103 protein-coding genes and 3 tRNA genes (2 of these 106 only partly in view) are annotated in these 115,343 nt (G+C 52.9%); 44 read left to right on the top strand and 62 right to left on the bottom strand.

Features of this window, described 5'->3' with window-relative positions; translation table 11 throughout:
- Nucleotides 1-137, top strand: the final stretch of a protein-coding gene (gene acs, locus Dform_RS05920; RefSeq protein WP_076004194.1) for an acetate--CoA ligase. 1,852 nt of this gene lie to the left of the window's left edge; only the last 137 of its 1,989 coding nucleotides appear in the window; the start codon falls outside the window, past its left edge; the stop codon is at nucleotides 135-137.
- 106 nt (nucleotides 138-243) lie between these two features.
- Here acs and Dform_RS05915 read toward each other — a convergent pair whose 3' ends face one another.
- The 6 genes from Dform_RS05915 to rpsO form a co-directional block, all read right to left on the bottom strand.
- Nucleotides 244-879, bottom strand: coding sequence for a GNAT family N-acetyltransferase (locus Dform_RS05915; protein ID WP_076004193.1), 636 nt, complete (start codon nucleotides 877-879; stop codon nucleotides 244-246).
- A 51-nt stretch (nucleotides 880-930) separates the two neighbouring features.
- A complete protein-coding gene (dapA, locus tag Dform_RS05910) occupies nucleotides 931-1,833 on the bottom strand; it encodes a 4-hydroxy-tetrahydrodipicolinate synthase (RefSeq protein WP_076004192.1) in 903 nt (300 codons plus the stop codon).
- The gene (locus Dform_RS05905) at nucleotides 1,833-2,855 is read right to left on the bottom strand and encodes an aspartate-semialdehyde dehydrogenase (protein ID WP_076005085.1); all 1,023 of its coding nucleotides are present in this window, start codon (nucleotides 2,853-2,855) and stop codon (nucleotides 1,833-1,835) included. Before Dform_RS05905 ends, dapA begins: the two co-directional genes overlap by 1 nt.
- Before the next feature lie 115 nt (nucleotides 2,856-2,970).
- Nucleotides 2,971-3,756, bottom strand: a complete 786-nt coding sequence (dapB, locus tag Dform_RS05900; RefSeq protein WP_076004191.1) for a 4-hydroxy-tetrahydrodipicolinate reductase — start codon at nucleotides 3,754-3,756, stop codon at nucleotides 2,971-2,973.
- 128 nt (nucleotides 3,757-3,884) lie between these two features.
- Nucleotides 3,885-6,086: a polyribonucleotide nucleotidyltransferase gene (locus Dform_RS05895; RefSeq protein ID WP_076004190.1), complete on the bottom strand. Its 2,202-nt coding sequence runs from the start codon at nucleotides 6,084-6,086 to the stop codon at nucleotides 3,885-3,887.
- 114 nt (nucleotides 6,087-6,200) lie between these two features.
- Nucleotides 6,201-6,464 carry a 30S ribosomal protein S15 gene (gene rpsO / locus Dform_RS05890; RefSeq protein WP_076004189.1) on the bottom strand — a complete coding sequence of 88 codons (264 nt, stop codon included), beginning with the start codon at nucleotides 6,462-6,464 and terminating at the stop codon, nucleotides 6,201-6,203.
- 127 nt (nucleotides 6,465-6,591) lie between these two features.
- Between rpsO and Dform_RS05885 the strand changes: the two genes are divergently transcribed.
- The 4 genes from Dform_RS05885 (at nucleotide 6,592) to glmU (ending at nucleotide 12,145) form a co-directional block, all read left to right on the top strand.
- Nucleotides 6,592-9,084 carry an MMPL family transporter gene (locus tag Dform_RS05885; protein WP_076004188.1) on the top strand — a complete coding sequence of 831 codons (2,493 nt, stop codon included), beginning with the start codon at nucleotides 6,592-6,594 and terminating at the stop codon, nucleotides 9,082-9,084.
- 114 nt (nucleotides 9,085-9,198) lie between these two features.
- A complete protein-coding gene (locus tag Dform_RS05880; RefSeq protein WP_076004187.1) occupies nucleotides 9,199-9,495 on the top strand; it encodes a hypothetical protein in 297 nt (98 codons plus the stop codon).
- A 149-nt stretch (nucleotides 9,496-9,644) separates the two neighbouring features.
- Complete coding sequence (locus Dform_RS05875; protein ID WP_076004186.1) at nucleotides 9,645-10,931, top strand: phosphoglucosamine mutase; 1,287 nt, start codon at nucleotides 9,645-9,647, stop codon at nucleotides 10,929-10,931.
- Entirely contained in the window at nucleotides 10,928-12,145 is a 1,218-nt protein-coding gene (glmU, locus tag Dform_RS05870; RefSeq protein ID WP_076004185.1) for a bifunctional sugar-1-phosphate nucleotidylyltransferase/acetyltransferase, read from the top strand. The genes Dform_RS05875 and glmU overlap by 4 nt, the downstream gene beginning before the upstream one ends.
- Nucleotides 12,146-12,156: 11 nt before the next feature.
- On the opposite strand, the gene Dform_RS05865 is transcribed toward glmU, so the two are convergent.
- Nucleotides 12,157-12,232: transfer RNA gene (locus tag Dform_RS05865), tRNA-Gly, on the bottom strand.
- Between the two features lie 133 nt (nucleotides 12,233-12,365).
- On the opposite strand from Dform_RS05865, the gene Dform_RS05860 reads away from it, so the two are divergent.
- Nucleotides 12,366-12,617, top strand: a complete 252-nt coding sequence (locus Dform_RS05860) for a glutaredoxin domain-containing protein (RefSeq protein WP_076004184.1) — start codon at nucleotides 12,366-12,368, stop codon at nucleotides 12,615-12,617.
- A complete protein-coding gene (locus Dform_RS11815) occupies nucleotides 12,596-13,198 on the top strand; it encodes an archaemetzincin (protein ID WP_083635376.1) in 603 nt (200 codons plus the stop codon). Before Dform_RS05860 ends, Dform_RS11815 begins: the two co-directional genes overlap by 22 nt.
- Before the next feature lie 241 nt (nucleotides 13,199-13,439).
- Here the strand turns inward: Dform_RS11815 and Dform_RS05850 are convergent, their stop codons facing one another.
- Nucleotides 13,440-13,889 (bottom strand): universal stress protein, encoded by a 450-nt coding sequence (locus Dform_RS05850; RefSeq protein ID WP_145925538.1) that lies wholly within the window; start codon nucleotides 13,887-13,889, stop codon nucleotides 13,440-13,442.
- Entirely contained in the window at nucleotides 13,871-14,257 is a 387-nt protein-coding gene (locus Dform_RS05845) for a universal stress protein (RefSeq protein ID WP_076004182.1), read from the bottom strand. The genes Dform_RS05850 and Dform_RS05845 overlap by 19 nt, the downstream gene beginning before the upstream one ends.
- A 189-nt stretch (nucleotides 14,258-14,446) precedes the next feature.
- On the opposite strand from Dform_RS05845, the gene Dform_RS11445 reads away from it, so the two are divergent.
- Complete coding sequence (locus Dform_RS11445; RefSeq protein WP_192846582.1) at nucleotides 14,447-14,596, top strand: DUF5670 family protein; 150 nt, start codon at nucleotides 14,447-14,449, stop codon at nucleotides 14,594-14,596.
- A gap of 53 nt (nucleotides 14,597-14,649) precedes the next feature.
- On the opposite strand, the gene Dform_RS05840 is transcribed toward Dform_RS11445, so the two are convergent.
- The 3 genes from Dform_RS05840 to Dform_RS05830 are packed head-to-tail and all read right to left on the bottom strand — an operon-like array spanning nucleotide 14,650 to nucleotide 15,657.
- On the bottom strand, nucleotides 14,650-14,979 hold the full coding sequence (locus Dform_RS05840) for an FmdB family zinc ribbon protein (RefSeq protein ID WP_076004181.1): 330 nt from the start codon (nucleotides 14,977-14,979) through the stop codon (nucleotides 14,650-14,652).
- Complete coding sequence (locus Dform_RS05835) at nucleotides 14,980-15,369, bottom strand: RidA family protein (protein WP_076004180.1); 390 nt, start codon at nucleotides 15,367-15,369, stop codon at nucleotides 14,980-14,982. It lies immediately after the preceding gene.
- Nucleotides 15,370-15,408: 39 nt separating this feature from the next.
- Complete coding sequence (locus Dform_RS05830) at nucleotides 15,409-15,657, bottom strand: hypothetical protein (RefSeq protein ID WP_076004179.1); 249 nt, start codon at nucleotides 15,655-15,657, stop codon at nucleotides 15,409-15,411.
- 190 nt (nucleotides 15,658-15,847) lie between these two features.
- On the opposite strand from Dform_RS05830, the gene ruvA reads away from it, so the two are divergent.
- The 5 genes from ruvA to Dform_RS05810 all read left to right on the top strand — a co-directional run bounded on the left by ruvA (nucleotide 15,848) and on the right by Dform_RS05810 (nucleotide 19,218).
- Entirely contained in the window at nucleotides 15,848-16,426 is a 579-nt protein-coding gene (ruvA, locus tag Dform_RS05825; protein ID WP_076004178.1) for a Holliday junction branch migration protein RuvA, read from the top strand.
- Between the two features lie 17 nt (nucleotides 16,427-16,443).
- Nucleotides 16,444-16,638 carry a hypothetical protein gene (locus Dform_RS11240; RefSeq protein WP_145925537.1) on the top strand — a complete coding sequence of 65 codons (195 nt, stop codon included), beginning with the start codon at nucleotides 16,444-16,446 and terminating at the stop codon, nucleotides 16,636-16,638.
- A 45-nt stretch (nucleotides 16,639-16,683) separates the two neighbouring features.
- The gene (locus Dform_RS05820) at nucleotides 16,684-17,310 is read left to right on the top strand and encodes a GyrI-like domain-containing protein (protein ID WP_076005083.1); all 627 of its coding nucleotides are present in this window, start codon (nucleotides 16,684-16,686) and stop codon (nucleotides 17,308-17,310) included.
- A 119-nt stretch (nucleotides 17,311-17,429) separates the two neighbouring features.
- Nucleotides 17,430-18,128 carry a response regulator transcription factor gene (locus Dform_RS05815; protein WP_076004177.1) on the top strand — a complete coding sequence of 233 codons (699 nt, stop codon included), beginning with the start codon at nucleotides 17,430-17,432 and terminating at the stop codon, nucleotides 18,126-18,128.
- On the top strand, nucleotides 18,109-19,218 hold the full coding sequence (locus tag Dform_RS05810; protein ID WP_076004176.1) for a sensor histidine kinase: 1,110 nt from the start codon (nucleotides 18,109-18,111) through the stop codon (nucleotides 19,216-19,218). The genes Dform_RS05815 and Dform_RS05810 overlap by 20 nt, the downstream gene beginning before the upstream one ends.
- Nucleotides 19,219-19,665: 447 nt before the next feature.
- Here the strand turns inward: Dform_RS05810 and Dform_RS05805 are convergent, their stop codons facing one another.
- Complete coding sequence (locus Dform_RS05805) at nucleotides 19,666-22,299, bottom strand: valine--tRNA ligase (protein WP_076004175.1); 2,634 nt, start codon at nucleotides 22,297-22,299, stop codon at nucleotides 19,666-19,668.
- A gap of 478 nt (nucleotides 22,300-22,777) precedes the next feature.
- Between Dform_RS05805 and Dform_RS05800 the strand changes: the two genes are divergently transcribed.
- The 4 genes from Dform_RS05800 (at nucleotide 22,778) to Dform_RS05785 (ending at nucleotide 25,702) form a co-directional block, all read left to right on the top strand.
- Nucleotides 22,778-23,398, top strand: coding sequence for a TetR/AcrR family transcriptional regulator (locus Dform_RS05800; RefSeq protein ID WP_076004174.1), 621 nt, complete (start codon nucleotides 22,778-22,780; stop codon nucleotides 23,396-23,398).
- A gap of 66 nt (nucleotides 23,399-23,464) precedes the next feature.
- Nucleotides 23,465-23,737 (top strand): 4Fe-4S dicluster domain-containing protein, encoded by a 273-nt coding sequence (locus tag Dform_RS05795; protein ID WP_076004173.1) that lies wholly within the window; start codon nucleotides 23,465-23,467, stop codon nucleotides 23,735-23,737.
- A gap of 37 nt (nucleotides 23,738-23,774) precedes the next feature.
- Nucleotides 23,775-24,083 carry a c-type cytochrome gene (locus tag Dform_RS05790; protein ID WP_145925536.1) on the top strand — a complete coding sequence of 103 codons (309 nt, stop codon included), beginning with the start codon at nucleotides 23,775-23,777 and terminating at the stop codon, nucleotides 24,081-24,083.
- A 65-nt stretch (nucleotides 24,084-24,148) separates the two neighbouring features.
- Nucleotides 24,149-25,702, top strand: coding sequence for a DHA2 family efflux MFS transporter permease subunit (locus Dform_RS05785; RefSeq protein WP_076004171.1), 1,554 nt, complete (start codon nucleotides 24,149-24,151; stop codon nucleotides 25,700-25,702).
- A 120-nt stretch (nucleotides 25,703-25,822) separates the two neighbouring features.
- Here Dform_RS05785 and Dform_RS05780 read toward each other — a convergent pair whose 3' ends face one another.
- Together Dform_RS05780 and Dform_RS05775 are read right to left on the bottom strand one after the other, a co-directional pair.
- Nucleotides 25,823-26,374 carry an O-acetyl-ADP-ribose deacetylase gene (locus tag Dform_RS05780; protein ID WP_076004170.1) on the bottom strand — a complete coding sequence of 184 codons (552 nt, stop codon included), beginning with the start codon at nucleotides 26,372-26,374 and terminating at the stop codon, nucleotides 25,823-25,825.
- Nucleotides 26,375-26,547: 173 nt separating this feature from the next.
- Entirely contained in the window at nucleotides 26,548-29,226 is a 2,679-nt protein-coding gene (locus tag Dform_RS05775) for a hybrid sensor histidine kinase/response regulator (protein ID WP_083635374.1), read from the bottom strand.
- A 180-nt stretch (nucleotides 29,227-29,406) separates the two neighbouring features.
- On the opposite strand from Dform_RS05775, the gene Dform_RS05770 reads away from it, so the two are divergent.
- From Dform_RS05770 to Dform_RS05755, 4 genes are all read left to right on the top strand, one after another.
- On the top strand, nucleotides 29,407-29,631 hold the full coding sequence (locus Dform_RS05770; RefSeq protein WP_076004168.1) for a helix-turn-helix domain-containing protein: 225 nt from the start codon (nucleotides 29,407-29,409) through the stop codon (nucleotides 29,629-29,631).
- Nucleotides 29,632-29,660: 29 nt separating this feature from the next.
- Complete coding sequence (locus tag Dform_RS05765; protein WP_076004167.1) at nucleotides 29,661-31,805, top strand: HAMP domain-containing histidine kinase; 2,145 nt, start codon at nucleotides 29,661-29,663, stop codon at nucleotides 31,803-31,805.
- A gap of 47 nt (nucleotides 31,806-31,852) precedes the next feature.
- The gene (locus Dform_RS05760; RefSeq protein WP_225973647.1) at nucleotides 31,853-32,503 is read left to right on the top strand and encodes a GNAT family N-acetyltransferase; all 651 of its coding nucleotides are present in this window, start codon (nucleotides 31,853-31,855) and stop codon (nucleotides 32,501-32,503) included.
- 226 nt (nucleotides 32,504-32,729) lie between these two features.
- Nucleotides 32,730-34,814, top strand: a complete 2,085-nt coding sequence (locus tag Dform_RS05755) for a glutamine synthetase III family protein (RefSeq protein WP_076004166.1) — start codon at nucleotides 32,730-32,732, stop codon at nucleotides 34,812-34,814.
- A 79-nt stretch (nucleotides 34,815-34,893) separates the two neighbouring features.
- Here the strand turns inward: Dform_RS05755 and Dform_RS05750 are convergent, their stop codons facing one another.
- The 4 genes from Dform_RS05750 to Dform_RS05735 all read right to left on the bottom strand — a co-directional run bounded on the left by Dform_RS05750 (nucleotide 34,894) and on the right by Dform_RS05735 (nucleotide 38,640).
- Entirely contained in the window at nucleotides 34,894-35,871 is a 978-nt protein-coding gene (locus Dform_RS05750; protein ID WP_076004165.1) for a hypothetical protein, read from the bottom strand.
- 134 nt (nucleotides 35,872-36,005) lie between these two features.
- The gene (locus tag Dform_RS05745) at nucleotides 36,006-37,112 is read right to left on the bottom strand and encodes an HD-GYP domain-containing protein (protein WP_076004164.1); all 1,107 of its coding nucleotides are present in this window, start codon (nucleotides 37,110-37,112) and stop codon (nucleotides 36,006-36,008) included.
- 199 nt (nucleotides 37,113-37,311) lie between these two features.
- Nucleotides 37,312-37,815 (bottom strand): crossover junction endodeoxyribonuclease RuvC, encoded by a 504-nt coding sequence (gene ruvC, locus Dform_RS05740; RefSeq protein WP_076004163.1) that lies wholly within the window; start codon nucleotides 37,813-37,815, stop codon nucleotides 37,312-37,314.
- Between the two features lie 72 nt (nucleotides 37,816-37,887).
- Nucleotides 37,888-38,640, bottom strand: a complete 753-nt coding sequence (locus Dform_RS05735; RefSeq protein ID WP_076004162.1) for a YebC/PmpR family DNA-binding transcriptional regulator — start codon at nucleotides 38,638-38,640, stop codon at nucleotides 37,888-37,890.
- Nucleotides 38,641-38,840: 200 nt separating this feature from the next.
- Here Dform_RS05735 and Dform_RS05730 point away from each other — a divergent pair, with 200 nt between their 5' ends.
- Together Dform_RS05730 and Dform_RS05725 are read left to right on the top strand one after the other, a co-directional pair.
- Entirely contained in the window at nucleotides 38,841-40,406 is a 1,566-nt protein-coding gene (locus tag Dform_RS05730) for a DHA2 family efflux MFS transporter permease subunit (RefSeq protein ID WP_076004161.1), read from the top strand.
- A 155-nt stretch (nucleotides 40,407-40,561) separates the two neighbouring features.
- On the top strand, nucleotides 40,562-41,413 hold the full coding sequence (locus tag Dform_RS05725; protein ID WP_076004160.1) for a porin PorA family protein: 852 nt from the start codon (nucleotides 40,562-40,564) through the stop codon (nucleotides 41,411-41,413).
- A gap of 73 nt (nucleotides 41,414-41,486) precedes the next feature.
- Here the strand turns inward: Dform_RS05725 and acpS are convergent, their stop codons facing one another.
- From acpS to nuoE, 4 genes are read right to left on the bottom strand one after another with little or no spacing between them, the layout of a single operon-like run.
- Entirely contained in the window at nucleotides 41,487-41,846 is a 360-nt protein-coding gene (acpS, locus tag Dform_RS05720; protein ID WP_076004159.1) for a holo-ACP synthase, read from the bottom strand.
- A gap of 7 nt (nucleotides 41,847-41,853) precedes the next feature.
- The gene (gene fdhF / locus Dform_RS05715; protein ID WP_076004158.1) at nucleotides 41,854-44,511 is read right to left on the bottom strand and encodes a formate dehydrogenase subunit alpha; all 2,658 of its coding nucleotides are present in this window, start codon (nucleotides 44,509-44,511) and stop codon (nucleotides 41,854-41,856) included.
- Complete coding sequence (nuoF, locus tag Dform_RS05710; RefSeq protein ID WP_083635373.1) at nucleotides 44,508-46,376, bottom strand: NADH-quinone oxidoreductase subunit NuoF; 1,869 nt, start codon at nucleotides 46,374-46,376, stop codon at nucleotides 44,508-44,510. The genes fdhF and nuoF overlap by 4 nt, the downstream gene beginning before the upstream one ends.
- Nucleotides 46,367-46,861 (bottom strand): NADH-quinone oxidoreductase subunit NuoE, encoded by a 495-nt coding sequence (gene nuoE, locus Dform_RS05705; protein ID WP_076004157.1) that lies wholly within the window; start codon nucleotides 46,859-46,861, stop codon nucleotides 46,367-46,369. The genes nuoF and nuoE overlap by 10 nt, the downstream gene beginning before the upstream one ends.
- A 168-nt stretch (nucleotides 46,862-47,029) precedes the next feature.
- Here nuoE and Dform_RS05700 point away from each other — a divergent pair.
- Nucleotides 47,030-47,104: transfer RNA gene (locus tag Dform_RS05700), tRNA-Met, on the top strand.
- Between the two features lie 69 nt (nucleotides 47,105-47,173).
- Here the strand turns inward: Dform_RS05700 and Dform_RS05695 are convergent.
- The 8 genes from Dform_RS05695 to Dform_RS11805 form a co-directional block, all read right to left on the bottom strand.
- Entirely contained in the window at nucleotides 47,174-48,349 is a 1,176-nt protein-coding gene (locus tag Dform_RS05695) for a tyrosine-type recombinase/integrase (protein WP_076004156.1), read from the bottom strand.
- 276 nt (nucleotides 48,350-48,625) lie between these two features.
- Nucleotides 48,626-49,297 carry a site-specific integrase gene (locus tag Dform_RS05690; RefSeq protein ID WP_076004155.1) on the bottom strand — a complete coding sequence of 224 codons (672 nt, stop codon included), beginning with the start codon at nucleotides 49,295-49,297 and terminating at the stop codon, nucleotides 48,626-48,628.
- 404 nt (nucleotides 49,298-49,701) lie between these two features.
- Nucleotides 49,702-50,760: a Holliday junction ATP-dependent DNA helicase RuvA gene (locus tag Dform_RS05685; RefSeq protein ID WP_076004154.1), complete on the bottom strand. Its 1,059-nt coding sequence runs from the start codon at nucleotides 50,758-50,760 to the stop codon at nucleotides 49,702-49,704.
- A 220-nt stretch (nucleotides 50,761-50,980) separates the two neighbouring features.
- Nucleotides 50,981-52,765, bottom strand: a complete 1,785-nt coding sequence (locus tag Dform_RS11110; RefSeq protein WP_076004153.1) for a DnaB-like helicase N-terminal domain-containing protein — start codon at nucleotides 52,763-52,765, stop codon at nucleotides 50,981-50,983.
- Nucleotides 52,749-52,958 (bottom strand): helix-turn-helix domain-containing protein, encoded by a 210-nt coding sequence (locus tag Dform_RS11810; protein WP_076004152.1) that lies wholly within the window; start codon nucleotides 52,956-52,958, stop codon nucleotides 52,749-52,751. The genes Dform_RS11110 and Dform_RS11810 overlap by 17 nt, the downstream gene beginning before the upstream one ends.
- A 23-nt stretch (nucleotides 52,959-52,981) precedes the next feature.
- A complete protein-coding gene (locus Dform_RS05670) occupies nucleotides 52,982-53,209 on the bottom strand; it encodes a helix-turn-helix domain-containing protein (RefSeq protein ID WP_076004151.1) in 228 nt (75 codons plus the stop codon).
- A 107-nt stretch (nucleotides 53,210-53,316) separates the two neighbouring features.
- Complete coding sequence (locus Dform_RS05665) at nucleotides 53,317-54,147, bottom strand: hypothetical protein (RefSeq protein ID WP_076004150.1); 831 nt, start codon at nucleotides 54,145-54,147, stop codon at nucleotides 53,317-53,319.
- Between the two features lie 45 nt (nucleotides 54,148-54,192).
- The gene (locus tag Dform_RS11805) at nucleotides 54,193-54,390 is read right to left on the bottom strand and encodes a helix-turn-helix domain-containing protein (protein ID WP_225973744.1); all 198 of its coding nucleotides are present in this window, start codon (nucleotides 54,388-54,390) and stop codon (nucleotides 54,193-54,195) included.
- Between the two features lie 140 nt (nucleotides 54,391-54,530).
- Between Dform_RS11805 and Dform_RS05655 the strand changes: the two genes are divergently transcribed.
- A complete protein-coding gene (locus tag Dform_RS05655; RefSeq protein ID WP_076004148.1) occupies nucleotides 54,531-55,013 on the top strand; it encodes a HEAT repeat domain-containing protein in 483 nt (160 codons plus the stop codon).
- Nucleotides 55,014-55,084: 71 nt separating this feature from the next.
- Here the strand turns inward: Dform_RS05655 and Dform_RS05650 are convergent, their stop codons facing one another.
- Genes Dform_RS05650 through Dform_RS05640 form a run of 3 tightly spaced genes read right to left on the bottom strand, consistent with a single transcriptional unit; the run spans nucleotide 55,085 to nucleotide 58,491 of the window.
- Nucleotides 55,085-57,007 (bottom strand): ATP-binding protein, encoded by a 1,923-nt coding sequence (locus tag Dform_RS05650; protein ID WP_076004147.1) that lies wholly within the window; start codon nucleotides 57,005-57,007, stop codon nucleotides 55,085-55,087.
- Nucleotides 56,997-57,740 carry a DUF429 domain-containing protein gene (locus Dform_RS05645; protein WP_076004146.1) on the bottom strand — a complete coding sequence of 248 codons (744 nt, stop codon included), beginning with the start codon at nucleotides 57,738-57,740 and terminating at the stop codon, nucleotides 56,997-56,999. Before Dform_RS05645 ends, Dform_RS05650 begins: the two co-directional genes overlap by 11 nt.
- Before the next feature lie 13 nt (nucleotides 57,741-57,753).
- Complete coding sequence (locus Dform_RS05640) at nucleotides 57,754-58,491, bottom strand: DUF5677 domain-containing protein (RefSeq protein WP_076004145.1); 738 nt, start codon at nucleotides 58,489-58,491, stop codon at nucleotides 57,754-57,756.
- Here Dform_RS05640 and Dform_RS11375 point away from each other — a divergent pair.
- Together Dform_RS11375 and Dform_RS05635 are read left to right on the top strand one after the other, a co-directional pair.
- The gene (locus tag Dform_RS11375; protein ID WP_158513473.1) at nucleotides 58,410-58,820 is read left to right on the top strand and encodes a hypothetical protein; all 411 of its coding nucleotides are present in this window, start codon (nucleotides 58,410-58,412) and stop codon (nucleotides 58,818-58,820) included. The genes Dform_RS05640 and Dform_RS11375 overlap by 82 nt on opposite strands.
- A complete protein-coding gene (locus Dform_RS05635; protein WP_076004144.1) occupies nucleotides 58,765-62,670 on the top strand; it encodes a tetratricopeptide repeat protein in 3,906 nt (1,301 codons plus the stop codon). Before Dform_RS11375 ends, Dform_RS05635 begins: the two co-directional genes overlap by 56 nt.
- A 112-nt stretch (nucleotides 62,671-62,782) precedes the next feature.
- On the opposite strand, the gene Dform_RS05630 is transcribed toward Dform_RS05635, so the two are convergent.
- Both Dform_RS05630 and Dform_RS05625 read right to left on the bottom strand, forming a co-directional pair.
- On the bottom strand, nucleotides 62,783-63,457 hold the full coding sequence (locus tag Dform_RS05630; protein WP_076004143.1) for a hypothetical protein: 675 nt from the start codon (nucleotides 63,455-63,457) through the stop codon (nucleotides 62,783-62,785).
- Between the two features lie 41 nt (nucleotides 63,458-63,498).
- Nucleotides 63,499-66,756 (bottom strand): type ISP restriction/modification enzyme, encoded by a 3,258-nt coding sequence (locus Dform_RS05625; protein WP_076004142.1) that lies wholly within the window; start codon nucleotides 66,754-66,756, stop codon nucleotides 63,499-63,501.
- A gap of 216 nt (nucleotides 66,757-66,972) precedes the next feature.
- On the opposite strand from Dform_RS05625, the gene Dform_RS05615 reads away from it, so the two are divergent.
- Nucleotides 66,973-68,087, top strand: a protein-coding gene (locus Dform_RS05615) for an IS3 family transposase (protein WP_099092355.1) whose coding sequence is annotated in 2 segments (ribosomal slippage) — nucleotides 66,973-67,237 and nucleotides 67,237-68,087 — 1,116 coding nt in all. Because the reading frame shifts where the segments join, the coding sequence is not laid out codon by codon here.
- A gap of 26 nt (nucleotides 68,088-68,113) precedes the next feature.
- On the opposite strand, the gene Dform_RS05610 is transcribed toward Dform_RS05615, so the two are convergent.
- On the bottom strand, nucleotides 68,114-68,857 hold the full coding sequence (locus Dform_RS05610; RefSeq protein ID WP_076004141.1) for a hypothetical protein: 744 nt from the start codon (nucleotides 68,855-68,857) through the stop codon (nucleotides 68,114-68,116).
- A 462-nt stretch (nucleotides 68,858-69,319) separates the two neighbouring features.
- The gene (locus tag Dform_RS05605) at nucleotides 69,320-69,688 is read right to left on the bottom strand and encodes a hypothetical protein (protein WP_076004140.1); all 369 of its coding nucleotides are present in this window, start codon (nucleotides 69,686-69,688) and stop codon (nucleotides 69,320-69,322) included.
- 448 nt (nucleotides 69,689-70,136) lie between these two features.
- On the opposite strand from Dform_RS05605, the gene Dform_RS05600 reads away from it, so the two are divergent.
- Complete coding sequence (locus Dform_RS05600) at nucleotides 70,137-71,276, top strand: peptidase MA family metallohydrolase (protein WP_076004139.1); 1,140 nt, start codon at nucleotides 70,137-70,139, stop codon at nucleotides 71,274-71,276.
- Between the two features lie 18 nt (nucleotides 71,277-71,294).
- Entirely contained in the window at nucleotides 71,295-72,956 is a 1,662-nt protein-coding gene (locus Dform_RS05595) for a peptide ABC transporter substrate-binding protein (RefSeq protein WP_083635370.1), read from the top strand.
- Between the two features lie 67 nt (nucleotides 72,957-73,023).
- Here the strand turns inward: Dform_RS05595 and Dform_RS05590 are convergent, their stop codons facing one another.
- The 7 genes from Dform_RS05590 to malQ form a co-directional block, all read right to left on the bottom strand.
- A complete protein-coding gene (locus Dform_RS05590; protein ID WP_076004137.1) occupies nucleotides 73,024-74,466 on the bottom strand; it encodes a fibronectin type III domain-containing protein in 1,443 nt (480 codons plus the stop codon).
- The gene (locus Dform_RS05585; protein WP_158513472.1) at nucleotides 74,463-75,428 is read right to left on the bottom strand and encodes a hypothetical protein; all 966 of its coding nucleotides are present in this window, start codon (nucleotides 75,426-75,428) and stop codon (nucleotides 74,463-74,465) included. The genes Dform_RS05590 and Dform_RS05585 overlap by 4 nt, the downstream gene beginning before the upstream one ends.
- A gap of 162 nt (nucleotides 75,429-75,590) precedes the next feature.
- Entirely contained in the window at nucleotides 75,591-76,088 is a 498-nt protein-coding gene (locus Dform_RS11235) for a hypothetical protein (protein WP_145925534.1), read from the bottom strand.
- A 391-nt stretch (nucleotides 76,089-76,479) separates the two neighbouring features.
- Nucleotides 76,480-77,517, bottom strand: a complete 1,038-nt coding sequence (locus tag Dform_RS05575; protein WP_076004134.1) for an HD domain-containing phosphohydrolase — start codon at nucleotides 77,515-77,517, stop codon at nucleotides 76,480-76,482.
- Between the two features lies 1 nt (nucleotide 77,518).
- Nucleotides 77,519-77,842 (bottom strand): response regulator, encoded by a 324-nt coding sequence (locus Dform_RS05570; protein ID WP_225973646.1) that lies wholly within the window; start codon nucleotides 77,840-77,842, stop codon nucleotides 77,519-77,521.
- Between the two features lie 165 nt (nucleotides 77,843-78,007).
- Nucleotides 78,008-80,419: a DUF3536 domain-containing protein gene (locus Dform_RS05565; RefSeq protein WP_076004133.1), complete on the bottom strand. Its 2,412-nt coding sequence runs from the start codon at nucleotides 80,417-80,419 to the stop codon at nucleotides 78,008-78,010.
- 59 nt (nucleotides 80,420-80,478) lie between these two features.
- Complete coding sequence (malQ, locus tag Dform_RS05560) at nucleotides 80,479-82,590, bottom strand: 4-alpha-glucanotransferase (protein WP_076004132.1); 2,112 nt, start codon at nucleotides 82,588-82,590, stop codon at nucleotides 80,479-80,481.
- Between the two features lie 122 nt (nucleotides 82,591-82,712).
- Between malQ and glgP the strand changes: the two genes are divergently transcribed.
- A complete protein-coding gene (glgP, locus tag Dform_RS05555; RefSeq protein WP_076004131.1) occupies nucleotides 82,713-84,851 on the top strand; it encodes an alpha-glucan family phosphorylase in 2,139 nt (712 codons plus the stop codon).
- 21 nt (nucleotides 84,852-84,872) lie between these two features.
- On the opposite strand, the gene Dform_RS05550 is transcribed toward glgP, so the two are convergent.
- Nucleotides 84,873-85,949 (bottom strand): glycosyltransferase, encoded by a 1,077-nt coding sequence (locus Dform_RS05550; protein ID WP_076004130.1) that lies wholly within the window; start codon nucleotides 85,947-85,949, stop codon nucleotides 84,873-84,875.
- Nucleotides 85,950-86,053: 104 nt separating this feature from the next.
- On the opposite strand from Dform_RS05550, the gene Dform_RS05545 reads away from it, so the two are divergent.
- Together Dform_RS05545 and Dform_RS05540 are read left to right on the top strand one after the other, a co-directional pair.
- A complete protein-coding gene (locus tag Dform_RS05545; RefSeq protein ID WP_076004129.1) occupies nucleotides 86,054-86,740 on the top strand; it encodes a Crp/Fnr family transcriptional regulator in 687 nt (228 codons plus the stop codon).
- A 51-nt stretch (nucleotides 86,741-86,791) separates the two neighbouring features.
- Nucleotides 86,792-87,007: a 4Fe-4S binding protein gene (locus tag Dform_RS05540; protein WP_076004128.1), complete on the top strand. Its 216-nt coding sequence runs from the start codon at nucleotides 86,792-86,794 to the stop codon at nucleotides 87,005-87,007.
- A 53-nt stretch (nucleotides 87,008-87,060) separates the two neighbouring features.
- On the opposite strand, the gene Dform_RS05535 is transcribed toward Dform_RS05540, so the two are convergent.
- The 7 genes from Dform_RS05535 to rlmN form a co-directional block, all read right to left on the bottom strand.
- The gene (locus Dform_RS05535; protein WP_076004127.1) at nucleotides 87,061-87,948 is read right to left on the bottom strand and encodes a YihY/virulence factor BrkB family protein; all 888 of its coding nucleotides are present in this window, start codon (nucleotides 87,946-87,948) and stop codon (nucleotides 87,061-87,063) included.
- Entirely contained in the window at nucleotides 87,923-89,047 is a 1,125-nt protein-coding gene (locus Dform_RS05530) for an AI-2E family transporter (RefSeq protein ID WP_076004126.1), read from the bottom strand. Before Dform_RS05530 ends, Dform_RS05535 begins: the two co-directional genes overlap by 26 nt.
- A 79-nt stretch (nucleotides 89,048-89,126) precedes the next feature.
- Complete coding sequence (locus tag Dform_RS05525; RefSeq protein ID WP_076004125.1) at nucleotides 89,127-89,360, bottom strand: YtxH domain-containing protein; 234 nt, start codon at nucleotides 89,358-89,360, stop codon at nucleotides 89,127-89,129.
- 3 nt (nucleotides 89,361-89,363) lie between these two features.
- The gene (locus tag Dform_RS05520; protein ID WP_076004124.1) at nucleotides 89,364-89,648 is read right to left on the bottom strand and encodes a hypothetical protein; all 285 of its coding nucleotides are present in this window, start codon (nucleotides 89,646-89,648) and stop codon (nucleotides 89,364-89,366) included.
- 153 nt (nucleotides 89,649-89,801) lie between these two features.
- Nucleotides 89,802-90,392 carry a phosphatase PAP2 family protein gene (locus Dform_RS05515; protein ID WP_076004123.1) on the bottom strand — a complete coding sequence of 197 codons (591 nt, stop codon included), beginning with the start codon at nucleotides 90,390-90,392 and terminating at the stop codon, nucleotides 89,802-89,804.
- Nucleotides 90,380-90,769, bottom strand: coding sequence for a hypothetical protein (locus tag Dform_RS05510; RefSeq protein WP_076004122.1), 390 nt, complete (start codon nucleotides 90,767-90,769; stop codon nucleotides 90,380-90,382). Before Dform_RS05510 ends, Dform_RS05515 begins: the two co-directional genes overlap by 13 nt.
- A 355-nt stretch (nucleotides 90,770-91,124) precedes the next feature.
- Complete coding sequence (rlmN, locus tag Dform_RS05505) at nucleotides 91,125-92,213, bottom strand: dual-specificity RNA methyltransferase RlmN (protein ID WP_076004121.1); 1,089 nt, start codon at nucleotides 92,211-92,213, stop codon at nucleotides 91,125-91,127.
- Nucleotides 92,214-92,307: 94 nt separating this feature from the next.
- Here rlmN and Dform_RS05500 point away from each other — a divergent pair, with 94 nt between their 5' ends.
- Nucleotides 92,308-93,015, top strand: a complete 708-nt coding sequence (locus Dform_RS05500) for a hypothetical protein (RefSeq protein WP_076004120.1) — start codon at nucleotides 92,308-92,310, stop codon at nucleotides 93,013-93,015.
- On the opposite strand, the gene Dform_RS05495 is transcribed toward Dform_RS05500, so the two are convergent.
- From Dform_RS05495 to Dform_RS05470, 6 genes are all read right to left on the bottom strand, one after another.
- Entirely contained in the window at nucleotides 93,016-94,398 is a 1,383-nt protein-coding gene (locus Dform_RS05495; protein WP_076004119.1) for a cobyrinic acid a,c-diamide synthase CobB, read from the bottom strand.
- A gap of 66 nt (nucleotides 94,399-94,464) precedes the next feature.
- Nucleotides 94,465-95,265, bottom strand: coding sequence for a DUF7839 domain-containing protein (locus tag Dform_RS05490; protein ID WP_076004118.1), 801 nt, complete (start codon nucleotides 95,263-95,265; stop codon nucleotides 94,465-94,467).
- A 459-nt stretch (nucleotides 95,266-95,724) separates the two neighbouring features.
- A tRNA-Lys gene (locus tag Dform_RS05485) sits at nucleotides 95,725-95,797 on the bottom strand.
- 42 nt (nucleotides 95,798-95,839) lie between these two features.
- Complete coding sequence (locus tag Dform_RS05480) at nucleotides 95,840-96,358, bottom strand: hydrogenase maturation protease (protein WP_076004117.1); 519 nt, start codon at nucleotides 96,356-96,358, stop codon at nucleotides 95,840-95,842.
- Between the two features lie 47 nt (nucleotides 96,359-96,405).
- Entirely contained in the window at nucleotides 96,406-97,692 is a 1,287-nt protein-coding gene (locus tag Dform_RS05475; protein WP_083635368.1) for a glycosyltransferase family 4 protein, read from the bottom strand.
- Between the two features lie 187 nt (nucleotides 97,693-97,879).
- Nucleotides 97,880-98,095 (bottom strand): hypothetical protein, encoded by a 216-nt coding sequence (locus Dform_RS05470; protein WP_076004116.1) that lies wholly within the window; start codon nucleotides 98,093-98,095, stop codon nucleotides 97,880-97,882.
- Between the two features lie 247 nt (nucleotides 98,096-98,342).
- On the opposite strand from Dform_RS05470, the gene glgB reads away from it, so the two are divergent.
- From glgB to uvrA, 3 genes are all read left to right on the top strand, one after another.
- On the top strand, nucleotides 98,343-100,277 hold the full coding sequence (glgB, locus tag Dform_RS05465) for a 1,4-alpha-glucan branching protein GlgB (RefSeq protein WP_076004115.1): 1,935 nt from the start codon (nucleotides 98,343-98,345) through the stop codon (nucleotides 100,275-100,277).
- Nucleotides 100,274-101,317, top strand: coding sequence for an ROK family protein (locus tag Dform_RS05460; RefSeq protein ID WP_076004114.1), 1,044 nt, complete (start codon nucleotides 100,274-100,276; stop codon nucleotides 101,315-101,317). The genes glgB and Dform_RS05460 overlap by 4 nt, the downstream gene beginning before the upstream one ends.
- A 535-nt stretch (nucleotides 101,318-101,852) precedes the next feature.
- Nucleotides 101,853-104,681, top strand: a complete 2,829-nt coding sequence (gene uvrA / locus Dform_RS05455) for an excinuclease ABC subunit UvrA (protein WP_076004113.1) — start codon at nucleotides 101,853-101,855, stop codon at nucleotides 104,679-104,681.
- On the opposite strand, the gene Dform_RS05450 is transcribed toward uvrA, so the two are convergent.
- Nucleotides 104,678-105,517, bottom strand: a complete 840-nt coding sequence (locus Dform_RS05450) for an alpha/beta hydrolase (RefSeq protein WP_076004112.1) — start codon at nucleotides 105,515-105,517, stop codon at nucleotides 104,678-104,680. The genes uvrA and Dform_RS05450 overlap by 4 nt on opposite strands.
- A 78-nt stretch (nucleotides 105,518-105,595) precedes the next feature.
- Here Dform_RS05450 and Dform_RS05445 point away from each other — a divergent pair, with 78 nt between their 5' ends.
- A complete protein-coding gene (locus tag Dform_RS05445) occupies nucleotides 105,596-106,144 on the top strand; it encodes an HD domain-containing protein (RefSeq protein ID WP_076004111.1) in 549 nt (182 codons plus the stop codon).
- Here the strand turns inward: Dform_RS05445 and Dform_RS05440 are convergent.
- Nucleotides 106,141-108,714, bottom strand: a complete 2,574-nt coding sequence (locus tag Dform_RS05440; protein ID WP_083635367.1) for an AAA family ATPase — start codon at nucleotides 108,712-108,714, stop codon at nucleotides 106,141-106,143. The two genes, Dform_RS05445 and Dform_RS05440, sit on opposite strands and share 4 nt — an antisense overlap.
- Nucleotides 108,715-109,010: 296 nt before the next feature.
- Between Dform_RS05440 and Dform_RS05435 the strand changes: the two genes are divergently transcribed.
- From Dform_RS05435 to Dform_RS05410, 6 genes are all read left to right on the top strand, one after another.
- Nucleotides 109,011-109,448, top strand: a complete 438-nt coding sequence (locus Dform_RS05435) for a hypothetical protein (RefSeq protein ID WP_076004109.1) — start codon at nucleotides 109,011-109,013, stop codon at nucleotides 109,446-109,448.
- 22 nt (nucleotides 109,449-109,470) lie between these two features.
- The gene (locus tag Dform_RS05430; protein ID WP_076004108.1) at nucleotides 109,471-112,287 is read left to right on the top strand and encodes a cbb3-type cytochrome c oxidase subunit I; all 2,817 of its coding nucleotides are present in this window, start codon (nucleotides 109,471-109,473) and stop codon (nucleotides 112,285-112,287) included.
- 4 nt (nucleotides 112,288-112,291) lie between these two features.
- Nucleotides 112,292-112,480: a cbb3-type cytochrome oxidase assembly protein gene (locus Dform_RS11800; protein ID WP_076004107.1), complete on the top strand. Its 189-nt coding sequence runs from the start codon at nucleotides 112,292-112,294 to the stop codon at nucleotides 112,478-112,480.
- Nucleotides 112,477-112,788 carry a hypothetical protein gene (locus tag Dform_RS05420; RefSeq protein ID WP_076004106.1) on the top strand — a complete coding sequence of 104 codons (312 nt, stop codon included), beginning with the start codon at nucleotides 112,477-112,479 and terminating at the stop codon, nucleotides 112,786-112,788. The genes Dform_RS11800 and Dform_RS05420 overlap by 4 nt, the downstream gene beginning before the upstream one ends.
- A 65-nt stretch (nucleotides 112,789-112,853) precedes the next feature.
- On the top strand, nucleotides 112,854-113,480 hold the full coding sequence (locus Dform_RS05415; protein WP_076004105.1) for a hypothetical protein: 627 nt from the start codon (nucleotides 112,854-112,856) through the stop codon (nucleotides 113,478-113,480).
- A gap of 5 nt (nucleotides 113,481-113,485) precedes the next feature.
- Nucleotides 113,486-114,007, top strand: a complete 522-nt coding sequence (locus Dform_RS05410; protein ID WP_076004104.1) for a hypothetical protein — start codon at nucleotides 113,486-113,488, stop codon at nucleotides 114,005-114,007.
- Between the two features lie 23 nt (nucleotides 114,008-114,030).
- On the opposite strand, the gene rpoD is transcribed toward Dform_RS05410, so the two are convergent.
- Nucleotides 114,031-115,343 carry the 3' portion of an RNA polymerase sigma factor RpoD gene (gene rpoD, locus Dform_RS05405; RefSeq protein ID WP_076004103.1) on the bottom strand. It continues 202 nt past the right edge of the window, so the window shows 1,313 of its 1,515 coding nt (coding positions 203-1,515); its start codon lies beyond the right edge, outside the window; it ends in the stop codon at nucleotides 114,031-114,033.

Here is a 115,343-nt window from a genome sequence, read left to right as displayed (position 1 = left end):
CCACCATCGGTGACACTTCCACCCTCGATGACGGCGCCTCGGTGGATGAGGCCAAGGCTGCCTTTGCCGAATTAAGCGCTGGGTCCCACCACTACAAATCGGGCGAGCGGAACCCCGAAACCAAGCCGATGCCATAATATCACGATCGAAGTTCAATAAAGGGGCGGGTTACAAACCCGCCCCTTTTCATTTTTTAATCGGGTAATGGGAACCGTTCGCCTGATCCGGTCGGAGGATGAACAATTAAGAGACGTTCGCTGATTTTGGCTGCCTGAGCATCAAGAATAGTTTCAGGCCTGTGTCCGGCAGCGCTTCCTCTTTTATGAGGTCAAATCCCCACCCACGGTACATCCCCACGTTCCTCAGGTTTTGGGTCTCGAGGTAAGCCGGCATTTTATTTCGGTCAAGGTATTCCAGCATCGGCCGCAACAGTTTTGAGGCAAATCCCTGTCCCTGGCAGGCCGGGTCGACAGCCAGGACTCCCAGATACACGTGCCGCGTTGGCGCCAGTTCCCGACGCAGTCGGGAGAAATGGAGGTCGAGGCGGGATTCCCTGAGCAGATAACCCCAGCCTGCCCTCAGGGGCAACAGCGGGAAGCCTGCGCGGAGGTGATCAATCAGCGATTCTTTGTGTGGCGATTCGAACCATATCGCCACGCCTTCGCATCTGGGCGATGTCACGTAGGTTCCCTGGCCGGTAACGAGCGTCAAATTGAGGTAATACTCGAACGAGAATCGCAGGTTATCCCGCTTAGAGGCATCGGGTATCAGGAAATGCGTCGTCTCATCGTCGGCAAAAGCTCGGGCGCAGGTCAACGACGCGGGTTTTACCAGCGCCTGCGTCAGCGGTACGAGATCTCCAAGCTTATCAGGTAACATTGCCCTCAACCCAACGATGGGCTTAAGAAGACATGAAATTAAGCAGCTTTTTCAGGCAAGGGGTAAATCGATGTGATAGCCCTTGAGGGTATCGCGAATAAATGCCGCCGTCCTTTCGTCCGGGTCGGTCAACGGCAAACGCGGTTGGCCGACTTTGAAACCGATGTAATTCAACGCGTACTTGATCGGGATCGGGTTAGCCACCACGAACAGATTATTGAAAATAGGCGTCAGGTGGCGGTGCAGTGCCGCGGCTTCAGCCAGATTGCCGGCAACGAAGCTTTCCATCATCCTCTTTATTTGGAGGCCGACGAGGTGAGAAGCGACTGAAATAACGCCGTGGGCGCCTATGGCCATCATCGGCAGGGTGTCCGAGTCATTGCCGCTCCAGACGGTGAAATCCGGGCGGTCTGACTGGGTTCCGTCGATGATCCGGGCGATCTCGCCGAGATTGCCGGAGGCTTCCTTGGTTCCGACGATATTCTGGATCTTCGACAATCGGATCGTTGTCTCGGCCGACATCGAAGTGATGGTACGGGACGGAACGTTGTACAGGATTATGGGAAGGGTGGTCGAATCTGCAACCGCCTTGAAATGGCGGTACAGGCCCTCCTGCGTAGGTTTATTGTAGTAGGGCACCACCAGGAGAGCGGCATCGACGCCGAGTTTCTCGGCTTTAATGGTGTTTTCGATGGCTTCGGCAGTGGAGTTGGAACCGGTGCCGGCGATAACCTTGGCGTTTTCACCCACGGCTTCCCTGACGGCCATGAACAGGGCATGCTCCTCTTCCCAGGTGACAGTAGGAGATTCGCCTGTCGTGCCGGCGACCACAATACCGTCGCTGCCGGAAGCAACCAGGGCTTTGGCCAGCTTTCTCGTCTGGATAAAATCAATTGAGCCGTCTTCCTTGAACGGCGTTACCATGGCGGTGATCAATCGTCCCAGTTCTTTCATCACTTGCCTCCGAGCCAGCCCCGTTTAAGCATTTCCTCGGCGATCTGGACGGCATTGAGTGCGGCGCCTTTTCTGACATTGTCGGCGACGATCCACATCACCAGACCGCCCGCCAGGGAGGAATCGGACCGTATCCGGCCGACGAAGGTATCGTCGGTGCCTGCCGCCATCCAAGGATGGGGGTAGAGACTGACGGTGGGATCATCGAGGACCTTGACGCCAGGAGCCTTCGCCAGAATATCGCGGGCTTCATCCGGCGACATCGGGCGCTCAAACTCGACATTGACCGCCTCGCTGTGACCGATGAAAACCGGCACCCGGACGCAGGTGGCGGACAGAGCGACGTGGGGGGCATGCATGATCTTGCGGGTTTCCACCAGCATCTTCCATTCTTCCTTGGTGTAACCCGTATCGAAGAACACGTCGATCTCTGGAATAAGATTGAAAGCGATCTGGTGCGGATAAACGTGAGGAGTGACGGGTTGGCCGGCTAAAACCGTTTGACTTTGAGTTGTGAGAACGTCCATGGCCGCGGTTCCCGTGCCTGATACCGCCTGATAAGTGGAAACAATGATACGCTTGATCGGGTTGACCCTGTGCAGCGGGTAGAGCGCCGTCACCATCTGGATAGTGGAACAGTTCGGATTGGCAATGATGCCTTTATGGCTCTTGGCATCCTCGATGTTAACCTCCGGTACAACCAGGGGCACATCAGGTTCATAACGGAAAGCGGCGCTGTTATCGATGACGACCACGCCTTTTTCGGCCGCGACGGGAGAAAAATGACGTGATATGTCAGCCCCGGCGGAAAAAAGAGCCACGTCAAGATCGTTGAAGCTGTCAGGACTGGTTTCCTTGACCTCGATTTCCTGGCCCTTAACCAGCAGTCTTTTCCCCGCGCTGCGGTCTGAAGCAAGCAGAGTCAGTGATTTCATGGGGAAATTCCGCTGGGTCAAAACGCGGATAAATTCTTGGCCGACCAGGCCCGTTGCCCCGACAATGCCGACTCGTAAACCGTCCAATTTCAACCCTCTCACGGAATATTCAGGACCGCCAAACCCCAAGCGTGAAATGATTCTAAAGCATTAACTGGCAAAAATCCAAAACGTCATGGCTTCGAATTTGGATCTTCGAAATTTAGAATCCCAGCAACTTGTCCAAACCAAAAATGAATTCGCCTTTCCGGCCAGCCATTTCCTTGATAGCAAGAAGCACACCCGGCATAAAACTCTCGCGGCTGGTCGTATCGTGCCTGATGGTCAAAGTCTGGCCCAGCGCGCCGAAGATAACCTCCTGGTGCGCCACCAGGCCGGGCAACCGGACGCTGTGAACCGGCACGCCGTAAAACTTCTCGCCGCGGCTCTTATGCTCGGCCTCGCCGGGTATGGAGGCGAACGGTTTTTCGCGGGCCGCATTCATTTCCCTGGCGGTGGCGATAGCCGTCCCCGACGGAGCGTCAATCTTTTTTTCATGGTGAGATTCGATGATCTCAGCCCAATCGAAATATCTGGCGGCGATCCTTGAGAGTTGCATCATTACGACCGCTCCCAGCGCAAAGTTGGGCGCCACCATCACGCTGATGTTGAACTCCTTGGTCAGGGCCTCCAGACGGCCTAGAACTTGCGGGTTTACGCCAGTGGTGCCTATCACCAGGTTTGCCCCAACCCGCGCCGCTGTCTCAGCGGTTTGAGGCACGGCGGCCGCCAGGCTGAAATCAACCAGGATTTCCGGCCTTGTGTTAACCAGGCATGAATTGAGATCGGAGGTCAGGAAGATTTGCTTGCCATTGACTTCAATGAATTCCCCCGACGCCCTGGCGTCACAGGCGCCAACCAGCGTCAGGTCCGGCGAATTGGAGACGGTTTTCATGACCTCCCGCCCCATCTGTCCCAAGGCGCCCTGAACCGCTACCCTGATTGCCATTATGTTGCCTCCTTAAAACACAGGGACACGGCTTGCCGTGTCCCTGCAACCTCAAAACCCTTCGGTTCCGATCATTTTACCTGGGTTCTCGTTGGTTTGTTGCGAATTTCGAAATCCGGATCTTGTGTTTACCGCCTGAAAGGTGGTCTTCCGCCTCTGTCCATCGGCGCGCCGGGAGCCGAGCGGGGGAAGCCTCCGGGAGGTGGGCCCTGCCGCTTCATCGCTTCCTGTTCCTCCGCGGTAGGCGGGGGCAGCAAAGCGCGGCGGGAAAGGTTGATCCGGCCCTGGGAATCGATCTCGGTGACCTTCACCTGGATAACGTCGCCTAGTTTGACCACGTCTTCAACTTTGTCGACCCGGCGGTTGGCGAGCTCGGAGATATGGACCATTCCTTCCTTGCCGGGCAAAATTTCCACGAAAGCGCCAAAGCTCATGATGCGGGTGACCTTGCCGGTGTAAACGCTTCCGGGCTCGACGTCCTTGGTCAAGCCTTCGACAATGGCGATGGCCTTGTTGGCGGCGGCAGCGTCGGTTGCTCCAATGATCACCGTACCGTCGTCTTCGATATCGATAGTGGTCTTGGTCTCATCAATGATCGACCGGATTACCCGTCCGCCGGGGCCGATGACGGTACCTATCTTACCGGGATCGATCTTCAGCTTGTACATTCGTGGCGCGAAGGGCGAAAGCTCGGCGCGAGGTTGCGAAATAGACTTGTCCATGACATCAAGTATAACCATGCGGGCTTCTCTGGCCTGCGACAGCGTTTTTTCGATGATAGCGAAGCTGATGCCCTTGAGCTTGATATCCAGTTGAATGGCGGTGATGCCGTCACGCGTCCCGGCTACCTTGAAGTCCATGTCGCCGTAATTGTCTTCGAGCCCTTCGATATCGGTCAGGGTCACGAACCTGTCCCGGTTTTCGTCGTCGGTTATAAGCCCAATAGAGATACCGGCCACGGCTTTCTTGATAGGCACCCCGGCATCCATCAGCGAAAGGCTTGAGGCGCAGGTTGAGGCCATGGAGGTCGAACCGTTGGAAGATACCGCTTCCGAAACAAGGCGCATGGCGTAGGGGAACTCAGACTCCGATGGGATGACCGGCAGTAATGCCCGCTCAGCCAAGGCGCCATGACCTATTTCACGGCGGCCCTGACCGCCGAGACGCTTGGTCTCACCGGTGGAGTAGGGCGGGAAATTGTAATGGTGGATATACCGCTTGGTTTCTTCCGGAGAGATGTTGTCCAGTTTCTGTTCCATCTGGAGTGAACCAAGGGTTATGACGTTCAGGATCTGGGTCATACCTCGAGAAAAAAGGGCGGACCCGTGAACGCGGGGCAGGATGCTCACGTCGGCGGATAGTTCCCGGATCTCGGTAATGCCGCGGCCTGAGACACGTTCATTCTTGTCAAGGGCGGTCGAACGTACCAACTTGCGAATCTTCTTGTCGTAGGCGGCCATTATGGCGGCGGTTTCAAATTCTTCACCCAGGTCGGCGATCAGTTCCTGCGACAGTTTTTCAAGGTTTTCGGTCCGCTGAGCCTTGTCTGCCTGGTAGAAAGCCCCGGGTAGCCTGTCGTCGATGGCGATCGATATCTTCTGCACCAGAGCCTCGTCCACGACGGGGGGATCTACATGCCACTTAGTCTTGCCGACGGCGGCGATCACTTCTTCCTGAAGGGCGATTATCTCCTGGTTGGCGGCATGGCCAAACCGGATAGCCTCCAGCATCAGCGCTTCTGGCGTCTCCCGAGCGCCGGCTTCCAGCATTGTAACGGCATGCTTGGTGCTGGCAACGACCACATCAAGCTTGCTTTCGGGTAACTGGGAAAAGGTTGGGTTGAGCACAAATTCGCCGTTGATATAGCCGACATGAACTGCTGAAATAGGCCCTTCGAAAGGCATTTCGGATATGCCCAGGGCGCAGGAGGCACCGATAACGCCCAGGACGTCCGGGTCGTTCTCCTGATCCGCGGCGAGCACGGTCAGGATAACCTGGATTTCGCGCCGCCAGTACTTGGGCAGCAGCGGACGGATGGGGCGATCGGCTAAGCGGCTGGCGAGGGTGGCGGCTTCGGTGGCCCGGCCTTCACGGCGGATAAAGCCCCCGGGGATCTTGCCCGCGGCATACATTCGTTCCTCGACGTCGATGGTCAACGGCAGGAAGTCGGTTCCGGGTTTGGCTTCTTTAGCGACGACCGCCGTGGCCAAAATTTCGGTATCGCCGTAACGCAAGGTCACGGCGCCGTTGGCCTGCCAGGCTAGTTTGCCGTGTTCGATAACGAGCTTGCGCCCGCCGATGGTTCTTTCAAAAGTGTGGATCGATGCCAATGGATTCTCCTTATGCGAAAATAGAGCTTTGCCCTTGGGCTTGCCCTGGAGGGAACGCCGGTAAGCTGGAGCCGTTTTTCAGCCCTATCCGGATACGGGCAGAGCGCTAAATTATTATTTGCGCAAGCCGATCTTGGCGATAAGGTCCTGGTAACGGGTGGCGTCCTCGCGACGGAGGTAAGCCAGCATGCGCCTGCGCTGACCAACGAGCCTCAACAGGTTCCGCTTGGTATGAGAGTCCTGTTTGTTGGCGGCCATGTGCGCGGTAAGCTGGTTGATGCGCGCCGAAAGAATGGCAACCTGCACCTCGGCGGAGCCGGTATCCTTCGGATGGCGCTTGAAGGCATCGATAACGTTGATCTTTTCCTGTTTTTCCAAATTCTTCCTCTTATTCTTTTATCAAAGCAGAAGTATAACATAAATCCAAAATCTAATAAAAATGCGGTCCCTTGTCAGGGTAAGGGGGTTCTTTGAAGCCTGGTGTTGGCAGATGTAAGATTAATCGATGTTCAAAACGATTGCCAGCATCTCAAGACGGTACAAATGGCTGATCGCCGTCGTTTGGACCGGCGCGGCCATCGCCTCGTTCCTTTTTGCTCCGAAACTGTCCGATGTCGGGATCAATGACGACAGCCAGTTTTTGCCTTCGGACACCGAATCCACCCTGGCTCGGGATATCATCAAAAACCGCTTTTATACAGCCCCGGATGCACCTGCCAGTTCCCTTGAGATAGTCATCGAGAACACCCTGGGCCTCTCGGAGGCTGACAACGTTTTCGCCCGCGCCTTACGCGACTGGTTGCTTTCCGACAGCGGCCCGGATAACATCAAAACGGTGACCTCCGTCTTCGATAACCCGGCGCTAGAGCCGGTTCTCATCAGCGCGGATAACACCGTCATGCTGATAAACGTCGGACTTGGCCAACCTTCTCTGGTACCTTCGTCTCAAGCTGCGGTCGACACTATCCGGAATTACATATCCGGGAACCCGCATCCGGGGAATGTCTATGTCACGGGTCAGGTAGCTATTTCCAAGGACCTGTTTCAATCAATAAACAGTACCATAGATCGGACAACCCTGGTCACCATTGTCCTGGTGGCTGTTTTGTTGTTGATCGCTTACCGCTCCCCGGTCGCTTCGATGGTTCCGCTCATCGCCATCGGGTGGAGTTTCCTTATCGCGCGGGGACTGGTAGGTTTCATGGCCGAATCCGGACTAAAAGTATCTACCCTCGCCGATGCCTACCTGGTGGTTATCATTTTCGGGATAGGAACTGACTATTGCTTGTTCATCATTTCCCGTTTAAGGGAAGAATTGGCTGCCCGGCGTCATGATGCCGTTGGATACACGATGGCGAAAATTGGTCCTGTGATCTCGGCCAGCGCACTGACGGTGATTATCGCTTTCCTGTGCCTCTGGGTGTCTCAGTTCGGTATGACCAAATCGGTCGGCGTCGCCCTGGCCACCGGGGTTGCCATCACTCTTTTAGCCGGAATCACGTTGGTGCCGGCTCTCATGGTCATTTTTGGCAGTAAACTGTTCTGGCCTGGGGAGGCAGCCCGGGTTGCCGGTAAAAATATCGGATGGAGCAGGATTTCCGCTTTCGTAGTATCCAAACCATGGCTCATCATCTTGCCGGTTATTGTCGTCCTGGCGGTGCCGTACGTGTTCTTGCCTTCGCTGAAGCGTTCGGCAGATGTCATCGCCCAGATGCCCGCAGAAGTCGAGGCGGCCGCCGGATTCCAGGTGATCCAATCCCATTTTTCCAAGGGTGAACTCCAGCCTCTCTATCTGCTGGTCAGCTCGACCGGATCAGATTTCACCGATATTGCGCCGCGGCAGGATGTCGACGAACTAGCGGCCTACGTTTCCACGCTGCCGGGAGTGATGCGGGTGGAATATTTTAACGCTCCGTCGACCGCTTTGAGCGCCTTGGCAGAACAGATTCAGGCGGTCGCCGATAATATTGCCACCGGTCGTTTCGATAGTTCGATGACTGTTCCTCTCGAGCAGGCGGGGGAAATGCTTGGCTCATTGCCACTGAGATACCCCGGAATCATTAGCAGCCCTGCGTTTCAGCAGGCGGCAACAGCCGCTCAAACCGCAGCTCAGCTTCTGGCAACAATTCAGAAAGCCCCGCAAACCGAACTTCCCCCTCTGCTATCCCAGCTCGTTCCAGCCGCTGACGGGTTGAGTGCCGGGCTGGGCCAGATGATTCAGGAATTCAACCTGGAAGTATCGACTCCGTTCACTGCATGGTTGTATCAAACCTTCTTTTCCACCGACAAGACCTATTCCCGGATCAACATTATCTTGGATTTGGACCCGTATTCCGATGAAGCGGTGGCTTTGATTCCAGGGTTTCGAGAAGATATCGCCGTCAAAGAAGCCCAATTGGCTACCATCAACAAGACTTATGTTGGCGGGGAAACTGCCCGATACGCGGACACCATTTCCGTAACGACGGCTGATTTTGGCCGCGTGGCAATACCGTCGGTAGCCGCCATTTTCGTGATCCTGGTGATCGTGTTGCGGAGCCTGGTAGCGCCGCTTTACATGGTGGCCACGGTTCTATTCAATTTCGGAGCCACCCTGGGGTTTACCACTTTTTTCGTCCAAAACATATCCAGAGAACCGATCATATATGTACTGCCGCTTTTCATTTTTATCATGCTGGTAGCTGTCGGAGCTGACTATAACCTTTTCCTGATGTCCAGGATCAGGGAAGAAGCCTCTTCAGTCCCGAACAAACAGGCTGTGGCTGCTGCCGTAAGCCACACCGGCGGCGTCATCAGCACCTGCGGAATCATACTGGCGGGCACCTTCAGCGTGCTCATTCTTTCGCCGCTCCAGATGGTTCATCAGATAGGCATGGCCATAGCCCTCGGCATCATCCTCGATACCTTCATCGTACGGGCTTTGCTGGTGCCGGCTGTGGCGCGGGTGTTAGGGAGGTTTAACTGGTGGCCGGGGGGCGGCAACCTGACGAGACAATAGGCAATTTACCAAAGTTTGGCGAATTCAGAAGAAAATGCGCCAAAATAGTACCAACGTAGGGCTGTTATTATCGTGTTTGACGGGTATAATCTCTCTTCAAGAGCCAGAGGGATTATGGAACAAGATCAAAACAGCCCGGCTGCCGAGCCGTTAGCCACCGAGGAAGCCCGTTTACAGCTTATCAGGCTAACCAGCGAATATTATTCGCTCAGGGCTCAGTGCAATAGCCTGGCACCCGACCAGAACTCTCAGGGCGATGCCCGGGATGCCAGGAGCGTTCTTATTATTGACCGGTTGGAAGAGATCACCCAGGAAACCAAGCAGCTTTTACCTTCAATCTATCCGCAACTGGACATAAAGATCAAACCGACAACCCGGCAAAGGCGTTCCCGCCAGACCGCCGAAAAATAGTCCTTGCCGGATTTCCACGCTTTGCCACCGAATCGGTCATCTAGCCGCGCCTTCGCGCGCGGCTTAATTCAGATATCCCTGTGCCAATCACCTGGCAAATAGCAATCAGGCGCTTTGACAGGATGAGCCCAACAAATTAGAATCGATAAATGCGTCTTTTCGGTACTTCAGGGATCAGAAAAGTGTTCGATCAGGAATTGGTCGATGTCGTTTTCAAGACCTCAGCAGCGATCGGAACCCGATACCGCAGGGTAATTCTGGGGCGGGACGCCCGGACAACCTCCGACCTGCTCAGGCACGTTTCTGCCGCCGGTCTCAGCCTTTCTGGCGCAAAGGTTTTCGACGCCGGACTGGTTCCGACACCGACCCTTGCCATGTCTGGAAGGGATTTCGACTGCGCCGTGATGGTGACCGCATCTCACAATCCGCCTGAGTACAACGGGCTTAAGCTTCTCAATCCTGATGGGTCTGCTTTCAGCCCGCTGCAACAACGTGAAATCGAAGAAGCGGTGTCCCGGCAATCCGCGCCGAGAGTCTCTTGGGATGAAATATGTGAAAGCGAGACTTACAGCGGCGCGATTGAACGCCACATCGAATTTATCCGGGACCGGTTCCCGAAAAAATACAGCCTCAAGGTTGTCGTCGATTGCGCTTCAGGGGCGGCTTCCATGATTACGCCGAGCTTACTGGAGTCCATCGGTTGCAGGGTGCATGCGATCAATTCGAACCCCAGCGGTTTTCCCACGCACCCGGTGGAACCCCTTAAAAAAAATTTGACCGAGCTTAAAAGTACCGTACTGAGGGTCGGAGCTGATTTGGGTTTAGCGCACGACGGCGATGCGGACCGGATGATGGCCGTAGATGACCAGGGTAAGTACATTAGCGGCGATAAAATGTTGTGCTTGCTCGCCGGACACTTGGAGGCCAAAAACATTGTTACCACCATCGATGCTTCGATGGCAATCGATAAGCAAAAATTCAACGTTCGCCGTACCAGAGTGGGCGATAATTATGTTTCAGAAGAATTGAAACAAGGCGGGGATTTCGGCGGTGAACCCTGCGGCGCCTGGATATTTCCTGCTAACACGCTATGTCCGGATGGGATTTTCGCCGCGGCCTGTTTGGTCGATATCGCAAGTAAAGGAAATCTATCGACCTTTAACCGTTCTTTCAAATCCCTCCCGATCATGCGGGGAAGCCATGACCTGGGTAATTTAGGGTTTGAGGATCTTGTTACCGTTCTTGTTTCGGGGTTGAAGCCGTATTCCATCGACAAGACGGATGGAATCAAGCTGGTTTTCCCAGAAGGCTGGGTACTGGTACGACCTTCCGGCACCGAACCGAAGATCCGTTTGACCGTTGAGGGAATCGCTGAGGAATGGGTTTCTACCCGGTACTCCCAAGTTGTCGATGTGATCGAAAGGGCGCTTAATTGAAGGCGGTAATCCTCACCGCGGGAGAAGGCAGGCGCATGAGGCCTTTGACCTTTGCCCGTCCTAAACCAATGATTCCGGTGGCCAATAAGCCCATTCTTGAGCGACTCTTGCTTGAGTGCGTCAACGCTGGAATAAGTGAGTTTGTTTTCATCGTCGGTTACAAAGACGCCTCGATCAGGAACTACTTCGGAGACGGTTCCCGGTGGAAGATTCGGATTTCTTATCTCGTGCAGAATGAGGCGACTGGCACTGCCAGTGCCGTAAAACTGGCACAGCGAATTGTCGGCGATCGCTTCATCGTTCTTAACGGGGATGCTATTTTCGCTAAAGAGGACATCGAACGGTTGGCGAGTTCCCAGTCGACCGCCATTGCCGTGCAAGAGGTTAACGATCCCGCCGGGCTCGGAATCATCGAGGTCGAAAATGGCATGGTCAAACGCATTGTAGAAAAGCCTGAATTGCCTGCCTCTAAACTAGCCAACGCCGGCGCCTATTTATTTACCCACACCATATTCCAGGCTATTGACCGCACCGAAAAATCCCCTCGAGGCCAATACGAAATCACACGATCGCTGGAAATTCTGATCGAAGATGGATTTGGTATCAGCTGTCAACCGGTAGAAAATTGGTTGACCGTGAGTTATCCTTGGGAACTTTTGAGTACAAATGAAAAGATACTGTCCGGGATGGAATCACGTTGTGATGGCGTGATCGAACCGGGAGCTCACATTGAAAGCCTTTGCATTGTTGGAAAAGACAGCATAATTAGATCTGGCTCTTATATTGTCGGCCCTGTGATCATTGGCGACGACTGCGATATCGGTCCTAACTGTTATATACGAGGCTCGACCGCCATCGGCAACCGGTCCCGAATCGGCGCCTCAGTCGAAATAAAAAATTCGATAATCATGTCTGGAAGTAAAATCCCGCACCTCAGTTACATCGGCGATACCGTAATCGGCGAAAACTGTAACTTCGGCGCCGGCACCAAGGTAGCCAATCTTCGTTTTGATCACCGCAATATCAGATGCGGCCACGTTGATACCGGTTTGCGCAAATTTGGAGCGATTATCGGTGATAACGTTCAGAGCGGTGTCAACGTCTCTCTAAATCCGGGCACGCTTATCGGCGACAATGTTTTGATTTGGCCGGGATGTGTTGTTGGAGGTGAAATTGAATGCGGCGCGGTCGTCCGCGGAATGAATCAACCCTGAATGTGAATGGGTGGAGCGGGTGACGGGACTCGAACCCGCGACAACCTGCTTGGGAAGCAGGCACTCTACCAACTGAGTTACACCCGCAGAATCCGGACTATTTTAACCTTCAACTTCAAGACTTGTAAAGGCAGGCGCTTTCGACCCTTCAATCTGCTAACGCTTCCGCAAATTCTGGACTAAAATAATATGGGACGGAATCATGAGAAGGGAAGGTAACATGGCTGAAGCGACTAAACTTTACGGCACCTCATGGTGCCCCCACACCTCCCGTTCCAGGTCTATCCTGGACCGACAAAAAGTTCCATACACCTGGTTTGATATCGAACGCGATCCTTCCGCGTGCGCTTTCGTGGAACGGACTAACAGGGGAAATCGAAGCGTGCCGACCATCGTTTTTCCGGATGGTTCCATCCTGGTTGAACCGGCGGACTTCGACTTGATTCAAAAATGCCAAGAAGTCAACAAGTAATCCCCAATTCTGGCTCAATAAGTTTTTCAGCGGACAATAAGTCCGGCCGGATCATCCTTGGATTGATCAGTCCGCTACCGGGCGGCGTTTTATCGGCGCTATCGGAGCATCTTCAAAAGGAATTCAGTGTACCGGTAGAGACGTTGGAACTTAACTGGAACGTCTCGTTCGCTTTCAACCGGAGGCGAAACCAGTATTCATCGCCGAAGATATTGAATAGACTTAAAGCCGTCCCACAAAGGACTGGTGATAAGCTTTTAGCGATCGTCGATGTCGATTTGTATTGCCCTGATTATGATTTTATATTTGGGGAAGCGGATGCAGAGGAAGGTATTGCTACGCTATCCACCCATCGTCTGGAAGAAGGTACAAACGACACAAAGTTGATTTCTAAGCGGATTGTTAAAGAGGCTACTCACGAAATTGGTCACCTATTTAACCTGGGTCACTGTGAAGACCCAAAATGCGTAATGAGTTTTTCGGTAGGAGACCTCTCGCAGATAGACGCCAAATCGGCTTCCGTCTGTCTCCCTTGCAAATCTCCCGCCCCGGCATCCAGGTCCAACACTACGGCAAACTAGGTTCCCCTTCTCGTTCAAAAAATTGGGGCTGAATCCGTAGACAATTCGTACTTTAGCGATAAGAATCAGGTAAAAATACCGATGTCCCCAGACAGAGTTTCAGTTATTGTTAGACAGGGATCATGCCGGAGGGAATTGCGATGGGGCCATTATTATCTGTCTTCGTAGCGCTAGCCATGCTCGGCGTCTATATGCTGATTACAAATGGAAATAAAAAGTAAGAACCGTCCTTGTCGGTTTCTTATTTACGGTGAACTATGAGCATGGAAGTTGCACCCGTATTCAGAATCTTACGGGAAATGCTGTTTTCTGCCCATTCGGTAACTCTTGAATTAGTCACCATGGTCACCATATCGGATTTGGTCTGAAAGGCCGCCCAGTCTATCGCAGTCGTAAAATCGTTGGCCTCCGAGATTATGGTCGTTACATTCAACCCGTACAACATCGCGGCGACACCGTCCAGATATTTGGAAGCTTCTTTCTTTTGATTTTCGATATCTGCTGCAGTGCGGCCGGCGGATTTGACCGCGGAAAACAAAACAATATCCGCTTTGAAATTTTCGCCGATTCGGCGCGCTACGGAAAGAATTTGCTGGGCGTAAGGCGTGCCGTCCAAAGGCACAAGTATCCTCTTGATGATGCCGCGGTTGCTCTCGGGTTGCCTCTCGTGTCTCACCAGCATCGTGGGCATTTAGCCAAGCGAGCCACGTCATCAACGACGCTTTTGGCCGATGGGCTGGTGAAGCCGTGAGCGACCAGTATCACTAAATTGATGTCGTTATTTTCAATATACTCGCATAAGCTGGAGGTGAACTCGCCCATTCTCTGTTCCACCAGAACGTTGGTCCGTTGACCGCTTTGGTTTATCTCCTGGGTGATTATTTCCGCCAATTTGTCCATGTAAAGCTTGTGCATTCCGCGCGCCTGTCTATGCGAGGCTTCACATGCGTGAAACAACACTAGGCTTGAGCCCATCCTTTTCGCCATTTCCTCTGCGTACGGAATTACTGCTTCGGCAGCTTCAGAACCATCAAGTGGTAGCAGAATATTATTGAACATATTTGGACTCCCAGTAATCGTTATCTACCGACGCGTTATCTTACATCAACGAATATAAAATCTTAAACTTGATTTGTTGTCCTTGATTTATGATATTGTTAATGGGGTGTAATCTCTCGCGCTATCCATCGTATATGCGAATAATCCAAGTAGGCAAGCCGGCGTGAAATATAGTTGTCAGAGGTACGCATGAGTACGATCCTTCTCATAGCTATTGGCCTGTTGGTGATCTGGATAATCGCCAGGCTCTTTTTCAAATCACTCGGGTGCCTCATCCACCTGGCTTTGATAGCCGCGGTGGTCCTGGCAGTTATCTGGCTCCTGAAAACCGTCTTCTAGCAAAAAGCGATGTTTTACCGGTGCGTTCGATATTGACTAGTCCGATAAGCCGGTCACTCTACGCTGGATGATTCCCGTTTTCCGGTGCTACCTTTGCCTTCGGAAACGTGTTCCGGTGTTTTTGCTTCTGGTTTGGCTTCGCCCTTTTCAGCTTTTTCTGCCGTTTCTTTTTCTTTCTTGCGATGCTCCAGTTCTGGGTCGACTTCAGTGCGGCTGTCGGTGACGTAAAAGCCCGGACCTTTAAACACCAGGAAAGGCGGACAGTAAACCCTCCGGCCTTCCATTCCGCAGTCAGGGCATGAGTTGCCTCCGGTTTCGTTGAATTTCCGAGTCACTTCGAAATTAGTTTTACAATTGGGGCATTCATACTCATAGACCGGCATTTATCCCTCACCGCCAATCTGGGCCACAACTTCAATCTCGACAAGAGCGTTTTTGGCCAGTCCGGAAACTTCGACGGTGCTCCGTGCAGGCGGTGACGTTTTGAAGTAACTGGAATAAACGGAATTCATCGCCCCGAAATTCGAAAGATCGGTGATGAACACCGTGGCCTTGATAACATCGTCAATCGATCCTCCGGCCGCATTCAGTATAGCCGTTAGATTTTCAAGCACCCGTCGTGTTTGAACAGATATATCTCCCGACACCTCCCCCGTTACCGGATCAATGGGAAGCTGACCGGAGGTGAACAACAGGTTTGAAGTCTTTATCGCTTGAGAATATGGCCCGATTGCCTTCGGTGCCCGGGGGGTGTGAATGATTTCCTTTTTCAAAGTTATCCTTTCATTTCTCAAAGTTTGAGGTGATTAGTTTTAGTAATTAATCCCGTAAACGCGCAGAGCTAAGGTGGCGTGGATTACCACCGAGGTCCAAAACACCCACCACAAGTAACAGTGATATTTGAAAAATGTCTTGTACCACGGGTGAAGCATCAGGCCTTTGAATATGCGCATCGCCGGCACGCACCTGCAGCTGAAGAGTAAAAGAGCCCCGGTAACTGCGTTTAAGATACCAAGCCAGAAGATTATCCTGATGGTAAGGGCAACCGATCCAATGATCATTTATCCTCTCCCTGGGAACAGAATGGGTGTATTTTATGGTATCGGGGTAAACCATGCCACTTCCCCTTGAGAGAAGACGCGAAATGGCGTGGCATTTCATTGGCTGATGATTTGAAAAAGGTAGCTGATCCCCCTGAAAGCAAGTAAAATACGTGCTAGAATAATCGGCAATTCGCCGTAGAGGAATTAAATGATCGCGTCCCTGAAAGGCAAAATAGAACTACTCGGTGCTGATTGGGCGGTGGTGAACGTCGGCGGTATCGGTTATAAAGTGTTTATATCCACCGCTACCATCTCTCAGATCCAGAGTGTCTCTGAGGTTAAGCTTTTTACGCATTTACAGGTTCGTGAGGATGCGCTAACCCTTTTCGGTTTTATCACTATTGAAGAATTGGGTATTTTCGAGACCATGCTTGGTGTTTCAGGTATCGGCCCCAGGCTTGCCCTGGCCCTGTTGTCATCATTCAAAGCCGATGAACTTGCCGCCATCATTGCCACCGGCAATGACGCGATGTTATGTACCGTGCCCGGTATCGGGAAAAAGACTGCATCACGGATCGTGCTCGAACTCAAAGACAAGGTAGCCAAAAGCTGGGCAGCAACTCCGATGACCGCCGGAGCCGTAGATGCCGATGTTTTGGCTGCCCTCGGCGCGTTAGGCTATTCCCCCACCGAAGCAGCGAAAGCGGTGGTCGCCATTCCCAAGGATCCTGCTATGTCTCTTGAAGAAAAAATTAAACTGGCGTTGGCTGGATTAAGCCAGACATAGGCCGACGGGAGAAATGAATGAGTCATCCCGAAACCTGCGCCCGCTGTGAAGGCAGCGGACAAATAGCCTGCCCTGTTTGCCGTGGCGCCGGGGAGATCACCCGGGAAGGCGATTTCGAGGACGAAAAGAAGCCGTGTACTTCTTGCAAGGGTTCCGGGACTGTCAGATGCCATACTTGCGCAGGAAGCGGAACGGTTAAGATCGACGACTAACCCGGAACCAGCCGGATCTGGCTTCAACGGGAGCCTTAGGGATTGGTGGATCGACCTACGGAAACGATAGACCTGAAGAAACAACTTAAACATCTCTACAACCCGCCGGTTGGTAAAGCGGTCTTTGTCGAAGTACCTGAGTTTAGTTATCTGATGGTTGACGGACGCGGCTTGCCAGACGGTCCCGACGCCATCGCAGCGATCGAAGCCCTGTATTCTGTGGCTTATGCTCTCAAATTCTCCGTCAAAAAGGAACAGGCCATTGATTTCAGCGTCATGCCGCTTGAAGGCTTGTGGTGGTCTAACAACATGGACGATTTTGTCCATACCAACAAGGCCGGCTGGCTGTGGACTTATATGATAATGCAGCCGGAATTCATCACCCATGCGTTGGTCGAAAAAGTCATTGACGAAGTTCGAAAGAAAAAGAACCCACCCGCCTTGGGAAAGGTCAGATTCGCCTCCCTCGCTGAAGGCATGTCGGCACAGATAATGCATATCGGTCCGTATTCCGAAGAGGGGCCTAATATTGAGAAGATACACCGTTTGATTAAGGAGTCCGGGCACACTTTTGAGGGCGCCAGGCAGAAACATCACGAGATCTACCTGTCCGATCCCAGGCGGACCGCTCCGGAAAAATGGAAAACGGTAGTACGCCAACCGTACGTTTAATTATAGCGACCCCACCCGTGCTATATCGTAAGGTATAGGACAATTCAACGTATTGATATTGGCCTTTAGATATATTACAATGGCCGGAAAGAACCTTAACCGGCCAAAGCGAGGATTATATGGCTAAGACGCGTGTCATGATCGCCGACGACCATGCCGTACTCCGCGAAGGCATGAGACGCCTGCTGGAACAGGAAAAAGATATGGAGGTGGTCGGTGAAGCCTCCGACGGCGAAGAAGCCGTCCGTCTTGTCGATGAGCAAAAACCAGATGTGGTCCTCATGGACATCGTCATGCCTAAACTTACGGGTGTCGAAGCCACCAAGTTGATCAAGAAGGCTAATCCCTCCACGGCAATTCTGATCCTCACCGCTTATTCCGATATCAGGTATATCCTTGGACTCCTGGAGGCCGGCGCCAGCGGTTACCTGCTGAAGAGCGCCCGTGCCGATGAGATCGTCGGCGCTATTCGCGCCGTACGTTCCGGCGAATCCGTCCTGGATTCGATGGCGACTCGCAAACTTCTCGAGCGGGTGGTCAACCTGTCCAAAGAGACTCCTGAAGACAAGAGCCGGGGGCAGTTATCTCCCCGCGAGATCGAGATCCTCAGGCTTGCCGCCCGGGGTATGAGCAATCGCGATATCGCTGAAAAACTTGAGCTTTCTATGCGTACCGTCAAAGCGCATTTATCCAATATATTCAACAAGATGCGCTGTTCCAGCCGCACCGAGGCCATCGTAAAGGGCTTCCGTGAAGGCTATGTTACATTGGATGATGTACCCCAGGGCATAGAGAGCTATGAAAAAGAAAAAATCTAGCCTGCCCGACCAGGACTACCGCTATCTCTTCGAGAACGCCTCGGATGCCATCTGGGTGCAGGACCTGGAAGGTCAGATCCTGTATGCCAATAAAGCCGCTGAACGGTTGACCGGATACGGGCATGACGAACTGGTCAATCACGATGTCATTAAATTTCTTCCCGATGTCCGCTCCCACGACATAGCCCGCGAAGTCCGCCGGCGTTTGACAGCAGGCGAGGATTTCCACCAGCCGTACGAACAGCGGATCGTCCGAAGCGATGGGACGCTGGCGATCTGGCGCATGGCCACCAGCCTGGTAATCGTCGACGGCGAGGTCAAGGGTTTCCAGCATATCGCCCGGGACATTACCGCTGAAAAGCAGCTCCAGGACAACATGCGCTTCTACGTCCAGGAGGTTATCCGGGCCCAGGAGGACGAGCGCAAGCGGGTCGCCAGGGAACTGCATGACGAGGTGTCGCCTTCTTTGCTGCTGCTCATCCAGCGAATAGACGCCATCACCTCCAACAACCGCCTCAAGCTCTCCGAGGTGATGAAGGAGAAGATGGAAGACCTCCGGGTCCAAACCGTCGAAGCCCTGGAGAGCACCCGGCGTATCGCCCAGGATCTGCGTCCGCGCATCCTTGACGACCTCGGCCTGATCCCTGCCCTCGAGTGGATGGCGGACAACCTGATCAAGAAGCATGGCATCGAAGCCAAGGTAACGGTCGCCGGGCGGGAACAACTACTGTCCAGCGAGGTCCAGCTTTTGCTGTTCCGCATCGCCCAGGAGGCTTTAAACAACATCCGGAAGCATTCCGAAGCTTCGCAGGTCGAGATCACGGTCACCTTCGGAGATGAGAAAACCGTTGTCTCTATCGCCGACAATGGCAAGGGTTTCGCGATACCGCATCGTGTATCGGACCTGGCTGCCGGGGGCAAACTTGGGCTTGCCGGTATGCAGGAACGGGCTCAGCTGATTGGCGGGCATGTGGCGCTGAAGAGCGATCCAGGGCATGGCACGGTGGTCACCGTCGAGGTGCCGAACCAGGGCAACCTGTGCGAGATACCGACACCGGCTCAGGAACTTGAGCGGCGGTTGAGAACCTAGCCTCCGACCACATTTAACCTAATCGGAGCCTATCCCCTGCCCCTTCCCACGCCGAGCTATGCGAGGCGAAGGGAAGGGGAGTGTTTTTTAAGAGGTTTTAGCTCGCATGCCCCGCTCGCTAAAACCTCTAGAATGGGAGCCCCACCCAAGGACGAACGTAGGAATTGTCAGCTTCCAGTTATCTACTCCAAGTTGGAAGCAGTCCGATGAACTACCCCTCTCCTTTAATTCCTCTCCCACAAGGGGCGAGGAAAATAATTGTGCAGATGCTGCCATTGGATCCATTCGGCGGAGCACCGTGTTTCTGGATTGATCCAGCGAAGTTGGTTTGAGATTGTTCCATGGGAGGACGAGACTACCCCTCTCCACATTCGACAGGCTCAGTGCAGCCTTTAATTCCTCTCCCTCCTTCGCCTTCGCGTAGGATGGGGGCGAGGAAAACCTGAGTTAACCTTTAAGTCTCCTCAGTTTGTCTTCCAACGCTTCGAGGCGGGATTGTTCCTTGGCGACGACCTGGGGCGGGGCTTTGGAGGCGAAGCCGCTGGCGAGTAAGGCGCGAAGGCGTTCCACTTGAGCCGTTGTTTCGGCGAGTTCAGTGGCCTGGCGCTTTGATTCGGCTTCAAGGTCAATCATGCCCGAAAGCGGGAGGACGACCTCCAGGTTTTTCAGCACCAGCACCAGCCGCTCCGAATCGCTCTCACCTTTGAAACGATCAGCGAGAATGGACAGCGGGCGAACACGGGCAAGCGCCTCGATGGCTGATTTATACTGAGATAACTCTGCCTGTGTCTCGCCGGAGTGCAGCTCGGCGGTGATCCAGCGGCCGGCTTCGACCTTGTGCTCGGCGCGGACGTTGCGGATTGAGCGGACCACCTCGATCAAGCCCTCGATGACCTCTTCCGAGATGGGATCGACCAGGTCCGGATGGGCCACCGGGTAGCGCGCGACCATGATCGATTCCGGTTCTCCCACCAGGTAGTCGCGCAGGTGCTGCCACAACTCCTCGGTGACGAAGGGCATGAAGGGATGCAGCAGCCTTAGCGACTCGTCGAGGACTTTCAACAGGACCGGCAGAGGCGAAGGCTCGGAACCGGATTGCAGTCGGATCTTGGCCAGTTCGATATACCAGTCGCAGAACTCGCCCCAGATGAAATCGTGAAGCTCGCGCTCGGCCTCGCCGAACTGGAAGTCGTTCATGAAGGAAGCGACTTGAGCCTCGGTGCGCGACAGCCTCGATAGGATCCAGCGGTCCTCGACGGGCAAGTGAGTGTAATCGATCGGTTTAATATCGGATTTAGAGAGGAAGCCGATGACGAAGCGGGCGGCGTTAAAGAGCTTGTTGGCGAAATTGCGGCCGGCCTCGAGGCGGTTCTCCGACAGCTTGATATCGTTGCCGGGAGAATTGCCGGTGGTGATACCGAAGCGCAGGGCGTCGGTGCCGAACTTGTCGATCAGGGTCAAGGGATTCATGACGTTGCCCTTGACCTTGGACATCTTCTCGCCCTTTTCGTCGCGGATGAGGCCGTGCAGGTAGACGGTGTCGAAGGGTATCTTGCCGGTGTTCTCCAGACCCATGGTGATCATCCGGGCGACCCAGAAGAAGAGGATGTCGTAGCCAGTCTCCATGACGCTGGTGGGATAGAAATACTTCATGTCTTCGGTCTGTTTCGGCCAGCCGAGAGTGGAGTGAGGCCAGAGCCCCGAGGAGAACCAGGTATCCAGGACGTCCGGGTCCTGCTCGATGTCCTTATTGTGGCAGGCGGGACATTCTGTTGGTGTATCGACTGAAACGACTACCTCGCCGCATTTGCAATACCACACCGGGATGCGGTGGCCCCACCACAGCTGCCGGGAGATGCACCAGTCGCGGATGTTCTCCATCCAGTTCACGTAGACTTTCTCGAACCGCTCCGGAAGAATCTTGATCTGCCCGGACTTCACCACCTCGAGCGCCGGCTTAGCCAGGGGTTCCATCTTGACGAACCACTGGCGGGAGGCGATGGGCTCGGCGACGGTTGAGCAGCGCTGGCAATGCCCCACGGAATGGGCATAATCCTGCACCAAGGCCAGCAAACCCATCTGCGCCAGTTCCTCGGCGATGAGCTTGCGGGCGGCGTAGCGGTCCATGCCGGCAAAGCGACCCGCATTCTGGTTCAATGTCGCATCGTCGTTGAAAATGTTGATCAGGGGCAAATTGTGCCGCTGGGCGATTTCGAAATCGGTCGGGTCATGGGCGGGAGTCGTCTTAACCGCGCCGGTGCCGAAAGTCATGTCGACAACGGAGTCGGCGACGATGGGGATCTCGCGGTCCATAAGCGGCAGCATCAGCTTCTTGCCCACCAGCCCCTTGTACCGCTCGTCGTCGGGATTGACTGCCACGGCCACATCGCCGAGCATAGTCTCCGGCCGAGTCGTCGCCACGGTCACGAAACGGGTGGGGTCGTCGGCCAGAGGATACTTGATGTGCCACAAATGGCCGGACAGGTCCTTGTGATCGACCTCCAGATCCGAGATGGCGGTATGGCAGCGGGGGCACCAGTTGATGATGCGCTCGCCGCGGTAGATGAGACCCTTGTCATAGAGGTTCTTGAAGGTGGTGCGCACAGCCAGGCTGGGTCCGGCGTCCAGGGTGAAGACCTCACGGTCCCAATCGCAGGAGGCGCCGAGCCGCATGTGCTGTTTGCGGATGGTGGAACGGCAGGAATTGGCCCAGTCCCACATGCGCTTGGTGAAAGCCTCGCGGCCGAGGTCGTACTTGGTGCGATGTTCTTTGGCCAGGGCGCGCTCGACGACCACCTGGGCGGCGATGCCGGCATGGTCGACGCCGGGCAGCCACAGAGTCGGTTCGCCTTTCATGCGGTGCCAGCGGGTCATGATGTCTTCCAGGGTGGCGGTCAGGGCATGCCCGAGGTGCAGCTCGCCGGTGACATTTGGCGGGGGCATGATGATAACGAAGGGCTTCCGGTTTGGATCAATGGCGGGCTTAAAGTAGCCCTTGTCCATCCAGAACTTGTACCACTTGTCCTCGACCTGAGCCGGTTCATAGGCTTTGGGAAGTTCATTCATGGGAGTATCGGTCATGTGAATTGTCCTTGTTTGCGATGTTTCTGGTAATTGTAGCATGTTAAGTTAACAGTTTTCAGTTGTCAGTTGTCAGTGGTTGCTACCAGCGAATATTGCATCACCGAACCTGAGAGAGAAGGTTGGGTTCCCGCCGGATTTATTTCAGCGAAGATTTTCAAAAACCTTTTATGCGAAACGAATCCGGAAAATTTACGTTTGCCCCAAACGTGGGATTTGATTTTCATATCAAATGGTTTCAAAGCTATTTGTTTTGGGAAGAGGTGAGTAGCCCCGCACCGGGGATGGGTGATACAAGGTACATCTGTTCTATTATTAGACATGACGAGATTATAGCACGAGTGTTCAGCGTTCTGTCAAGCGTTTCGTGTCGTTTTTGAGGGGTGATTGAAAGAATATTATTACGGTATATATTAGTACTAAGACGATGCTTGACAGCAGTGGATCACAGAGGTATATTAGTAAGCGATTACTTACTATGGACACAAAACCTAAAACCATCCGGAGCGAACGGCTCAAATACGAAGAGCGAAGGTACCTGATCCTCCAGGCAGCTCTCGATGTTTTTGCGGAAAAAGGATTCCAGGGCGCAAAAACCAGGGAGATCGCGAAGCGGGCGGGCGTCAGCGAAACGCTGATTTTCCGGTATTTTGCAACAAAAGAAGAACTTTACCGTACCGGATTGAAAGAATTGATGGACCAGCATCCGGTGGCCGACGTTTTGAAGGAGTTCATCCAGAAAAAAGACGACGAAGGCCTCCTCATGGCGGTCACCAGGCACATCATGTCTCATGGAGAGGAAGACCCGAGGTTCTTGCGACTGGCCGCCTTCAGCGCCCTGGAAAAGGTTTCTCCTGGCAGTGAGGAAACCGACACCGGAAGATTGACAGTGCGACTGGCCCAATATATCAGGCAGCGAACCCTCGACGGGGATTTTATCGAGCTTAACGCCGATATTGCCGCTAAGTCGTTCGTCGGATCCATCCTCATGTACATTCTTGAAAAACAAACGCCGTTTACCGGCCCCAGGTTAAAAGCAGGGGACGAAGAGGTAGCCCGAACGCTGGTAAAGCTTTTTCTGGGCGGTATCTGCAAGTGATCTAAACAGGCTCCCTTTTTTTATCGATGATATTTAATAAGTGATTACTAAATAGGAGAACGTTTCATGCCGCAAACGATCAAAGTATCCAAATCCAACCATCGAACGGTTTACATCGAACTGGACACCCAATTATGCAAAGCGTGCTGGGATTGTGTCGAAGCCTGCCCGGAACATGTCATCGGAAAAGTGAACGTTTTTTTCCACAAGCATTCGCGCATCGATAACTCTGAGAATTGCAAGGGTTGTTTCAAGTGCGTAAAAGCCTGTCCCCACGGAGCGATCACGGGGGAAATTTCAAAGGATAAGCAGGAACCGGCCGCGTTACCCGGAATTTAGACGAAATCCGACGAGGCAACTATCAAAAGAGGTTGAAATGAGAAAGACAGCAGTAGTTTTGGTAACAACGGCAATGGCGCTCATTTTGGGCGGCCTGGCAACATCATGCACCCCTAAAACCATTTCACCCACCGATTTATCCGATGCATCCCAGATCTTTTCCAATGATTGCGCCAGTTGTCACGGGCAGGACCGGACGGGAGGCCACGGGCCAGATATCACGCCTTCATCGTTAGTGGATCTCAGCCAAAGCAGCCTGGCGGCATTCCTTACGGACCATAAAACCGCCGGTAAGCTCACGGCAGAGCAGCAATCAATCCTGGCGGCATGGCTCAAGAACAGTTAACGGCAGCCAAATTTAGGTTTTTGATTGCGCAGTGAACAAGGTAATATCGATATTTCGAGGTACTGATGAAAATCAACAACGGTAAATGGATCGCGCTTGGTTTTTTGAGTCTATCCCTTTTCGCCATTTCAATCGACAATACCATTTTGAACCTGGCACTGCCTTCGATCGCCAATGGTCTCGGAGCGAGCGCCACGGCGCTGCAATGGATCGTCGACTCATACCTGCTGGTCTTTGCCGCCTGCCTGCTGACCTTCGGAGCCATAGGGGACAGGATCGGGCGCAAAAGGATGCTGATCGGCGGTCTGGCTGTTTTTGGCATCTTTTCGCTGGGGGCAGGATTAGCCAGCAGCAGCAATATGCTCATCACCATGAGGGCGCTGATGGGAGTGGGCGGGGCGGCTATCATGCCTTCGACTCTTTCAATTCTCACCGATATCTTTCGCCAGCCGAAAGAAAGGGCGTTGTCGATCGCTATCTGGTCGGCTGTCTTCGGTCTGGGGGTCGGCGTCGGGCCGCTGGTGGGCGGCTGGTTATTGGAACATTACGCCTGGAGTTCCATTTTCTACATCAACATACCGGTGGTACTTATCAGCATAACCGGAATCATTCTGGTTGTCCGCGCATCTAGATCATCTCAGCCGAAACGCCTTGATATCTTAGGATCACTGCTTTCCGCCGGAGGTCTGTTCTTATTCATCCACGGCATCATCCAAGCCGGACGAGTGGGCTGGTCTGATAGCGGGGTGGTAGCCTTCATCACCGGCGGGCTGGTCATATTTGCCCTTTTCGGTCTATGGGAACGGCGTACAAAGAACCCGATGCTGCCTCTCAGTTTTTTCAAAAACATGTCCTTTTCAGGGGCAATCATCTCACTCACCCTGATATCGTTTGTAGTAATGGGCGCGTTATTCATCCTGGGCCAGTACCTGCAGACAATTTTGGGAAATACGCCGCTGCAAACCGGGGTGAAACTCATGCCCCTGGTGGCTGCGCTATTCTTGACCTCTGTTCTGTCAGCCAAACTGGCACAACGCATGGGGACGAAAGTTACTGTCAGCGCGGGAATAATGCTGTCGGCTCTCGGGTTCTTCTATTTTTACTCAATTGCCGCCGTGGATACTGCCTATAGCTCCATCGCCTTTGGAATGGTCATCATCGGCCTTGGGATGGGCTTGACGATGAGCCCGGCAACCAACTCGGTGATGGGTTCAATACCCGTTGACGAAGCCGGCGTGGGCTCGGCGATGAACGACACCACCCGACAGATCGGCGGAGCCATCGGTGTGGCAGTCATAGGTTCAACGATCAACACCAATTATCTTGGTAACATCAATGGCAGTGGCTGGATACAGGCTCTGCCTCCGCAACTTGCCGATCCGATCAGAAGCAGCATCCAGGCTGCCCATGGGGTGGCGTCAGCGATACCAGACCCGCAGACTTCGGCGCTGATCGTGACTAAAACAAACGAAGCTTTCGTGTCCGGAATGTCCGAAGCCCTGCTGGTGACGGCCATCGTCATGGTTGTGGCTGCTGTGACGGCGTTTATTCTGATGCCGAATCAAATTATTTCGGCCGCGGAGATAAATGCAGAAGTTTTGGTTCCGGCGACAGAATAAAATATACGGTACCAAAAGAATGGCGCTCAGTAGATGGAGAATCGCAGATCATCCAAACATAGACCCGCAGGTCTCAAAAGATTGGGAGTGTGATAATCTGGGCGCCACCACCAAGATCAGTTAGGAAGCTATTTCAGTCAAATCCCTGGCATAAGCATCGTAAGTCTTTGTGTCATAAAGAACGAACCGGACTTCTTTTAGGCTGGTTTCGTTCGATCTCAAATAATCGGCAACGGTTTCCAATGCTATTTTCGAAGCCTGGTCAACCGGATAATGATAAGCCCCCGTGCTCAGGGACGGGAAGGCGACGCTTTCTAGGTTGTTAGCGGTTGCTAGCTTCAAGCTCTCAATATAAGCGCTGGCCAGCGTCTCGGCCTCGCTGTTCTTGCCGCCATACCAGATCGGTCCCACTGTGTGGATGACGCATTTGGCGGGAAGGTTGCCAGCGGTTGTTATAACGGCCTTGCCGGGGGGAAGAGGTCCCTGCTTTTGAAAGATCTCGTGGCAGGCGACGTGAATATCGGGTCCGCCTGCCCGGTGGATGGCGCCGTCGACGCCTCCGTCGCCGGCCAGTTCCGAATTGGCGGCGTTCACAATGGCGTCAACTTTGGCGGCGACGATGTCGCCCATCGTCAGGTTGATGGTGGTGGATTTGATGGTGATGCTGTCCATGTATTAATCATAGCCCTGAAGGTGAATAGGTCAAAATGGGTTGGTGATTTACGGAGCTAATACTGCGAGGCGAATGCCTCGCACGTTTTGATCGGTGTACTATTCAGGGACGATTGCCACGGACTGCCATTCAAGCAGTCCACGCGAAGGATTTAGAGGTTAATCGACAACCACTACGCCCTGAGAACGCCTCCGCGAACATCATCCATGGCAGTTTCAACGGCTTTGCGGTCGAGGGGCTTCATTATGCAGGGAACGCCTCGGGTTTTGAGAAATTCCCGTATCATGAAATCCGACGAATCTCCGGTAACAAATACGACTCTTTTAGCCTGTTCGGGCGATGTCTCACGCATCTCATTATAAATTTCAATGCCGCTCTTGCCGGGCATCCGGATATCGAGGAATACAACATCGAAATTCCTGCTTTTCAATATGTCGGTAGCCCGGAGAGGATTATCACACGTTTCGACGAGGTGGCCGCTCCTCGTGAGCAGCGTCTTAATAAGAGACCTCACGTGGGGCTCGTCGTCTATCACTAAAACTTTGGCCGAGGCTGTCTTGCATTCCCGAGATGTAACGGGCTGGGTCGCCGGTGGAATTTCTGCCCCGGCAGTAATCGGCAGTTCGATGATAAAAGTGGCTCCATCACCGAGGACGCTTTCAACGCGAATGTCGCCTCCATGCTCCTGAATGATTCCCAGCGACAGGGATAAACCCAGGCCAGTACCTTCGCCGGGGTCTTTTGTGGTGAAGAAAGGCTGGAACAGCTTGGACACCACATCTTCGTTCATGCCGAGCCCGTTGTCCTGGATAGAGATCCTGACACAATCACCATACGGGGCGGCACCGATGCGGAGGATGCCTTTATCGTGAGCCTTTTTCATCGAATATTCGGCGTTGACGATGATGTTCAAAAACACCTGCTGAAGCTGGCCGGCATCGGCAATCACCGATGGCAGGTCGTAATCGTAATCCCTGACCACTTCGATGTTGGAAGTTCTCAGGACGTAACTCCGCAGCTCCAGGGTGTTGTCAAGCAGTTCGGCGATGTTGACGCTGCTCTTCCGGGGTTTGTTCTGCCGCGCGAAGGTTAGCATGCGGCCGACGATCTCCTTGACCCTGACGCTGCCCTGGTTGATTATCTGTAATTGGTCGATCACATCGGCCGGCAGGTCGGTTCTGCCCAGTAAAAGCTCCGAGAAACCGACAACCCCGGTCAGGGGATTGTTTATTTCGTGGGCGATGCCGGCGGCCATTTCTCCGACGGTCGACAGCCGGCTGGCATTCTCCGCTTTTTCACGGAGCTTGCGGTTTTCTTCCTCGGCCCGCCTCGCCTCGGTCACGTCCTGGATGACGCCGAAGACCACGTTCCGGGATCTGTCGAATTCAGCTATCGAATGAATATCGAGGACGAGGGCGTCGGACGGGCGCTTGATCTTGAACTCTACCTCATAGGGACTGTTCCGAGTGACGAGATCCGCGAGAGCCTTATCGAGCATGCTACGGTATTCGGGGAGGGGAATCTGCTGGACCTCCGGAATGGTCAGAGTTTCTTTCAACAGGCCGTAGATCCGGCGGGCGCCCTGTGAGGCGAAAACGAGGTTGTCGTTGAGGTTAAACTCCCAATTGCCGAATCTGGAAACACGCTCCGCCGCCGAAAGACGGTTAATGCTCGTTTTCAGGCGATCTTCCGCCTGCTTGCGCTCGGCAATGTCCCGGACGACCGAAAGTATCTGGACGGAACCGTTCCGTTCGATCGACCTGGCGTGCACCTCGATCGGGAAGGTCGAACCGTCTTTCCGGCGGTGGGAAGACTGGTAAGTTATCTCCCCTTTTTCGATAATCTGCTTTCTCGTCTCATCCCAGTCAGGAACATCCACAACAGGCCGGAGGACCCTGATATCAGCCCCGATGAGCTCTTCCCGGGCATAACCTCTTGTCTTAAAAGCATTCTCATTACAATCTAAAATTGTGCCTCCAACCTCGGAGAGAAACACCGAATCAGATACGGAATCCAGGAGTTGAACGCGGAGCTGCATACCTTCTTCCGCTTTTTTCAGCGCCGTGATGTCATAGACAAAATGCAGGTAGTGGTCTTTGTCGGCCGGGATCCAATGGGCTTCCCACCACCGGCCTTTCCAGAAGACTTCTCTCTGCTGGGCCATCCCGCTCTTCCATAAAACCGGCGCCAGGCACCAGGCACAGGGTGTGTCCTCACCAGCCCATGTTTTGTAACAATGCCCTCCCCTGGCGACCCCGGATTCAGAAGCCGCTCTGTTGGCGGCGACGATCTCAAAGGTGTTCGGCTTGATGAGCATGATGGGGTGGGGAAGCGAATCCAGGATCACCTGATTGAGCTCGGCCTGCTGGTGGGCCTTGCTCTCGGCCTCCCAGTGTTTCTGCCGGATTACCCGGTTTGCAATGGCGCGGTGCACCGCCGGAAGCAACCGGTCAACGTCATCGATGATGAAATAATCGTCGCCGCTTGCCAGTACCGAGGAGGGGACACTCTTTGCCAGAGCCTTATCAAGTGCGAAAATTATCGAGGTCTGGGGCGTAAACCTGTCGCGCAGGGAGACGATGTCCGAGACGGTCATCCCGGAAAAGGGGTATTCGAGGATCAGCAGGTCCCAGGGATTGTCATGCAGCAACAGGCGCAGTTCCTGGTGACCGATGGCGTCACGTACCTGAAACGAGAACTCTAAGGATTTTAAAAAAGCAACGATCCTGGGGTGTTGCGGCCCGATGACGAGTACCTGAAAGTTACTTTGCATTGCGATATTCAGACTTTCAGAGACGCCGTTTGTCCAGGTATTAAGCCCTAGTGCCAAAGTCTTAATACTGTATCTCATGACCCTGCCGGTGTCAAATTAAGGACAATGGGGAAAACAACGAGGGCAAAATGTAATGCGTCCCCTGCGGCAGGATGGCTTGATATACCTTTAGAAATCGAAGCGACCAGTACTAAAGAGGGATATTGCCGGCCACGCGGGTATGGTAGAGTGTGTCAACTATCGTAATTGGAGGCAAATATGCCTGTGACTATTAAGGGGACAAATTACTTCAGGACCGCCGAAGTCTGCCGCATGGTAGGCATCAGCAGGAACACGCTTTACCGCTGGTGCGAGGAGGCAGAACTTCCGGGGGACATGCACCGGGATTTTCGGGGATGGCGGCTGTTTACCGAGGAGCAGCTCGACAGCCTGTTGACCAAGACGGGTTCGGTGATCACGGTGTCCAAACAGGCATCCCGTTAATCGGCAAATGTAGAAATGGATAAAACCGTATGTCGCTAAGGGTAAAAGTGTTCTCCATGGCCGCGGCTTCGACGCTGATAGCCATCGCCCTGATACTGGTGATATCGGACACCATCCTGCTGCGTAATTACGATGCTTTGGACCATGAGCATATGTCGCAGCACCTGGACCTCATAGCCAATACCATGGACGATCATATGGCAAACCTGAATAAGGTTAACCTGGATTGGGCGGAATGGGATGACACCTATGAATTCATGCAAAACCGGAATCCCGGTTACGTCGAATCCAACCTGGTGGCTTCGATTTTTGAGAATTTGGGGATCGACCTGATCATGTATGTGGATGTTGCGGGGAACGTCGTCTGGCAAGGGAGCCGGGCTCCGTCCGGCATGGCCGATATTCCAGCGGAATCTATAAACACGCTGAAAACAACGGGGGCTTCCCTTTTTGTTGTGGCGGGGGAACAGTCCAATACGGGTTTTGTTACCCTCGGAGGGCGACCGTTGATGGTAGTTTCCAGTCCGGTTCTGACCAGCAACGGGCTTGGTCCGTCCAGGGGATTCCTGGTGTGGGGCAGGTATATTACCCCGGACTACGGCACGGTTTTGACTCAGAGGATGTTGACCGAAGTCGGCCTGAATTTCCCAGACGCCTGGAACAGCGACGAAAACGCAAAGACGGCATTGGACAATCTAAAAAGCAGCGACCGGTGGATCTCACCGGTAAACGGCAACCAAATCACGGCTTATGAGGCGATAGACGATTTACAGGGTAATCCCGCATTCTTGATCAAGGTGACCGCCTCCCGCGAGTACCTTCTTCAGGGAACCTCGACGGTCAGATCCATGACGCTGGCGCTTGGGACAGCGATGGCCGCCCTGGGCGTCGTCCTGTTTCTGATGATGGGCCGCATAGTGGTCGTTCCGTTATCATTACTGAATGGGGCGGTGGCCAGGATCAGGACCGATGGCGATGAAAAGCAACGGGTGCCGGATGCGGGCAATGACGAAGTCGCGTCGCTCGGCAAAGCCATCAACAACACGCTCGAGCGGTTGGAAGAATCCCAAAAAGCGTTGAAAAAAGCCGCCGAAGAATGGCGGATCACCTTCGATTCCATCGATGATCCAATTTCTATCCAGGACAACAACTATCGTTTCGTGAGGGTGAATCGGGCCTTCGGCAGAGCATACGGCATGGAACCCGCCGATCTGGTTGGGAAAAAATGCTATGAAATCATCCATAAAACCGCGGCGCCGCCCGCCGATTGCCCCCACCGGGAAATAATGAAAGCGCCCCGGCCGATGACCGAGGAATATTACGACCCGGTCAAGGAAATGCATCTCGAAATTTCGATGGCGCCGATTATCTCCGGCAACGGGGAGATGGCGGGGGTGGTCCAGATAACCAAAGACGTAACCGAGCGGAAAAAATTGGAAAGCCACTTGATCGTTACCGACAGGCTGGCATCGCTTGGCGAAATGGCGGCGGGTATCGCCCATGAAATCAATAACCCGCTCACCGGAATGATCGGCTTCACCGATATGCTGCTGGAGAGCGACCTTCCCGAGGTGGTGAAGGGAGATATCAAGCTTGTAGCCGAAGGTTCCGCCAGGGTAGCCGAGATAGTGAAAAGGATGCTAACGTTCGCGCGGCAGACCCAGCCGGTACGGACCCGCATCGATATAAATGAAATTATCAATTCCACGCTGGCGCTGCAGACTTATTCCCTCCAGATTTCTAACATCGAGATCATCAAACGGTTGGATCCCGGCCTGCCATGGCTGGTAGTTGACCCGGGGCAGATGCAGCAGGTCTTTTTGAACCTGATAATCAACGCCCATTACGCCATGAAGAAAGCCCATAACCGCGGCATCCTGACCATCGGGACCGAAAGAACGGGCGAAACTGTCCGCATCACCGTCTCCGACGACGGGCCAGGCATCCCGCCGGAGATAATGACCAAGCTCTTCCAGCCGTTTTTCACAACTAAAGCGCCGGGAGAGGGGACCGGCCTGGGACTGGCCTTGGCAAGGTCCATCATCCTGGAGCATGCCGGCACCCTGAACGTGAAGAGCGAACCGGGAGAGGGCGCTACCTTTGTCATCGAACTCCCGATAATTGCTAAAGAGGACCTGGCCGCCGCGCCGGATGATTCTAACGTCGCGGATTAGGAATTACGGCGGTGGCCTCGAGACTGACCAACCGTGCGGCGGCGACCGTGAAAAGCTATAATCACGACATGTCAAAGATGGACTTTACCATCAGGCGGGAACAGGAAGATGATCATCGCGCCGTCGAGAACCTGGTCAGGGATGCCTTTTGGAACGTGCACGTTCCCGGCTGCAGCGAACATCTGGTGATTCACAACCTGAGAAAGAGCGACGATTTTATCCCGGAACTCGATTTCGTCGCCGACTTGGATGGCATGATAGTCGGCCAGATAGCCTATGCTCGCGGAATTGTTAAGGGCGAAAAGGGGCAAAACCACGAAGTCATCACCTTCGGTCCGGTGGGCGTGCTGCCGGAATTGCAGAAAAGGGGAATCGGCGGCGCCTTGATAAGGGGCACCATCGACACCGCTCGCGCCATGGGCTATCCGGCAATTGTGATCTACGGAGACCCAAGGTATTACAGCCGCTTTGGTTTCAGGTGCGCCGAAAAATATGACATCAGGACCGCCGATGGGAAATTCGCCGCTGCGCTCCTGGCGCTGGAACTGAAACCGGGCGCCCTGGAGGGCATGGCCGGAAATTTCATCGAGAGCCCGGCTTACACCGTCGATAAAAACGAGCTGGCAAATTTCGACGCCGGATTTCCGTTCAAAGCAAGAAGGAAACCGAATCTCAGCGTGAATTCAGGTTCATGGTGAGCCTGAATTATTAAAGGAGTAAGTTGCTTTTCCGGTGACACTGGAGAATCAATAACACTGAGATTCTTCGCAAGGCTCAGAATGACAGCGAGCGTAATATGCCTGTAACAATATTCTTGTACAATCTCGAATAGTAATCGGCGAAGAGGCCGATCCGGGCCAGAAGTTAAATAATAACGGCGTATAAGGAGCGACGATGACGCAACACACGACAAGGAGAGAATGCATGAATCTTACCGAAATCTACGGCAACAACGTGTTCAACGACCAGGTGATGCGCCAAACCCTGCCGAAGGAAATCTACAAATCTTTGAGGCAGACGATCGAAGAAGGCCTGCCGCTCGACCCGCAGGTCGCCGAGGTGGTAGCCTCGGTGATGAAGGATTGGGCGATCGACAAAGGGGCGACTCACTTCACCCACTGGTTCCAGCCGCTGACCGGAATCACCGCGGAGAAGCATGATTCATTCATCTCGCCTACCCCTGACGGCCGCGTCATCCTGGAATTCTCCGGCAAAGAGCTTATCAAGGGCGAACCTGACGCCTCTTCCTTTCCTTCCGGAGGACTTCGCGCCACCTTCGAAGCCCGGGGCTACACTGCCTGGGACTACACCTCCCCGGCCTTCGTCAAGGACGGTACCCTGTATATTCCTACCGCCTTCGCGTCATACACCGGCGAGGCGCTGGATAAGAAAACCCCGCTGCTGCGGTCGATGGACGCCCTAAACCGGCAGGCGCTCAGGGTACTCCGGGCGCTGGGCAACAAGACGGTCAAGCGGGTTACGACTACGGTAGGGCCCGAGCAGGAATATTTCCTGATCGATAAAAAATTGTTCGACGAGCGCCAGGACCTTATCCTGACCGGCCGGACCCTTTTCGGCGCCAAACCCCCCAAGGGGCAGGAACTGGAAGACCACTATTTCGGCCAGATCAAGGACCGGGTGGCTGCTTTCATGGCGGATGTCGATACCGAGTTGTGGAAACTGGGCGTGGCCGCCAAAACAGAGCACAACGAAGTGGCGCCGTCCCAGCACGAACTGGCACCTATTTTCTCCACGACCAACATCGCCACCGACCACAACCAGCTGACCATGGAGACGATGAGGAAAGTCGCCCTGCGGCACGGCCTGGTATGCCTGCTGCACGAAAAACCGTTCGCCGGCATCAATGGAAGCGGCAAGCATAACAACTGGTCGATGGGCACCAACGAGGGGCAGAACCTGCTGGATCCGGGCAAGGATCCCCATCAGAATGCCCAGTTCCTGCTGTTTCTCTCCGCCGTCATCAAGGCAGTCGATGAATATGCCGAAATCCTCCGCATGTCGGCCGCCAGCCCGGGCAACGACCACCGGTTGGGCGCCAACGAGGCACCGCCGGCAATCATCTCTATCTTCCTCGGTGAACAATTGACCGATATCCTGACTCAAATAGAAGCCGGCGGGGCTACCAAGAGCAAGTCTGGCGGCACGATGAACCTGGGCGCCACGGCATTGCCGTCATGGGCTAAAGATTCGACCGATCGAAACCGGACTTCACCCTTTGCTTTTACCGGTAACAAATTTGAATTCCGCATGGTCGGCTCGATGCAGTCTATCGCCCAGGCTAACTTCACCTTGAACACCATTGTGGCCGAAAGCCTGAGTTTGTTTGCCGATCGCCTGGAGAAAGCCGCCGACGTACAGAAAGAGTCCGCCTCGATTGTCCTGGAAGTCATCAGGAAAAACAAAAGAGTTATTTTCAACGGCAACAACTACTCCGAGGACTGGGTTGTGGAGGCTAAGAAGCGCGGCTTACCGAACATCGGCAATATGGTCGACGCTATCGCGGCGATTACCGCCGAGAAGAACGTCGCCGTCATGGGCAAGCATGGCGTGCTGTCACCGGTCGAGATGGAATCCCGCGCTGAGATCCAATATGAAATCTATATCAAGACGATCAACATCGAAGCCTTGACGATGGTGGAGATGGCCAAGCGCCGGATTCTGCCGGCGGTCCTGAACTACAAAGGCGACCTGGCTTCCTCTATCACCGCCATCATGGCGGTGGACGGCAACACCGAAGTCGAAACCGCCCTGTTTGCCCAGATCAGCCAGCTGGTGAGGTCTTTCAGCAATAACCTTACGGCCCTGGAAGAGGCCGTTAAGACCGCGGCTCACCTTCACGGCGACGCCAAGAAGCAGGCTGAGGCTTACCGCGACCTGGTGTTCAAGGCGATGGCCGAACTGCGCAAGGACGCCGACATGCTGGAGACGATGGTCGACGAAGACTACTGGCCGATGCCGACCTACGCCAAATTGCTGTTCAACCTCTAAAACCAGGGGCAGTATAGTAATCGAAGAGGGGGGAGCGCTGCGCTCCCCCCTCTTTAGTTTGCCGGTGAAAGGCTCGATTTCAACAGTCAGCCTCGAACCTTTTCAGAATGCGCCAGGATAACAGCGTCAGCCACCGTGAGGGCGCCTTTTTCTGGCCGAATTCCCAGGGACTCCAGGCGGTCCAAACGGACTCGGCAGTGAATCTTCCTTCGGTGTCCGCTTTGGCGCTCAATATCGAAACCATCTGTCCCAGGCGAGGATCGTTTTTCAGCCATGGAAAACGGGACAACACCTCCAGGACGTGGAGCAGGTCGTACCAAACAAATGGCGCTTTGAGCTTGCGGAAATCGGTACCCATGTAGAACATGTAGGGATGCCGGCCAAGGCTTTCTGCCCATAGGGATAAAAGCGATTCGGCACCCTGGCGACTGGCGGTACTGTCTCGAAATCCATCCAACTCACAAAGCAATTTCAGCATGACCAGGGTGGCGTAGGGGCATGGGTCACTCTTGCGTCCCGGTCCCCGGAAATCTCCAAGTTCCCGGGATACGGCACACGGCCAACCATTTTCACGAGCCAGGCCCGTAAGAAAGCTAATGCCAGACTGTACCGCGGGTTCTCCAGCAAGTCCGAATTTCACCAACGCATTTACCAGCACGGGAGCATCACATAACGCCCATGCCCACGTTTCTTGGCCCGTTCCGCCATGGTTTTCCGGGATGTTCAAAGGGATAAGGAAAGGGCCTTCAGGCGATTGGTGCGCCATTATTTTCGACGTGAGGGACGCGATGCCAGGATCGCTGGCTCTTAGGCCGAGATCGGCGAGGAAGGTGAGCTTATGAAAGGGCTGACTTGAACTTTTGTGGCTGGCGATAACTCTGCCGGGCCAACCCGCCACTTCATCGATGAGGTTTTTTACACCCGGGTCCTCAAGCATGAGCGCCCTGGACGTTTGGACTTCGGGATCGGCCTCAGGCTGTCCCAAGAGGTCACGCCTGGTGAGGTACTCTATCCACGGTTCTCCCGCAAGCAGCCAGTCGATCGGGGGTTTCATCATGCGTGGTTATGATGCGACATATTTTGCGTTGGTTGACGTTGCGTACCCAAGAGTTTATAACTCAGCGGCGGAAACCGCAACAAAACTTAGAAAAAAGAGATCACGGCCGTCACCGTCGAATGATCTCCTGTGTATCAGGAAAGGCTGTCGACGGTTTCCCGGCGGCTGGATTCCAGGCGGCGGAAGCGTTCCTGTTCCGCCACGATAACCGGCCAGGCGGCCTTGAAAGCGGCGAACACGGTGGGATCGAATTGGACGCCGACGCTTTGTTCGATGATCCGGAAGGTCTCCTCCGGCGTAAAGTCATCGGTGCGGTAGACTCTTTTGGAAGTCAGGGAATCGAAAACGTCGGCGATGGCGGCGATCCGGCCGGAGAGGGGGATATCCTCCCCCTTGAAACCGAAGGGGTAACCTGTTCCGTTCCATTTTTCATGGTGGCTGAGGGCGATAATCCCGCCCAGTCTGACCACCTCCGCCTCAGCGCCGTCCAGGATCTTGGCTCCGATGATGGTGTGGCGCTTCATCACTTCCCATTCGTCCGGGGTCAACTTTCCTGATTTGAGCAGAATGCTATCCGGGATGCCGATCTTGCCGATGTCGTGCATCGATGAAGCGTACAACATGGATTCGACGTACGGGTCCGGCAACCCCATCCGGTCGGCGACGATTGCCGTGTAACGGCTCATCCGCTCGATATGACTTCCGGTATCTTCATCCTTGAATTCCGCCGCACGGGACAGGCGCATGATGGTATCTATAGAAGCGGATTTGATCTTGGCCAGGTTCTGAGAGAGTTCCCGGGTCCGTTCGGCCACTTTGGAGTCAAGAGAACGCTTACTCTCCGCCGCCATGAATTCAAGACGGCGCGTCTCCAGCGCCCGGCGGAGGCAAAAGCCAAGCAGGACCGGGTTTAGCGGCCTGGTCACGAAATCATACGCGCCGGAACGAACGCTCTGGATGGCGAATTCAACGTCTCTGGAGTCCGCCACCATAATGACAGACGTATCGGTGCCCCGGGATTTTATCTCCCGTAGAAGTTGAAAACCTGATTTGCCGCAAAGGTTGGTGGCCAGGAAAGCGAGCGCGATCTCGTGAGTTTCGACGAACTCCATCGCCTGAGCGGCGGTGGAACTAACCAGGCAATGGAACCCCTCCGATATCAGCATCGAGGACAGCACCTTGCGCTGCCCGTCGTCGCCATCGACGATAAGTAGAATTTCGCCCCTGCCGGTTGGTGCCATGGTTCCTCCGCCGGGTTACCGATCCCGTCTCCAACTACCGGTATGATATTGAACCTTTTAACCCGGGAGGACAATCCCAAAAAAGTACTTGTTTGATGACACATAAGTAATAAATCGAATGGCTGAGCTAACGAAGATGCAACATCCGGAAAGACGGACCCTAAATGAGAGCATGGGTTTTAGGGGGTGACGATCCAGATCAGGGATTGGAATTTCGGTTGATAACAGCGGACGTCTGCATTTCCTGGAGATGGCATAAGGCGCAGGCGAGGGCGTCGGAGGCGTCGGCGGGACTTGGAGCCTGGGACAATCCCAGCTGAAGGACGACCATGCGCGATACTTGGTCCTTGTCGGAGGCTCCGAAGCCGGAGATATGGGCTTTGATCTTGGCTGGGGGATATTCAAAAACCGGAAGGCCGGCATTGGCGGCGGCTAAGATGGCTACGGCCTGGGCTTTACCCACGGCTAGCGCCGAGCGGGCGTTTTCTGAAAAGAACGGGGTTTCGACGGCGGCGCAATCGGGGCGGGTTTCGGCGATAATCCGGGAGAGTTCAGCGTAGAGACGGACCAACCTGCCGGTCATCGGGAGTTTGTCGGAACAGGTGACGGCGCCGGCGCTTACGTAAACGGCTTCGCTACCCGATGTGTCGATAATGCCATAGCCGAGGCAGCGGGTGCCGGGATCGATGCCGATTATTCTCATGATTCTGACAGTCCGATCTCGATCACGCTCTCGTTCGTTCCCTCAATCATCGAGGGCAAAGAAAGCCGGAGCTTAACCCGAGGCAAATTTATCGACGACCGCCGGATCGAAATCGGCGTTGGAGTAGACGTTCTGGACGTCATCCATGTCTTCAAGGTTGGAGAGGAGCTTGAGCACCTGAATCGCCGTTTCTTCGTTGAGTTCGACCTGGGTCCGGGGGTGCTTTTCGATGCTGGCCGATTCGACATGCAGCTTCTTGGCTTCCAGAGCCTTACGCACCTTCTCCAGTTGATCGGGCGCGGTGATGACTTCCAGTACGTCTTCTTCCTGCTTCACGTCATCGGCGCCGGCGTCGATCGCCTCCAGGGTCAACTCATCCGGATCCCCGCCGTCGGTTTTGAGGATGATCGAACCCTTTGAGTCGAAAATCCAGGAGACACAACCGGCCTCGCCCATGGCCCCGCCGCTGCGGGTAAACTGGTGCCGGACGTCAGAAACGGTGCGGTTGCGGTTATCCGACACCGCCTGGACGAGCACGGCGACGCCTCCCGGGCCGTAACCCTCGAGGGTCAGTTCAACCATGACTTCGCCTTCAAGCTGCCCGGAGCCTTTCTTGATGGCCCGATCGATATTGTCGGCGGGCATGCGGGCGTCCTTGGCCTTCTGTATCGCCAGCCGCAACCGGGCGTTCATATCTGGTTCGGGGCCGCCTTCCTTGGAAGCCATGATGATCTCACGGGAAAGCTTGGTGAAGACCTGGCCGCGCTTGGCATCGGCGGCGCCTTTTTCATGCTGGATGTTGGCCCACTTGGAATGTCCGGACATGCCTTCAAAACTCCTGATCAGAAACAGTTTCAGTCAATTGATATTCTAGCATTTCATGGAATTGAAAGAAACGGCAGAGCGTCTTCGGATAGCCGGAGCAATTGCCAATGCTTCAAACATGCACACAATACCGAATTTCACTACCGCCCGGACCCAGGCTCTTTGACATAAAGCTATGGCGCCGATAGAATTGGGCGCTCATGTTTTCCGAAGATGTTGCTTTAGCTCAAAGCAGAAGCCATAACAAATGGCTGATACTGGCAGTCCTGTCGGCGGCGCTGTTCATGATCAACCTCGACGTGACGATCGTCAACATTGCCTTGCCGGACATCATGGACAAGTTGTCCGCCTCACTGGCGGACGCCGAATGGATTCTGAACGCCTACGTCCTTGTTTTTGCCGTCCTTCTTATCACCATGGGACGGTTAGGCGACATGTTCGGGAGAAAAAAACTCTTCACCCTCGGCCTCGGTCTTTTCACCGGCGCATCCCTGCTGTGCGGGCTGGCGCCGGGCATCGAATGGCTGGTAACCGCCAGGGTCCTTCAGGCTGCCGGCGGCGCGGCGATGATGCCGGCAACGCTTTCTATTTTGAACGTAACATTCCACGGTGGCCAGCGCGGGCTGGCGATGGGCATCTGGGGTGCTTCCGCCGGAGCCGCCGCCGCCCTGGGGCCGCTCATCGGGGGCTTGCTGGTGGGCAGCCTTGGCTGGCAATGGATTTTCCTGGTCAACCTGCCGATAGGGCTGGCGGCGCTGGTTGCGGCCAGAAAGATCATACCCGAATCCAGAGATCCCGGCTCCGGAAAGAGTATCGATTACCCCGGAATCGTCACCGCTTCCATTGGTTTGGGTACCCTGACTTATGCGCTTGTCGAAGGCCAGTCTTTTGGTTGGACGTCGCCGGTGACGCTGACTCTGGTTGGCATCAGCCTGCTGGCCGGAGCTGTTTTCATCACAGTTGAAGCCAGGAGCGCCGCGCCGCTGATCGAACTTTCACTGTTCCGCAACCTGTCGTTCACCGCCGGCAATATCCTGGGTCTGCTACTCATGTTCTGCCTGGTGGGAGGGATCTTTCTGTCCGTGATGTATCTCCAGATGGTAAGGCAGTTCACGCCGATGCATGCGGGACTACTGGTGCTGCCCCTGCCGCTGGCATTGATGATCGTCTCGCCTCTTGCCGGACGATTGGCCGACCATATACCTATGAGATGGGCGATGTCCGCCGGCATGTTGATCGTGGCCGGGGCTTTTTATTTCCTGAAACAACTGGGGATGAATACGGGTTGGGTGGAAATAGCGTTACCCATGGCGGGCGCCGGGGTCGGACTGGGATTGGTAATGGCTCCTCTTGGTACGGTGGTTATGGGTTCGGCACCTGTGGCCAGTTCCGGCGCGGCGTCCGGGGTTTTAACGACAATGCGCCAGGTGGGGGCGACCCTTGGAATATCGGCGTTAGGGGCGGTGCTGCAGTTTCAATTAGTGGCGAATTTGAAATATTTTTTCGGTTATATTCCCTTCATGCCGCAATCCGCCAAGGACGCCATGCTGGAAGCAGTGAGCAAGGGGGGGATGACCGGCCCGTCATTTTCCGATGCGCCCTCGTTTCTCCAGGATCTGATAGGCCAGATCATGCGGGAACAGTTCAATGGCGCAATATCCACCGCGATGACGGTGGCCATGTTCGTCGCGGTGGCGGGGGCTGTGTCGGCTTTGTTAATCAAGTATCGGCCTTCAAGACGCGATATTCCCGCCACGCGGGAATAATGTCGGTTTGTCTCGGCGATTGGTCTCTCCCTTGAATAATATTGAACGATAGTTCATTAAATCTATTGACAGCGAGACATATTAGCCCTATGATGGTCGCCATTATATTATATTGAACAGCCATTCAATCTGTTCAATGAGGAAAGGGGTCGTCGATGCGTCGAGCACTGGTAGCCCTTGGCGTCCTGGTTGTCGCGTTTGCGATGGTCTGGCTCTACCTCATTTTCCCGGGGATGGCGAAAATGCCGGCGGATTATTCGGTCGTGTACCATTTCGAAGGCCAGGTTCAGGTATTCAATCAAGCAGCTAATGCAATGGTTCCAATCGCAACGAAAATGGACCGCGTGCTTACCGGTACCGAGGTTAATTCTGCTGATGCCCTTGTGCTCAAGCAAGACATCACGTTTTTCCTCGCCGCAAATGGCGCACCTTTATCGTCAGCACCAGGTGCTGCATCACTTGCTGCGCTAGATTCTCACGAGACTTATGCGATTGATCGTACTACGAGAGTTAACCTGCCCGGAGGCGACAAAACTCGAAGTGGTCAATTCACTTTCCCTTTAGATGTTCAAAAAGAAACTTATCAGTACTGGGTAGCGACCACCAATTCCACTCTTCCTGCCACTTTTGTGGGTGAAGAGACCGTTAATGGTCTAAAAGTCTACGTGTTCAAGATTGATTCAAAAGGCAATACAAGTCCTACTAATGCTACACAAAAAATCGATGTCGCGGCTACAATCAAAGTTGAACCCGTGTCCGGTACTCCCATTGATTCAAAACTCACCACCACTGTAAATCAGTTGTTAGCCAATGGGTCATCAATGGCGGTTCTCATCAACGAAAGCCATTTCACCCAGGCTACTATCGATGAAATGGTCACCGACGGCAAAGCCAATATGAACAAAATCGTATGGGCCAGCGTTTATGGTTTCTGGGGCGCCATCGCCCTCGGTGCCGTGTTGATCGTCCTTGGGTTGGTCCTGAAATCCAAACCCAAAGCGGCCTAGTACTCATCTTTCGGAAAAAACAAGAGGGAGGCCAAACGGCCTCCCTCTTTATTATTTCTGCGGGCGAATTTGGTTAACTGAATCCTGAGACAACAGCAACCGCATAATCCCGGCTGTGGGAGAGGCTGACCGCTAAATTGGCGATGCCCAAATCGCGGGCGAAAACCTCCGCGCGGCCTGTCAAACTTATCTCGGGGCGCTTCCCGGCATCGGCAACGATTTCGATATCCCGATAGATTATCTCGTTGCAGCCCAGGGCTTTGACCGCGGCTTCCTTGGCGGCAAAACGCGCGGCCAGCGACTCCGGCCGGTTACGGTACTTTTCTTTCTCGGCGGGAGTGAAAATACGGTCGAGAAAGGCGTCACCCCAACGGTCGATGGCCTTTTCGATGCGGCTGATCTCGATGATATCGACGCCGAGATACTGTTTCACGCGGCTATTATACCTTCTCGATTTTGACAGCCGCCACCTTGAGTTCCGGTATCTTGGCGACTGGGTCGCGCGCCGGATTGGTGAGGATGTTGGTGGCGGTTTCGGGGAAGTGGAAGGTCATGAATATCGTACCCGGTTTCGGCCGCTTACTGACCACGGCGTTAGCGGTAACCGAACCGCGCCGGGAAGTCACCCTCACCGACTCACCATCGCTGATGCCTAGGTTTGAGGCATCAACGCCTGAAATCTCAAGCGTTTCGGTTGGTTGAAGAGCATTCAAACCCTTGACCCGGCGGGTCATGGTCCCGGTATGGAAATGGTACAGGCTGCGGCCGGTGGTCAGGATGAATGGATATGTATCGTCCGGCAATTCCGCCGGGGGCACGAATTTAACAGCTTTGAAGACGCCTTTGCCGCGGGTGAAACTCCCGACGTAGAGGATCGGGGTGCCGGGATGGGACGGGGAGGGGCAAGGCCACTGAAGGCCGCCCTGGTCCAACCGGTCGTAGCTGATTCCGGCATATGACGGGGTCAGTGTGGTTATTTCCTCAAAGATGCCCTCAGGGCCGGAAAAACCGAAACCCTTGCCGCAGAGGCGTTTTCCGAGCTGGGCGGTGATCCACCAGTCCGGTTTTGAGAATCCAACCGGGTTAACCGCTTTCCTGAGGCGTTGTACCCGGCGTTCAGTGTTGGTGAAAGTACCTTCTTTCTCGGCGAAAGTCGTCGACGGCAGAACCGCGTGGGCCATTTCAGCCGTTTCGTTCATGAAAATATCCTGGACTACCAAGAGTTCCAGCTTCTCCAAAGCTCTTTTCAAGCGGTTGATGTCGGGGTCGGAGAGCATCAGGTTTTCGCCGACTACATAAAGAGCCTTGATCTTTTTGCGGTCGATGGCGTCGATGATTTCAAGAAGCGTAAGTCCCGGTTCCGATGGCAAAGACACTCCCCACGCGGCTTCGAATTTGGTTTTGGCAACTTCATCGGAGACCTTCTGGTAACCCGTGAAGACGTCCGGCAGGGCGCCCATGTCGCAAGCCCCCTGGACGTTGTTCTGTCCCCGGAGCGGGTTCACCCCGCCCCCGGGTTTGCCCAGGTTCCCGGTGAGCATGGCCAGGTTGGCAACAGAAGAAACATTGTCGGTGCCGTGGCGGTGCTGCGTAATGCCCATGGCGTAGAGGATCGAAGCAGTCTTGCTGCCGGCGTAAAGGCGGGCGGCCATTCGGATGTCCTCTAACGCGACGCCGGTGACGGCGGCGGCGTGGTCGAGATCAAATTTTCTCAGAGATTTTGCGAGGGACTCGTAGCCTTCGGTCCGGGAATCGATGAAATTCCGGTCGAGCAACTCCTCGTCGATAATGATCTTGCACATCGCCGAGAGTAGCATGACATCGGTTCCTGGATGATGCTGCAGGAAAATATCGGCGTAGCGGACGAGGGGGATCCTCACGGGGTTGGCAACAATGAGTTTTGCTCCGTTCTTCACCGCCTGCTTGATACCGAAGCCGATAACCGGGTGGGTTTCCGAGGTATTGGCGCCGAGGACGAAAAAGCACCCGGATTGGTTCAAATCGCCTATCGAATTGGTCATGGCTCCCGAACCAAAGGCGGCGGCGAGGCCGGCCACGGTGGGGGCGTGGCACAGGCGGGCGGAATGGTCCACGTTGTTTGTTTTCAAAACCGCCCGGGCGAACTTTTGAATGAGGTAATTCTCCTCATTGGTGGCTTTGGCAGAGGCGATGACAGCCACTTCGCCGGGTTTGAACTGGTACAGCCGGGAACAGGCGTATTCCAGCGCCTCATCCCAGGCGGACTCGACGAATTGTCCATCACGTTTCAGGAGCGGCGTGGTTAACCGGTCGGCATGATGCACGAAGTCTTTTATGCCGAATCGGCCTTTGACGCACAGCCGGCCTCTCGACGATGGATTACCGGTGTCGCCTGAAACGGAGACGATCTTTCCGCCGGACAGCTCAAGCTTTATGCCGCAACCGACGCCGCAATAGGGGCAAACCGTGGATACCACACCGTCAGGCTTTACATGATCCTTGGGAACCAGGGCGGCGACCGGACACTGCGTGACGCATTCGCCGCAGGAGGCGCAGTTGGTCCCGGTGAGGGGACGATCGACGACGGTGCCGACTTTGCTTCCGTAACCCCGGTCGACAATCTCGATGGCATTGTTGCCGGTGATCTCGTCGCAGGCGCGGGTGCAGCGGGCGCACAGGATGCACTTGTTGCGGTCCAGTTTGAAGAACGGGTTGGAATCGTCGATCGCCTGGATTCGGGCGCTGACAGGCAGCCTGCTTACGGTAATCCCCATGTGCTTGGCCGCGTCCTGGAGTTCGCACCGTCCGTCTTTGACGCAGGAAGCGCAATCGAGCGGATGTTCGGCCAGGAGCAAATCCAGGACGGTTCTGCGGGCATCGGTCAAAGCGGGCGTTTCGGTCCGGATTACCATGCCGGCGGCTACCGGGGTAGTGCAGGCGGTGGGCAGTCCCCGCATTTTTTCGATCTCGACGATGCACATGCGGCAACCGCCGTAGGGTTTGAGATCGGGGGAATAACACAGGCTGGGGATGTAGATCCCGGCCTGGCGGGCGGCTTCCAGGACAGTCTGGCCTTCCGCCGCTTCGATAACCTGATCGTTGATGCGGAGTTCGATCATTTTACCGCCACCGCGTCCAGCTTGCAGACGTCGCGGCAGATGCCGCAGCGATTGCATAATGTTTCGTCGAGGATGACAGGCTTACGCTTGCCGACGAAAGTGATCGCCTTCGCCGGACAGGCTTTTTCGCACAGGCGGCAGCCGTTGCATTTATCGTTGACAATCGCATACTTGATCAGAGTTTTGCACACGCCGGCGGGGCAGCGTTTTTCATTGATGTGGGCTTCGTACTCGTCCCGGAAATATTTCAGGGTTGTCAGTACCGGGTTGGGGGAAGTGCCGCCCAGGGCGCAGAGTGAGGAAACCTTGATCTGTTTCGCCAGTTCCTCGAGCGCCGGGATATCTTCTGATTTGCCCTCGCCTTTAGTTATCCGGGTGAGGATATCAAGCATCTGCTTGGTGCCCAGCCGGCAGGGGGTGCATTTGCCGCAGGACTCGGCCTGGATGAAAGACAGGAAATAGCGGGCCACGTCCACCATGCAGTTGCCTTCATCCATGACGATGAGGCCGCCGCTGCCCATTATGGCCCCGGATTTGATGAGCGATTCGTAATCGAGCCCCGTGGCCGATAGATCAGCCGGCAGGCAACCGCCCGAAGGGCCGCCTATCTGAACGGCTTTGAGCTTCCTGCCCCTGGGAATGCCGCCGCCGATTTTGAAGATAACGTCATCAAGCGGCGTCCCCATGGGCACTTCGATCAAGCCCATGTGGTTGATATTCCCGGCCAAGGCGAATACGCAGGTACCCTGGCTCTTGTCGGTGCCGAGACCAGCGAACCGGTAAGCGCCCTCGGCAAGGATGTACGAGACCATTGCCAGTGTCTTGACGTTATTGATCGTCGTCGGTTTGCCCCAGAGGCCGGATTGGGCGGGGAAGGGCGGGCGGGAACGGGGCATGCCGCGCCGGCCTTCGATGCTGGCCATGAGAGCGGTCTCTTCACCGCAGACGAACGCTCCGGCGCCTTCTTTTATCCTGACATCGAAATCGAAGCCGGAACCCATGATGTTTGTGCCCAGGAAACCGCGCTCCCTGGCCTGTTCGACCGCATGCCTGACCGTTGAAACCGCCAGGGGATACTCCGCCCTGACATAGATGAACCCCTCGGACGCGCCGATAGCGTAAGCGGCGATAATGAGCCCCTCGATTACCGAATGAGGATCGCCTTCCAGGATGGAACGGTCCATGAACGCCCCGGGATCGCCTTCGTCAGCATTGCAGATCATGTACTTGGGCGAGCCCTGGGCATTCCGGCAGAACTGCCACTTCTGGCCGGTGGCAAAACCGGCGCCGCCCCTCCCCCGGAGGCCAGACTTCGAGACCTCGTCGATAACCTCCTGCGGCGTCATGGAAGACAGAGCCCGATAAAGACCCGCATAGCCGCCACGGGCGATGTAATGGCTGATTCGCAGCGGATTGATATGGCCGCCGTTGCGCAGGGCGATGCGGTGCTGGTCTTTCAGCATCGGCATCTCGTCGAAAGGAGTAATGCCTTCGATGAGGCCCGGGCCGATGGTGCACAGCGCCAGGTCCGGCCTGGGGTTCCCGTTGATGATGAAATCCTCGATGATCCGGCCGGCTTTCTCAGGGGTCATAAAGCCATAACTGACCCGCGGCAATCCGGGAAGAACGATGTCCATCGTCGGTTCGGCGTAACACATGCCGAAACAGCCGACCTGGGTTACGGTAGCCTTGATGCCCAGCCTTTCAAGGGCGGCGAGGATGGCGTCGTAGACGCTCATGGCGCCGGAAACCTTGCCGCAGGTGGCGGTGCCGATGAGGATATGTGGGGTGGGACTATCGATCAGCGCCTGCCATGACGCTTTGGCTTCTGCCTGGAGCGTTGCGAAATCCGACGTCACGGGCATCGGCAGTACGCCACGTCTTTCTTCTCCGCCACGGCTTCGAGGATCTTGTTCACCGAAGCGCGGCCGTGAATGTTCTCGTTGACGATGACCACCGGCGAAAGGGCGCAGGCGCCGATACAGGCGACGGTATCGATGGTGAACTGGAGATCAGGGGTGGTTTCGCCGGGTTTGATGCCCAGTTGTCGTTCGATCTCGGCCAGAATGCGCTCGCCGCCGCCTACGTGGCAGGCGGTACCGCGGCAGACCTTGATAACGTTCTTGCCGGAGGGTTTGAATTTGAACTGGGTATAGAAGGAGGCGACGCTGTGGACGGTCGTCTCCGATAACCCCAGGTATTCGGCTACGGAGGAAACGGCGTCGACCGATAGGTAACCAATATGCTGTTGAACCGCTTGCAGAACCGGGATGAGGTTCGCGCGATCGCGCCCGAATCCGCCCAAAACGGCGTCGATATCAAAATGAGTTTGCGTCACGTCGTCTGGCATAGCGGCAAAGGATTATCTGGTCAACGGCAGAAAGATAGATGACATAACATTGGAGACGAATAATTATAAACTAAAGCCGGGATCGTGGCAACCGGGTTATATTGCAGAGCGCGGCTGCTCTCACATTGACAGCGCTGCGCTGAAATGGGATAATTAAGAGTTTTCCGTCGCGGGGTGGAGCAGTGGCAGCTCGTCGGGCTCATAACCCGAAGGTCATAGGTTCGAATCCTATCCCCGCTACCAATTTGTAAACGTAAGAGCCCTCTTTTTAAGAGGGCTCTTTGATTTTTGCACTCTTTTTTGCACGCTTTCTTAGATTGCGCCAGCTTTAGCGATTGCCTCGGCAATGGCCTGGTCGAGTTGGAAAGCGGCGACCTTACCCATGCTCTGGGTAACGTGAGAGTAAGTGTCCAGAGTGAGGCTCACAGAAGAATGGCCGAGCCTTTCCGCGACAACTTTCGGATGTACTCCCTGTTTTAACATTATAGTCGCCATGGTATGACGTGCATCATGGAGCCGGACATCGAAACCGAGCTTTTTACAGACCCGAGCCCAATGCTGAGTTATTGAGTCTGGTAACACTGGTGAGCCATCGGCATGGCAGAAGACGAGCGAGTCCTGATTGAAAGGTCGCTCCAGTTTGTCAGCCAGGGCGCGCTGCTCCTCAAAGTGGCGTGTGAGAATCTCAATGAGAGTAGGAGTGAGCACTATTAGGCGCCGCGATTTGGCCGTCTTCGTTTCGGTAAACACGATTTTGCCACCAACATAATGCATCGACCTGGATATGCTCATCGAAGCAAACTTGAAATCGATATCACCCCAGCGCAATGCCAAATATTCGCTCCGGCGAGCTCCGGAAAATATTGCCGTAGCATAGATTGGATGATACATCGACCCCAGAACGGCAGCTAGAACATGACCGATTTGTTCTTCGGATAAAGTGTTCATTTCAGGCCGCTTGAATCGTGGCGGGTCGATGATTGAAGCAGGATTCCGGGTTATCATTCCCCAGCGTGTTGCCAATTCAAGAGCCCTGTGAATCAGGGCGTAATGATGGCGAACTGTCCTGGCACTTAAGCCCGCTTTGAGTTTAGAGTTGATGTAAGCTTGAACTGCGTTCGGGTCAATATCACCCAGCGCCATTGTGCCTAGTGCAGATGGTGTGATGTGGGCTGAAAGCATGGATGAATAATTCTGGAATGTCTTGGGGCTTGCTGTTGCCTTAAGGTTATCGTTGAGCCAGGAAGCCATGAATACTGCGAGAGTGCCCCTAGAAGGTTTAACTACTTCTTTTCGCTGAATCTCAGATTGGAGACTCTGAAGGGCTTTCTCGGCTTGACGGCGATTCCCACGAACCGTCCGCCATACTTGGCTACGTTTACCTTCTGGGGTCTTGGGTAGTTCGGCGGCTACCGCCCAGACTTTGTTCCCGTGCTTGTCGGTACCTCGGTCGATAACGCGGCCCGCGCCCTTACTTCTTTGTGCCATCTTTTTTATCCTCCTCTTCGGTTGCCTTAACCCTCTTCAGTCCTTTCCATCTTGGCTTTTGCCAATATGGTGAATTACATCGTGGGCACCTTTGTGGGACTCGGTCTGACCTTGGTACCCACCTATGTCGACAGCGCTGGCACAAATAGATTGGGAGTCGCACATAATTATCTTCCATGTCTAGATTATATAGACATACATATATAATATCAAAGTAATAATCCCGCGGGCATTTTAATGGGACTTGAATCCGAACTTCGGGCAATTACAATGACATCAATAATCAAAGTCAACCGCCTTTTGCTGGGTGAGTGACTCATCGATTGTGAGAGTTCGAAAATATTTTAGAGTCATGACTGCCGAACGGTGTCGAAGCTGATGTTGCACGGCCGTTGGATTCCTTGTCACACGGAGTCTTTCGATGGCTCCACTGTGGCGTAATGCATGGACCGCACCAACACGGTCTTTCTCCTTGGACGGTTTATAAAGTTCAGGGCAGCCGTCGTAAGCTGCGCAGATTATCTGGTATGCCCGGGACCTAGAAAATGGGAAAAGTCTGTCATCCGGGTTGAGCTTCTGACGGTACGCGAAGGCCTGGAGCCGGGCAGCAAGTGATGGAGAAATGGCGGCCACACCGGCCTTGTGGCCCTTGCCCAGAATCCTGACAACCCAGCCGTCATCGTTGCGGTCGATGTCGCGCACCCTGAGACCGATGGTCTCGCTACAACGTAAGCAACCATCGAAAGTGATTAGAACTAAGAGTTCGTTGCGGTCGCCGTAGTGGCCCTCTCCGAGATGTGCGGCGGAGGCCGCCAGCATCTTGACCTGGGGGAGGCTGAGGTGTGGGACGTAAGTTGCCGTTCCGGCCTCTCCCTTTTGAATGGCTAACACTTTTGAAGTTTTGTTTAGTCCTTGTGGCGAAACAACCATCGCTGAACCTTCATTCATTTTCATCCTCCTTTATAGGGCTAATCAAATTGGTCACTTTTGTTTAATTGGTGAGAAAGTTCGGATTCGGCAAATTTCACACCAAGTGGTCGTTGTGCCGTTCGCACATTTTTTTTCAGGTGGTTTGTGCGGGCACAACCCACCCCCGACTTTCGCCCGGCCTAAAATCTGCGGGCTTGAAAAAAAACTCAACTTACCACAACCGGCACAATGGCTGTGCCATTTGCAATCCCCATCGTTTAAAATGACCGCCTTTGCGCCGCACTCGCAGTTTAAGAACAATCCTGTGTTAACGTGGCGCCTTGTCATTATTGTTGTCTCTCCTCCTTCTATCTATAAAATCTATCTATGTTCGCCTTATGTTTACCATTTCGATACAAATGGACTCTTTTCTTCTGCTTGAATCATCGACCCAGTAACTGCAAGGCGATAGCGACTTTTTTTTCAAGGGGTTCTTCAGGGTATTTCTGACAAACCTGCTTAGCAACTGGAGCCGCCTCAGCTTTGGGAAATCCTAATGCAGCCAAGGTGCCCATCAGGTCAACATAGCCGTTGTCACAGACATCTTCTGATTTTACGAAAACTGGGAGATAAGATGATTGAGCCACAAGTGCCTTCAATCGCTCAAGCTCGACCTTGATAAGCTGGGCTGTTTGAACGTCGCATATCCCCATATTTAGAAGCGCTTTATCAAGGGATGCCTTTTTCGTCGCTTCCTGGAGGAGACGCGCAAAATCGTCATGTACGCTGAATTCACGGCCCGTACTTTCAATCTCATACCTGGTCCAAGGGGTGACACGTCTAACGACATCTACGCCGGGCATCTTTTCTTTCCCCCAGGCGAGCTTGGCTAAGAGCAAGACAGGAGTGATGAATGCTTTTTGATAGCTCCAAAATTCGGGTCCAGCGTACATCTCACCCAAGCATTCTGGAACGCACCGAATTTGTTGTGTAAAGTCATATCTTGGAACTCGAATGACCCCTGGAGTTTCATGGAAATCTATGGTCGAAATAATATGCACACCAACTTCCCAGACTAAAGAAGGAATCCGGCTTTTTGAACTATGGTGACCGGTCGAACTGGGAGTGGCTAGGGATACCGCCTCATAAAATGCCCTGGGTATGTAAAATGCCTTGTGAGAAACGCGATGGTTTACGTATTTTCCGTATTCGCTTGGTAGGGTTGCTTTTTTCAGAGCGATTTTGATTTTAGTCTCATCAGTCATCCAATCTTTTGGTGGAAATGGTATGTTGCCCCAAATGTCGAGGGAATATGGCCGTAACCATTGCGGGGTTGTTACTTCCGGTTCCTTTTCTTTGGCCAGAATGACCTTAAAGTTGTCCGAAGCTTTTTTGATATTCGCAAAATACGCTGCGGCCTCCTTTTCCGCAGCCAAGCGAGCCATATGCTCGGACCGTTCTTGTTGCCCGTGGTCGTCATTGATATCGATTAATGGTGCCATATCTCCCCCCCGGTGTTGGCGACAGCCATTGCATCAGATAACTAGCGGAGAACCCCGAACTATCATGTGTCCCGGCGTCGCGCCTTGTCGTACTAGCCATTTGATTAGCCCAGCGTTTTAATAGCATGCTACAAACATCGAGTAGCACAGCTTATAGCATTATTAGCATTAGCATTAGCATTAGCACCACCCCCTTTAAGGGGTGTGCTAATGTGTGTTGCTATTCGATATGCTGCAACGGGTCTATTAATCCCCATAGGCCTTCCATGTTTTTGTCGAAAGTTCCTTTTTGGCGGTACAATTCGGCGCGGACCGATGCTTCAGCTTTGCCGATTGCAGCGGCCAATTTCTCGATAGAAATTCGTTTGTTGCCGGTCTTGGTGAAATAGTCGATGGCAAGCCTTCGGATACCGACGGTCCTTTGGGCCAATTCTGGGGAGTCGTTCAGCAAATTTAGATGCTCAAACTCGACCTTCTGAAGTACCCGAGACGGAATGGGAGTATTGTAAAACCGAGCCCGGATGCCTATGGTATGGAATAGCTGACTATCGTTGTTCTTGACGTTCTTTAGGGAGAGGTCATAGAACTCATCACCCTCGGTATGGGTTCCTCGGACTTCCCAAACAGCCCTTGCCCGATTGTACTTGACGACCGAGCCAAACGGCCCTGAACTTTCGAGCGTATCGCCCCTCGCGTCGGCCTTGGTACTGTGGTCTACTACCCATGCAGTGCAGCCGAGCGTACGAACTGCATTGAAGAACTCCCCCGCGAGCTGGTCTGGGTTGGTGCCGCTCCTGGACGCGGCCATCTGACTGTCAATGACAACGAACGTGATATCGCGGGATTCAATCACCCGGCGAATCCTATCCATCTCGTATAGCAGCGGCTTGTCGCAGGACAGGTATTCAAAACACTCGTCATCGCTGTCGTTTGTGATACCCCAACCCGCCTTTATCGCCCAACACCGCCGGTCCATCGACTCCTTTGAAGACTCCCAATCTAGGTACAGCCCATTAGCTTGCATAGGAATTAGACCGAGAGAGCTGAAGTAGTCACTGATTTTGGGGTAGAACGGTAACAGTTGGCATCCCAACATGTTGTAAATAGCGAGATAGGTTTTCAGGCCACCGCCGGCTCCGTAGACCTCGGTGATTTGCCCTCGTTCAGAAATCGGATAAACCTGCCAAGTCTGAGACATACCCTCCGGTTTCCGGCCTACTTTCTGAGAAGGGGTTCCTTCCTTAAAATGCTGCATGGCCATTGCAAATGCCTTGGTGAGTCCCTCTCTCCATGGAAAGGTTACCCTAGAGCCTTCCAAAGCTTTTATAAGGTTGAAGAACTCGTTTTGTCGGAGCAGGTTATGCGATGCCACCACCAGGGTTTTGGAGTGACCGTTGACCCCGTGGATGACCTCGATTTCGACATTGCCACTTGGCTGAAGGCGTGAAAGCTCGATAGTGACAGATGGTCCTTGCCAGTGAGCCCTAAAGGAATCGTTGCCTAAAACCGAAAATTCGGGGTGGTCGATGAATGACGGACCAACCTGCTGTTCGATACCGGCAATGAGCATTTTTGCTTTATTCACCGCGGTACCGAGGTCCACGGTGCACCCTTCGTCATAGGCGAGGTTTGTAATTTGGGTGCCAGCAACCACCAACGAGCGGGCTATTGAACTGTTACGCACGATTTTGCCGTAGTGGCCGGCGTCCAATGAGGTAGGTACGACGCCTAGCAGGTGAACCAGGTAGGCGGCCCCACCAACGCGCTCTAACCGTTGCTGGCGTTCCAGTTCCTGCGCCATCGTAACTTGGTCAATTGGTTCCCCCCGCTGAAACAAATCTAAGGCGGCTTCGTAGACAAACCTTCCGGGTTCTGAAAAGAAGTCTTCTGGCTTTAAGAATGGGGCAACTTCGTGGATTGCGTTATCATTGATGAGCAGCGAGCCGTTGACGGCTTCTTCCGCAGCAAGGTCGTGGGGTGGAAGGCGGTTATCCTGAAGGGACATCTTCTGACCTTCCTTGGTTACCTTCGATTAGACGCAATAATTTTGACCGGGAAACTAGCCATCTTTTTCCGAACCGAATGGCGGTACCATGCAAAGCGTTTTTCTCGCAGAGTTCGTAGGTTAACGAGCGCCCGAGGCGAAGTAGCTTGGCAGCTTCTGTGACCGTTAAAACCAAAGAACAATCGTTATTCATTCAGCCCAACAACATTGCCAGGTTCAACAATGGTTTCCCTTTTCCTCGATGTCATCGCTGATTCCCAAAACAGCCAATACCCGTTTTTGTCTGGCGGGTAGAACAAAACGGCCCTTTTCAAGTCGCGTGATATCGATGCAATCTACCCGAGCAGCTGCGGCTACGTCTATCTGACGCAGACCCTTAGCAATTCGCGTTAGTTTGATTTTTAGGCCTTCATTCACACCGGTTAGAACCAGTACATCGTTCATGCTGAAATACTGCCATATTCAATTAGAAATGTATGTATTACTTTTTTGTACAAATAGAAAACCGCCCATTAAGGCGGTTTTACTGATATGCTGATGGGAATCAGGGATTACTTACGCCATTTACGAGGGTATCCTGTGGCCTGGTCATACGGCGCAATCATGGTTTCAACATTACTACGTTCTAGGGCTTTACCTATTTTGGATACATCATTCAGATAGGCCTCAATCGTGCCTGGGTTTACGCGGCATTTAAACCATGTGTCGGCACCTTCTTGAATCTTGCTTCTATGTTTGATACGGTACCCTTCATGCCGAATCCTATTCCGAATTGCCCGTTGCCTCCGTGTGGCAGAAGAGCCTGCTCGAACGTCTTGGGAAAAATGTACAAATCCACTCAATGATTCGCTGGACCATACCTTGGGACCCCCTGTCGGGACTTTGGCCAAATAATCCAACAGCGAGCTGATTAGGACAGCCATGAAAAGGTATGGTTCTTGACCGGGAATGAAAGGTTTCACTTTGGGTTTATTGTTAGCCAAGTCCTCTTTACGATTGAATGCCATTATTACGAAGTACTGAGCCTGCTCTGATAACGCCTCAAAGCCTGAATTATCTTTGACTTTCGCAAAGACGTCCACCCAGGACGTTGGCCAGTCAGGAAGTAAGGTACCGAACTTCGTAGCTTTGTCAAGGCTCTTTTGCCACGTATTGAAATCCTCGGTTGGGGTTGCCATCTCTTCAATTAACGATTGGCACCCAGGTAAATCCCAAGTCTGTACAATTCCAGCATATACGACTCGGGATTCTTCTGAGTATTTTAAGGCTCTTTCAACACACGCAAATGCGTAACCGGCGATTTTTACTCCCGGTAGCTGATGAAACGGTAAATATATCGCATCTGGGAGTTCTAGAGGTTCGTTCTCAGAGTCGTCCGACATGCTCGTTAATCTTCAGATATAGATTGTGAGGGCTAAAAGACGGGTTTAGTGCTCCTGGACCCATTTTATCAGGTCTGCTTTTATAAATACCCTTTTGTTACCAACTTTGTGTGATGGAAGCCCCTTTTGCATAAGCCTATAAATAGTCTGGTGGCTGACTTTTAGGAATTGCTGGGCTTCGGTGAAAGTATAAAATGGCGATTCTACGTTTTCTTCGTTGGCGGTTATCTTTTTTCGTGCCACTTGTTGTTTCACTCCTACTTTCCTCTGATAATAATCAGAGGTTAACAATGTGGCACTTTGGTACTATTTGGAACACTTATTGACACTTCTCAAACATGGACATAGAATATCGCGGAAAGTCAACCTATTAGGATGTCGTCATGGTTCAAGAAAATCACAACTTAGATACACTAATCGACATTGTGCAGAATTCCAATGTTGAAAGTGAAATATTGCATGCCATTCATGCACTTGGCGAATTGAAAGATGGCAAAGCTGTGGAACCATTATTAATGGCTTTAAAACCCCAACCGTTATCCTCCGACGCCGATTACCGAATCCAGTGTGAGTTGTTGTTCGCACTCGGAGAAATTGAGGACAAGCGGGCTACAAAAAAACTCTTGGAGTTGCTCATTAACAAATCGCAAGAATTACGAATAAGAATAACTGCTGCCATGGCATTGGGCAGAATCAATGATGATACTGCTGTGAAGTCAATGGCTTATGTTTTGGCGGATGGTCGTGAGGATGAAAGTGTCAGAAGATATGTATTCAATGCCCTCATCAAATACCCAGGCAATGTGGCAGCCCGACAAATAATAGAATACATTAAAACTCATCCCGAGGTATTGGCGGACGGCTAAAACTAAAATCTACTTTGGTCTAAAATATCGAACATCTTGGTGAAAAGAAGATGTCACCCGAACGCACAAGCTCACACAAATTGGCTTTGCGTTTCCACCTGTAAAACACGGTCAATTTCTGGGTCGGAGAGTTCGATATCTTTCGCTTTCCTTATTTTCTCAAGTAAGTTAAATGTTCTTGCATGAGCGAACCTCAAAATGACGCTATATGAATATGGGGTGATTCGGGTATTTTGCTCTGGCCAATTGACTTCAGTACAATCTCCGGACACTCTACTACCCAATACCACCGCGACTAATTCAGTAGTTGGTTGAATTTTTCCACTTTTCCTCAATTCTAATACGTAATCTTCAGCTTGGCGCCTTTCCTTTACAGTAATTTCAGAACCACCTTTTTTTAGCTCGATAATTAATACTTTGGCAAAACCATTGACTTCGCCCTTTCGATTGAAATCGTCGCTCGCATAAACGCCAATCGTGGAATTGGGTAATATAACGAAATCTGGCCTTCTCTTCGGATTATCCAACTTAACTGTTTGATTATCTTGGAATAAATCTTGAATCACTCGAAGTAACGTGACATTTGAAATGAATTGAATGGACTCATATTCTGGTCCAAAAATCCAAAGGCCTTGACTAAACAGGGGATGAATTTGATGTAGCTCGTCGGCGGCTGGGTTATCGACCAACCCAGTTAAAGATTCAATTAACTTTAGTCTGTTTTGGAGCTCATTTAGCACAATCCTAGCTTCTTGGACTGACCAATTTGAAAGAATGTCATTTAAATTGTCGATATCATCTGGATTCAGTTTCATTAATTGGTCCAGCAATGCGTACTTTGAACGAGATTGTTCCAATTTTGAAAGGATTTCTACAGTGGTGGAAAGCACCTTTTGGTTGATAGTGGGGATTCTTGCTTGAACAGTGTCAATGAATTGACCTACATGAAGTCTTGAATCGGGTGAAAGGCTTTGCATTTCCCTTCTGTTTTCGCGAACAGCGGCCATTTTGGCAGATTTGTGCTCATCAACCATAAGTTCGCGAAGTTTTTTAAGAACTGCATTCCTAACAGCGCGGTTAGCTTGCCTAAACCTTTCTGTATCCTTAAATTCGCCCCAATCCTCTCTTACATCATCGATTAAAATGTCTGCTTCCACAACGAAAGTATAACGTTTGGCTTCAGTGGAGCGAGCGTCCAGATATGCATCATCATCAAAACCTCTCCACGAAGGTTCACCCACGAGCCTTTTTTGTACCCACCAAGCGACTCCATGTTGTTTGCTCGTTCTTCCGACTTTATGGCTATCAATGCATGAGATTATAATTTCTCCAACATCCGCGACGAATATTGTCTGCCTGTCAAATAAATGTTCAAGGTCTGTAAGTTTTACCAATTCTTCATTGACATAAATATTGAAAGTCGGGTCGGTAATGAACTTAGACCCAATCAAATCACGGATTGTGTCAATCGAGAGGTGGTTCCTGACGAGTTCTCCAGATATTTCTGTACCATGTCCGGGTTTATCAATTTCTTTGACATGAGTGATATTAAAAGGCAGAGCGGATAAACCGTTATTTCGCTTCACGCAAAACGTATTCGATTTTCCGTCTTTCCAGGTTTCGATAAAATATTCATTTGAAAAACAAAACATGCTAAAACGGCCTTTGCCATTCCTACCGAAAGCTCTCCTATGGCTAGCTATATTTCCCACGGGAAATATGACTTGTTCTCCCTGTTCTCTTTTCCTGTCGTAGTTAAACCTCAGCCAACGTCGTTCAAATTCTGAACGGCTCATCCCTATCCCATCGTCTTTAATTTTAAGATTATCCGGCGCAGGGTCAGGCCAAACGATATCAATTCGGTTTGCACCCGCATCCCAGCAATTTGCAATTAACTCAACCAAAGCCGTCTTTGCATCCGTCATGATGAGACGAGCGTGGTCTTCCAAAAAAGAGCCATCAAACGTAAGGGTAAGATTCGTGTCATTGTTCATTTGCTTCTCCTCGCATATAGGTCTTTGCAGGAATCACCATTTGCATGGCAAGGCCCGTGGAATCAAGAGTTGGGTCGTCGGGCAAAGTTGTGAGTTGTCCTTGAGTAAGGAGACCCACCATAGCGCCAACAAGAGCATCGACGATATCATCTTTTGCGATTTTCCAGTTGGGCTGAGCTAGGGCGCAGGTAAGAATGTCATCGACTTTAGGTTGGTGTTTCTTTAAAATATTTAAGCGTTCTTTGAATCCAGGCTCCGTTTTCTTGTTGTGTTCCATGGGTTTGGAATTGTTTAATGCCCAGAAGCACAGCTCGGGATGGATTTCCAAAATCTTTTTTCGAGCCTCAACGGTGGCTTGAAGGAACTCATCGACTTCTCGAATTTTCGGCATAATGGCATAAGTTTGTTTGGACATTCGCCGCCCGGTTTTACTACGGTTGATTTCACAAGCCTCCCCCCAGGAGTCGGCCATCAAAGCTGCCCTACAAGGGACCTGAAACACCGAGAATTGACGGTCCCCCAGGAGAGAGCGAGCCATCGTATCACAAGCCCGCTGCGCTCCTTCATCGATTAAACCGATGGGGATATCAACAAGAATCCATTTCGCTTCTTGGTAATTTTTCCAGAGTTCTGTGAAGGTAGGGAACAGGTCGACGTCCCAAGATGCATCGTCGAAAAGTTGAACTGCCAACCAACGGCCTTTACTGACATCGACTCCAACCGAACTGTTCATGTGCTATTTTCTTCTACGTCTTTGGTATTCTACTGTATGCATGTTCGAGCATCGATTCCATCCCAAGGTTCAGGAATATATCGAGGAAGCTGAAGGATGCCCAAAGATAATAATATGCCTCGCACAGGCACATCGCGCATTCATCACCTTGCGGTTCACGGTTAAGCCGGACACCTGATTCGCTGAATTTCAGATATTTATTGGACGAGATAATATTCGAGTGACTGACGTCTGAGTAGGTTTTGTATAAAAAATCGTATCGTTCTAGCCATCCAATCTCTTTACACATGGTTTTTAGGCTCAGACCCGACCAGTGTTCATAAGACTTGAAGCCGAATTCGTCTCCGATTTGTTTTGCTTCTTTTTTAAGCTGTTCAAACTCTTGCTCGATTCGCTGCCGGTATTTGGCGCTCAGATGAGACATGGCGTCCCATTTTTGTGAGGCATCCCGATATTTCTGTGAGTCAAACGCGAGAAAGGCTACGAATCTGGTGAGTCGCGGTGCCGGGTCTTTGGATATCCAGAGTATGTTGGCTGCCGCTTCAAACATACTTCTGAGGATTATTCCACCCTCGCTACCAAAATCCCTCAAAGCGAGGACTTCGAGAGCTTCTTGGTGTCGAGCTATTTTCACAGCCAAATACAACAACGGCCAACAATGAGGAGGAAATGGGCTGGCTCGTTCCAATCCAGTTTCAAGCAATTTACGGAAGTCTCGATTTAGATATATTAAGTCATGGACTGTCGGCATGGCGTTTTACTTTATCCAAATCCAAACTTCTTGATTGGGTTCAACTCGACCCGGCCAATATATTCGTGAGACTGCAACTACTCATTGTGTACATCAGCACTATTCAATCGGGGTTCCGTGACACAAACCGATTTTCAAAAAAGGATAATCCTTTAAGGCACTGCTGTCTAGTGGTAGAATTGCGCGAAACAACCATCAATACCGGCTTTAGGGGGATGATGCCCCTCCAACTCAGACTGGGACTCGCAAACGGGCATTTCGGAGCGGAGCTACATGGACAGACTTTCCAGCTTTCAGGTTCCCCCTCCTGCGAACTGGCAGGATTTTGAATCACTTTGTTGTGACCTTTGGAGAGCGATTTGGAAAGACCCTGATACTCAAAAGAACGGTAGGCAGGGACAACCACAACATGGTGTTGACATTTTCGGCAGACCAAACCAGGGAACATCTTGGGCTGGGGTTCAATGCAAAGGAAAAGACAACTACGCTGAGAAATCTCTAACCGAAGAAGAAGTTGAAAGTGAAGTAGAGAAGGCGAAATCGTTTAAGCCTTCTCTAAAATCTTTTGCGATTGCGACGTCAGGCAAAAGAGATGCAAAAATCCAACAACTAGGCCGAAACATTACCGATAAACATCTTTTACAAGGTCTTTTTCCGTTCCGTGTATGGAGCTGGGACGATATCTTAGAGAAATTAGACGAGTACCCCGATATCGTTGAGAAATATTATAGTGGCTTTTGTCCAGAATCACCCCTTAGAGAGGCGATTAACGAAGTCAAAGAAGACCTTCAGAGAGTTTTGGAAGATACGGGCGAAATTAAATCAAAGGCATTCACACAGCCCAAAACCGAATTAATTAGCGGCATTTCATATGTGGATATTTCATCAGCAATACTGGTTCCGGAATACCAGGCCGAGATAGACCATTCAAGGGCTTTGTTGAAGGCATTTGGCGCAGTCGAAGCTATCAGTTATCTCTCTACGTTGAAAGACAGGATTTGGGCAAATTCTCCCCCGATTGTGAAATATCGAATTCTCACCAATATTGGTTCGGCGAAAGGAATGCTTAACGAACGTCAGGAAAGTGCTAGATTACTTATCGAAGCATTGCAATACAATCCGACCGATGAGAAAGCTCTCACTAACGCTGCGCTTGGGCAGATTTTGTTGGACTCACCGGAACAGGCGTTGCCTCTCTTACAAAGAGCGTTGGAACTGAACCCATCCAACACAATTGCACATTCACTTCTAATTCAATGTGCTCCAGATGCCGAACATCCCGAAGAAACGTTAAAAAGGGTACCAGAACCCTTGCGGAAAGTTTCAGAAATCGCCAATGCCATTGGTTACCTATTTTACAAGAAAGGCGATATTTGGGAGTCGAAAAAGTGGATTGAAATCGCAGTCAACAATGATTCGAGTGATTCGCCTGACCTGAAAGCTGGACTCGGCACCATTATAATTAAAACAATATTAGACGACCAAGTGTCATTTTCCGGAGTTCAGGTCAACGAATCGAAACGGGTCGAGATACAACGGGCAATTCAATTACTCACCTCAGCTTGGGATAAGGTTGCAACAACGAGTATTAGACATTGTCGTACCGACTGGCTTGTCAACAGAGGTCTTGGTAAAGCGCAAATAGGAGACATTGACGGGGCAATTGCCGATGTGAAGCTTGCTATTGAAATCGTTCCTTCTGACAATTCGTGCAAAAAAGTTTTAGCAATGCTTCTTCATGAAAACAATGAAAACCGGAAAGCCATAACTCTCCTAAAAGAATTAGTAGGGACCGACGAATTGCCCGAGGCTTCTCTTTTATTGGGAATAATTCTACGCGGAGAAGGCGAAATCGCTCAGGCTGTTGATGTTATTAATAAGCTCATCGCGAGAGATTCTGATGAGGTCACCAAAGAGGAAGGGTACAGACTGCTTCTTCGACTGTATATTGACCAAAGAGACGTAAAAAATGCGGGAGAAGTGTCTTCCATTCTCTTAGCCCAGAATCCCTCCAAAATAGCATATTTAGTTGACTCCGCCGCAATCGAGAGTGCCTCTAACAAAAAAGGTGATGCCATCTCCATATTGATGAACGCGAAAGGCCGGATAAATGCGGCCACTCCGCCGGCGCAAATACTCGAAGTAGCCGATGGACTGTATGAAATTCAAGAGTTTGAAGAAGCTGTTTTGTTATACGAACGTGTTGTTGATACGTCATTGAATACCCCACTTTCCCGACGTCTCTTGAACGCATACTACCGGGCTGGGATGCTCGGCAAAGCACTAAATATCTGTCAAACGTTGCATCGGAAATTTGGTGTTACCGAGTATACCGCAGAAATGGAATCAGCGATTTATGAAGAAATAGGAGACCTACCAAACGCGAAAGCGATATGTGAGGAATACCTTGAAAAATTCCCAGCCAATTCAATCGTCCAGTTACGTCTGGCGGTCACCTATTTAAGGTCGAATGATTTTGAGAAACTCGACAAGTATTTAGATTCTGAATTCAATTTGAAAACCGTTACATTGGAACATGGTCTCCAGTATGCTGCCTTGTTGGCGGCTCGCAATAGGGGGTACCATGCTCTTTCTGTTTCTTACGAATTAAGAAGGACATTTTTTAATGCCCCAATGGCGCATCAGAAATACATGGGCATGTTCTTACAAAGGGAAAAGGACGAGGGTGACTGGCTAAAGATATCTGTTGTAGGGGTTGATACTGCGGTCTGCATCGAAGAAGATGGTCATAAAAAATGGTACCTAATAGTAGACCGCGAGGACGCTGATGCAAACCGGAGTGAGTTAAATCTCAACCACCAACTAATCAAGAATATGCTTGGGAAGTCTGTGGGTGATTCGGTTATTTTAGTTGATAGCCCATACTCGAAGATATTCGGCAAAATTATCGAAATCAAGAGCAAGTACGTTTACGCGTTTCAAGAGAGTTTGGCTTCTTTTGAGACTTGGTTTCCGGATGCAACGGGTGTGTGGAAAGTCAAAATTGATACCCCACAAAAAGACGAAGCAACCCCTGAGGGATTTCAGGCAGTATTAGATAGTATCGGCCAGCAGCATGAAAGAGGTCTGTTGGTTGAAAAGCTATATAAAGCGGGGCAGGTGACTATCGGAGCTTTCGCAAATTTAGCTGGTAGAAACACCCTAGAGGTTTGGAATAGATTGACAAGCAATCCTGAGCCTGGAATCATTGCCTCCGTTGGCAGTTATGAAGAACTAAGCCTCGCTAATTCCGCTATAACCCCTGAAATGAAGTTAATTGCGGATGTTGTATCGATAATGACCATCCACGCCATCGGTGCCGCAGATTTTATTGTCACAAGATTCGGTAAAATTGGTCTAGCTCAGTCAACTGTTGACCTACTTTCTGAGGTTATTAACGAACGTAAAGGAATACAGGCAAAAGGATTTCTAGTAATAGGCAAAGAGGGAGACAAATTCATAAGTCAGGATATCAGCGCTGAAGACATCAAGCGTAATCTTGAATACCTTGAAGGTATTGTCAAATGGATTGGGGAACGTTGCGAGATTATTCCCTGCAAAGCTGCATTGACAGTTAAAAGAGAAAAACGTCGACAATTCGCAAAATTGATAGGTGCTTCCTCCACAGAAACTTTGCTTATTGCTTCGGAATCGGGGTCGGTATTGTTCACAGATGACGAACGTTTACGTTCTTTGGGAAGAATTGAATATAAGACCCTGGGTGTGTGGACACAGGCACTATTGATTAAATGTTTGACAGACGGAACGCTGGACCGAAATAGATATAATGACTATGTCATACAATTGGCAAGCCTGAACTATCGCAACCTTAGCATAGATGCTCACATATTAATCGAAGCAGCGAAGCGCTCGGGTTGGACACCAAAAACACCTTTCACTTCGGTTCTTAAAATGCTAGGTGGTGCGTATTCGGAAGAGAACTCAGCTTTGATAGTCGGAACAACGTTCATATACGGGTTATTCAAGCAAGCTATGCTAACGCACCAGCGAGACCAATTGATTTTGTCGCTTTTGGATACTTTAACGTCCACAAGGAAACCTGGGGTTATTATCCCTCGACTAAAGAAAAATCTAGACCGGCAGTTTACTCTGATACCTTTAGCTCTGCCACAAGTGTTCAAGGTGATTGACGCCTGGCAACGAATGCACATAACGTAAATGGCAGGAATAACGAAATAAATCAACAGCTTAGAGTATGAAGTTAGTAGTTCTATTATGCGGTCCGCCCTGGTGCCCCTGAATAATTTGAACACTGGGAGGTATGCCTTACCTAAATTGGCACGCAAACGGTAGAAAATCCCCTTAACAGTTGACCAACTGACTGTCGGTTCACCCGGTTTCCGCTGACCAGCTCAGTAAGCCAATCTTTAAGGGCGGTATGACTGAGCAAGTACTCGCTTGGGGATTCAAAAACGTTCCCGTGTATTGTTGAGAAACGCGATAAATCAGCCGGGAAAGGGTTTGAATATATAATAACCCCCGGAGGGTTGGTCGAAGCATATACTTCGTGCCTACCTTGGGAATTTCCAGCTTTCTGGAGGCTTTTGGTTGCGGCAACTTGTAGTGCCCAGGTGTCCTGAAGAAGATTGGGCGAATTATTCCTTAACTTCTGGAACGTATTGTACATGGGGAAAACATAATAGACAGCATTTGGCCGGTTTATTGCTAATCTGAGAAGGTTGCCGTTCTGCCTATCATTTATCGTATATCGGTACGGAATTTGGTTGGGTGGAGTGGCTTTCGGAGCCTTAAACTGGAGTGCCAGGTGAAACCCCCTCGGGACATTTTGAATTAGTTCGTCGATACCATTCTTCGCCTCTTGGTCCTGTTTCATACCAACCCAAAAAGCACAGGCACAACCAGGCCAACTGCGAACCATTTGCAGGATTTCTGCACTAATATTGAGTTCAAGAGTTTTCTCTGACACTTTTAATCGGCTCGTCATTCACCCTCCACAGTTCGTTTGCGCCGGTTTACAAGGCACCATTAGAACGAGGACTGTTCGGTCGGTTCTCTATCGTTCCCTCTTGAATCCGGCGGCCTTCGTTCTTCCTCCGTTGGAAAAGGAAGTTCGGTTGCTTGAATTATTTCGCTCTGTAGCACTGCATCAAGGAATGCGGATAGACTCGGTGACATATTTACCGTTTGTTCAAGAACCCACAACAATTCTAGTAGTTCTTCATTAAATTCTGCGGGCCATTCCAAAGGGTGAATTTCATCTAATGGCGATGAGGTTCGGCCAGAGGGTTCTCTCTTTCTGTAACCTAACCATGACCGAACAGGCCGCAACCCCGACACTTCATATTCCCAAACTTCTCGCGTGACAGGAGCAAAGGTTCCATCCCCGACATGCAAAGTCTCGGTAGCTTCATCCCAATGAAAGTCATTCGGGTAACCATCCGGCGTAGATGAAATAGGCCGCAGGGCACGGGCACGTCCTGAGGGAACCCGATGAATTCTCTCCCCAATAGGCACAAGGCGTTCGCCATAGGTATGTAGCCAAATCAATCGCCGACCTAAATCGACACCGTTACGAAATAGCGTCACATCGGTAGTGATTGGTATGCGTGCAGCAGAAGTTGCCAGGTCTTCTGCAAAATGTTGAGTGAAGTCTGAATTTGCAAGGATGGAATAAGTGTAGGCAAAAATATCTTCTGGTTGGATGTGCGTCCCATATATTCGTTCAAGGTACTGAATGAATCCGTGGGTAATATTCGGTTCGGTTCCCGAGGGGTCGCGCCAAAGTGGAATGACATCTTTACCCCCAAAAGAACCTCGGAAAAAATGGAGGTCAGGAATTAGGGCACTTACCACCGCGGCTGGACCATGCCCCAATACCCCGGTTAATAAACTTGTCATATATATTTGTTTGGGTGATTGTGTAAACCAAAGAGGTTGGCTTGGGGTACGAAAAAGCCTGCCATCGGCAATAATCCATTTTCTATCGAAAGACCGATGACCATAACGGATTATTGGAGGAGCTGCGCTATTAGGATTAAGGTCACGAATCGAATGCGTTGAAGCTGGAGGTGGTAGAAGGCCAATTGATGGTCGCGTAGAGGTTCCGCGTCCGAAACTCCTGTCAGCAAACAATTCGCTCCTTTCACTTAAAGAGCTAGAAACTAGACGCTGCCAACGTCTTACTCCGGTGTCGTTTGTGACAGAAATGGGCCAAGTCCTCCCTACTTTCACTCCTGGGTGCTGCCATGGGAAAAGGTCAGTTACCAATGGCCACTTAAAGAAGTCGCTTTGGCCCTCCGGAATAAATGACGCTGTCCACTCATTTGAACACTCTGTCCACTGCAAATCAGCAAACGAATGAATCGTGTCCAGTGTGGTTAGTTTGTCTTCCCTACGGCCAGTAATTTTCACATAGTGTACATTTGCTGGTGAACCAGGATTTGGCCTGGCGTTCCGAACGCCAATCGCGATTGCAACCGGGGTTTGAATCGAAAATACATTTTCTGTTCTCCGTGCCCCTGAAGAACCGCCTTCAAGGTCAATTATCCAGAGGTCATCGAATGTTTTTCGCATCACCTCCCGCATTCCAAGGAACCCCGGTCCTTTCAAGTAACTTGATGAGGTAATAAAAGAGACTATACCGGGACCGTCAGTCGTATCGAACACCTTCCATAAAGCCCAACGCCAGAAATAGACATAAGAGTTATATAAAGATGCTATATGACTAAACATCGTTCTGCCGCGAGCGAGACGAATGAAATCTCCTAATAAACGTTCAAGTCTGGCTTCTCGGTCATCAGTTCCTTCGCTCGCTTCAAACGATTGTCGAGAATATGGAGGATTACCCATGCAAACGAGGACACGGGTCTCTCTTTTCACCCTGCCAGCACGCCGATGTTCATCCACCAGAGGTCGTAACGATAATGGAAGGCGCCCTGAGGGTGCCGGTTCAGGTGATTCCAAGGTATCAGTGAGGTAAACATGAATTCCATCATCCGGGAGTACGGCACCTGATTCTTGAAGTTTCTGAGTTATTCTCAAGTGGGCGACTGCATAAGGACCAACGAGGAGTTCAAATGCGTGAATGTTTCTCGCAAGCATTGTAGCCCGATGTGGTACAGCCCCGGCACCAAATCTTTCACGAACACATTCCACCCCTTCTGTTATTGCTGCAAGAGGATATGTACCTGTACCGGTGGCCGGGTCCAGGAGCACAACATCTGTATCAGCGTAAGCGAGGGGCTTGCCAAATCTTTCCCTAAGAAGTTCAGCTACAAGTCTGGTTTGGCATTGGACCACCTGCACCGGCGTATAGTACACACCGCGTTCCTCACGCAATTCTGGGTCATACTCTGCCAAAAAGTCCTCGTAAAAATATAACCATGGGTCGGGGTCCTGTTCTACAAGTAAGTTTGGGGCGACGGCACCTATAACCCTCACCAGAACGTCAACCGCCGTACCGATTTCCTGATAAGCTTGAGGGTCAGTTAAAACATTAAGAACTTGTCCAAGTAGTTGATGATTATGACTGAGCGTTTCGGCTGCCCTACTCGGACGAAGGTCACCCGCTCCATCGAATCGGGCTAGAAGTAAGGCATACGTCAATGTCTGAGCATAAGCATCAGCAAATTCTCGTTCGCCCGCGTCGGGAAACAGAGTTGTACTCCAGTCTGTTCTTAATTGAGACAATGCTGAATCTTCATTCAGCAATGCTCCCAAAACGTCATCTCTAAGAAAACGACAAAGGGGTGCCAATAATACAGCGAGTGCCCTGGGGGAATTAGGTGTAATCGGTTGCCACGACAGGTATTGTGTTAATAGAGATTGAAAAGCATCTATTGCATCAGGTCTGATTCCCAACGAGCCTCTCGCTGCAATATCACCGAGGTGGATTATTTCTCCTACTCGCTGTCCGCTACGAAATAGTGCCCAATTATTTCCATCAGAATAGACCAAATTAGGAAGCTGTTTGAACTTTTTCCATTGGTCCAAGTTGTGTCCGGTGAAGACCGATGGATTCACTCCAATACCTGGCTGCTTGAGTTCTATGTGGCCTACCAGGAGACTATCTATTGCAACCGCCATATCCGGCCGACCTATTTCAGGAGTATTGACTTCGGTAACGGCAATGGCAATATGGTTAAGCAACTCACCAAAAGCCCGAATTAGATTCTCCGTGGGATTCTTCAGCTGGTCTTCCGGTTGACCGCCCAATCCTGATGTCAACTTCTCGCGAACGGCATTGGCATAGTCTCTAAGTATCGTACGAATCTCTGTAGGCATAATTACCCATCACTCGGATTTGATGGTTGGTCTAGTTCCCCAACCAACTGATGTATATTAACACCAAGGTACCGAAGATTGAAGTTGTTTGTGAACCGGTTTAGCATCACGCTACAATAGTCCCACAGGCGAAAATCAGGACGCAGGAAATTGACCTGACCCCCTAAAACGAGTCCAGTTTCATGTTAGACTGGAAAATAAGAAAGGGGGAAGCAGATGCCCAGGAAATCTTTCACGCCAGAGCAGATCATCAACAAGCTCCGAGAGGCTGAGGTCCTTATCAGCCAAGGTACTACCCTCTCCGTAATGCTCAAGAAGATCGGAGTCAGCGACTGCACCTATTATCGCTGGCGCCAGGAGTTCGGTGGCATGCGCATCGAGCAGGCAAAACGACTTAAGGAACTCGAACAAGAGAACGCACGCCTGAAGCGCCTGGTGGCTGATCTATCTCTCGATAAGGCCATCCTGGCCGAAGCCGCCCGGGGAAACTCCTAAGCCCGTCCAGGAGAAGGAAGGTGATTATCCGAATATCGGATGCACTTCATATCTCCCAGAGGCGGGCATGTATGGTATTAGGTCAGACGAGATCTACTCAACGGCGGAGTCACAACTCAAGTGCCGAAGAGGAGAGTCTGACGGACGATATCATTTCCCTGGCCACCAAGTTTGGCCGGTATGGCTACCGGCGTATTACGGCTATGCTCAAATCGGAAGGCTGGATGGTAAATCACAAGAGGGTGGAAAGAATATGGCGGCAGGAAGGTTTAAAGGTGCCCCAGAAGCAACCAAGGCGTAAAAGACTATGGCTTAACGACAACTCGTGCATCCGTTTGAGGCCGGAACACAAGGACCACGTTTGGAGCTACGACTTTGTTAAACGTAGGACAGAGAACGGCAAGGCTTTCAGGATACTGACCATTATCGATGAGTTCACTAGGGAGTGCCCGGCGCTGCTGGTGGCCCGCAGTATCCCTTCTCATGATGTCATAGACCAGCTTTTCCAACTCTTTGTGCTCCGGGGAATACCTGAGTACATCCGCTCCGACAATGGAACCGAATTCACCGCCAGGCAGATACGCAAATGGCTGGCCAGGATTGGAGTTAAAACGCTATTCATCGAGCCAGGGAGCCCATGGGAAAACGGCTACATTGAGTCCTTCAATGGCAAGCTCAGTGATGAACTCCTGGACCGGGAAATATTCAGTACGTTAACTGAGGCGAAGGTATTGATTGAGCAGTGGAGGAGGGACTACAATCAGATCCGGCCCCACAGCTCACTCGGCTACCGTCCACCGGCGCCAGAGGCCAAGATAGCTGCAATAACTACTTAAGAAGTGGTATCGCTATCGGGGGCAGGTCAATTATGTTTTCCGTCTTCAAGACCGAAATAGAGAGATACTACCGATTTTGCCTGGAAGCGAAACTTGGGCGTGTTTGTGGGAGTCCAAGATGCGAGCTCATCAAACAATAGCATTATCGCCTGGTTGAGAGTCAATCCAGCAACACCCTCAGCGATTTGTTCATTTGAAAATATGACGCACGCCGGTTGAAAAATAGCAGACATAAAAAGAATCTCAGGCTTTGACATAGTTTTGGCCGAAAGACTCCTGTCAGCCTCAGTGTCCTTGGCAACTTTTGCTTTTCTCAGTCGTGTCGAAGTTAGTTGAGCCTGAGTCGGTGTTTTGCGTGGTCTACCGCGCGGCCTTTTCACGGCGAGAGGGATTACAACTGGCTCATCTTTAATGTATTTTCTGAGTACCTCTGTGCAAACTGGGAGGCGGAAATATCTCATTGCCACTTGGAAGACGTGGTAAGTGCTGTGGTAACCCAGCCCTATAGCCTTACCTATTTCTCCAAACGAACTGGGGACACCATTATCAAGCCCGTACCTTGATAAAGCCACAAACTTCACGTGCTCGGAAAATCGTGGTTGCCGTCTGCTTGTGCTTGATGCGAGTTCATCGAGAATTCTCACGATTGCCTGCTTGAGAGTGGTCCCATCGAGATTGTCCAAAATGACGCCATCCGGGAAAATCCGGCATTCGGGTTTCATCACCTTTGAAAGAAAAAGTGTTTCTGGTTTCCTAATCATCGCTGGCATTATAATCGGTATTGAGATATTTTCCCTATTCCTATTGCAATACACGAAGCTATAATAGGTTTATGCAAGAGCACGTTATGCCCCGAATTTCCCGAGACGCTTAAAAATAGCGCCATAATAATCAAAGACAAGGACAACCGGTCTCAGTACGCTTGGCGCTATCAGGACGCCAAAAAAGTCTTGTTGCACGTCAAAGAATCTGTGCTGTTAGTTTGCTCGATTCAGATTTATGACCAAAATACTCCTTGTGGGTTTGTTAAAGGATGGTCGGTTAAGCCTCAAGCAGATTCAAATGGGGCATACATTGACTCTATTGACTTCCTAACCGGTTACAACGATTTATCGGGTAAAGGATTTTTGTGTGTAATTAAATGCCTACATGATAAATGTCGAAAAAGATAGCTATGCACCAATTAACAGTGATGCCAATGTTCGTGTTTAGCCATGATGGCGTCAGAGGTACTACTCATAGAAGCTAAGGTCAGCTATGAGTCTATCAGCAATGTAAATGTTCCCTTTGGCTCTTGCCTCAGCAGCCACTTTTCGAAGCCGGCTTTTGAATTTATCACCATGGTCAACCTGCCTTTGTTCACGAACGACAGCATGGGTGATTTCATGGATTAGCAAAACACTTAAACCGATGTGGTCGCCACGCTTAACACAGTTACTCCATTTTTTGGTGTTCACCAGGATTGCCTTCTTAGAACGGTCGCAATAGCCAACAAGAATCTCATTATCAAAGAGTGAAGCCTTCCATTCTTCTTTAGCATCCCAAGAAGGAAAATAGGAGTGCTTCACTTCTTGAAATAACCTGTCAAGTTCTTCGGGCATCGTACTCGACCTTTAACAGTACCTATCTATTCACTGACTTTTTAGTGTTCATCGTCTAAACCGTTTAGAAAGCAGCTAAAGACCGTTTTCCGGTGTCGACAAAGTTTAAGCTGTTATCGTTTATTGTACCTCGGACGAAGCGAAAAATCAGCGGGGATTGCACGCTTTTTTGCACGCTTTCCAGCCCGCTGTTATTGGTACCTGTTCTTCTGTTATGTTCAAAATAAGGTTGGATTGTGCGGCATTAAAAGGAAGGATTACGAGTGGATGACATGGTTAATACGCCCTTGACATAACTCATAACCCGAAGGTCATAGGTTCGAATCCTATCCCCGCTACCAAATGAACTACAACCCGTCTGAAGAGGCGGGTTTTCGTTTTCTTGAGTTTTCATTTTCGTTACTTCTGACGGTATAATCCCCTTATCCGCAGCACACTCGGGGGGACTATGTTCAAACGGTTTCGATTGACGCTTGGTTCCGTGATTTTGGCGGTCATCATTCTGCTGGCTCCTCAAACCGCCGCGGCGATGGCCCCGGTCGCACAGCAGACAGGTACCAGCCAATCGCAGGGCTCAATTTCAATCACCTCGACCTCGGTCCAGCCTTCTTTCCCCCTGACCATCAAATTCAACATCGTCGCCCAGGGGACTTCCAATATTGTCGATGCCCGGCTCCACTACCGGATCGAACGGACTTCTTTCGCCCAGGTGACCAGCGAGGCTATCGCCACAATCACGCCTTCCAAATCGATCAACTCAAGCTATACCCTTGATCTCCGCTACATCGGCGGCGTGCCGACGGGAACGAAGATAGATTACTGGTGGACGCTCAAGGACGCCGACAACAACGTCACCCAAAGCGGCACCACCATTTTCAGCTTCGAGGATACCCGGTATTCCTGGCAGACCATCACCCAGGGACTGGTGACCCTGAAATGGTACCAGGGCAACTCCCAGTTCGCCCAGACCCTGATGACCACCGCCCAGCAGGCGCTGGTGAAGCTGGCCGCCGATACCGGGGCGCAACTGAAGAAACCGGTCACCATCTACATCTACAACGGGCCGACCGATCTCCAGGGGGCGATGGTATTCCCCCAGGAGTGGACCGGCGGCGTAGCTTTTACCGATTTCAACATCATCACCATCGGTGTCGCCACGGACAACCTGGCGTGGGGCACCGGGGCGGTGATACACGAACTCGCCCACCTGGTGACCAACCAGATGACCGACAACCCGTACGCCGGCATCCCGGTGTGGTTGAACGAGGGCCTTTCGATGTATGCCGAGGGTCCGCTGGACGCGACCTTCGTCACCGTTTTCAACCTGGCCGTTCTGAGCAAGACACTCATCTCTGTCCGGACACTGGACAGCCCGTTCTCCGCGGATTCGAACAAGGCTTACCTTTCCTACGCCGAAAGCTATTACCTGGTCAAATTCCTGGTGGACAGCTACGGTCAGTCAAAGCTTGCCTCGCTGCTGACAACCTTCGCCCAGGGCTCGACCTACGACAACGCTTTCAAGACCGTTTACGGCTTCGACATCGCCGGTCTGAACACCCTCTGGCAGAATTCGGTCTACGGCAAATAACCGGCGAAGAGGCGATTGATGATGAATGAGATGAATTTCAAAAAGCTTTTGGCGATACCCCTGGCCCTGGTTTTGCTGCTTGGCCTGATCGCCGGCTGCACCGGTAACGGCCAGACGACGCCGCCCCCCGGCTCGACCACCGCGCCCCCCGGTTCGACCACGGCGGCGCCGGTAACCACGGCGCCTGCCTCCAATACCGTCCTGAACCTGGAGGCTTCCGAACCTTACACCCTGGATCCGGCCCTGGCGGCGGAATCGGGTTCGATCCTGTTCGTGAACCAGATCTTCAGCGGCCTGGTCAAGACGGGCACTACCGGCGTTCTGCCGGACATTGCCACCGGCTGGGACATCAGCGCCGACGGTAAGACCTACACTTTCCACCTGCGGAACGATGTGGCCTTCCAGAACGGGCACCGGCTGACGGCGGCGGACTTCAAGTACTCCTGGGAACGCGCCTGCACGCTTTCGGTCGGTTCTACCACCGCGGCGACTTATCTTTCCGATATCGCCGGGGCAATAGAGATGCTCACCGGGCGGGCCACAAGCCTTTCTGGCGTCAAGGTCGTCGACGATTACACGCTGCAGGTTACACTTGTAAAACCGGCATCTTATTTCATCTACAAGCTGGCATTTGTCACCGCTTTCGCCGTCGATAAGCAGAATGTGGCCTCGGGCGCCAACTGGTGGGAGACGCCCAGCGGCACCGGGCCGTTCAAGCTCGGGAGCTGGGTCAAGACCACCTCCATCACCCTGACCCAGAACCGCAACTATTACGGCGGCGCGGTCAAACTCGGGTCGGCGGTCTTCAAGTTCCTGGCGGGCCGCTCGATGGACCTTTACGAGACTGGCCAGATCGACGTCGCCGGCATTGGCGGCGATGACCTCGACCGGGCGACGGACCCCGCAGGGACTTTCGCCTCCCAGCTTAAATCGGTCCCTGAACTCAGCCTGTCGTACATCGGCTTCAATGTCGAAAAGGCCCCGTTCGACGACCCGCTGGTAAGGAAGGCCTTTTCTATGGCGGTCGATCTCAAGAAGATCATCAGCCTGACCTTCAATGACGCAATCAAGCAGGCCAACGGCATTTTACCGGCGGGCATCCCCGGATATGATTCGACATCGGCGGCGCTCAGTTTCAATATCACCCAGGCTAAAGCGCTCATCGCCCAGTCGAAGTACGGGTCTGTTTCCAACCTGCCCCCGATCACCATCACCACCTCCGGTTACGGCGGGCTGATCGACGGCGGCCTGCAGGCTATCATCAACGAATGGCAGGTCAACCTTGGCGTGACGGTCAACGTCCGTCAGCTTGAGCCGAGCGTTTTTCTGTACAACCTGAAGCAGGAAAAGGACCAGATGTTTTATTCCGGCTGGATCGCCGATTATCCCAACCCCCAGGACTTCCTGGACATCCTGTTCCGTACCGGTGCGGACTTCAATTCCGGCGGATACTCGAATACTGCCGTCGACGCCTTGCTCGACCAGGCCGCCGCGGCGACCGATACCAACACCAGTTTCACTCTCTACCAGCAAGCCCAGAAGCTGATCCTCGGTGATGCCGCGGTCTTGCCGTTGTTCTTCGGTCAGGAATATGTTCTGGTAAAACCCTACGTTACCGGTTTTCAGATCAATCCCATGGGGATGCTGGTGTTGGACCAGGTTGTAGTGGCTTCGCATTAGGTCTGTGGATCAACGAAAGAAAAAGCCCCCATAGAACGAGGGCTTTTTCTTTAACTCGCCGGTGTCGTTATCTGTTGGTGTACTTCAGCTTTGCCTCGGGTCTGCGTGATCTCCAGAAAATGAAAACGGCGACACCTGCCGCGGCAACAAAGAATAAAATTGGAATTAACCAACCGGGCTTGGTTTGGTCGGGTGTTGGAGGCGTTGTGATTATCGGCGACTCTGACGTCGGTATAGGAACAGTCGTGGTCGGCGGCGCGATCACGGCTGCCTTGATTGTGACGCTGACTGTGGCGAAGAGGGGCGGACTGAAGGGGGTGTGGTCGTTCTGAACCAGCTGAACCCCCAGGATATGGATGCCGGGCGCCAGGCCGGTCCAGCCGTTGGTGGTCGATTCGCTTTCCTTATAAGTCCCCGCCGCGCTGAACGCACTCGCTCCTGGTGTCGTGGGGATCGGCACGTCGAGGTAGTAGACAACCCTGCCTTCGCCAGGCGCGTTAGGCCGGTTATCGCCCACCAGGTTGATGTTGCCCGCGTTTATGGAGATGGTCACGTCGCCGGAATCGAACGAGGTCCCGGTCAGCGGGCCGGCGATCTTGAGGGTGGGAGTGAGGACCGGGGGCGCTGCCGGGATCAGCAGGGCATAGCTGGTGAAATGGGTTACCTGGACGGAAACGGTGTTGGCTGAAGCATTCACCGTGCCGAGGAGCTTGACCCACTGCGTGCCGTCCCACCAGGCGATGTAGAGATCGGCTTCGCGGGCGCCGGAGGGAAGGTCGCTGTCTTTATAATTGAAGGTGAGGGTGACAGCCGGGTTGAAAGTGACCCCGTTAGGGCCCATTTCAATGGCCATCACCAGGCTGTTTTCCGGCGGGGCAGGCGGCGGATTGGCGAGCGGCTGGGCTGAAAGGAAGGGCTGGGCAGCTCCGGCGGCGTTCCAGATGTAGACTCCGACGGGGACAGAGAGAGACACTTTGCCGTCAGCCGTCTTGATCTCACCGGCGGTAATCGCCCTGCCGTTGCCGTCCATGAACGGCGACGTCCCGGAAAGCCCGATGCCGATAAGCTGGCTGCCGAAGCCGCCACCGCCACCGCCGCCTCCGCCGCCGCCCGAGGCGGAAGTCGCGAAGGTGCCGTCATCTGAAATAGTCGAAAAAACGGTATCCGGGATCTCCGACTTCACCCGGTAATGGTAGGTTGTTCCGGCGGTTAGCCCGGAGAGCGTCACGCTGTGAGCGGAAACCAGCGTCAGGTCGATCTCGGTGCTGTGAGCGTAATCATTGATGTCCGCATGGGATGAAGTGTCGTAATAGACCTGGGAGGTAGCGCCGCCGTTGGTTTCCCACGTTATAACCGCGCCGGACGCCGTGAGCCCCGAGGAGTTGATGTTGGAGGTCTCCAGCGGGATAGTGCCGGTGATGTCGGTGCCGCCCTGGGCGGCGACCGCGACCGGACAGGCGGAAAGCAGTCCCGCTACGAAAACCCCCAGGATCACTCTCGATTGTTTCATCTGGCTGCTTTTTTATTACCCGCGGCGAACATGGCGATGACGATAAGTAATGCTCCGGCGGCGATCCCGGCGAGGAGCGTTACCGATATCCCTTTCGAGGCGGATGTTGGAGAGGAGGAGGGAACTATTTCGGTTGACGCGGGTGAGGTAGTTGGAATCGAAGTAGGTGTCGCGTAGGGACCGATGACTTCAAAACTGCCATTCCCAGAAACCAAGTAGGTTCCATCTTCCAAAACCAACCTGGTATTAATTGAATAAACACCCTGGGAGAGGGTGATTTTAGGGAAATAAAGCGCGCTAATCTGGCGTATGCTCCCGGGAATTATCGATGAGGACGAGAGAGGAATTTGAATGGTATCGATCACCAGTCCCTGTGAATTTGAGATCGCTATTTCGCCGGTCACCTTGTAATGATGGTTTCCTGTGTTCCGAAAGGTAGTGGAAATTTCGATCGGCTGACCGCTTGCAACTTTCCCTGCTTTGACCTCGGTTACGGTTGCCGTGTGGGTAAGGGTGCTGCCTTTAATCGTGAGAAGAACAGGGATATTGAAGGCAGAAAGACTTCCTGTTCCTCCTGCAGGAGGCAGTTCATGGATATAAATAACGGCGTATCTTCCGCCGCTGCCTATATCGGAAGGAATCGATATTGTGGCCACAATATCCTGAGACCCGCCCGGATCCAGATGGAATGTTGGCTTGTCGATCCTGATAAAAGCGCGCGCCGAGTAAGGGCTCACATCCTGAACAGGCGTAATTGTTTGAACTGAACCGTCTGGAGAGCTGCCGTATCCCATGATATCAACTGCCACGTCCATTGCCCGATTTTCGGTGCCAAGTTGCAGTGTCATCCGATGGGTAACAGTACTCCCGGGCGATACATCGATTTTTATAGATTCGAAAGGTGTTAGAGAGATACCTGTGCTTGCACGAACTATTCCAGGCGCAACAAAGAGACTCAACATTGATACTATTACGGTGACCAACAAAAACCTGAAGTGTCTATTAATCATTGATCTGAGCAGTACACAATCCTTACTCGAACCGAAAAGAACTTTCCAAGTCTAGTTTAGTCGTTGCTATATCTAGACTTGGCGGCGGCTTGAAAGCCGCCGCCAAGCAGGTTACTAGGATGCAGGCGTCGCTGTGTAGGTCAATGTGATTGAATATGCCCCAGGAAGGTCTCCTGTACCTACCAACTGGCTAACGTATAGTGGGATCGTGAACGTACCCGCAGCACCATATCCATGAGCAGTATCAGCCACTAGCTGGGCCTGATAAAGAGAGATAGTCGTCACGCTTCCAGATGTCATACCGACCTGAATCAGAGCGGAAAGATTATTACCATCCGCTCTTGTCATATATCCTTTACTTTCTACTTTTGCATCCGTGACTTCAAGGGACCATCCAGATGCATTCGCTACAACCGAACCTGGAGTTGTCGATGAGCCTGTATTAGTACCTACAACGAAGTTTGTAAAGGTTATGTTTGATGGCGCCGTCAAAACCGCGGTGTTAGCAATAGTGCCTGAAATGACAGTGGTTTCAGCAGAGACACTGAGCGGAGAAGCAGTCACCATTGCTAAAGAAAGAATAGTCCCGATTACAAGGATTCTTTTTTTCAATTTTGTTCTCCTTCGTCGATTATTTGTAACCTATTCTGCTATTTTATTGACGCCCAGGACCGACCGGCACCTACCCAAATTGGAGGTGTCCCTTGGGCATAAAAAAACCAGCGGTTTTCGCTGGCCTGTTTTTTGGAGCTTGATCGATGGGAGTCCCAGATGCTATCTCGGATTGGTCAAGATTTGAGAGGATCATGATCCGTCGTCGGCCTCTTCCCATCAAGTAGTTTCGGAAAGTTACTGGAAACTGGCAAATTATGTTCCAAATTTACCGGCCTGTCAATGAAAATTGTAAGTTAAGATGAGGTTAACGCAGGGCCAGGCCACTAAATTGCCGCGGAGTGACTATGTCGCTCAGAGGAGACACCCGACAACACGAGATGAGTGTGAGTTATTCGGTCAGCTTGACGGCTTCGGTAATGACGCGGCGGGCATTTTTGAAGGCGTTAACCACAGCGGGATCGAATTGGGTTCCGGCGCATCGTTCGATCTCGTTAGTGGCGAAATCCACCGTCATCGCGGTCCGGTACGGCCGCGCTGAGGTCATGGCATCGAAGGTGTCAGCCAGCGCCAGGATGCGGGCGCCCAGCGGTATGCCTTCCCCCGCCAGCATATCCGGGTAACCCTGACCGTCCCACCGCTCGTGGTGGTTGCGCACCATGGCAAGAACCGCCTCGTCCTCAACCACGGGCTGGAGGATGCGCTCCCCGAGGGCGGGGTGGCGTTCCATTTCAGCCCTCTCTTCAGGGTCCAAAGCGCCAGGTTTATGCAGTATAGTACCGTCGATGCCTATATTGCCGATGTCGTGGACCTTGCCGGCCAGCCTCAACCGTTCCATTTCAACCTGAGGCAGATCCAGTTCGATACCGATACCCACCGCAATTTCCGAAACCCGCTCGGAGTGGCCGGCGGTGTAGCCGTCCTTGGCGTCGAGAGCGTAGGCCAGGGAGGTGATGGCGTTAAAGAATGAGGACCGGATTTTCTGCGCCTGGTATTCCACCTTGGTTTCAAGGTTTTGGCGGTATTCCCGGTTTTCCAGTTGGAGGCGGCGTTTGTCCAGGGCTCGCCAGATGGAGAACAGGACTTCGTCGAGCTTGAACGGCTTCGTCAGGTAGTCGTAGGCGCCCTGTTTCATACATTCGATAGCTGTAGCCGTTTCGGTAACCGCGGTGGCGATGATCATGGCCGTATCCGGATACAACACCCTGACCTCTGCCAGCAGTTCCATGCCGGTTTTACCGGGCATTTTCATATCCGACACGATAAGTGCGATGTCGGCATTTCGCTTGAGAACTTCCAGGGCCTCATCGGCGCAGCCGGCCTCAAGGCAGGCATAGCCTTCAATAGCCAGTTTCTGGTGCAGCAACCGCCTGACTATCGGTTCGTCATCGACAACCAGGATTGTTTCCTTGGCTTTGGCGTTTTCCATCCTACAATCCTGCTACCATTTCCTGGATTTTTTCTAAAAGTTCGGACGGGGAGAAGGGCTTGGGCAGGGCCGGCCGTCCGGAGCTTGCCAGAAACCTGGCCGTTTCCCCGGAGGCCACGTCACCCGTGGTGAATATCACACCTTTGGCCAACGGCAGATCATGTTCGAGGATCCAGGAGTAAAGCTGTTCGCCGTTCATGTTCGGCGTCCTGACGTCTATCAGGCACAGGTTGAACTTTTCTGAGGACAATCGGCTGATGGCTGCCATGCCATCTTCAGCCAGGGCGACATCGAAACCCCTGGGGGTGAGGACCCGCAGACACACCTGCCGATAGCGGGCTCATCTTCAACCACCAGCACCTTGATCGCCGGTTTCTGGTTTTGGGCTATGGGGGATTGTTCCAACTATCCTGCCCTACTAAGATTCGTATTAAGATAACATAACCTGACATAACAAATCAATGAATCCGGCTGGGAAAATAGTACTGGATCAATCAATTCTGATCTGTAATAACCTGCCCAGCAGTACGAATGACGCCAGCCAGTCTTCCCTACCGGGCTTGTCTTTGCGCCCGATATAGATGTTCTGGAACATGGCGAAGTAAAGGTTTTGGACCCGCCAGAGGTTGGGGAACAGGATGGTATCTTTGAACAGCTGGAGCGACCCGATTGCCGTGGACATGGCGGCGTGATCATCGGGGGCATCGATCAGCGAGAGCAAAATGTTTTCCAGCTGCCCGGACAGGTAATAGGACACCGCCTCTTTTTCAGGCGGAATCTCCCAAAGTTTCATCTCATTCAACAGGGTTTCGACATTTTCCAGATCAAGGGTGTCAGCTTTAAGCATGTCCTTAAGATCGGTGGAAAGCACGAATTCAGCCGCCGTTTTGAACTGGGACGGGATGGCCTGACCCAGGGAGCGGAGGAACCGCATGGTCTCGCGATGCCCGGAATAGATCGTCCGGTACGCCGCTTCGGCCTCTTTCAAGGTCCCGCCGATAATACCCTCGACGACCACCGTCCGTTCATCGCCGAACAGGTGCCGCAGATCAAAAACGCTTCCAGCGAACCTGGCCTCCAGGAATTCCCGGCAGCCGGCGCCATCAGCCGGGCCGGCGAACGACCCAAGTTTAGACTTCAAGCCCGCGTAGTCTTCGGGCGATTTATAGGCCTCCAGACCGGCGATAACCTCATGGCTTCCCCGGAGCATGGCCGCGAAAACGAACCTCTGTTTTTCTAAAGTCACCGTTGAAGATATTTCGATATCCCCCGATGACAGGCGCAAGCCGTCATCGCCGTACCGGTTCAGGTCGCTGATGTTAATTGAATAGGTGTACAGGTCGGGTTCCGATGCCGGCTCCGGGAAGAGTGACTGGATGGCGATATTGGCCGCGGCTTGTTTAAGGCCGGCGATCAGGGGCCGCACTTCCCGCTCGAAAATATCCCAACCGCTGCCTTTAGCCCGGTCGTTGCTTTGAGCCGTCTCCAAAATGTTCAAAAATTCTCTTTCGGGGCTTTGGCCGAAAAGTTGATCAGCAAGCTGCAGCGCTCTGCCTGCCTGCTTCATTACCAGGACAGACTCCAGGCCGCCGATATCGTCGAAAAACCAGCCGCAGCTGGTGTAGATTGCCATCAGGTGGCGCTGGAGTTCCAGCAACTTCAACGCGCGGACTTTTTCACCGAAAGTCAGCTGCCTTGAGCCGTGTCGCTTCAAAAAGGCCTCGACCACGTCCGGGCTGCGGTCCCCGATAACTTCCTCGTAGTCGTTTCGGGCGGCCCAGGGGTCGGTCAGGAGTTCTTTGGCCGCCTGTTCGAACAATGGATTTAAGTTATCGCGAAGAAGGTCCATGGCCTGTCTCAGCGGCGCGCGCCAGCGCTGGTTCCAGCCCGGATGGGATCCGGTAGAACAGCAACAACCGCTGCGCCAGCGCTCCACGTCATGGTCGCAACTCCATGAGGAGTTTTCAACGATTTCCACTTCCGCCGCCGGGGGATGGTTCGCCAGGTATTCGGCCATGTTGGTGATCCTGACGCCACGGCGGTCGAGCTTATCGAAGGCATAAGCCAGGGCCATTTCGCCGAAACGCCGGTGATGGCCGTATGTTTCGCCATCGGTGGCGATGGTGATTATGGACGGGCCAGCCGTCCTGGCGTAGGCGGCCAGGACGCTGTCGGCGAGCTGGTCTCCGTTCTGGAGCAAAGACCCGAAGGCCACCCCTTTGGATAGCCCCGGATGATAAAAGAAAATCGATATGGAGCGGCCCGAAGGCAGGCGGCAGGCATAAGGCTGACTGGTGTCGATAGCGCCTCCGGCAGGATGCCATGATCCGTCCGGGGATTTCACACGGGCGGCCTGATGCGGCGCCAGTAAGGTAAACTTGATACCCCGGCCGGCCATAATATCGAGCGTCTCAAGGTCTACCGCGGTTTCCGGGAGCCACATGCCCTCAGGCGGGCGACCGAAACGGCGCCGGAAATCAGAAACACCCCAGGCAACCTGGGTCTCCTTGTCGCGGCGGTTAGCCAGGGGCATGATGAGGTGGTTATAGGCCTGTGCCAAAGCCGAGCCGTGACCTGAGTATTCAGGGGCGTTCTCACGGTCGGAATCGATAATCGCCGTGTAGACCTCCGGGTGGTTGACTTCCAGCCAGGTCAACAGCGTCGGTCCGAAGTTGAAGGAGAACCTGGCGTAGTTGTTGACTATCGACACGATCTGATTGGACCCATCGAGAATCCTGGCCGCGAGGTTGACGGCGTAGCACTCGTCGGTAATGCGCTCGTTCCAATCATGATACGGGGAAGCCGATTTTTCGGTCTCCACGGCTTCCAGCCAGGGGTTTTCCCTGGGCGGCTGATAGAAATGACCGTGCACGCAAAGAAATCTGGCAGGCGAATCAACCACGGCCGCTCCCTGCCTGACACGCTGTTGATTTTTTCCGGGTTAAGAAGTATGTCATGGCCTCATTTCCTGAGTTTATCGATGTCTTTCAGGAAGGAACAGATTTGCTGGTCATTTTTGAGCCGCTCCAGTGACAGCGGCGTCCGACGCCGCCAGTTGGGATGCTCGGTGTACGTGCCCGGGATGTTCTGGGCTTTGGTTGAGCCGCCCAGGTCATCAAGGCTGATCAGCATCATCTCGACATCGCTGGACGCCATCACCCGGCAAATGCTTTCATAGAGCTCCTTTGGGGAAGAAGCCCGGGATGAAATCAAGCCCCGGCGGAGAAGACAGCCGGTCAGAACCTCTTTACCGGTGCTCCGGCGCGCCGATTCCGTGCAGGCCCGTTGCCCGCTGAGAACGCCGCAGGCAACTCTTTCCGGGATGTCTGTCCCCTGCCAGAAAGCGGCGAAAGGATGCATATCGTGGGTGTTGACAGCGGCAACAGCCTGGACGGGTATGGTGTCGAGGCAGGTGTCGTTGCCGGCCAGCATCTCGTACTGGGCTACATAACTGCGTTTGATGTTGTGCCGCCTCATTGCCCGCCGCACGGCGCCCGGCACCAGCCCCAGGTCTTCGCCCACAATCACCGCCTTTGCCTTGAAGGCCTCCAGGCAGAGGATAGCATACATCTCCTCGGCGGCATAACGGACATAGACCCCGTCGGCGGCGTCCGACCCTTCCGGAATCCAATAGAGGCGGTGCAGCCCCATGATGTGATCGAGCCTCAATATCCCGGCCATCTCCAGGTGGTGCCGGACCACGCTGATGAGATAGCGATATTCGGTCTCCCTCTGCCGTTCCGGGTGGGGCGGGGGGAAACCCCAGTCCTGGCCGCCGGGAAATGCGTCATCGGGCGGCGCGCCGACGCTCGAACCCGTGACGAAGATTTCCCGGTGTTTCCAGGTGTCAAAACCATCCGGATTGGAACCCAGCGGCAGGTCAAGGTAGATAGCCTGGCCGTCTGTTTTTGACTTTTCTACGATGCCCGCAAGCTGCTCCCGGGCGATAAACTGGACATATAGATGATAACGTTCAATGTTTAAGTCGACACCCTGAATTTGGGTTGAGCCGTCCCGCATCTCCTCCGGCCATTGCCGCCAGCAGCATTTGGACCGTTCCGAATACGCCCGGAACCGGGCATATTCCTTCACCTCGGGGTGCTTTTCAACGAAGGTGTTGAACAACTCCCGTCTTAATTCCGATCCATGCCCGTTGAAAAAGCATTCGGCCAAAAGCTCAAGAACTTTTCGTTTCAGGTTGGCTAGGCCGGCATAATCCACCAGCGGCGCCGCGCGCAGAGCTGAGAGTTCATCCCGGAGTTCCTTCGAGGCCAGCAGCGCCGCGGCCGCGGGACAAAAAGTCAGTTCCAGGGTGTTCGGGACGTCGATAAATAGTTCGTTCCAGAACAGGCGGCTGACCGGGGAGTAGGGACTGGGGTTGAAATGTTCGCGGTAAAATGCCGGCAACAGCGGCAGTGTGGCGGTCAGGCCGCTGCCCAGCGTGGCGCTCCATTTAGCCAACTCGGTGAATTCGGAAAATCCGCCGGCGCCCCAGTCATTCCCTGAACGAAGAGCGTAAACCGGGCTGAAAAGGCCCCACCGGCGCGGCGGTCCCTGAAGTTCGGGAGCTTTCCGGGGCGCGGAGATAATGAATGCGCTGACCGTTTTGCCGGGGAAGATGAGACTGAGGCGGTGGTAACCGAATGGCAGGCGACATTTGAACGGTAGCCGCAGCACACGGATGAGCCCCGCATTTACAGTTACCGTCGGTAGCTCAAATCGGGCTGGGTCCGGCCAGAGGAATAAGCGGGTTTCGCCGCAGTCCAGTTCCAGAAACGCCTCGATCGTCGATGGCAGAGGCTGGGGAAGCCGGATATTTACACTCCCCAGCCTGCCTTCCCAGGCCAGCAGCACCGGCTCGATTACTCGTGTGGATTTTCTTATTTGAAGTTCATCGAGGGCCGCTCGACAGTCAGCCGCACCGGCCACATTTACACCCAATGCCCGCACCGCCGCCAGCAGCGTCTTGGCGGGTGCCCGCTTTATCCGCCCGTCCATGTCCCGGTAAGACAGCTGGATACCGCATGCTACGGCCAATTCGTTAAGCTTGTTATCTTGCCGGCTGTTTTTCAAATCGGTGTTATCCTGTTCGGCACCGCATAATCTAAATGATTATAACCGCTTGTGAGCTTGACTTGCCATCCAGCGGCAAGGATAATGGAAAAAGTTTAACGATATCTGCCCCGAGGTAATCGATGGATAAGGTTCAATTAGCGTCCCGCCTTCCGGGACGCTTATCACGTTTGGCGGATCTCTCGGCGAACCTGTGGTGGAGCTGGACCATACCGGCAAGGGAGCTTTTTGAGTCAATCGACGGCCGGCTGTGGCGGTCATCGGGACACAATCCGGTAAGACTCCTTTCAGAGGTTGAACCCAGGCGTCTCGAAAGCCTCGCGGCGGATGAGGAATTTCTCGGTAAACTCGATTCCGTTATCGAACTGTTCGACCGTCGCATGTCCGACGAGAAGAATTGGGTGACCAAGACCTATCCGGGCGTTTTCAACCATCCGGTGGCCTATTTTTCGATGGAGTTTGCGGTTCACAACTCCCTGCCGATGTACGCCGGCGGACTGGGCGTGCTGGCCGGCGACATCTGCAAAGAAGCATCCGATCTCGGTCTGCCGTTTGTCGGGGTGGGGTTCATGTACCCTGAAGGGTATTTTCACCAGCGCATCAGCGAAGACGGTTGGCAGATCGAGCATTACCGGCAACTCGATTTCGACCTGGCCCCGATCTCCAGGGTGACCCAGCCGGACGGCAGCCGTTTCCTGCTCAGTCTGCTCCTGGGAAACAAGAATATATATTTAACCGCCTGGGAGGTAAAGGTCGGCAGGGGGGTGCTCTACCTGCTGGACACAAACGTTCCCGAGAATGAACCGGGCGACCGGGAATTATCCGCCCGGTTATACAGCGCGGGCCGTGAGATCCGGTTGCAACAGGAGTACCTGCTAGGCATCGGCGGCGTGAGACTGCTGCGCGCGCTCGGGATCAACCCGGTGGCCTGGCATTGCAACGAAGGCCATACTTCGTTCCTGCTGCTGGAATTGCTCCGGGAGCGTCTGACCGCCGGGGACAGCCTGGAATCCGCCATCGAAAAAGTGCGCGATCAGGCGGTGTTCACCACCCATACTCCCGTCCCGGCAGGCCACGATACCTTCGACCCGGCTCTGATGGACCGCTACTTTTGTTGTTACTGGGATAGCCTGAAGATAGAGCGCGACGAGTTCCTGTCCCTGGGCCAGGCCAGCCCTGACGAATATTTCAACATGACCGTTTTGGGCCTCAAGTTATCCCGGCGGGCTAACGCAGTCAGCCGGCTCCACGGCGAAGTATCCCGGAAAATGTGGCGCCGGCTTTATGGATCGACTCCCGAATCCGCCGTTCCCATCGGGCACATCACCAACGGCATTCACGTCCCGACCTGGGAAACGCCACCGCTGACCAAGGCTTTTGAAAAATATATCGGAAATGATTGGTACGACCGCCGCCACGAGATCGGTTTTCGGGACTTGCTCAATAAAGTCCCGGATGAAGTGCTGTGGCAGGCGCACCAGTTCAGGAAACAGCGTCTGATTCACCTGATCACCGAACGCTCCCGCCAGGAATGGAGCAACGCCGAAGTATCCAGCCGGCGGCTGGTGGCTCTCGGCGCCCTGATGGACCCGGACGTATTGACTATCGGGTTCGTCAGGCGTTTTGTGGAATACAAACGGCCTTCACTGCTGTTCCGGGACGTCGAGAGGTTAAAGAAAATCGTGCGCAACTGGCAGCGGCCGGTACAGTTCATATTCGCCGGAAAATCACATCCGGCCGATTTCATGGCCAAGGAATTAATCCACCGTGTCTATTCGCAAGCGACAGACCGGGAATTCGAAGGCAGGGTGTGCTTTATTGAAGACTACGACCTGCACCTGGCCAGATACCTGGTTTCCGGAGTGGATGTTTGGCTCAACAATCCCCGCCGGCTCCTGGAGGCCAGCGGGACTTCAGGGATGAAGGCGGGCATCAACGGCGTGCCCAACGCCAGCATCCTGGACGGCTGGTGGCAGGAAGGGTTCAACGGGAAAAACGGCTGGGCGATAGGCAGTGAAGAAAAGCCGGAAAACCCGCTCGATGAGGACAGTCGCGACGCGTCCGACCTTTACCAGTTGCTGGAAGAACAGATCTTGCCGATGTACTATGATCGGGATGTAACCGACAGTCCAAGGCGATGGCTAAAGGTTATGAGAGAGGCCATCGCTTCAACCGTGTGGGAGTTCTCCGCCAGCCGGATGATGATCGAATATGTTGAGCAGATGTATCTGCCCATCGCCCGTTCGCTGATCGGTAAATGAGAGCGAAAAAATACCGGTTTTTCAGCGCCATGTCCAGGCGCTGTTGACCATGAAGTTCCACCCGAAACCGATCAGAATGCCGATTGCCGCCGAAACAATGTAATACAGGCCGAAAACCTGGGTCAACAAAGCCAGGATGGCGATATAGATAATAAAACCGCCGAGGCTGGTAACGTTGAAGCGTAAAAGACGGCCTGGGAGAGTGCCATCCGGACGTTTGCGGTCCCTGAAGGTGAAGCGGTCGTTCAACAGGAAATTCCAGACCACCGACACTTCGAAAGCGACCGCCCCCGCGACCAGATAATGTAAGCCGGCCCATTCCTTGAGCACGGCCAGCAGCCCCAGGTTGACCAGCGTGCCTGTGCCGCCCACGGTGACGAATTTCACTATCCGCCTGAACTCCCCGGTTCGCCTCATCAACGACAGCAGATGCCTCAGGTAATCGGTTTGAGTGACCATGGACAGCTTGGTGACTCCGGCGCGCCGGTTTTCGAAGATAAACGGCACTTCAACCGCTTGGTGGGGGCACCCCAGGCAAATGACTTCGAGCAGTATCTTGTAGCCGACCGGGCTGAGCTCGATCCCCGAAATGACGTCCTTCCGAAGCATGAAGTAGCCGCTCATGGGGTCTTTTATGCCCCGCGTCGAGGGCAGCAGCAGATGAGACAGGATGACCGCTCCCCTGGAGATGACGCGGCGGGTGGCGGACCAATTGCCGACGCTGCCTCCCGGGACGTATCTGCTGGCAACCGCGAGGTCCGCGCCGGCTTCTATGGCCCTTACCAATCTTGGCAGAACAGCCGGGGGATGCTGAAGGTCAGCATCCATTACCGCCACGATATCGCCGCCGGCCAGTTTGAAGCCGTCGACGACGGCTGAAGCCAGCCCCCGCTTGTCTTTTCTGACCGTGACGCTCACGGGATATTTTTCAGCCAGGCTGCGGACTGTCTCCGCCGTCCCGTCAGGGCTGTTGTCATCGATGACGAGGACGTCGTAGGGGTAATCCCCGAGGGCAGAATGGATTTGTTCCAGCAGTAGCGGCATATTTGCCGCTTCCTTATAGCTGGGGATAACAATGGTCAGGTGCGGTTTAGTCATATCTCTAAATGCTAGCCGAGTCATGCTGAAACCGTCAAGTCAAACATATAGCCCGGTATGAGCAGTTCTTGCTACATTCACATTCGCCGCCTATAATCTGGTCCATGGCCGAAACGTTTATCCCTGAATTGAGCGTCCTGACCAGGCAGGCAGTGATCAGGCGCAGCCCCTATTTCACGGGATTATCCCCGGTCGAGTACTCGGTCATCGAGGGAATGGCCGTTGAAGAGCGCTTTTATCGGGATGCCATGGTCGTAGCCGAAGGGGATTCGAGCCGGAAGGTGTATCTCGTTGCCTCCGGAGCCGTCAAGATATTCGGAACTTCGGCGGACGGTAAAGAGCAGATCCTGGCTATCGCCCGGCCGGGCGATAGTTTTAATGATGTTGCCGCTTTCGACGGCGGCGAAGCCCAGGCAACCGCCCAGGCGCTCACTCAACTCGTGGTGTTTGCCATCAGCGGTAAAGCGCTTTTGGAGAACGCCTGCCGTCTTGGGCCTCTGGCGGCGAACATCATCGGCGCCCTGGGATTCAAGATCAGGCAACTCGGGGAACTGGTGTCGGATCTGTCGTTCCGCCCGGTGTCGGGCAGGTTAGCCCGGATCCTGCTGAACCAGGTTGATCTACCCAATACGCCGTATTTGACCCAGCGCGACCTGGCGGCCATGGCGGGGACCGCCCGTGAAGTGGTGGCGCGAGCCTTAAAAGGGATGGAAGACGAAGGATTGATAAGGGTAGAACGCCACAAGATCGAGATCATCAACCGACCTGAACTAGAAAAAACGGCTTTATGATCTAAGTTACATCACCATTCGCTATCCCAAGGTATTATTAGGGTGCCCGGTATGATTAACATAGAAATCAATCAAAATTTGTGCGATCACTGCAACCTGTGCATAGCGTCTTGCCCCAGCGGGGGCATTATCGTCAGCAACGGCAAAGTCGTCGCCGACGCGTCCGCGGATTGCCGGGATTGCCGGACGTGCGAATCGATCTGTGGCCGAAACGCCATTAACTGGTATTACGAGATCGTTCTTAATAAACCGGTGCCGGGTGATTGATTCGATAACGCTTTAGGAATAGAACGCAGGTCTTCGTACCTGCGTTCTGATTATTAAAGGGGTTTATCGGCGTCCAGTTTCAGGGTGCCTTCCCGCCACCGGCGCAGCTTGTCATTGAAGGCGCTGCCTGCCAGCAGTATGAAGGCCGACAGGTAGATCCAGACCATCAGGGCGATCGCCGAGCCAATGGTGCCGTATATGACATTGTACCGGTTGAAGTGGGCGACGAAGAGAATAAAGCTAACGCGCACAATCTCGAAAAGAACCGTCGCCAGCAGGGCTCCCGGCCAGATATGGCGCCATTTGCCTCGGACGACCGGCAGGTAAACGTACATGACAATGAACACGACGAAGGTTAATACCGACCCGACGGCGATCAGGATGAAACTGGCAGTGGTACCGAAAAACGGGATGGAAACCTCCGGGATCAGGCTGAACGCAGTCGGCAGCACGCCGGATAATAAAAACAGAAAGCCGGCCGCCAGGGCAAAAAGAACGTCTCTCGGTTTACGCAGATAAAACGGAGTCCGGTCGCAGACCCCGCAACTCCGGTTCAAGGCTACGCCGATTGACGTGAACATGTTCGAACTGGTCCACATCAGGGCTACGATGCTGAAAATCCCAACCGCGCCCCGGGCGGCGATGATGTTTTCGATATTCTGGGTGACGACGTCCGGTGAGATCGGGAGATTCTGTTGGATGAAGGTGATGATCGCCTCCCGGACCGAATCCGAGGGGAGAAACAGACCGGCAAGTGAAATAAAACCCAGCAGCAAAGGGAACAGTGAGAGAATCGCAAAATAGGCTACTCCGGCTGCCAGGTGCGACGCGTCGTTGCGGCCGAGTTCTTCGATCGTGCCCACGGAAACCCTGACGGCGACAAAGGACAGAACCCGGTCCTTGAGCCGGTTGATGTTACTTCTCAAAGATAGCGGGGTCATGGTGTCTCAACGGGAGATGATCTTCGAATCTGGCGGCGTCTTCGGTGTACTGGTAAATGCGGATAATGGTGGCTGTCAGCGGAATAGCCAGGATGATACCCCACAGTCCGGCAAAATAAGCCCCCAGGATCAGTAATAGGAGGGACACAGCCGGGTGAATGTGCTGAGCGTTACCCTGGATGCGCGGTACCAGTAGATTGTTCTCAAGCAGTTGAACGACGAGAAATAGCCCGATAACCCAGAATACGAGGTCCGGATATGTCGCCAGGATCAGAACCGCGGCGAAAAAGCCGCTTATCCAGGGGCCGATGGTGGGTACCGCCTCAAAGAATCCCGCGAGCAAGCCCAGGAATAGCGCCAGCGGAAAATTGACCCCCATGATCAACAGGGCGATAAAGGTAACGCCCCCGACGATGCTGCCCAGGATCAATTCAGCCTGAAGATAGCGCCCCAGCACCTTCCCGATAATGCCCAATATATTCCGGGCGTGAATCGAAGCCCCCTGGGGCAATTCCCGGTAAATGCCATCGCGAATTTTTTCCCAGTCCTTCAACAGGTAAAAGACGAACACCGGTAAGATGGCAAAGCCGAAGATAAAACCGATCGTCGTCGGAACCAGAGAAATACTCCGCTGAAGTGTGGTTTTAACCGCGTCGCTGACATTTGTCGAAGCGCCGGCGAATATATCGTCGATGCGCGCCCTGATCTCGGGCGAAAGATGTTCTCTCACGCCGTTTAACCAATTGGCTAAATGGCTCGTGACGGAGTTGATTATGTCCCCGGCGTTGGCAAAAATCTGAGAAACCGTATTGGCCGTCAGAGCCACCGCGTAGGTCACAACAATAGCCAAAAATATGGCGATGAAGACGAACAGAATGAGAACGATAATCGCCCGTTTTTGCTTCTGCAGCCAGGCCGGGAAGATGGTGTATTTTTCCAGCCACAGCACCACCGGCCGGAGGACATAAGCCATGAAGAGCCCGATCATAAACGGGAGAAGAACGCTTCGAAGCTTGTATACCACCACGGAAAAGGCAATTAAGGCAATGAAGAAAAGGATTGACCGCCAATGCCGTCTAAGAATATGGCGTAATTGCACCGTATATTCCTTTTCCTATCTGAGGCGGCGTATTGGACTTGAATGTTTCGATCGGCCAGGCGTGGCGGAAGACCTGAAATCAGGTCTCGGCACGGGGCAGTCGCGCTTCCAGGTTGCGTTTTGCCGCGGCGGCGCCATCGCGGACATTTTCCGCAAATTCCTCAGCTCGCTCGCTGAGTTCGACCGCCTTCTCTTTCAGCATCGAACGGGTCGCGGACCCGTTTTGCGGCGCATAGAGTAACCCGATGCCGACTCCCACGGCAACGCCAAGGAGGAGTCCCAGAGCAAAATTCCCAGAAGAATCGTTGGACATAATCTACTCCTTCCTTCGAAAGAAACCGCCCAGACCGGCTTTCAGCCCATGGAAAATAGCGGCGATTTCGATGACCGGTTTAATCAGTTCTTTGGATGCCACCTCGGTAAAACTTTCAACGTTGCAAGCCGCTTTTTGAATTGAGTCCATGACGTGTTTCGACCGTTCGTAGACTTCGTTGGTTTTGCGGTAGATTGAAAATACCAGCACCAGGACAACCAGTCCGATCAGGATGGCAACAACGCCGCCGATCACGATTACCAGGTCACGCCACCAGCCGATATCCATCAGATACCTCCGTCTGTTCGGAGAATTTTATCCCGCTTCGCCGCCGGCTTGACACCATTGTGTCAAGTTCAAGCGTTCTTAATTTGATGATAACACGCGGTTTAGGCGGGCGCAAGTAACGCACCGGAAAAAATGTGTCCGGTTACCAGGTGGTCATGCGAGAAACAAAGCCCTGGCCACCCGGCGCAGGAAACTGATGAAGAAATCGAGCCTGGCGAACAGCCAGCGAACGAATAAAGCCGCGACGCCTCCCACCGCCGCCCCGCCGACGATATCCAGGGGATAATACATCCCTGCGATGACGCGGCAAAGGGAATGGACGGCGGCGATGATTAAAAATAGCTTCCCCGCTTTTCTATTGCCCAGCCAGACGGCAAAGGCGAGGCCGAACAGGATCGCCGCGGAATTGGAGGGGAAAGACGAATCGGTAGGCTGGTACAACAGCGTCGTCACCGCGATCTCGTTGAAGGGCCGGGGCCGGAACAGGTATTCATTCATGATAGCCACCAGTCCGGTAGCGATCCCCAGGCTGGCCATAGCCTGCAGGGCAAGGACCTGGTTGTGATCCCGTTGCCGCATTTCAGAGGTGCCGAACCAAAGCAGCAACAACCCGAGGCTGGCGCCGACAATAAGAAAATAATCGTTGGCCAGGCCTTTAATAACCTCGTCAAGGATAACCCACCTGCCCGCCAGGCTGTTGATGAACAGAGAGAGCGCTTTGTCGATGACTATCAGCGCCGCCATTTCAACCTCGCGGATAGCGCCTGAAAATAGGTCCGTTCTTTAAGAGCCTCGAGGCCGCTCTGAACGGGAACCGTGGTTTTCAGCCTAGAGTGGTTCAGAAGAGAACTGACAATTATGGTTATGGCGATTGCCGAGAGTGCCGCCAGGCTGAATAGACCGGCCTGTTGCGAACCTTCAATAATGCCAACAGGATTACGGTAATTCCAGGTGAAGAAAATTATCGCGCCAGGGGCGATCAAAGCCCCCGTTATCAGCCGGGCAAATAATCGGTTCTGGCTAAACAGCAGGCCTCTCAAACCGCCTGCAATCGCAGCCGCCTGAATAAAACCCAGCGCGGAGCAGCTCACGAACAAAAAATATTCTGAACCCAAAGACATATAATTCTCAGTAAAGACCGTTTTTGAGGACAACAGGAACCATTTGATCCGGTAGTCGGGAACCGATTATCGGCCGATTGAACTACACTGCCAGCACGCGATCTCGCAGTCGCCTGCGTTCGGCAGGAATTTGCCGCTCTTACTCTCGGCAACCCAGGCGCCCGGTTTGTTTTCGCCGGTCCGCCGTTCCCAGATCAAAACCTTGTTGCAACGGCCAGGGTGCTGGTGGCTGCGATTAGCGCATTCACACCGCCCGCCGGAACGGGTCCACGCTTGCTGAACTACCGCATTAGAGAACAACTGGTTACCCTCGCGCTGAATCCGGGCGGATTATACCACTGCCAAACAAATCTAACTAATGCTTCTCTCCGGTTTCAGGCAACAGGCGCTTTTCTTCCCTCCGGCGCAACTGGCCGCAGGCGGCATCGATATCCGCTCCGCGCCGCAGCCGTTGGGTTACCTGGATGCCGTGAGACGCCAATACGACGGAAAACGCCTTTACCCGCGCAGGATTGCTTGGCTTGAACGGCAGTCCGTCAGCCGGGTTGAACGGGATAAGGTTGACATGGCAATTCAAACCGTGCAGCAGTTCGGAGAGCTGGGTTGCCTCCGCCTGGCTGTCGTTGACCCTGTCCATCAGGCAATATTCGATCGTTATCCGCCGGCCGGTCTCCGCAAAGTATTCCCGGCAAGCGTCAATGATCTTGGCCACATTCCATTTTTTGAGACCCGGTATTAGACGTTGCCTCAATTCATCGTTCGGAGCATGCAGGGATACCGCCAGGGTCACCGGCAGTTTTTCTTTCATCAGGCTGCGGATTCCGGGAACGTAGCCTACGGTTGAAACGGTCAGATGCCGGGCGCTTATCCCCAACTCCCCGGTCATCAGGCGCAGAGCCTTAATTATCGAATCGTAGTTGAGCAGCGGCTCGCCCATTCCCATGAAGGTTACATGGTCGATCTTGGGTTTTACACCGGGGGCTTCTTGGTGGTTTAGGGCACCGTTTACCGTTAACACCTGGTCGATGATTTCGCCGGGCGCCAGGTTGCGCTTGAAGCCGCTCTGGCCGGTGGCGCAGAAAGCGCAGCCAACCGGACAGCCGGCCTGGGTGGAAACGCAGCAACTGAACCTTTCGGCGTAAGGCATGCCCACCGTTTCCACTCGCGCCCCATCACGCAGTTCCAGCAGGAGTTTGATCGTGCCGTCCGGGGATTTTTGCCTGGAAATTTCCTTGGACCGTCCCACGGTGTAATTGGATCTCAAAGTCTCCCTGAAGGATGAGGGGAGGGTGACCATTTCATCGAAATCGCGCGCCCCCTTCCGGTAGAGCCAATCGGCCAGCTGCCTGCCCCGGAAAGGCGGCATATTCTCGGATTCGGCTAATTCGATTAGTTCCCTGGTGTCGTGTCCGAGGAGGAATAGGCTGGTTTCGCGATTTTTCACCCCTAGATTATCTCAAAAATGGACCAATGCCGGCAAAGCTTATACCGAATTTCGTTGAAGGTAGTGTAGAATGAAGAAAACCGGGGGGTAAAAGATGACTGTCGTTCCGTTGATCACATCCATCGTCAGCCTCATTTTCGCTGTTCTTGTCCTAGACCAGTTTTTCGCCCACCGGCGACCGTATCAGCTGGTATGGTGTCTCGGTCTGCTGATGTACACCATTAGCGCCGGCTCGGAATTTATCGCCAACAACAGCGGCATCACCGAGGCAGTGTATAAGACCTGGTATCTTTTCGGCGCTATCCTGGTGGCTGCCTGGCTGGGGATGGGCACTCTCTACCTGCTGTTAAAAAGAGGGACGGCGAACGTTATCATGATCATTTTGGCCGGGATCTCGGTATACGCGGCATTCAAAGTCTTAACAGTTGACATTGATGTCACCGGGATGACCGGACTGGAGGCCGGAATCATGCCCGGCGGCATCGTCGCTTTGACGGTTATCCTTAATATTTTCGGCACTTTGGCGCTGGCCGGCGGCGCTCTGTACAGCGCCTGGTTCTTCTGGCGGAAGCGCCTGATGAAACACCGCGTAACGTCCAACATCCTGATCGCGTTTGGCGCCATCCTCCCGGCGATGGGGGGTACCAACATGAGGCTTTCGGGCGATATGACCCTCTTTTATTTTCTGGAACTCGCCGGGATTATTATTATCTTCCTCGGATTCCTGAGGTCGAACGAAGTTTTCGGAGTCGCCCGTTTTCCGCTGATCCACGGCTTTGCCCGGATCGACGCTCGAAAATAATTAACCCTTGGCTGCCGCCGCTGTCTCAATGAACCTTTTTGCCAGCCTGGGATCGCTGCCGAAATGCAGGTGGAGGTAGCTGGCCAGCAGGTTGTTTTTGGGACCAAGGACGAATCCTTCGAGTTGCTCTTTGGGATCGGTGACCTGGTACGCCGCTACCGCCTGGTCCGGTTCGTCGAGGCGCGACCAATGGAACAGGTGGCCGCGGATAGGCTGCCCCTGTTCGGCGATGGGCGTTGATTTCAGCGATTGGGCTTTGGTATAGCCCAGGCGCTGGAGCTTATTCTGCATTGCGCAATAACCCGGTAGCAGCCCGACCATTTCATAGCGGTTGCCCCGGAAATCGGCGATTCCCTGGGAGAGATACATAAGGCCGCCGCATTCGGCGTAAACCGGCCGCCCGGACGCTACGGCGTCGCGTATGGATTGCTTCATTGCCAGGTTGGCTTCGAGTTCCCGCAGAAAAATCTCCGGAAATCCGCCCCCTATATATACGCCGTCGGTTCGCTCGGGTAAGGAAGCGTCCGATACCGGGCTGAAATTGATGATTTCCGCCCCCCACGCCCGGAGCATTTCGATATTGGCCTCGTAATAAAAATTGAAGGCCTCGTCCCTGGCCACGGCGATACGGCAGCGTGCCGGAACGGATTCGCCGGGAAACAGGACGGGGCTTGGTTCCAGTACGAACTCCGGAGCCTTTCGAGCCAAATCCAGCAGGGCGTCAAGGTCGATATGCTTTTCGATGAGATCACCCAGCTCATCAAGAAAGTTCTTCTCATTGCCCCGCTCCGCCACCGGTACCAGGCCGAGGTGTCTTTCAGGCAGGGTCAGGTCAGCGGTTTTCGGCAGGTAGCCGATTACCGGAACGCCGCAGCGCTCCTCGATGGCATCTTTGGCGGAGCGAAGGTGTGTCTGGCTGCCCACCTGGTTAAGAATGACGCCGGAGACCCTGACATCAGGGTCGTAGGTGCAATAGCCCAGGGCCATGGCTGCGGCGCTTTCGCTCATCTTGGCGATATTAAGTACCAGGATAACCGGCGCGTCAATGATTTTCGCGATTTTGGCGGTGCTGCCGCCGCCCCCGGGCTTGCGGTGGCCGTCATATAGGCCCATGACCCCCTCGACAACGGCTATATCCTTGTCCCGGTTGAAATAACTGAAAAGTTCTTTGAGGTTACCCTCCGGCAGCATCCAGGAATCGAGGTTGTGGCAGTGTCCGGCAGTTGCCAGGCTGAGATAACCCGGATCGATATAGTCCGGCCCGCATTTGAACGGTTGGACTTTGAGGCCGCGGCGGTGGAGGGCGTAGGTTATTCCGGTGGCAATGGTCGTTTTACCGACGCCGCTTGAGGTCCCGGCAATCACGAAACGGGGAATATTCAAACGAACCTCTCGTTGGGAACTTAAGTATAATTGATTATAATCCTGTGGGGTTTAACCGGTCAACGGTTAAGAAATGGTCTTGGGTTTTATCCGGAGATCGATCAAATCCGGTTTGATTTCGGCCTCGGATAAGATCTTTGTCAGCGCGGGCAACTCCTCAGCCACTGCGACGATGATCACTTCAAGGCCATAGCGCACCGCTTCAACCGCGACCTGGGGTACGGCGTAAAAATATCTTGGTTCGACTTCGATTTTTCGCAAAGCGGCGTAGGCTTCTATGCCCGCGGCGGCGACATGCCTATTACCACGCACCAGTGCCTTTAAACGTGAAAGATCGGTGCTTCGGGAGCCTCCCTCGAGGATGCCGGGAACAATCGCCAGGGAGATCTTGCCTAGTTTTAGCGGGATGATGCCCTTAACGCCGGAAACGCCCACATCTTCTCCCGGATCGGCGTTCTGTGATGCCAGGCCCCAAGCTCCGCCGTTCTGTTCCGGCCGGGCGGAGAGGATACCCTCTTTCATTACCAGACCGACAACCTGACCCTCTGTAATCCTGGCTTCCGCGATTGCGGCATTTACCGCAATATCTGTAACCGCGCGCTCGGCAAGGTTGACGTAATCGTTCAACGCCCGGAGTTCTCTCAGCATCCAGTTAACGCCGTTTGTGGTAACCCGGTACCGGGAGCGCCCTTCGGAGGACACCAAACCGTCGGCGGTCATGTGTTTCAAATAGTCGGAGATAGCCTGCGGCGTGATGTTGAGGTTGACGGCGATGGCTTTCTGCTCGATGGCGGGGCCTTTTGAAGCAATTTCCACCAGGATCTGAAATCGGGTGGAAGCGTTTTTATTGTGAAGAATGTCGGTCAAAGCTGTCCCTCAAAGATTTTGAGTTTATTATAACATCAAGGCCAAACGATTTTAGGATATTAAATATGCCAACTAATATATAAAGGATTAGACATAATGCGGCCAAAGGATTAAAATTAGTAACAGGTTAAGGGGAGTGGTATGAAGACAAAGCTTCTGGGAATTATAATCGCAATTGGCGTTATTGTGGTGTTGGGAGGCTGTGCCTCCAAGGCCGGCGCCCAGCAAAATACCGAGGTGCCGGTGACGACATCCCCTCCAATTACCACATTGGCGCCTACCGATGGAATTCCACCAACCACAAATGGTAATACGGATTGCATCAGTTGCCACGGGTATGTCCCGAGCGGATCGCTCCCGGACGGGCACCCATCTTAGGCGGCAGACCGCGGTCTGGCAGGCTACAACAAGAAAAGGCCATCTGAAAAGATGGCCTTTTTGCTAAGGGTTTTTCGAGAGTGAGCCGCCTGGGGCTCGAACCCAGCACAACCTGATTAAAAGTCAGGTGCTCTACCAACTGAGCTAGCGGCCCATGTATCGGGAAGTGTAACAAAATATCCGGTTATGGCGCAAATTATGCGTTCAGTTCACCCGTGGGCGCTATGTTCCGAAGGTCTTGCAAGACGAGTTCGAGCACTTTTCCGGCTGCCGCCTCAACGGGCCCGGAAAGGCCTTCATGCAATTCCAGGCTGCCCGGCTGGATGCCGTAAAAGACGATGTCTCCCGGTAATTCAGCGGTCAGATTAAGCAGGAACAGCGCTTCATGAACGCCGATATCGTGTACCGAGACGCTCATCTTCCTTGTTTCCACTAATTGCTCCACGCCGAACTTGAATACCGCGCCGGGCTCCGCTTCGGCATCAAGGGCATCAATGATTATGACCTTCTCGCGTCCCCGTATGATGTCGATGAGTTCCATTGCCCGGGTGGCGCCGTCAACGACTTCGACTCCCTCCGGCAAGGGCCGTTTCTTTAATTCCTCAACGACCCGCACGCCGACGCCTTCGTCCGATAAAAGGATGTTGCCGACACCCAAAATCAGGACAGGGAAAGGAACAGGTCTTCCGGCGAATTGGTGGCTTGTATCCTGCATGGTGTCCCAAGGATACCACAACGAGGTGGAATTCTGCAGATTCAGGCTTAAACCGCGTAAGATTTATCCCGGTCGCCGGAGACTTTTTCCATCAAGCCTTTGACTACCGCCTCCCAGGTATAGGATTTAGCGGTTGCCCTGGCGGAACTGCGGATCTTGTCTTCGTGGGGATCATTTGTATCAAGGTAGGTGACATAATCTTCGATTTCCCTGGGATCGGTTGATTCAAGTACGATGGCGTTATCCATGTGCCTGGCATAGTCCTCGCCCGTGCCGCCGGTAAAGGCGACGCCGCCGGCCGCCATCGCTTCCAGTCCCACCAGGCCGAACGGTTCATGGCGGCTGTTGGCCAGAACCGCGTCGGAGGCATTGTACAGGACCCTTAGAAGTTGAGGGCTGCAGTGGAATTTCATGTTGACCAGGTCGGCGTCCTGCGTCCCCTGGGCAACCGCACTCAGACAGTCGGAAGGTTTATGGCTGTCAGAAAACACATCTTTGACCCTTAATCCGAGCTGATGAGCGTTGTAAAGTACTTCTTCTCCGAATGGCTCAATGCCGCCGCGGGCCAGCAGAATGGGCTTTTTGCCGGCCCTTTTCAATCTGGCAGTGGCTTCTATCGCCTCATTCCAGCCTTTGGTGGGGTCGAACCGGGCGACTTTAGTGAACAGCAAATCCCGCTTCAACCTGGCTCTCAGTTCCGACGATTCGCGGTCGTCGACGTCGCTGACCATGGCCTCTGGAATGCCGTTCGGGATCACCACTGAATTGATGCCCTTTTCTCTCATCACGTGCTTCATGTATTTGCTGACGGTAGTCACCGTGGAGTTCGCCGCCAGCCTTTTCCAATCGATCCGGTCAAATCCAAAGGTATTGTTGGCGTTCCACAGGATTTCGGTACCATTTCGCAAGCCCGCGGCAAGCAATTGTTCTCCCAGGCGGCAGGTAGCTTCAGCGGTATGCCATTCTTCCGAAAGAACCACGACGTTTTCCTGGCGTTCAACTGCCGGCCGGATGATCGTCTCGATAACGTACGGGGGGATAGACCGGCTGTAATCTTCGACCTTTTCGTTTTCTCCCTGGTAAACGCCGTTGGGATTGTATTCGGATATCCATTGGCACCACCGGTGCAGCGTCAGGTGGCTGTCCGGCTGCGGTTCTTCGCCACGGCGCCTGGGATCGCCGATAAAAAACAGGTGGGTATTATAATTTCTGCCCAGGCAGTGGCTCAGGTTGGAAATGCGGGCGCCCAAGCCCCCGGCGAGCGAATACCGGTCCGGTCCCTCGAACGAAAGAAGGATAAAGGTTGTATTCAGGCTTTTCGATTTAGTGTTCAATCCCGAGTTCCATGAAAAATGAATCGCCGATGTTTGTGGCCGATGAAATCTGTCGGCAAGACGTATTATCCAGCCTGCGGATAAAGCAGGGGAATTGGTACAAATACCTAAAGGTCACCCGGTTGGTACCTAATTTTCGCTAAGTATTTCGGAAACTTGATTCCCGGGAACCTCAAGGGTAGAACCACTAGCGCCAACCGGTCTGTTCCGAGCCGAAATACACCAGCAAAGTGGTATCAAGATCGCGTTCCAGCTGTTGAAAAGCCAATGGCTTGCTTCTGATGTCATGTAGCTGAGGGCGTTTCTCAAGAGCGATAAGCTTCATGCCCTCGCCCATGTCCTTTTCGAGTTCGCGGAGCCGTGATAACCCGGATTGATCGATCTGTTTAAATAGCTGTGCCATCTGATTCTCCACAGTAGTTTGTAAAACATTATCGCCGACTTTCAATCATAAGGTAATTGGTAACCTTACGAATTGTTGTCGTTTTAGTTACGCATTTTTCCCTGCAACAAATACTTGCTTGCTCACGGGCTTGAATTTATTTGGAGGCGGCTGTTTCGAATATATATCTGAATACCGTAAAATCGAATTAAGTGATTCAAAACCGAACGGCGTATAATTGCCGCGGAAACGGTTCCGGAGGAATTGAATAAAGAACCGCAAATCAACCCCGGCTGGAAAGGCTGCCTCGAATCGGTGGTTCACCGAGGGGGATATTTACCTCTTTAACGAGGGGACTCATGCCAGGTTATATGAAAAATTTGGAGCCCATATTGGCAGCATCGGTGGTGTTCCGGGCACCCATTTCGCTGTTTGGGCGCCCAATGCGTTAACCGTTTCGGTCATTGGAGATTTCAACGGCTGGGACAAAAGCGCGAACCCGCTCCAGGTCCGGGACAACCCCGGTGTCTGGGAGGGATTTGTTTCCCGGGCGGCTAGCGGCGCGCGGTACAAGTATTACATCAGGTCTAAAATCAATGATTATGAGGTTGAAAAAGCCGACCCCTTCGCTTTTTCCGCTGAAACCCCGCCTAAAACCGCTTCCGTAATTAGCGATCTCCGGTATGATTGGCACGATTCGGAGTGGATGGAAGGCCGCGGGCCGCGGATCAAGACCGATGCTCCGGTCTCGATATACGAATTGCACCTCGGTTCCTGGAAAAGAGCCGAGGGCCAGGGCAACCGGTGGATGACCTATCGTGAAATCGCGCCTGAACTTGCTGATTACGTGACCAGGACCGGATTTACCCATGTAGAACTGCTTCCCGTGATGGAGCACCCTTTCTATGGATCCTGGGGTTATCAGATTACCGGCTATTTTGCGCCTACCAGCCGCTACGGCTCCCCGCAGGATTTGATGTATCTCATAGATTACCTCCATCAGCGCGGTATCGGCGTCATCCTGGATTGGGTGCCTTCACATTTCCCTGATGACCGGCATGGATTGGCATATTTTGACGGCAGCCACTTATATGAACATGAAGACCCTAGGCAAGGTCTGCATCCGGAATGGAAAAGTCTTCTTTTCAACTATGGCAGGCAGGAGGTCAAGAGTTTCCTTCTATCCAGTGCCCTCTACTGGTTGGACAAATACCACGTCGACGGGTTACGGGTGGACGCCGTGGCATCGATGTTATACCTGGACTACTCCAGAAAACCGGGAGAATGGATTCCGAACAAGTTTGGCGGGCGCGAGAATCTGGAGGCGGTGGACTTCCTGCGCCAGCTCAATGAAGGAGTCTACCGTGAATGTCCCGGAATCCAGACCATTGCCGAGGAATCGACCTCATGGCCCATGGTTTCCCGGCCGGTATACCTGGGCGGGCTCGGCTTTGGTTACAAATGGGATATGGGTTGGATGAGCGATTCGTTGAGATACCTGTCGCGAGACCCGGTTTTTCGAAAATATCACCAGCGTGAATTGAATTTCCGAAAGTTATATGCCTATTCGGAGAATTTTGTTTTGCCTTTATCCCACGACGAGGTTGTCCACGGTAAATCGTCTCTTCTGTCAAAAATGCCCGGTGACGATTGGCAGAAATTTGCCAACCTGCGGCTTCTGTTAGGTTACCAGTACGCCCAGCCCGGGAAGAAATTGGTGTTTATGGGCGGCGAGTTCGGCCAGCGGCGGGAATGGAACCATGAGGGAGAGCTCGAATGGTCTCTGCTGCAGTACGCTCCGCACCAGGGCGTCTCGCGCTGGATAACCGATTTGAACCGGCTGTACCGGAAGGAATCGGCTCTGCATCAGCTTGACTGCGAAGCCGATGGTTTCGGATGGATCGATCCTGACGATTCTGAAAACAGCACATTGTCATTCATCCGCAGGGACCGCGACGGCAATAAAATGCTGGTCCTGTGCAACTTTACGCCGGTGCCCAAGCGGAATTATAAAGTCGGAGTTCCGGAAGCAGGCTGGTACCGGGAGCTTTTAAACAGCGATGCCGATTGCTACGGCGGCAGCGGCTGGGGTAACCTCGGAAGCATAGAATCGAGACCTGTGCCGATGCACGGCCGCCCGCATTCTTTAAGTCTGAATCTTCCCCCATTGTCCATCCTTTTTTTGAAGCCAGGGAGCGAATGAACGGCATTATATCAGCCGACCGGAACATTACTCCCGTCCTGGGAATAGACGTCGGCGGCACCAAGGTTCTATCGGCTGTGATCGACGCGTATGGAAACATCCTTGCTGATCACGCCACCGCTACACGGGCTTCCGAGGGTTTCGAGTCGACCGTTGCGTCTATCGTAGGTTGCGCCAGGGGAGCCTTGGAAAAGAGCGTCATGGACCCCTCAGGTATTGTTGGAGTCGGGCTCGCCGTCGCCGGTCTGATCGATTCTAAGCAAGGGATTGTTCGCACTTCCCCCAACCTGCCCGGATGGAAGGACGCGCCCCTTGGCAGGCGGGTGGCGGAAGCCCTGGGCAAACCGGTATTTATGATCAATGACGCTAATGCAGCCGCCGTGGGCGAGCAGTATTTTGGCGCTGGACGGGGCAGCAGTCACTTTGTTTACGTAACGGTGAGCACCGGTATCGGCGGCGGATTGATCCTCGATGGCAAACTCTACGAGGGCTCGGAGGGTTTTGGCGGAGAGATCGGCCACATGGTGATAGATGACAAAGGTCCCCTGTGCAGCTGCGGCAACCGGGGTTGCTGGGAAATGCTGGCCTCGGGCAAGGCCTTGGAAAGAGAAGCCCGACGGAGCATTGAAGGCGGGGCAGTGACGACCATCTGCTCCTTCTGTCTTCCTGACCCAGAGCGCAGCGAAGGGGAAGGACCTCCCTCTCACCCTTTCGCCTACATCACCGCCAAAGCTATCCATGCCGCCGCAAAATCCGGCGATCCTCTTACCATTGAATTGATAGATCGGACCGGTTACTACCTGGGGGTGGGATTAGCGAACATCATCAATATTTTCAATCCGGAGTTGATAGTGATCGGGGGCGGGCTCTCGAACATGGGCGATATGCTTCTTAGACCCGCTGTCGAAGAGGCCGGCAGGCGCGCTTTCCGGCAGTCATTCGATCGGGTGAAATTCAAAATCGCTGGACTGGGCGCCGCATCCGGCGTTATCGGGGCGGCGGTTCATGCCCGGCAGCAAATGGAACACCCCCAACCGTAGGGGCGACCGGCCGGTCGCCCGCATCGTAGAGTCATGTATGTCTTAGCCCTCGATGAAATCGGGGCTAAGAATCTCAATTCTTCCCCGTCGAAAATATTTTCACTATCACCCCAAAAACGACACGACACGCTTGACAGACCAAAGGAACACGCGTGCTATAATACCAGTACATGAACATTAGCACAATTGTATCGCCATTCAGCTCCATTGCAGCGCTGTTACGATGACGCCAATTGTTCAATATTTTCGCCGCAGAACAAATCCACGTTCAACCCAAAGATTTGTCAGTGTAAAATATTAGGTTTGTTTCCCCAATATACTTCTTTTTGAGGAGAAACAATCGATTAAGATGTCACAGGAAGCAGGGAAATCCGCCATAGCTTTCCCGGGTTGGAGTGGTAATCTTCCATAAGGGCTGGGACCGATCCCGGTACCTTATAACCGATACCCCCTGATTGCCATAATTGACATAAAGCGAGTATAATTAAAGGCTGTTTTTGAAGGATTTTACCTTTCTTATTCTCAAGGAGTCACAATGCCTTTAGATAACATTGTTGTAAAAGGTGCCCGCGAGCACAACCTCAAAAATATTGACGTTACCATCCCCAGGGACAAACTGGTAGTAATCACCGGGGCGTCGGGGTCGGGGAAGAGTTCGCTTGCCTTCGACACCATCTACGCTGAAGGCCAGCGGCGGTACATGGAATCCCTGTCAGCCTACGCGCGGCAGTTCCTTGGCCGCATGGAAAAACCGGATGTGGATTACATCGAGGGCTTGTCTCCGGCGATTTCAATTGATCAAAAGGGCGCTTCGAGGAACCCCCGTTCAACGGTAGGGACGACCACCGAGATCTATGATTACCTGCGCCTGCTCTTTGCCCGCGTCGGCCATCCGCATTGCCCGGGCTGCGGACGGGAGATCGCCATGCAGGCGGTCGAGCAGATCGTGGACACCGTAAAGGCGCTTCCGGCAGAGTCCCGTATCCTGGTTCTCGCGCCACTGGTCAAAGACCGGAAAGGCGAACACCAGGCGATGTTCAAGGAACTCCGCAAGTCCGGTTACGCCCGTGTCCGCATAGACGGCACGGTGATAGACCTGGCGGATGACATCGAACTCGACAAAAAGAAGAAACACAAAATCGAAGTCGTCGTCGACCGCCTGGTCATCGGCCAGTCAGATACCCAGAGTCGGTTGGCTGACTCGATCGAGACAGCTCTGAAGCTGGGCGACGGAGTGGTAGTCGTTTCGATAATCGACGGCCAGGAACATCTATTTTCCGAGAAGTTCGCCTGTGCCGATTGCGGTATTTCGCTGGGCGAGATCGAACCGCGAAGTTTCAGTTTCAATTCACCCCACGGCGCCTGTCCGGATTGCACCGGCCTCGGGATTAAAATGGAGTTCGATCCCGACCTGGTGATCCCGAACAAAAAGTTATCGCTCGCCGAAGGCGCCATCCATCCCTACCAGTGGCAGACCTGGTACTTTTCACAACTCGAAGATATTGCCCGCCGCTTTAATTTTAGCCTTAACGCGCCGGTGGAGCGCCTGACGCCGGAACAAATGGAGGTTGTCCTTTACGGCGAGGGCGGCAGCCGGATCAAATACAAGAACCGGTTCGGCAGGACCAGGGAATACACCTCAGGGTTCGAGGGAGTCATCCCTAGATTGGAAAGACTTTACAAGGATTCCGAATCGGAACAGGTGAGGGCGGGTATCGAGCGTTACATGATGGCTACTCCATGCCCTACCTGCGGCGGCAAACGGCTCAAGCCCGAGGCACTGTCGGTCCTGATCGACGGCAAAAATATCGCCGAGATCTCCGCGTTGTCGGTGGTCGATAGCCTGCAATGGGTCAACCGCCTTGCCGATGCCAGGACACCGCTGTCCGAGCGCGAGCAACTCATCGCCAATCAGATATTGAAAGAATTGAAATCGAGATTGGGATTTCTCGAAGATGTCGGGCTCGACTATTTGTCGGTGGACAGGGGTTCGGCGACACTGTCGGGTGGCGAATCGCAGCGTATCAGGTTGGCGACCCAGATCGGTTCGGGCCTCATGGGCGTTCTTTACATCTGCGACGAGCCAACGGTGGGTCTTCATCCCGCCGATGATTCCCGCCTCATCGACACCTTGAAACGATTGCGCGACCTCGGCAATTCGATCATTGTCGTTGAACATGATGAAGCCATGATGCGCGCTGCCGACTGGATTGTCGACCTGGGTCCCGGCGCCGGTGAGCACGGGGGGCACATCATCGTCTCCGGGCCTCTCGATGAAGTCCTGGATTGCCGTCATTCGATAACCGGGCAATACCTTTCCGGGCGCAAGTTCATACCATTGCCCGAGCATAGACGGCCGGGGATGGGCAAAGAAATGGTTATTCGGGGCGCGCGCCAGAACAATCTTAAAAATATCGATGTTCACATTCCGCTCGGGAAGCTCGTTTGTATTTCTGGCGTCTCGGGGTCAGGAAAGAGCACGCTGGTGAACGAGATTTTGTTTAAAAAACTGGCCCAGGTCTTCAACGGTTCCCGCGAGAAACCCGGCGACCATGACGGCATCGACGGGCTGGAATACATCGATAAAGTCATCGCCATTGACCAGTCCCCGATAGGGCGGACGCCGCGGAGCAACCCGGCAACATACACCGGCGCCTTCACTCCTATTCGTGACTTATTTGCCACCGTCCCGGAAGCCCGTGTCCGAGGCTACAATTCCGGCCGTTTTTCCTTCAATATCAAAGGCGGCCGTTGCGAAGCTTGCCACGGCGAAGGCTACATCGAGATCGAGATGCAATTTTTGCCCGATGTCACCGTGCCCTGCGACGTATGCCACGGCCAACGCTATTCCCGCGAGGTACTAGACATCAAGTTCAAGGATAAAAACATCGCCGAAGTGCTCGACATGACCGTAGACCATGCCCTCGATTTCTTCGACCACTTTCCGGCAATCAAATCGAAGTTGAAAAGCATGCACGATGTCGGTTTGGGTTATATCCGTTTGGGCCAGCCCGCGCCGACATTGTCCGGCGGTGAAGCCCAGCGGATCAAACTCGCCTCAGAATTGGCCCGGCGCGCCGTCGGGCACACCCTTTACATTCTCGATGAGCCCACAACCGGGCTTTCTTTTGATGATGTGGCAGCGCTCTTGAAAGTGATGCAGCGCCTTGTAACCGCGGGGAACTCGGTGGTAGTCATCGAGCACCAGCTAGACATTATAAAAAATGCCGATTGGGTTATCGACCTTGGACCTGGCGCGGGTCATCGAGGCGGTCAAATTGTGGCAGTGGGGACCCCGGAACAGGTCGCCGCAAAGCAGGGATCGGCAACAGGGGAATACCTGAAAAAAGTACTGCCGGTTTAGGCTGGCAGGTGCCTATCGAGCCATTTAGTTAACGTACCCAGGACAAAGTCGTGGCAGGGCTCGTTGAATATCTCGTGATAACAACCCGGGAAAATGTGGAGTTCCTTGTCCGCGGATAAAACCGTATCGTAAGCCATCTGGCTGCTTGATGCGCTGGCCAGCCGGTCGGCGCTGCCGTGGAGCAACAGGATCGGGGATCTGACCTCAGAGAGTTTTGTCTGCACCGTTGCCATAAAGGTGATCAGTTCGGCGCCCATTCTAGCAGGCACCTTCCCTGTGTAAACCAGGGGATCGGAGATATAGGCTTTTACTACCGATTCATCGCGGCTGATAGCTTCGCATTCGATGGTTTGAACGCCAAGATGGGGAAGCAGGGTAGAAAGACCGCGGGATGCCGACATCAGTAATTTAGGGATGTTCTGGCCTGTTTTCAGAAGCAACCCGGACAGGGCATATCCGGCAATAGACTGCGGATTCCCGGTGGCAAGGGAGATACTCTCCAAGGCGCCCATGCTGTGCCCGACAACAAATATAGGTGCCCCCGGGTTCTGTGAAGCGACGAAAGAGGTAAAATCCTTGAGGTCATCAATCAGATCGGCAAAATGGTTGACGTAGCACCGCGGACCCGGCGATTGACCGTGCCCCCGTTGATCGTAAGTCCAGATGGCATAACCGCGCGGCAACAGGTGGTTTACTACGTTTCGATACCGGCCTGAATGATCCGCGAGGCCGTGCACCAGGATGATGATGGCTTTCTGACGGTTGTCAGGCAGCCATGCCTGATAAAAAAGGGACAGATGCCTGGCAACCTGGAATTTTCCCTCGAGATGGGTCATTAACTTGACATGTTAACAGCTAATCCACTTTTTGACAACGCGGACAATGGTTTTTTAAGATAAGCCGAGGTGTTATTGATGAAACGAGAACAGGCCATGGCGGCGGTACAAAGTAGAATCGGGAATTCCAACCTGGTCAAACACATGCTGGCAACTGAAGCCGTCATGAGGGCTCTGGCCGAGAAATTTGGTCAGGACGTTGATGAATGGGGACTTGCCGGGCTACTGCACGATATAGATCTTGATGACTGTAAAGGGGATATGTCGGTCCATGGGAGACTATCCGCGGAGATAGCGGAAAGCATGGGGGCATCCGTTTCCGTTTGTCATGCTATTCTTTGTCACGGGATGCTCGGGGAACCCTGCACGAGTCTAATGGACAAGGCCCTATATTGTGCCGATCCGGTAACGGGGTTGATAACCGCCGGCGCCCTCATCCGGCCAGAGAAAAGACTATCGGCCGTCGAAGCCAAATCGATCTTAAAAAGATTTAAAGAAAAAAGCTTTGCCGCCGGCGCCAATCGTGAACAGATCGCCACCTGCTCCGAAATTGGGATAACACTGGAAGAATTCATCACCTTGTCCCTCAAGGCGATGCAAACGATATCCGATGACCTGGGACTCTAATTGTAATTGATCCGGAGATCGCTCCCGTCAGCGGTCTTGAAAACTTCGATCCGCGCCGGGAACGCATCCTTGAATTCTTCGATATGGGTGATGACCAGAACACAATCAAATTGATCCTGGATCGAAGCGATAGCTTCTTTCAATTTTTCAATGCCCGCAGCGTCCTGGGTACCGAAACCCTCGTCGATGATTAGAGTCCGGAGTGGGGCGCCCGCGCGGTGAGCCAGTAATTTTGATAAAGCGAGCCTGAGGGCGAAATTAATACGGAAGGCTTCCCCGCCGCTGAAAAGATCATAATCCCGGGTACCGAGCTCATCCGCTATTTTGATATCAAAGGTTTCGGCTATCTCTCCCTTTTTGGTGGAACGTTGCATTTCGAGTTTCAAACTCATCCGGTTATCAGTCATTTTTGCCAGCAACCGGTTGGCCTCTGATTCCATTTCCGGGACGGCGCTCTCGATCAGGGCGGCTTGAATACCGTTCTTCCCGAATGAAGTCTGAAGTTCTTTGTAGATAGATTCATCAGCAGCGTATTGCTTCAGTTCGGCAGCTTTCCGGGTGAGAGATATTTCCAGGCTGGCAAGATGCTCCAGAGCTTGCTTCAGACTCCCCACTCTTTCAGATTCAGCGTTTACTGACGCCACCAGGGATTTTACAGACTCTTCGGCGTCAGTTATTTCCTGGGCCTTGACCGACGGAGTCTGAGCCAGCAACTGCCTTTGTTCATCAGCTTCTAGGATGCGCTTTGCGAGTCTCCGTTCGAGTTCAATTACGGCGCCGGTGCCTTTGTCCAGATCGGCTGTCTCTTGAACAAGAAGGTTCTCGGCTTGCTTCAACTCTTGATGACGATTTTCGAAAGGTTCAAGTTCTTTAACTTGTGCCTGGATTAGGAGGTGCGCCTGGGCGTCATAACCGATCCCCAGGATCTTTTGCTCTATGACTTCCAGCGTCTTGCGTTCCTCAGAGGCGAAATCACCTTTTTCGATCTGCAGCCTGATAGCGGCGATCTGTTTTTCACCCTCAGGAAGGCGTTTTGAAGCTGATTCCGCCTCCGACAGTTCTGCCTGTAACTGTGCTTCGAGCCGGCTCAGCCGTACAAACTCAGACTTTACGGACGATTCCGAGGAGAGGTGGTGCTCCAGTTCAGTCAACTCCCTGGATTTATCGCTTTTTGCATCGGCCAGCCGGGCTAACGCAGCTTGCGCAGCTTTGCGTTCGTCAGAGAATTTTGATCGCACCATTTCCAATCGTTCTTCACGGAGTTCAGCTTCACACAACGGGCATGCCGCTGGTTCACCTGCCGTAGCGAGCAGCCCGGTTTTTTCCGCTATTTCTGCCAATCGGCGGACCTCGCCTTCCTCTTCAGCATCAAGCGCAGCCAACTCGATCTTGATTGCTTGAAGGCGAATGGTCTCATTCTCGAATTGAATTTCCCTCGTTTTAAGTTTCTCAAGTTCCAATTTAATGTCATCCAGCGAACGCTTTAACACGCTCGATTTGATCGCCTTGGCTGACAACTCGTCGAACTTCGCCTGCCACGCCGATTGTTTGTTTACAAGAAGGTGACGGGATTCGGAGATCTGTTGCTCAAGTTTACGGAGTTGTTGCTCAAGGGCTCGTAATTCAGTGAGTTTCCGGTGATTGTCCTCGTTCGCCTGGCGCGCCGATTGAAGCCGGGAATAACCTTCAATGACCTCAGGCTTGCCATCGGCAATCGCCTGATGAATTTTGATCCGTTTTTCTATCTCCAACAGATCATTGTTTCTCAACTTTAAGTCGGTTTCAATATCTCTTACCGCTAAATCGGCTTGACGCAGCATTTGTTCTCGGGTTTGGATCAATTGCCAGGATGATCTTAAACTATCCAGGGTTAGACGAGCTTCGGATAACAATCTGTTCGTCTCCGAAAGGCGTTTTTGAGTGGAGCTTAAAGCGGATTCCAGTTCCGGCTTACGCTCAAGCTGCTTTTGCTCAAGTTCGATGCCGGTGCCTATCATGTTTTTGGCAGCCGTCGCTTCATTTGCCTTGTCCCTGGCTTTTTGTGACAGGTCATCGTAGATGTCCAAACCGAGAATACCGACGAGAATATCTTTGCGTTCGTTAGGCCGAAGTTCGGTGAAATGATCAGCTTCGCCCTGTTTGAGATAGGCGCTGCTCACAAATGTTTCGTACTCAAGGTGAAGGATATTATTAATCTTTTCTTCGGTTTCAGAAATCGTATTGCCGGAGATATTTCTAAAGCCTTCCTGAGGACCAAGGAATAAGTTCAAGGTGCTCTGACCTGAGGTGCCAGGCTTTTTCGGTTTAGCCCTCCGCCGCGCGACCCTGTAGATCTGGCCATCGCCGGTGCGGAAATCAAACGTGATCTCAGTTTCGGTCTCTCCCTGGGTTATCAGATCATCATCTGACGTGGTTTTACTTCGAAGCCGGGATTTTCCCCAGAGAGCCCAGGTCATGGCATCGATTATCGAAGATTTTCCAGACCCATTGTCGCCGGTTATACATGCCAAATGGATGCCGTCAAAGGAAATACTGGCTAAATCCCCGCGGTACGGGAGGAAATTTCGCATTTTAAGACGGACTGGAATCAACGCGTATATACCTCGTGAGTGATTTTAGCATGGGCCTGCCGGTTACAACCACCATTGATATCATTCGCAGGGAGGCGCAAAGGAACCAGATAAACAATCGGGTTCGGTCAATTTGCTGAATATTTATAAAATGGTCTTATGAATGAATCGAAGATTTAACTACCTACCTTCAAATACGTACTTTCACGCATCCCCAATTACGTAATTGTACTAATTGCACTTCGATTCAAACGATTTAGAATGATGATAACTCAACTTGCCGTAGGAGGGAGCGGATGAGGAAGGTATTCGTGATCCTGATTGGAGTCCTTTTTTTAGCTGCTGTGCCTCTGTGTTCGTGCCAGCCGACTGAGCCTTTATATCCAATACAACCTCAAGTATTGTTGCTCTCTCCAGCCTATGGATCAGTATTGGCTAGCGGCGACATCACGATCAAAGCCTATGTCGAATCCGTTGATTTGGTCGATAAAGTGGGTCAGGAAAACGTGCCCGGCGAAGGACACCTCATTTATTACCTAGATGTAATGCCGCCCGTTGTCACGTCTGCTGCGGCTATCCCAGGTTCTGGACAATACGCAACTTCCTCACAGTTATCCTACATTTGGTTAAATGTCCAGCCTGGAGAACATATATTGGCGGTTCAAGTGGTTAACAATGACAACACACCAATGGAAAATTACTCGGCAGTATGGATAACGATAACTGTCAAGTGAATTAAGGGGAGATTGAAACGATATGAGCGCGCACGCAGAAGAGGTCAAACAGGTCGCCGTTCCCCCCGAAAGCGAATTCAAAGAAACCGATAAGGTCGCCAAGATATGGTTTATATTTGCCACCCTGTGGTTCCCATTTTTCACATCCTTCGGCCTGCTTCTTGCGATTAAATTTTTCTTTCCCGACTTCCTGAGCGAATCAGCTTGGGATACGTTTGGGCGCATCAGGCCATCCCACGTAAACGGCGTCCTGTTCGGTTTTCTTTCTTCCGGGTTGCTAGGAATTATGTTCTGGACAGTACCTCGCATGTGCGCGCGCGGCCTCTACAAAGCCAAGGTCGCGATGTTTACGCCATTTCTCTGGAACTTCGGAATCCTGGCCGGAATTATCTGGATCATGTTAGGCGGCAGCCAGGGACGAGAATACGCCGAGTTGCCCTGGGCTATCGATATTGCAGTCATGGCATGCCTTTTCCTTAACATTTACAATATCTGGGGCACGATACTCACCAGAAGAGAACCGAAACTCTACGTTTCTCTGTGGTACTACATGGGAACCACGCTGTGGTTCCCCATCGTGTATTTTGTCGGCAATGTCATGTGGCATCCAGCAACGGGCGCTTTGAACGGAACTCTGGATGGCATTTTCAACTGGTATTACGGCCACAACGTTTTGGGATTATGGTTCACCACGCTGGGCATTCCCGCCTGGTACTATTTTATACCAAGACTGCTCAATCGTCCGCTATATTCGCACCTGCTTTCCATCATCAGTTTCTTCAGCATCGCCTTAATCTACACCGGCGTCGGCGGCCATCATTTGCTCCAATCGCCAATACCTGAGTGGCTGAAAACCGTTTCTGTAGTGATGACAGTGTTGATGATGGTGCCCGTCCTGGCTTTCATGACTAATATAGGACTGACTATGCGCGGGTCGTGGCACAAACTAACTCAGAGTACCGTGCTCCAGTTCATTTTTGCCGGGTTTGTGATGTACGTATTAACGTCGATCCAGGGAACCCTGCAGGGACTGCGTAGCACCAACGCTTATCTACACTTCAACCAGTGGACGATAAGCCACGACCACCTCGCTCTGCTCGGTGGATTCGGATTCTTATGCGTTGGAGGTATATTCTGGTTATTACCCCAGATCTGGGGTAAGCAATTGTGGGGAGGCAAGCTTTCGATGCGCACTACCTGGTGGGTGGCGTTTCTGGGCTTCCTCACATTCTTCTCATCGATGGTGGTCAGCGGCCTGATTGCCAGCGGCGACTGGTGGATGCACCTGAATGTGGTCGAAACATTACCTGCTTTACGTATCAGCTTTATCTGGCGCGCGATCGGGGGCGGCATCATCATCCTTGGCGCCTATATTTTTGCGATTACAATATTCATGACCTGGTGGAAAAGCCGTGTCCCCTTCAAGGCTGAAATTCCCGAACTTATCGAGGGTGTCAGTGCCAAATCTCATTCGAAATGGATGAATACCAGCCAGGAAAAGATCAACGTTCCGATAATTACTATCGGTGGTTTGACGGGTTTCCTGTTGATGTCTTTCACCTTTCTCGTAATGTCGTACATGTATGCAGCTGACGCTCCCTCAATGCGGGCTCAGCCTTTGACAGAAGCTCAGCAGGCTGGATTACTGGTCTATAAGGCAAACGGTTGCGAATACTGTCACAACCAGTTCATAAGGCCTCAGGATTGGGCAATGGGCTACACGTCACAGGCAGGCGATTTCTATTTTTCGGTACCCAATTTCCTGGGAACCGAACGGACAGGGCCGAGTCTCGGGCAGATCGGAGGCAAAAGACCGACTGTGTGGGATATCCAACACGAGATTAATCCTCGCAGCCGTTCACCTCGATCGATAATGCCGTCTTTTGCCTGGATGAGTGACACAGATCTGAATAATCTAGCCGCCTATTTGCAGTCGTTAGGTGGAGAAGACCTGGATCCATCGGGTTTTTATGCCCCAGTGCCTTATGAATTTTCATTAATAAGCAATCCGCACGTTCCTTTGATGATGCAAGTTGCGTCGTATTATGATCCTGAAACCCAAACGTACACTGGGCCTGAGTCTCTTGGCAAACAATGGGCAGACATCTTTGAGCAAGGTAAAACTCTTTTCGCTCAAAAATGTCTGCCATGCCACGGTGATTCCGGTAACGGTATGGGACCATACGCGAGGCAAACATTAGCCCATCCGGCAAACCTGCATGAACGCATTGCTCTGTTTGCGGATGCCGGCGGGGATGCGATGCATTTCTGGAGGATCCATGAAGGAGTACCTGGGACAGCTATGCCTCCGTGGGGGTGGACTGTCAGCGATGATGATATCTTCAAGATAATGACTTATGAGATGAGTTTTGTCATTGGTCCCGGCGCCGTACGCACGGTGTCAGGAGACGTTTCGGATCAAGAAGGCGATGATTTTGATGCCCAACATCATCCAAAGCCGTTAATCCCGGGAACCGAACAGGATTTCAATAAAGGGAAAGGGTTGTATGCAATCTATTGTGCCCAGTGCCATGGAGATGACGGCCATGGTGATGGACCAGCTTCGATAGTCACCGCGGGTACCGGATACATCCAACCTGAACCGGCAAACTTTGAAGAAAGCGGCGGCGATTTTACCAACTATGGTCGTTGGGTTTGGAAAGTAACGGAAGGTGTCGAGACGACCAATATGCCTCCGTGGAAGGAAGATTTAACGGACATCGAAATTGCCCAGGTGATATTGTACGAACAATCGTTTTCGAAACCGGACGATTATAATAGCAAATGGGCGCCGTTATACACCGATCCATTCGCTGTGAACTTAATGAAAGGGGGATAAAGTATTGAATGAGGCACAAATTGCCCAAGCGATAGTCACTGTATCATTGCTGCTGATATTTGGGGGTTTGTTCATTTGGGGTTGGAAAACCGGGCAGTTCAAAAACATTGAACAAACCAAGTATGTAATTTTCAAACGGCCTGAAGATGATGGCAAATCCACTCAATCTCCCGGGAAAGGTGAAAAGCCATGAATTGGAACCCTTATCTATTAAGCAACATTTATCTGGGGGATTACGTTTATGCTCATTATTTCAGCATGACGGTCGTCCTGACAGCGATGTTCCTCACCGTGATTTCTGTCTACATGTTAATGAGGAGTGGTTCCGGTTATACAGTAGAAGACACTCAAGCGCATGCGAATATATACGGCGGAGTCATATATGAAGGCCATGGTGGCATGACTGTCTTCCTATGGACCTTTTTTGTCTTCATGATAATCTGGTCAATCGTGTATTTTTTCCAACATGCGGCAGAGTTCAATATCTGGTTTGCTTACTAACTGTATCGATGAACTTCTGGGCTCAACCATCCTCCGGGTGGTTGAGCCCTTATAAGGAGATTTTCTTGTTAATAAGTGTCAGAAGAATAATAAAAATAGTTTCCCCCATTTTTATCATCGCTTCGATATCGGTGGCATGCAGTTCAAGCGGCGATTATCAGGCGATGAACATCAAGGAAGGGTTCCAACACTTTACTTTTGAGTATCCCAAGGATTACAAACTGATCTACCTCAATTTGGAGAATATGGAAAATTCTGTTAATTCTCAGGTTGGGATCAGTTTCAACAGTTCGTCAGGTTATAGCGAAATCTACATTTATGTTTGGTATCCGGCGAGTGACACGAACACAAGTGAAAAGTTGATCACTGCCCTGGTCAACAATGCCAAATCGTCACTCTCCGATTTTAGTATTGTTAGCATGCAGCCCATCATGCTCGGTGATATCCGCGCCCAGCAATGTTTTTTTACGGCAGACAGCTCAGGAACCACCAGTCCGCAGGATACTGCTCAACCGACGACGACAGCACCGGTTCAGCCCACGCTTCAACCGCGCCCGGCAAATTATTACATTACCGTCATGGTCCAGAGTGGAATAGCGATTGAAATCGATATGACCTGCGATCAGACCATTGCCAGCTCGATGACGGATGGCTATCAACACGTATTGGAAAGTTTCGGACTGTTGGACTGAAGCTCATGGTCACTGGAGATTTGGGTCTTTTCGGAGAGCGTGTTGCCGTTGCCTTGGGTTTCCTTACCCTTACCAGTTTTCTAGCCGTCGCTTTGTCCTGCCGGACCTTTGTGTCTCTGGCCAACCGGATTAACCTTGGCGCAGTGGTCGCAAGCCGTCCGTATAAGGTATTCTTCCGTTACCATTCTATATACTGGTGGGTTTTCCTATTGTTCCTAATTCCCCATGTCATGGCTGGCATAATGCATACCAGTTTACCCAAGCGGGGAGATCCTGACGCGGGAATTCATCTCGCCATATTAATAGCCGCTGTAGGTACCTTTGGTTCCATAACAGCGACCTTCGCTAACTGCAGGTCCTTTGCATCGCTTCTGAAAGTATTCCGCGCAGACAAAACTTATACCGGTTTTTATGGTCGATTTTATGCCTGGCACGGTTACTTCTGGTTGATTCTGATTGTGTTTTTACTTGGACATCTTATCGTCAGCTATGTTCACGTCGGTTTCTGGCCGACAAAATTGGGATAAACCCGTTTCGCGGTAACGTTCGACTATTCAAGGTAGTCCTTCAACTTCCGGCTTCGGCTGGGGTGTCTCAGCTTACGAAGCGCCTTGGCTTCAATCTGACGGATCCGCTCTCGCGTTACATTGAATTCTTTCCCCACCTCCTCAAGTGTTCGGCTTCGGCCGTCCTCTAAACCGAATCGGAGTTGCAGCACTCTGCGTTCACGGGGAGTAAGGCTGCCCAGGACGTTATCGATCTGCTCCTTGAGTAATTGGCGCGAAGCGGCATCAGGCGGGGGCAGCGCATTTTGGTCTTCGATGAAGTCCCCAAGGTGGGAGTCTTCTTCTTCCCCGATGGGAGACTCCAGCGACACCGGCAACTGGGAGACTTTTGCGATTTCGCGGACTTTGTCGGCTGGGAGTTCCATTTCTACGGCGATTTCTTCCGGGTTGGGTTCTCTCCCCAGTTTTTGAGACAGAGACCTTGAGACCGACAAAAGCTTGTTGATCGTTTCCACCATGTGAACCGGGATACGGATCGTCCTGGCCTGGTCGGCAATAGCGCGGGTGATGGCCTGGCGGATCCACCAGGTGGCGTAGGTTGAGAACTTGAACCCACGATGGAAATCAAATTTCTCGACCGCTCTTATTAGTCCTATGTTGCCTTCCTGGATCAGGTCGAGCAGCGGCATACCCCGGCCGATATGTTTTTTAGCGACGCTTACCACCAGCCTGAGGTTAGCCTGGATCAGGTGCCTTTCAGCTTTTTTAGCTTCGATTTCAACGGTATCAAGATAATTTTTGAGTTGATGTTCGTAGTGCTCCAGCCGGGTGATAAAAGACGGATCAACGACAAGTTTATCGATGTCGGCCAATTCCATGTCGGAGGGAATGCCATCGAGCACTTTTTTGGGTAAGAGGTCACTATTCAGAGAAAGGTCGATCAGCGCCTGCTCGATCTGAGAAACCGGGGCGCCCTGTTCTTCAGCGATGCTTTTGGTGAGTTCCTGATCAATTTCCTGATCAATACTGGCGCGTAGCTTGGGGGAAAACACCGCTTCTTTGAAATTGGTTGAAACGGGGAGTCCGAGCTGTTTTTGTAACATACTGACGGTTACAGCCGCCTTCACCAGCTCTTGAAGCATGCAAACCATTGTTTCCACCGCGGTAGGGGGGTGCCCATCCTTCAGGCGGCACTGCTCCCGTATCTCCCGGATGCGTTTTCCCTCTTCCATTTTCTTGGCGAGCATTTTTTCTGTTTCGGCGTTCAGCAGCGGTACTCGTCCGATCTCGTGGAGATACATTCTTACCGGATCGTCAACAATGCCGTGCTCGAGTTGCTCCAGAGGCATCTCCAAAT

The organism is Dehalogenimonas formicexedens (assembly GCF_001953175.1).
GTDB lineage: Bacteria > Chloroflexota > Dehalococcoidia > Dehalococcoidales > Dehalococcoidaceae > Dehalogenimonas > Dehalogenimonas formicexedens.
Note: the sequence above shows the minus strand (reverse complement) of the source record. Positions and strands in the feature narration are given on the sequence as shown.

Excerpts from the sequence above, each read along its gene's own strand:
- Dform_RS05915 (WP_076004193.1), bottom strand. The coding sequence starts at position 879 with ATGTTACCTGATAAGCTTGGAGATCTCGTACCGCTGACGCAGGCGCTG.
- dapA (WP_076004192.1), bottom strand. The coding sequence starts at position 1,833 with ATGAAAGAACTGGGACGATTGATCACCGCCATGGTAACGCCGTTCAAG.
- dapB (WP_076004191.1), bottom strand. The coding sequence starts at position 3,756 with ATGGCAATCAGGGTAGCGGTTCAGGGCGCCTTGGGACAGATGGGGCGG.
- Dform_RS05885 (WP_076004188.1), top strand. The coding sequence starts at position 6,592 with ATGTTCAAAACGATTGCCAGCATCTCAAGACGGTACAAATGGCTGATC.
- Dform_RS05880 (WP_076004187.1), top strand. The coding sequence starts at position 9,199 with ATGGAACAAGATCAAAACAGCCCGGCTGCCGAGCCGTTAGCCACCGAG.
- Dform_RS05875 (WP_076004186.1), top strand. The coding sequence starts at position 9,645 with ATGCGTCTTTTCGGTACTTCAGGGATCAGAAAAGTGTTCGATCAGGAA.
- Dform_RS05860 (WP_076004184.1), top strand. The coding sequence starts at position 12,366 with ATGGCTGAAGCGACTAAACTTTACGGCACCTCATGGTGCCCCCACACC.
- Dform_RS11815 (WP_083635376.1), top strand. The coding sequence starts at position 12,596 with ATGCCAAGAAGTCAACAAGTAATCCCCAATTCTGGCTCAATAAGTTTT.
- Dform_RS05850 (WP_145925538.1), bottom strand. The coding sequence starts at position 13,889 with ATGCCCACGATGCTGGTGAGACACGAGAGGCAACCCGAGAGCAACCGC.
- Dform_RS05845 (WP_076004182.1), bottom strand. The coding sequence starts at position 14,257 with ATGTTCAATAATATTCTGCTACCACTTGATGGTTCTGAAGCTGCCGAA.
- Dform_RS11445 (WP_192846582.1), top strand. The coding sequence starts at position 14,447 with ATGAGTACGATCCTTCTCATAGCTATTGGCCTGTTGGTGATCTGGATA.
- Dform_RS05840 (WP_076004181.1), bottom strand. The coding sequence starts at position 14,979 with ATGCCGGTCTATGAGTATGAATGCCCCAATTGTAAAACTAATTTCGAA.
- Dform_RS05830 (WP_076004179.1), bottom strand. The coding sequence starts at position 15,657 with ATGATCATTGGATCGGTTGCCCTTACCATCAGGATAATCTTCTGGCTT.
- ruvA (WP_076004178.1), top strand. The coding sequence starts at position 15,848 with ATGATCGCGTCCCTGAAAGGCAAAATAGAACTACTCGGTGCTGATTGG.
- Dform_RS11240 (WP_145925537.1), top strand. The coding sequence starts at position 16,444 with ATGAGTCATCCCGAAACCTGCGCCCGCTGTGAAGGCAGCGGACAAATA.
- Dform_RS05815 (WP_076004177.1), top strand. The coding sequence starts at position 17,430 with ATGGCTAAGACGCGTGTCATGATCGCCGACGACCATGCCGTACTCCGC.
- Dform_RS05810 (WP_076004176.1), top strand. The coding sequence starts at position 18,109 with ATGAAAAAGAAAAAATCTAGCCTGCCCGACCAGGACTACCGCTATCTC.
- Dform_RS05805 (WP_076004175.1), bottom strand. The coding sequence starts at position 22,299 with ATGACCGATACTCCCATGAATGAACTTCCCAAAGCCTATGAACCGGCT.
- Dform_RS05800 (WP_076004174.1), top strand. The coding sequence starts at position 22,778 with ATGGACACAAAACCTAAAACCATCCGGAGCGAACGGCTCAAATACGAA.
- Dform_RS05795 (WP_076004173.1), top strand. The coding sequence starts at position 23,465 with ATGCCGCAAACGATCAAAGTATCCAAATCCAACCATCGAACGGTTTAC.
- Dform_RS05790 (WP_145925536.1), top strand. The coding sequence starts at position 23,775 with ATGAGAAAGACAGCAGTAGTTTTGGTAACAACGGCAATGGCGCTCATT.
- Dform_RS05785 (WP_076004171.1), top strand. The coding sequence starts at position 24,149 with ATGAAAATCAACAACGGTAAATGGATCGCGCTTGGTTTTTTGAGTCTA.
- Dform_RS05780 (WP_076004170.1), bottom strand. The coding sequence starts at position 26,374 with ATGGACAGCATCACCATCAAATCCACCACCATCAACCTGACGATGGGC.
- Dform_RS05775 (WP_083635374.1), bottom strand. The coding sequence starts at position 29,226 with ATGAGATACAGTATTAAGACTTTGGCACTAGGGCTTAATACCTGGACA.
- Dform_RS05770 (WP_076004168.1), top strand. The coding sequence starts at position 29,407 with ATGCCTGTGACTATTAAGGGGACAAATTACTTCAGGACCGCCGAAGTC.
- Dform_RS05765 (WP_076004167.1), top strand. The coding sequence starts at position 29,661 with ATGTCGCTAAGGGTAAAAGTGTTCTCCATGGCCGCGGCTTCGACGCTG.
- Dform_RS05755 (WP_076004166.1), top strand. The coding sequence starts at position 32,730 with ATGAATCTTACCGAAATCTACGGCAACAACGTGTTCAACGACCAGGTG.
- Dform_RS05750 (WP_076004165.1), bottom strand. The coding sequence starts at position 35,871 with ATGATGAAACCCCCGATCGACTGGCTGCTTGCGGGAGAACCGTGGATA.
- Dform_RS05745 (WP_076004164.1), bottom strand. The coding sequence starts at position 37,112 with ATGGCACCAACCGGCAGGGGCGAAATTCTACTTATCGTCGATGGCGAC.
- ruvC (WP_076004163.1), bottom strand. The coding sequence starts at position 37,815 with ATGAGAATAATCGGCATCGATCCCGGCACCCGCTGCCTCGGCTATGGC.
- Dform_RS05735 (WP_076004162.1), bottom strand. The coding sequence starts at position 38,640 with ATGTCCGGACATTCCAAGTGGGCCAACATCCAGCATGAAAAAGGCGCC.
- Dform_RS05730 (WP_076004161.1), top strand. The coding sequence starts at position 38,841 with ATGTTTTCCGAAGATGTTGCTTTAGCTCAAAGCAGAAGCCATAACAAA.
- Dform_RS05725 (WP_076004160.1), top strand. The coding sequence starts at position 40,562 with ATGCGTCGAGCACTGGTAGCCCTTGGCGTCCTGGTTGTCGCGTTTGCG.
- fdhF (WP_076004158.1), bottom strand. The coding sequence starts at position 44,511 with ATGATCGAACTCCGCATCAACGATCAGGTTATCGAAGCGGCGGAAGGC.
- nuoF (WP_083635373.1), bottom strand. The coding sequence starts at position 46,376 with ATGCCCGTGACGTCGGATTTCGCAACGCTCCAGGCAGAAGCCAAAGCG.
- nuoE (WP_076004157.1), bottom strand. The coding sequence starts at position 46,861 with ATGCCAGACGACGTGACGCAAACTCATTTTGATATCGACGCCGTTTTG.
- Dform_RS05695 (WP_076004156.1), bottom strand. The coding sequence starts at position 48,349 with ATGGCACAAAGAAGTAAGGGCGCGGGCCGCGTTATCGACCGAGGTACC.
- Dform_RS05690 (WP_076004155.1), bottom strand. The coding sequence starts at position 49,297 with ATGAATGAAGGTTCAGCGATGGTTGTTTCGCCACAAGGACTAAACAAA.
- Dform_RS05685 (WP_076004154.1), bottom strand. The coding sequence starts at position 50,760 with ATGGCACCATTAATCGATATCAATGACGACCACGGGCAACAAGAACGG.
- Dform_RS11110 (WP_076004153.1), bottom strand. The coding sequence starts at position 52,765 with ATGTCCCTTCAGGATAACCGCCTTCCACCCCACGACCTTGCTGCGGAA.
- Dform_RS11810 (WP_076004152.1), bottom strand. The coding sequence starts at position 52,958 with ATGAATAACGATTGTTCTTTGGTTTTAACGGTCACAGAAGCTGCCAAG.
- Dform_RS05670 (WP_076004151.1), bottom strand. The coding sequence starts at position 53,209 with ATGAACGATGTACTGGTTCTAACCGGTGTGAATGAAGGCCTAAAAATC.
- Dform_RS05665 (WP_076004150.1), bottom strand. The coding sequence starts at position 54,147 with ATGTCGGACGACTCTGAGAACGAACCTCTAGAACTCCCAGATGCGATA.
- Dform_RS05655 (WP_076004148.1), top strand. The coding sequence starts at position 54,531 with ATGGTTCAAGAAAATCACAACTTAGATACACTAATCGACATTGTGCAG.
- Dform_RS05650 (WP_076004147.1), bottom strand. The coding sequence starts at position 57,007 with ATGAACAATGACACGAATCTTACCCTTACGTTTGATGGCTCTTTTTTG.
- Dform_RS05645 (WP_076004146.1), bottom strand. The coding sequence starts at position 57,740 with ATGAACAGTTCGGTTGGAGTCGATGTCAGTAAAGGCCGTTGGTTGGCA.
- Dform_RS11375 (WP_158513473.1), top strand. The coding sequence starts at position 58,410 with ATGGGCTGGCTCGTTCCAATCCAGTTTCAAGCAATTTACGGAAGTCTC.
- Dform_RS05640 (WP_076004145.1), bottom strand. The coding sequence starts at position 58,491 with ATGCCGACAGTCCATGACTTAATATATCTAAATCGAGACTTCCGTAAA.
- Dform_RS05635 (WP_076004144.1), top strand. The coding sequence starts at position 58,765 with ATGGACAGACTTTCCAGCTTTCAGGTTCCCCCTCCTGCGAACTGGCAG.
- Dform_RS05630 (WP_076004143.1), bottom strand. The coding sequence starts at position 63,457 with ATGACGAGCCGATTAAAAGTGTCAGAGAAAACTCTTGAACTCAATATT.
- Dform_RS05625 (WP_076004142.1), bottom strand. The coding sequence starts at position 66,756 with ATGCCTACAGAGATTCGTACGATACTTAGAGACTATGCCAATGCCGTT.
- Dform_RS05610 (WP_076004141.1), bottom strand. The coding sequence starts at position 68,857 with ATGCCAGCGATGATTAGGAAACCAGAAACACTTTTTCTTTCAAAGGTG.
- Dform_RS05605 (WP_076004140.1), bottom strand. The coding sequence starts at position 69,688 with ATGCCCGAAGAACTTGACAGGTTATTTCAAGAAGTGAAGCACTCCTAT.
- Dform_RS05600 (WP_076004139.1), top strand. The coding sequence starts at position 70,137 with ATGTTCAAACGGTTTCGATTGACGCTTGGTTCCGTGATTTTGGCGGTC.
- Dform_RS05595 (WP_083635370.1), top strand. The coding sequence starts at position 71,295 with ATGATGAATGAGATGAATTTCAAAAAGCTTTTGGCGATACCCCTGGCC.
- Dform_RS05590 (WP_076004137.1), bottom strand. The coding sequence starts at position 74,466 with ATGAAACAATCGAGAGTGATCCTGGGGGTTTTCGTAGCGGGACTGCTT.
- Dform_RS05585 (WP_158513472.1), bottom strand. The coding sequence starts at position 75,428 with ATGTTGAGTCTCTTTGTTGCGCCTGGAATAGTTCGTGCAAGCACAGGT.
- Dform_RS05575 (WP_076004134.1), bottom strand. The coding sequence starts at position 77,517 with ATGGAAAACGCCAAAGCCAAGGAAACAATCCTGGTTGTCGATGACGAA.
- glgP (WP_076004131.1), top strand. The coding sequence starts at position 82,713 with ATGGATAAGGTTCAATTAGCGTCCCGCCTTCCGGGACGCTTATCACGT.
- Dform_RS05550 (WP_076004130.1), bottom strand. The coding sequence starts at position 85,949 with ATGACTAAACCGCACCTGACCATTGTTATCCCCAGCTATAAGGAAGCG.
- Dform_RS05545 (WP_076004129.1), top strand. The coding sequence starts at position 86,054 with ATGGCCGAAACGTTTATCCCTGAATTGAGCGTCCTGACCAGGCAGGCA.
- Dform_RS05540 (WP_076004128.1), top strand. The coding sequence starts at position 86,792 with ATGATTAACATAGAAATCAATCAAAATTTGTGCGATCACTGCAACCTG.
- Dform_RS05535 (WP_076004127.1), bottom strand. The coding sequence starts at position 87,948 with ATGACCCCGCTATCTTTGAGAAGTAACATCAACCGGCTCAAGGACCGG.
- Dform_RS05525 (WP_076004125.1), bottom strand. The coding sequence starts at position 89,360 with ATGTCCAACGATTCTTCTGGGAATTTTGCTCTGGGACTCCTCCTTGGC.
- Dform_RS05520 (WP_076004124.1), bottom strand. The coding sequence starts at position 89,648 with ATGGATATCGGCTGGTGGCGTGACCTGGTAATCGTGATCGGCGGCGTT.
- Dform_RS05515 (WP_076004123.1), bottom strand. The coding sequence starts at position 90,392 with ATGGCGGCGCTGATAGTCATCGACAAAGCGCTCTCTCTGTTCATCAAC.
- Dform_RS05510 (WP_076004122.1), bottom strand. The coding sequence starts at position 90,769 with ATGTCTTTGGGTTCAGAATATTTTTTGTTCGTGAGCTGCTCCGCGCTG.
- Dform_RS05500 (WP_076004120.1), top strand. The coding sequence starts at position 92,308 with ATGACTGTCGTTCCGTTGATCACATCCATCGTCAGCCTCATTTTCGCT.
- Dform_RS05480 (WP_076004117.1), bottom strand. The coding sequence starts at position 96,358 with ATGCAGGATACAAGCCACCAATTCGCCGGAAGACCTGTTCCTTTCCCT.
- Dform_RS05470 (WP_076004116.1), bottom strand. The coding sequence starts at position 98,095 with ATGGCACAGCTATTTAAACAGATCGATCAATCCGGGTTATCACGGCTC.
- Dform_RS05460 (WP_076004114.1), top strand. The coding sequence starts at position 100,274 with ATGAACGGCATTATATCAGCCGACCGGAACATTACTCCCGTCCTGGGA.
- uvrA (WP_076004113.1), top strand. The coding sequence starts at position 101,853 with ATGCCTTTAGATAACATTGTTGTAAAAGGTGCCCGCGAGCACAACCTC.
- Dform_RS05450 (WP_076004112.1), bottom strand. The coding sequence starts at position 105,517 with ATGACCCATCTCGAGGGAAAATTCCAGGTTGCCAGGCATCTGTCCCTT.
- Dform_RS05445 (WP_076004111.1), top strand. The coding sequence starts at position 105,596 with ATGAAACGAGAACAGGCCATGGCGGCGGTACAAAGTAGAATCGGGAAT.
- Dform_RS05440 (WP_083635367.1), bottom strand. The coding sequence starts at position 108,714 with ATGCGAAATTTCCTCCCGTACCGCGGGGATTTAGCCAGTATTTCCTTT.
- Dform_RS05435 (WP_076004109.1), top strand. The coding sequence starts at position 109,011 with ATGAGGAAGGTATTCGTGATCCTGATTGGAGTCCTTTTTTTAGCTGCT.
- Dform_RS05430 (WP_076004108.1), top strand. The coding sequence starts at position 109,471 with ATGAGCGCGCACGCAGAAGAGGTCAAACAGGTCGCCGTTCCCCCCGAA.
- Dform_RS05420 (WP_076004106.1), top strand. The coding sequence starts at position 112,477 with ATGAATTGGAACCCTTATCTATTAAGCAACATTTATCTGGGGGATTAC.
- Dform_RS05410 (WP_076004104.1), top strand. The coding sequence starts at position 113,486 with ATGGTCACTGGAGATTTGGGTCTTTTCGGAGAGCGTGTTGCCGTTGCC.